Source organism: Neorhizobium sp. LjRoot104 (genome assembly GCF_964253725.1).
GTDB lineage: Bacteria > Pseudomonadota > Alphaproteobacteria > Rhizobiales > Rhizobiaceae > Neorhizobium.
Genome location: NZ_CAXURS020000002.1, coordinates 1755043 through 1866765, shown reverse-complemented (window position 1 = coordinate 1866765; position 111723 = coordinate 1755043). Strand labels below are relative to the sequence as shown.

Sequence of the window (111723 nt, the reverse complement as noted above, 5' to 3'; positions counted from 1 at the left end):
GCTGCATCGAAATCACAGACAGCGTTCTGACGGCGTGCTCGTAACGAAGAATGGAAACTGACACATGGCCCGCTGGAAGAAGCCCACCAACGAGGAAGTTCTAGAAAACCGGCGGGCATTGGCGGAGCGCGCGCGCAAGGGTGATCTACGTTTGCCGGGGGCCGTGGCAGAAATTCGTAAAGGGTTCGGCATGACACAGGAGGAGTTCGCCAAGACACTGGCGCTTACGAGGCGCCAAGTTGCTGAAATCGAGGCGGGTACCGCGAACCCGACATTGGAGACGTTAGATAGGATCGGCCGGCTATTTGGATTTGGTATAGGTTTTATACCAAGAACGTCGCAATAAATCCAAAAGGACTATCTTTCAAAATTGAAATGATATTATCAAGCCAGAAAACAATCTATCTGCAGCTAAATTTAGATCCGCACTGAAACTTGCCAATTCATCGACTTTGAGCGGTGGATTATTTCTAGCGCCGACGTCATTAACATTTTGCCTGCAATCTTATTAAACAAGGAAGCCCTGTGTCGCCGCCCAATTTAGCTGACGCAGGGATTTCGCTTTCAGTAAGAGCGAAAAAGAATCTTTGAAGCCGGTCGTTTTCATTCTCAACAATACTTTCCGCTCGCCAAAAGCACCTCCTTCATTTGCTATCCGGCTCGGGACGCGCCGCCCTCGCCGGCAATGGCCTGAACTAGACGCGAACGACATTGTCGGTCCGACACATTCCCTCTAGTAAAGTGTCCTTCGGTAGTCTTGTTCGAGTTCTTCATCCATCTTTCGCATTTCGTCCCCATCTTTCGGCGCGCCTGTCGTCTCATCCAGAATGATTTTTACGAGCGAGGGCATCTCGGTGCGGTCCTGGAAATGATCGGGGCTCCACAGGCGGGATCGTCTGAACGCCTTGGCGCAATGCATGAACACTTCGGTCACTCTCACGATGACAGCGAGCTTCGGGACTCGATCAGCGATGCTCATGCCCTTCAAAAGTTGAGGGTCGTTGGTGAGGGTTGCCCGCCCGTTCACGCGCAATGTATCGTCGAAACCGGGGATGACAAACAGCAGCCCGACGCTTGGATTGGCTATGATGTTGCTTAGTGTATCAAGGCGATTGATGCCAGGTCGATCCGGGATCGCAAGAGTGTGCTCATCAAGAACCTTGACGAATCCCGGAGGATCGCCGCGAGGACTGACGTCGGCCTTTCCAGCCACATTCTAGGTGCCTATGCACAAGAAGGGTGAGCGCCCAATAAACTCTTGCGCGTGCTGGCCAAGGGAATCCTGGCTCTTCAGTATTGCCAGGCAGTGAGTTGGGTCGAACAGCCTCCGAAGCGACTGCTCGTCCGCGATGGCAAAATCGGGATTGAGTTGCATGCCCGTCATGATCCACCTCCTGAAATGGCCTCGGAGCCTGTCGCCCAACCGTAAGTCTGGAATGTAACTGACCCGCTTATCAGCCATCGCCCGCGACAAGCTTGATTGAGGTACGTACCTCACGAGGAAGATTACATCAGTTTCGCTGGGATCGCAATTCCCGAAGCTAAACACGCGTGAAACGCGGACTTGCCCTTAGGGGAGGCGGTGGAGCCCCGGAATTTCCATTGGAGAGGATCAGTAGTCGCGGTTATTTGGCAAAGACCGTCAGACTGCAACCAGCAAAAAGTGCGGCGGAAACAGCATTTACTTTTATAATTATATAATGCAAATTGCCTTGGTCCGGCTCAGGAGGTGAGCCTTTTTCGATGCGAGGAGGGATATCCATTGCGCACTGTCATGAAATACGGCCTTTTGGCCGCCGTAGTTGGCAGCTTTGTCGGTTTGGCTGACGTTCAGGCCTTAGCCCAGAACCTGGAACTGACCATTACTGCGCCCGCCGGAGCGGGGGGCGGTTGGGATTCGGCGGCGCGCTCGCTTCAGGAAGCGATGCGAGCTAGCGGCAATGCCAAGAGTGTGCAGGTGGTCAACGTTCCTGGTGCGGGCGGGACGGTCGGCCTTGCCCAATTTATCGGATCGGCCAAAGGCAGCCCCAATCAATTGCTGGTCGCTGGCATCACCCTCGTCGGTGCAAGCATCTCGAACAAATCGCCTGTCGATCTGACCAAGGTCACCCCACTGGCGCGTTTGACCGGCGACCCGCTGGTGATAGTCGTGCCGAAGGCCTCGCCAATCAAGACGATTGCTGATCTCCAGGCAACCATCAAAAAGGACGTCGCCAAGACAATCTGGGTCGGCGGTTCGGCTGGTGGCGCGGACCACATCCTCGCGGCGCTTGTCACCAAGGCCTCCGGTGCTGACCCCAGCAAGGTAAACTACGTGGCCTATTCGGGCGGCGGCGAGTCACTCGCAGCGATGCTCGGCGGACAGGCAACTGCTGGTGTTTCGGGCTATGGGGAGTGGGAGGGTCAAATCAAGTCGGGCGACCTTCGTGCGCTGGCGATCTCTTATCCTGAACCCATTCCTGGCATCGAAGCCAAACCGCTCAAGGCCCAGGGGCTTGACATCGAACTGGTTAACTGGCGCGGCATTTTCGCAGGCCCCGATGTTCAGAGCAAAGACCTCGACGCTCTCAAGGCTGCAATCGACAAAACTGTCAAGTCTGAGCAATGGAAGACGATCCTGGAGACGCGCGGCTGGAGCGATTATTATGCACCGGGAGACGAGTTCAAGACTTTCATCGCGTCCGAGACTGACCGTGTCCACACGGTTCTGAAGTCTATCGGCCTCGCCGATTGATCTTGCGGCAGGAGGGAGGAGCCCGGCTCCTCCCGTTCGCAATGAGGAAAACATGACAACCAAAACCCCGAGTTCCGTAAACCGCACCCCGGCTGTGATTGCAGTCGTCCTGTTTGCCGTTGCAGCGATCACCTATTGGGATGCCAGTCATATGGCGACCCGCGCGACGTATGGAATGAGCGCGAGCGCCGCATCCTACTTCGTTGCTTTGCTATTTCTGGTCCTTGGCATCGGGCACCTCGTTTCCGCGTTCAAGCCATCTGATATCGACATAGAGATGGCCGACTGGAAAGCTGTGGCCTGGATTGGGCTGGCGCTAGCAGGGCTAATTGCCTCGATATGGCTGGGCGGTGGTTTCATTCTTGGGTCAACGCTGCTTTTCGCGTTCACCGCTCGTGCCTTCGGGCGCAAGGCGCTGCTCGTCGACGTCTGTCTCGGGGCGGTGATTGGCATGTTCGTGTTTCTGCTTTTCAACAAACTTCTGACCCTCGCGCTGCCACAAGGCCCGCTTGAGCGGCTGTTCTGAGGAACAACAATCCATGCAATCGATCTCGTTCCTGCTCGACGGCTTCTCGCTGGCGATCCAGCCCGCCAATCTATTCTACGCCGCCATTGGCGTCATCATTGGCACTGCGGTGGGCGTGCTTCCCGGCATCGGTCCGGCATTGACGGTGGCGTTGCTGCTGCCCGTGACATTCAAGCTGGACCCCGGCGGTTCAATCATCATGTTCGCTGGCATATATTATGGTGGCATGTACGGTGGATCGACGACGGCGATCCTCCTGAATACACCTGGAGAGAGCGCGTCGGTGGTGACGGCGCTGGAAGGAAACAAGATGGCGCGGGCCGGTCGAGGCGGACCGGCGCTCGCCACAGCTGCCATCGGATCGTTTGTTGCCGCCCTGATCGCCACGCTTGGCCTGGCGTTTGTCGCGCCCATGCTGGTCAAGGTCGCCGTGCAGTTCGGCCCATGGGATTATTTCGGTTTGATGCTGATCGCCTTCGTCACCGTATCGGCGACATTCGGCTCATCTCCGCTGCGAGGCCTGACTAGCTTGGCATTTGGACTATGGCTCGGGTTGATGGGTATCGACCAGCTCACCGGGCAGGCGCGCCTGACATTCGGCGTCGCAGAACTTCTGGACGGCGTCGAGGTAACGACCCTTGCCGTCGGTCTCTTCGCCATAGGCGAAGCCCTCCTGGTGGCGTCCCGACACCTTCATAAACCGGAACAGCCCATTCCCGTGAAAGGCTCGATCTGGATGACCAAGGAGGACTGGAAACGGTCCTGGAAACCCTGGCTGCGCGGCACTGTCATCGGCTTCCCGATTGGCGCTCTTCCGGCAGGAGGGGCGGAAATTCCTACCTTCCTGAGCTATAACATCGAGCGTAAACTCAGCCGCAAACCAGAGGAATTCGGCTACGGAGCCATCGAGGGCGTTGCGGGGCCAGAAGCCGCCAACAATGCATCGGCCGCAGGCACACTTGTCCCGCTACTCACGCTGGGACTGCCGACATCCGCGACCGCCGCCGTGATGCTGGCAGGGTTCCAGCAATACAACATCCAGCCGGGTCCACTTCTCTTCACGCAGCATGCCGAATTGGTCTGGGGGCTGGTGGCGAGCCTGTTCATTGCCAACGTCATGCTGCTTGTGCTTAACCTTCCGCTGGTGGGGATGTGGGTGAAGCTGCTCAAGATTCCATTGCCCTGGCTTTATGCGGGTATTCTGGTGTTCGCATCTATGGGAACGATTGCAGCTAACCCATCTATTGTCGAACTGCTCCTTCTGGCTGGCTTTGGTGCGGTAGGCTTTCTGATGCGGCGGTATGACTACCCCATCGCACCTGCGGTTGTCGGCCTTATTCTCGGGCCGCTCGCGGACAGCGCCTTGCGGCGGTCGTTGCAGATGAGCCTTGGCGATCCGATGATCCTGTTTCAGCATCCAGGTTCGGCAATCATGATCGGCATCGCGGCGATCGCCCTTATCGCACCATTCATCTTCCGTGGTTTGTCACGCTTTCAACAGGATGAGGATTGACGTTACGAGCATTGTCGCGAACTTACTTTGCAAGCTGCTCTGCAGCCGACAATCTTAGGACACAGGGCGAAAGGAATTTGATAGGCATGGCCAGAAACAGCCTCTCTCCCCAGATCAGCATCGAGATCATCGAGTTCGTGAGAGCAAACCAGATGCGGAAAGGCGGGCATCTGCCTCTGCAGAAACTCGCCGACACGTTCCGGGTTTCTCGCGCGCCGATCATGAGTGCATTGCGCAAGCTCGAGGAGCGCGGGATCGTTAGGGCGGAAGCCAATCGCGGTTATTTCCTGAATATCGACAGCGACAAAATCGATGTCGCGAGCAGGGCCGAGCACGCCCAAGGGGGCGACCGTGAGGAGCCGATCTATTTCAGAATAGCCGAAGATCGGCTGTCCGGCGTCCTTCCCGAGAAGGTCAGCGAGAGCGAGCTGATGCGCATCTATGACTTGCCGCGCACGAAACTTCTAAAAATCCTTCACAGGATTTCGGACGAAGGTTGGATCGAAAGACTACCAGGCAACGGCTGGACCTTTCGCCAGACCCTGACATCGAGAAAGAGCTACGAAGAGGGCTATGTGTTTCGCGCGGTCATTGAGCAACAGGCAATGTTGCTGCCGAGCTTCGAACCCAATTACGAAGGTTTTCTGAAGGCGCGGGAGGTTCAGACTGCACTCGGCGATGGGGGGTACCTGCATTGGTCGCGCGCAGAGATATTCAAGGCTAACAACGACTTTCATGAAATGCTCGTGGCCTGCTCCGGCAATGAATTCTTTCTCGACTCCATCAAGCGCATCAATCGGCTGCGACGGCTTGTCGAATACCACGTCACCGTTGATCGCAGCCGCCTTCCCAAACAGACAATCGAGCATCTCCATATTCTCGATCTGCTGGAGACGGACCGACGCACCGAGGCCGCCGCCTTTCTCTACACGCACATAATGGGTGCGGGACGGATCAAAACGCCTCAGCTTTAACTTCAGGTGAGCTTTCCAGCCGCTTGACACAACTAAACGCGCGCTCAATGGAATTGTACTTTATAAGTATATTATGTAAATATGTGATCTGAATCCCAAGCCTCAAAGCAGATGCCCGAATGACAGTGACCAGCAAGTTCACGATTGAAAGTACCGAATACGAAGTTATCGACCTCCCGGAGGTGGCGGGTGATGATCTCGTGCGCCTGCCTTACATTCATCGCGTCTTGCTGGAGAACGTCCTGCGTACGGCCGGATCGGACGCACCGAGAGCTGCATCCGCCATCCTGGGGTGGCCCGCAACGGGCACCAGCGAGCTGGAGATCCCGTTCCTGCCGAACCGCGTTCTGATGCATGACACGACCTGCGGTCCGGCCCTTGTCGATATTGCCGGAATGCGATCTTCCTTGGCGGAGGCGGGAGGTAACCCCGCATTGCTCAATCCGGTTGTCCGGGTCGATGTATCGACGGATCATTCGGTTGCCGTGGATTTCTTCGGCGGTTCGGGCTCCCTGCGGAAGAACATGACGCGTGAGTTCGAGCGTAATGGCGAACGCTACCGGTTCATGAAATGGGCGACCAACACACTCGCCGACTTCCACGTCCACCCACCCGGCACCGGCATCATGCACACGCTGAACCTGGAGCGGTTGGCTACTGTCGTCAGCACCATTCAGAAAGACGGCAGGAGCTGGCTGGCTCCGGACACGCTGATCGGCACCGACAGTCATACCCCGATGATCAACGGGATCGGTATTCTCGCCTGGGGCGTCGGCGGACTTGAGGCGGAAAGTGTATTCTTCGGCATGCCGGTGGCACTGCGCGTGCCGGACGTTGTCGGCGTCCGGTTGACGCGAAGTTTGCGCGACGGCGTCCTTGCGACCGATCTCGCGCTTGCGGTTACCCACATCCTCCGCAAAATAGACTTGCAGGACAAATACGTAGAATTCTTCGGGGCAGGTGTATCCACTCTGACGGCCGGTGACCGGTGCGTGGTCGCCAATATGACCCCCGAGTTCGGCGGCAATAGCGGTTATTTTCCAATAGACCAGAGCACGCTCACCTATCTCCGCGCGACTGGGCGAACGGAAGAACAGATTGATCTGGTCGAGAAGTATTCGAGGCGAATCGGTATCTGGTTCGATCCTGAAGCAAGCCCCACCTACACAAATGTCGTTGACATCGACCTATCGACGGTCGAGCCTAGTCTTGCCGGGCCAACCCGGCCGCAAGACAGGATAGCCGTCAGCGCCTCGGCGGCAGCGATTGCGCCCCTGAAGAAACCGGGCGCGAGAAATGGCGGTTCCGGGGAACCCAATGACGGTGCCGTTGCAATCGCCGCGATTACGAGCTGCACCAATACCTCCGATCCGAGACTGGTGATCGCGGCAGGACTACTTGCCAGAAATTCCAGAGCCTTCGGTCTTCGTCCGCCCCAATGGGTCAAAACATCGCTGGCACCGGGATCGCCAACTGCAGAGCGCTACCTGCGGCGGTCCGGTCTGCTGGAGGACCTTGAGGCGCTTGGCTTCGGGATCGTCGGCTTTGGCTGCACAACCTGCATCGGGAATTCAGGGCCCCTCACGCCGCAGGTCTCGTCTGCTATAGTTGAGCGGAATATTCTGCCTGTCGCCGTGCTCTCGGGCAATCGCAATTTTCCTGGCCGCGTTCATCCGGAGCTCGAAGCGGGTTTCCTGGCATCGCCACCAATGGTGATCGCGTTTGCCTTGGCGGGAACTGTCGACATCGACATCCTTTCCGATGTGATCGGCATTTCCGACACTGGCACGGAGGTGCGATTGTCGATGATCTGGCCAAGCAGTGCAGAGATTGACGAGGTGCTCGCTTTGGCTTCAAGCCCTGGGGACTTTATGCCCGCCTACGACGATGCCGAAGCGAGCAGGGCCTGGCACGACCTCGATGCACCAACAACGACGGTCTTCCCTTGGGAGGAAAGTTCGACCTATATCCGGCGGCCGCCATTCGCGGGCTTCGGCAAAGGTAGTCTGCTCGGGACATATTCTGCGACGCCGCTGATAGTTCTTGGTGACGATATCACCACCGACCACATCTCTCCTGCCGGAGCAATTTCTGCTCAAAGTGAAACCGGGCGATACCTAGTTGAGCGAGGCGAAAGTCCGACGGACCTCAATGTACACGCATCGCGGCGCGGTAACTGGGAATCTATGGTCCGGGGACTGTTCACCAACCGCGCCGTCCGCAACCTGCTGGGGGATGATCTACCCCCTGGCGCGACTATTCACTGGCCGTCGCAGCGGATCGTTCCCCTCTGGACCGCCGCCGATCAATATGCGGCAGACAGCCGGTCGGTGGTCATCGTCGCTGGCGAACGATATGGCATGGGATCGTCACGCGACTGGGCCGCCAAGGGCGCATCACTCCTTGGGGCAAGAGCGGTACTCGCTGTAAGCTTCGAGCGCATTCACCGCTCGAACCTGATCGGCATGGGGATTCTGCCGATGAGACTTCCGGCCGGGTGCGGGCCCGAAGTGCTTAAACTTACGGCTGGCGATCTGATCGAGATCATCGCTGAGTCCGGTCTCATCGAACCACGCTGTCCTATCAACGTTACCGTTAAGCGTAGCGGGGGAGGCGTAATATCGTTCGCCGCGATTGCTGCTATCGAGACAAGTGCCGAGGTCGAAATCCTCAAAGCTGGCGGAATTCTCCCGCTCATTCTGAGGGAAGTTCTCGCACGTTCTGCTCCGGCGGATTCCTCATGTCTGCTATCATGGCGCTCCTGAAAACACCTTGCCAAACGGGCGCCATCCAGACATGCCCCTTGATCGATATCGAGCCCAGCGATCAGGGGAGGCGCGTCGCCTCCTCCTGGTTTGATTTTCCGGCCGCACGCCGCGCTCTGAGGGCGGCTGCGATGAAAACGCGAGCAAGGCCGTGATACAGCGGCTCGCGAGAAAGTATACGCGAGGTGACATAACCGATCATCGAAACAGCCATAATCGGGATGACCGCCTGATGATCTCCCGTCATTTCGAGGATAATAACGAAGGCTGTCATCGGGGCCTGAACGACGCCAGCGAAATAGCCGGCCATGCCAAGAATGGCCCCGAGAGCGACACCGGCACCGAGAAGTGAACCGACAGAACTTCCAACGCCGGCGCCGATCGCCAGCGACGGAGCAAAGATACCGCCCGGGATACCTGAAATCATCGAGAAAAAGCTCGAAAGCAGCTTTTCCAGAAAGAAAAAGAATGGCATGGGGGTACCCTGTACGGCTCCCTTGGCCTGCTCGTAACCTGTGCCGAATGTCGTGCCGCCGGAGATAACACCAATTGCGCCGACGATCAGTCCGCAGCTGAAGGCGAGGATGAGCATGCGCTTGAGCGGCTTAGGCTGGGCCCAGCGGCGGACACGTTGACCGACATGAAGCGCCAATCCGCTGAATGTAGCTCCAAGCGCCCCACCGCTCACTCCGCAGATCAGAACAAGCCCCCAGTCTCGCGGGCCTAAAGGTGCCGCCGAACTGGCGCCGAAATAACTATAGCTTCCGGCGAGCCCAAGCGCTGCGAGGCCGGCGAGAATCACCGCGGTCAGCACCAGGCCATTTGCACGGGATTCATACGTGCGACTCATCTCTTCGATAGCGAAGACAATACCGGCCAGAGGCGTGTTGAAGGCGGCGGCAATCCCCGCCGCAGAGCCCGCGAGGATCAAGCCACGCGCCTGCGCGATCCCGCCGAAGCGGGCGACAGCTAGCATGATCGACGCCCCGACCTGTACGGTCGGGCCTTCGCGGCCAATCGAGGCACCGCAAGAGAGGCCAAGCACAGTGAGCAGGATTTTCCCGACGGCGATCTTGAGCGACAGAAGCCGGGTACGATCTTCCTCGTTGCGGAGATGCCGAGCAGCAATCGCTTGTGGAATTCCGCTGCCCTGCGAATTGGGGAACACGACGATGGCAAGGTAGGAGGAGAGGGTGAAGCCAAGTGGCGTCAGGACAAGCGGCAGCAAGAACGACCATTCGGTCGATGTTATCAGCCGATCGAAGGTGGCTTGTGCGAAGTCGGCCAATTTCGCGAAGCCGACGCCAGTCACACCTATTGCGCCGGCGCCGATCCAGAAGACGACCCTTGGGCGCCAAAGCTGATACGACCCCAACAAAACGCGGGAACGGCGCAAAATTTTCGATTTTCGATAGCGAGGAGGCATGTGATCCGTCAAAGTGGTAACGAGAGAAGGGAGCGTGTCTCTCGCAACTCCTCCCTGAGAGCAATAGGCTCGCCTGCGTCATTCGGCAACCGGCGAGCCTATCGATCGTCGGTCCAGCCGGCTATCCTTACCATGCTTGCAGATGTGCCTCGATGGCGGCCTTGAGGTCGCCCTGCGACTTCCGCGGACAGTTTTTCCTCCGAGGCAGTCGTGTACGCCTTCATGGCCTCGTCGCAACGCGGGCCGCGCTAATATCCCACCCTCGAAGCGTTCTTGCATGACGAGCAATTCCAGATCCAACACATCGTCTGATTCACCACCGCGCGATTTATATCATACGATGATGCAATGTCGATCTCCTGCCGTTTCGATTTGACCTGTAGTGCGAGCGTTAACGGATCAAAGCGCGCTGTAACCACCGAACCGGCGCCAGGAACTGGTATTCGGTCTCCTGCGCCCCGACCTTTACGTGGATGCCGGACCAGGTTCTGCCATTTCAGCCAAGCACGGGTGAGCAACTAGGATGTGCTTACCAGCCGGTACCGGCTTCCCGGGTAAAGAAGCCGGACTGACGTGACGATCATGTCCGACGACCATGTCCGGCGCCGGATCAGCAGGCATGGTTCCGAGCGCACTATGGCGAGGTGCTTACACTCCCAGGGCTGGGGAAGCACAGCCTCCACGAATTGCTCCGTATGCGAGATCGGCGCTATGGCTGTCAGATAGGCATTTGGCGTGATCGTCTGAAAATCCTGCTCCAGATAATCCGGCGCAACGGCTGGATTGACAAACCGATCTTCCAACTGGATCGGCAGATCGTCCTCGTGGTGCAGGATGACGGAATGGAAGGCCGGCTGGCCAACCTCGGTCTGCAAAGCCTCGGCCAGTTCATGGCCGCAGATTTCGGTCTGGGCCAAAATAACCTTTGGCGTATGGACCGAGCCGCGCTCCTTGATTTCGTCGGCTATGTTGCGCACACCCATGAACGGCGCGCTGCGTTTTTTGCTTGCAACGAACGAGCCGCTCCCCTGTACCCGAACGATGACGCCCTCGCTGGCCAGTTCGCGCAGTGCTCGATTGGCCGTCATGCGGCTGACATTCAGCGTGTCCGCGATTTCGTTCTCGGAAGGCACGCGATGATGCGCAGGCCACTCACCGGCTTCGATGCGCCGCTTTATGTCCCACTTCAGACGCTCATAGAGCGGCATGTCGCGCGTTCCTGAGGCCTGGATGGTCTGATCCCCCTGGGACATGCTGTCGTCTCCTCGGTAGCGTTCTCATGTGCTTACAAATTATGCATCGAAAATAAAGGCCAAAGTTTTCGCAAGCCTCTTGCCGGCCTTTAAAAACTCTGCCATGTTCCCTATACAACTTTCGAAGGTCACGCAAATGTCTGCGTCTCGGTCACTGTTTTGCCAACATGTTTTGTTGCCGGAGGGCTGGACCTCCGACGTCACGCTGACCATCGCAGCGAACGGCAGTATCGCTTCGATCGAGACAGGGCCTGCCCAGAGCCGGGCGTCGCAGCATGCTGCCGGACCCGTCGTGCCGGCGCTGCATAACCTTCATTCCCACGCCTTTCAGCGCGCCATGGCCGGTCTTGCCGAACTTGCAGGCTCCACCGATGACAGCTTCTGGACCTGGCGCGAGGCGATGTATCGCCTGGTCGGCCGTATGTCGCCGGACGATATAGAAGCCGTCGCAGCTAAGTTGTACAGTGAACTTACCAAAGGTGGCTTCGGCCATGTCGTCGAGTTTCACTATTTCCATCATGCCGCCGGCGGCCGCCGTCATGCAAATCCTGCGGAGACGTCGCTGCGTATCCTGCGCGCTGCCCGGGCGACGGGAATCGGTCTGACGCTTCTGCCGGTCTTCTATGCCCATGCCGGTTTCGGCGGCGCCGAGCCCGGCCAGGGCCAGCGCCCCTTCATCCACGATGCGGACCAGTTCCTGGCCCTCCTGGACGCCCTCAAGCCGGAATGTGCGGCAACCGGCGCCACTCTCGGGCTTGCTGTTCACTCTCTGCGGGCGGCGACACCGGAAGAAATGCGGACGATCCTTTCCGCCGAAGCGACGGGCGGCCCGATCCATATTCATGTGGCCGAACAGGAGCGGGAGGTCGAGGACTGCCTCGCCTGGAGCGGCCGCCGTCCGGTGGAATTCCTGCTGGACGAGATGCCTGTGGACGGCCGCTGGTGCGCTATCCATGCGACCCACATGACGCCGGGAGAAACGATCCGGCTCGCCCGCTCCGGCGCGGTTGCCGGTCTCTGCCCGGCCACGGAAGCCAACCTCGGTGACGGCATTTTTCCGGCAACCGACTTCGCCCGTGACGGAGGCGCCTACGGTATCGGCACGGATAGCCATGTGGCAACCTCCGTCGCAGAAGAACTTCGCCTGCTCGAATACGGCCAGCGGCTGCGCGATCGCCGCCGCAATCGCCTCGCCGGCGGTCCCGGCGCCTCCGTCGGCCGCACCCTTTTCGACGCCGCGCTCAAAGGCGGCGGCCAGGCTGCCGGCCAGCCCACCAGCGGCATTCGCGTTGGCGCCCGAGCCGATCTGGTGGTCCTCGATGGCGATAACCCTTTCATCGCTGCGGCGACCGGCGATCAGCTCCTTGGCCGCTGGCTGTTCGCGCTTGGATCGGAAGCCATCCGCGACGTCATGGCGGCCGGTCAATGGGTCGTCCGCCAGGGACGTCATCGCAATGAGGAAGAGATCGATCGCGCCTTTCGGGAGGTCCTTCTTAAGCTGGTCTGAACCAGGCCAGCACATCCAATCCAATCAGCAAACACAAAAGGGGAAATCTCATGCTGAATGTCAAATTGAAGTACAGGCTGCTGCTCGCCACCGCCCTCATGCTCGGCGGTGCCGCCCTCAACGCCAATGCCGCATCCTATTGCGCCGACGGCAAGACCGTCACCTTTGCCGGGATCGACTGGGAGAGCGGCGCCCTGATCACCGAGGTCATGAAAACGATCCTCACCAAGGGTTACGATTGCAAGGTCGACTCCATCCCGGGCAATTCGGTGACGCTGGAACAGGCCACCGCCAACGATGACGTGCAGATCTTCGCCGAGGAATGGATCGGCCGCTCCGACATCTGGAACAACGCGGCAGCCGCCGGCCAGGTCGTTTCGGTCGGCAAGACCTTTGTCGGCGCCTCCGAGGGCTGGTTTGTGCCGGAATATCTGGTGAAGGGCGACGCCAAAAAGGGCATCGAGGCGAAGGCACCGGACCTCAAGAGCGTTTCTCAGCTGTCCGATCCGAAATTCGCCAAGCTGTTCAAGGATCCGGAAGAGCCTTCCAAGGGCCGCTTCCTCAATTGCCCGTCTGGCTGGACCTGCGAAGGTGTCAACACCGCCAAGCTCGAAGCCTACAAGCTGACCGGCACCTATGTGAATTTCCGTCCCGGCACGGGCACCGCACTCGATGCGGCTATCAGCTCTGCCTATCTGCAGGGCGAGCCGGTGCTGTTCTACTACTGGAGCCCCACGGCCGTCATGGGCAAGTTCAAGCTGGTTCAGCTTGAAGAACCGGCCTATGACGAGGCCTGCTGGAAGGAACTGACGAGCGCCACGGGCAAGCGCGAAGCAGGCTGCGCCTTCCCGGCGGTGGAAGTCGCCTACGGCGTGAACAGCACTTTCGCCAAGGAAGCGCCGGAAATCATTGAAATCCTTAAAAAGGCGACCTTCCCGCTCAAGGAGGTCAATGCAAGCCTCGCCTATATGGTCGACCAGAAGGCCGATGCCGCCGCCGCCGCCGGGGAATTCCTGAAGACCAAGGGCGACGTGTGGAGCGCATGGGTTTCGGCCGACGCCAAGGCCAAGATAGAAGCATCGCTGCGGTAATCTCGACAGGCCGCGCATCCTGCATGCGCGGCCGACCTCTCGTCGTCCGCCCTGAAGCGCGATAGCGTATGGGGCATTTCAGCACTTAAGGACCCGAGCCATGTTTCCCGACAGCTGGCATATCTCCATTCGGGGATCGATCAATGAGGCGGTTCGGTCGTTGGTGGTCAACTACGGCTTCGTTTTCAAGGCGATTTCGCAGACCATCCTGCAAGCGATCCTGTTCATCGAATGGATCGTGCGCGGCCTACCATGGTGGGTGATCGTCATCGCCTTCATGGCGCTTGCATGGCAGGCGACGAAAAAGGTCACCTTCGTCGCCATGGTCGCGGTCCTGCTTGTTCTCATTGGCATGCTGGGCCTGTGGGACCTCGCCATGCAAACGCTCGCGCTGATGCTGATGGCGACGATCATCTCGGTGGCCATCGGGGTTCCCATGGGCATATGGCTCGCCAAGAGCCGCGTGATGCGGGGCGTGACGCTTCCCGTTCTCGATGTCATGCAGACCATGCCGAGCTTCGTCTATCTGATCCCGGCGATCATGCTGTTCGGGCTTGGCAAGGTTCCAGCCGTACTCGCGACGATTATTTACGCCGTGCCGCCGCTGATCCGCCTGACCGACCTCGGTATCCGTCAGGTCGATGGCGAAGTCGTCGAGGCCGCAACGGCCTTCGGCGGCAGCCCGCGCCAGATCCTGTTCGGCGTCGAACTGCCGCTCGCCACTCCGACCATCATGGCCGGGCTCAACCAGACCATCATGATGGCCCTGTCGATGGTCGTCGTCGCGTCCATGATCGGTGCTCGCGGCCTCGGCGAACAGGTATTGAACGGCATCCAGACGCTGGATGTCGGCAAGGGCCTGGAAGCGGGGCTCGGCATCGTGATCCTCGCCATCGTGCTCGACCGTATCACCCAGGGCTTCGGCCGCTCCAAGCTGGAGGATCGCCAGAATGGCTGAGATCGCAATCCGCAATGTCTTCAAGATTTTCGGCCGCAACCCCAAGGAGGCCGTCGCCATGGCGCGCGGCGGCGCGGAAAAGAGCGAGATCCTCGAACGGACCGGCTGCAGCGTCGGTCTCAACGATATCAGCCTGACCATCGGCTCGTCCCGCATTTTCGTGATCATGGGACTGTCGGGCTCCGGCAAGTCCACGCTGGTGCGCCACATCAACCGGCTGATCGAGCCGACAAGCGGAGAAATCCTGGTCGATGGACAGAACGTGCTCGATCTCAATGCGCGCGACCTGCGGGAATTCCGCACCCGCCGGGTCAGTATGGTGTTCCAGAGCTTCGGCCTGATGCCGCATCGCACCGTCCTGCAGAATGTCGTCTACGGCCAGCGCGTGCGCGGCTTGAGCAAGACCGAGGCCAATCCTATCGGCATGAAATGGATCGAGACCGTCGGCCTGTCAGGTTATGAGAACAAGCATCCGCACCAGCTGTCGGGCGGCATGAAGCAACGTGTGGGCCTTGCGCGCGCGCTTGCCGCCGACACCGACGTGATCCTGATGGACGAAGCTTTTTCCGCACTCGATCCACTGATCCGGACCGACATGCAGGATCAGCTTCTCCAGCTGGAGAAAAACCTCTCCAAGACAATCGTTTTCATCACTCACGACCTCGACGAGGCGCTCAGGATCGGTCACGAAATCGCCATCCTGAAGGATGGCAGGCTGGTGCAGGTCGGCACGCCGAGGCAGATCCTCAACACCCGGGCGGACGACTATGTCGCACGTTTCGTGCAGCGCCGCGCCGGCGCGGAGGCGCCCCGCCATGGCTGATGCGGTCGTTATCGACTCTCCGCTTTCCTGGAACGAGATCGCCGCGGTTGCGGACGGTGCGACGCTGCGGCTTGCGCCTGCCGCACGGCACCGGATCGAAAACGCGCGTGCCATTGTGGATGCGCTGGTCGAACGCGAGATCCGCGGCTATGGCATCAATACCGGCGTCGGCGCGCTGTGCGACATCATCATCAGCCGCGAAGATCAGCAGGCGCTGTCGCACAACATCATCCTGAGCCATGCCTGCGGTGTCGGCCAACCGCTCGGCAGGCAGGAGACGCGTGCCATCATGGCCGCGCAGATCGCCAATTTTGCGCACGGTTACTCGGGTGTGGGTATCGAAGTCGTCGAGACGCTGCTTGCACTGCTAAACGATGACATGCTGCCCGTCATTCCTTCCAAGGGGTCGGTCGGCTACCTGACCCACGCGGCAGCGATCGGCCTCGTGCTGATCGGCGAAGGCGAGTGCCGCCATGGCGATAGACTGCTCGGCGGCCGGCATGCTCTCGAAAAGCTTGGCCGCGCGCCGCTTGCGCTGCGGGCCAAGGAAGGCCTAAGCCTCGTCAATGGCACGCCCTGCGCGACCGGTCTCGGCGCGCTCGCCATCGCGCGCCTGTCGCATCTTCTCGACTGGGCCGATGCCGCCGCCGCCATGACCTACGAAAACCTCGGCGCCCAGTCCGATCCCTTCGCCGAAGGGCCGCTTGCCTTGCGACAATCGCTCGGCCTGCAGCAGGTCGGCCGCAATCTGCGTCATTGGCTTGCCGGCAGCGCGCTCATCGCGCAATCGGCCGGAAGCCGCACCCAGGATCCCTTGAGCCTGCGCGCTGTGCCGCAGATCCATGGTGCAGTTCGCGACGCATTCGCCCAGATCGCCGATGTTGTCGGCCGGGAACTCTCGAGCGTAACCGACAATCCGGTCGTTACCGGTTCGCCCGAAGCGCCCGAGGTCTATTCGCAGGCTCATGCCGTCGGGGCGGCTCTCGGTCTTGCCATGGACAGCCTGGGAACCGCTGCCGCGGAACTGGCGGCAATTTCGGAGCGCCGGATCGACCGTCTGGTCAATCCGCTGGTCAGCGGCCTCCCACCGTTTCTCGCGGCCGGAAGCGGGGTCGCATCCGGTTTCATGATCATCCAATATACGGCAGCCGCCCTTGTCGCCGAAAACCGGCGCCTTGCCACGCCCGCAAGCCTCGATGGCGGAATCACCTCGGCATTGCAGGAGGATATCCTCACCCATGCGACGCCGGCGGCCGACAAGGCCCTGGCGATCCTCGGTAATCTGCAGACCATCCTCGCCATCGAAGTCATGGCGGCGGTGCAGGCCTACGATTTGCAGGCCGGCTCTGCGGAAAAGGCTTCTCGGACCGAGGTGATTTATCGACGGGTCCGCGAGACGGTGCCCTTCTATCGAGACGATCGGCCTCTCAATGGCGAGGTCGCCAAGGTTCGCGCGATGATCAGCGGCCTATCACCCTCGCTGGAAGCGGACGCGCGGTAAAAAACGCTTCCTCGCCATGCCGGACCGGCGACGATGGCGCCGATGCTCTCCGGACAGGGCTTCATCGGGAACGGTGCTATCCGAACGGATGGGTTGTTCTTGCGCCGGTGATCGCCGACAGTGCTTCCGCCATCAAGACGGCGCCGCCGTAGATTGTGCCCAGATTGCGCGGGCAACCTGGCGGATCGGATCAACGCACTGATTTGCAAGCTGCAACTCGTCGAACCCTGCTTTTAACGCTGTTTTGACGCTGCTTTGACAGCGGCGCGCTAGGGCAGCCTTGCGGTTTCCAAGGATGCTCTTCATGCTTCAATTCGTCGATGCCCACAACGCTGGCATGCGCTGCCGAATCGCAACTACGCCCGTCGCGCTCTTGTCAAGGGCCGCTTTTGTGTCAGACTGCCTGCTGGACGGGCAGCCCAGGTTCGATGAGATGATCGAGAGGGGCACAACACGAGTTGGGCCGATGGATCGCATGGATGCAAAACATGCAGTGTTCCGGATGTACCTGCTTGGCCCGTTCAGTCTTGTCGACAGCAAAGGAAAATCTGCCACACCCAGGTCCCAGAAGGCCCAGGCAATTCTTGCAATGCTGGCTCTTTCTGCGCGGGGATCCCGCTCGCGGGTTTGGCTGAGAGACAAATTGTGGAGCGACCGGTCCGAGGACCAGGCGGCTGCGAGCCTGAGACAGGCGCTTTTGGATATTCACAAGGCCCTGGGTTCGTCTCGCGATCTCATCGTCGCCGACAAGAACACGGTGTGGCTCGACATGGACCGCATCGCGCTCGACACCGACGAGATGCTTCGCAGCGAGCGCCTGGCGGATCAGATCACCGACGAACTGCTCGAAGGCATGGATATCCGCGATCCTGAATTCGAGGACTGGCTGACGGTCGAGAGACAGAACTGGTACCGACGCATCGAAGAAGGGCGCGTCGATGACGTCTTCGAGCCGCGGCAGCAACCGCGCCGGGACGTCAGCACGCTATCGGCGCTATTGCCTTTGACAGGCTCGCCTGACCAGCGCACCACCAATATCCCCTCGGCGGCTGCAGGCAATGATCCGGATAAGCCGCCTTCACCGGACAATATTCAGTGGACCGTCGCTCTCCAGCCGCCGATCGTCACAGGCGCGGGAGATGGGGGGCAGATTGCGGCATTGCAGTTTCAGAACCTGCTCGCCAAGGCAATCTTCGACGGATTGGGGCTCGGCATTACCGATCTCTCCTTCGACCCGCACCTTGGCCAACCAGACCGAAAGATGGGCCTGCCACTGTGTCTTCAACTGCGGCTGACGTTCGATGGCACTCAGGTGTTGGTGGAGCTGGCGATCAAGCATCTGCTGGACAACAGGATCATATGGCTTGGCAGCCGTATGATCGGACGTACCCAGATGGAGCGGTCGGAATACGGGATCGCGGCGGCCCTGATCAGCCAGGCGGTTGACCAGTTGTCGCTGTTTCAGGAGATGACCGCCGGCGACGGTCGCATGGCCCGCGATGGTCTCTTCATCGACGCGGTGAACGCCATCTTCCGGCTTTCGAGAGGCGATCTCGAAAACGCGGAAAAACGGCTGCAGGAAGAGGTTCAATATCAGCCGCGAGCGTCTGCCTTCGCCTGGCTGTCCTTCATCCGCACATTCCAGGTCGGCCAGCGCTTTAGTGCTCTGGATGCGCATCTGATCGAAGAGGCCCAGGCCTATGCGCGGAAGGCTCTTGAACTCGATCCGAACAATTCCGTCTCGCTGGCGCTGGTCGGACACGTCCATTCTTTCCTGTTCCGGGAGTACGACTACGCAGCCGGTTTGTTCGAGAAGTCGATCCGTTTGAACCCGGCCTTGCCGCTGGGCTGGGATCTCTATGCCATGCTGCACTGCTATGCGGGGCAGCCGGAGAAGGCCAGTGCAATGGCGCGGTGGGTTCAGGAACTCGGTGTCTACAGCCCTCATAAATATTACTTCGATACGACAAAATGCATCAGTGCCGGGTTGGCTGGAGACCACGCGGCGGCAATAACGGCAGGCGAGGATGCCCTGCATTCCCGGCCGAACTTCAATAGCCTGTTGCGCTATCTCGCCTCCAGCCACGCTCACTCGGGCAATCTGGAGGCCGCACGCCAATATGTGGAACGGCTTGATAAGGTTGAGAACGGGTTTTCCATAACGTCGTTTCGCGGCACGGGCTATCCATTGCTCAACACGGGCGGCGGGAAGCTGCTCCTCGACGGCCTGATCAAGGCTGGCGCCAGAACTCGCTAAGGCAACATTCACGATGATCTCATTTGGGGAGGCCGGGGCATGGTAGGGCAAGTAAATTTGGATGCGCAATCAAAGATTGTGCAATTTATGAATTCATATAAATTTAGAGTTGAGCCAGATACGGTTCTTCCTTGCGAGCCGAGGCCTATCGAGGCCATTCCGGAAACGGTGGAGCCGTCTCCCTCTGTTCCCCCGGCACCGGCTCCTTCGCCTGAAGAAGGCCTGTCCATAGACGAGCCTCCGTTGATGATGGCGACAATGGCAGCGGCCTCGGTCCTCAATAAGAGCGTTGCAAACAAGTCGGTGCTCAACAAGGCTACCCTGAACAAGAACAAAAATAAGAACAAAAATAAGAACAAGAACAAAAACAAGTCGACGATGGACGGCGCGAGTCTCGGTGTATCGCAACTCATTCCGGCATTTGAATTGCGGCGGTTGCATCAGCAGCCGTCGCGCAACGCGTTCACGGCCGCGCGGCGCTTTACCTGGGAAATGCTCGACATCGCGCCACCACCCGGTCCGGATTATACCCGACTGGAAACAGCGGTGCTGCTTTCCATGCAAAGGCGCGACCGTGAGCGGGCGAGGCGATTGCCCGACATCGAGGCCGAGGCGACTATTTCCGTGTCGGAATTCACCCGCGCCTTGTATATCGAGGACATTGGCGGGTTCGAGCAGACAGAGGGATTGTTTCAGGCGATCTTGACTGCCTGCGAATATGTCGGGCTTCTCTACAAAAGCCAGTTCAACAGGCTCCGGCCCAACCAGTTCGAATCCCTGTTGCGGCCGCTTCTGCCCGTGCCGGTGCATGAATCCTACCCCAGCAACCATGCCTTCCAGTGCTTTTCGATCGTATTCGCTTTCTCGACGATCCTGCCTGAACATCCGGCGACGGACGAACTCGCCCGGATCGCGCAGAATGTTGCTGAGAATCGTGAATGGGCCGGACTGCATTATCCGAGCGATACGCAAGCTGGCCGGGATCTGGCGCGGCGTTTCGCCCCCTACCTCCATGATGCGTTCGGGCCGCTTTTCCAGGCGGTCCACGACGAATGGGTTTGAGGCCGATTTTATTCTTTGGGAGAACGAACGTCATGACCTCCGCCGACATGGACGTGCCGCAAGCTGCACCGATGAACTACTACTATCTCTGGCATCTGACGGCCTTGGGTGTCATCGATGCCGATTACGGCTCGCCGCCGATCGTGCCGCCGTCCGAGAACGAGACGGCGGCCTCCCCGGTCCCCGACCCGCAGATCGGGGGAAGTGTCTGGGATACGATTGCGGCTACCGGTTCCACTCATCCCGCCCGCGTGGCGCTGATCGATGTCGGGATAGCGCCCGATCATCCCAATTTGGCGACCCGGCTTGATCGTGAGGCGTCGATCGACCTTACGAGCCATCGCTACGGTTCGCGCGTGGCCGAAATCCTCGATGCGACCACATCCTTCGATCGTGAGGAAAAGCAGGCGTTTTTCGCGGGACTTGATATCACGCCCCTGGGAAATCTCGGCCTGTCCAACGATGATCGGGAATATCTCGACGACATCGTCGCGGAATATGCCGCCTCGCAGGGGGTCGTCCGCCGGCTGTTCCATCCGGAGTCGCTTTTCGCTTCCCATGGCACCTGCTGTGCCGGCCTGATTGCCGGCGAGCCGGCCGTGGCGACGCAGGAGGGGGACCCCACGTCTCTCCCCGAGAGCGTATTCTACGGTGATGGCGGCACGCCACGCCCGAGCGCCAATCGCAACGTTCTTCCCTATTTCGGGGTCGATCCCTTCTCCCGGCTGATCTCGATCAGGACGTCTTTCGAGGACGATGTCCTGCAGTTCATCGCAGCATTTCTCTACGCCTACCATCAGGGCGTCGATGTCATCGTCCTGCCACGCGGCCTGCCGGATCCGAAGCGCAGCCGGGTTATCCCGAAGAACGAATTGAAGGCCGATCTCGAGCGGTGGAAAAATCAAATCGCTGCCGATCTGTTCGTCCGTATTTCACTGGCCGAGCAGGGCGGCGCCGAGCTGGAGCCAAAAAACCCGCAAAAGGGATCCAATCCCGATAGGGCGTGGCATATCCTGAAGCGGCTCATCGTCGCGATCAGCCACCATATTCCGATCGTTTGCGCGGCGGGAAACAGCGGCGAAAGTCAGTTGATCTATCCGGCCAATCTGGCGGCCGATGATAACGGGATAATCGCTGTCGGCGCAGTCACGGTCGAGGGTTATCGCTCAGGATACAGCAACTACGGGGAGGGGCTTACGGTCGTCTCGCCATCCGATGACGGCGAAGTCTTCAATCGTCATCAGTTGCGCGTTGACCGCCTGTCCCCTTTCGCCGCGCAACACGACCATGAGGCATTCGGGCTGCGGGAATATAGGTATTCTCACTTCTCGCTGTTGACGACCGACCTCCCCGGCGCATTCGGTTACGACCGGGGTGCCGATCCATGGTCGTCGATGGTGCCGTCGGGAGCCAATCCCGGCATTGGTGGAGGTTACTACACCACGTTCGGGGGCACGTCGGGAGCCTCGGCGCAGGTGGGGGGTATCTGTGCCTTGATCCAGCGCGCATATAAGAGCCAGAACGGTGGCAATGCGCGGCTCTCTGGCCCCTCGGTCAAGTCAATCCTCCAGTCAACGTCGCGGCTGGATGCGATGGTGGCGCCGGGGATACGGGCGTTGACCGCCGACTGTATGAACGCCGATGGCGAAGATGCTCTCGATATGAGCTATTTCTTTGGGTTCGGCCTGCCCGACGTACCTGCAGCGATCGCTGCTGTTCTGACTCCCTGACGCCGGCTTTCCGAGAGATTTGCCAGAGCTGAAGCCCCCCAAAAAAGGGGGCTTTTTTTTGGGTGAAGCTCTCCTTTTAACGGAAGTTTAACGCACTGATGTCGTGCCGATGACGGCCCCACAAGAAGCTCTTCTCAACGGAAGACTAGACGAGATCGTGGTTTCAAGCCGGATGGCCGTCGGTGCGGCCGGTTCGGGCGCCAACTAATCTTCCCTGAAGCGGCGCGCCCTCATGACGAGGTTCGAAAGCGCCCGGAGGCGAGGAGAGCTAGGATGTCTGCTTATCAGATCGAGCCGTTGGCGGATGAGGCCCGAGCTTTGCTCCGGCGCAATCCGCTCTTTTCGAGGTCCGGTTTCGTGAATGCGGCTGCAACGGGCAATATGCTGAAACAGCGTCCCCGTTACGCCCGAATTCTTGCCGCAGCTTCCGAACTGCCGGATCGCGAAGAAAGGGTCGAGGCATTGGCCCGTTATTTTCCGGGCCTTGCGGATGGCGGATATCATGACGCCGAGGCATTCCTGCCCACCGCAGCCTTCCTGCCGGTGCGAAGCGATCCTTACCGATCTCCCGCGCTGGCGGCTTGGATGGATGAGCTTCAGCGGGGGCTGGAAAGTTATGTCGACGGTGCCAGTTCCGACGTTGTGGACTACAGCCTGCAGCCTGATCTTGTGGCCCAGGACCTTGCGCTCGAGCGCCGTCCTGCCCGCCGGCTTGCCTGTGGTATCGGTCTGGTTCCGATTGACAGGCTGGAAGCGAGCCGCGTCATGGGCAAGCGCATCGCTCATTGCCTGCCGGCTGATCCAGGCCTCGAACATGCCCGGATGAGCGACCATGACATGGACCGGATCGCCGATCATCTCACCAGGGCAATCGACTTGATTTCGACTGTCGATCCCGGTGGCCATCAACGGCTGACCGCAGGCCTTCATACACTTTATATCGGCACTCGGCGCGGCGCGATAAGCTCGTTCTTCAGCTCCGGCGACCTGCCGGGGAGTGCCGTCGTTGTCCTGTCGCAGGAAAAACTGGACGCCGAAGACTATCCGGCGACCGCTGCTGAACTTTTGCGCGAGGCGGGGCGGGTCCTGTTGCGGCTGTATACGGCGGCTGCGCCGTTATTGCTGCCCACCGAACTGCGATACGTATCGCCATACACACATAGTTTACAGACGCTCGAAAGCATCCTGCATACGGCCTACGCCATTCCCTGGGAGTGCGCCGTCCGCATTGCATGCTTGCCTTTCAGAGCAACGCCTGAGCACCGCGCGCGGGAAGCAGCTTTTGTTATTGCGTATGCTGCCCGCCTGATTCCGCTCATCGATATCGCCCGTGAGGGGATCGAGCGTCTGGGCGGCGATGTTCTTCTCGACCTCCGGGACATCGCCGTCATTCCATCCTGGGGCGCCGCAATCCTGGCGCTCATCGACCGGCTTCTGGAATGCGAGCCGGCGCCCCGGCGCCAGGCTTGTTATGCCCAGCGCCTGTGTGTCGTCGATCGGCAGGCCTGGGATCTCGGGCAGGCGCTTCTGCGGGGGGAGCAGCCCATCGACCCGAGAATGGGCCGTCCGATGCTGCAGGGCAGCGGCGACGGTCTGAGCCTCTGGTACGATGGCCGGCTCCATATGATCCGCAAAGCCGCCAGGCAATCTCCCGACGAATTCTGCATCCAGGATGTCGGGCTGGCGGGAAAGTCCATTTTGACAGTGATGGAGAATGCCTGATGGGTGAGCGCGGTTCCTTTGAATTCTCAGCAGTTCCCGGCCGGTTCAAGCAAGGTAAACGATCATGATAGCCTTCGAATATCATGCCGATCTCTTTGATGTCATTCACGACACGGATTTCGTAATTGTCGGATGCGGAAGCCTCGGCTCCCAGATCGCCTCGCAGCTTGCAGCGCTTGGGGCCCGCAAGTTCTTCCTGGTGGATGGCGACCGCATTGAGGAGAACAGCCAGAAACGACCCACCCGGGCGACGGCGGAGGATATCGGTCGGTTGAAGAGCGACCGGTTGGCAACTTATCTCGCCTCCCGCTTTTCTGCCGCGGTCGCGATCATGACCCAGTTCGCCGATGGTGCGGAGGCTGCCCGGCTCACCTTGGCCCGTACGCGTAAGCCATTCCTGATACTTGCAGAGGACGATGTTTCCGTGGCCCGCCAATTTCTGGCGGAATATCACGCGACGGCGCCCGTGCCTCCACCTTACCTGCATGTCGGCCAGCTTGGCCCGTTTTGCGTCGCCGGGCCACTGGTGGCGCAGCCGGATGATGCCTGCCCCTATTGTTGTTCGACATTGCCGTCGGTAGACACCGGCGTCGCAGCCCCGCCGTTGCCGGCCGACAATGCCCTGATCGCCTGTTTTGCGGTTTCGCAGATCGCCATCGAACGCCTTACCCAAAGCAGTTCATTGCGTGGCCACCGCTGGCTGTTCCATCCCGCGATCGGCCACGCCTCGCTCCACCCCGTGTCCAAGAGTCTCGATTGCAAGGTGTGCCAACCATGAAGCCCCTCTCTTCCCAGGACTACTATTTCTCGGTCGTCGCAGCTCTGAAGCAGAAGAACGTACCGCCTGGCGGGGAGGCAATGATGGAGGCGATTCTTGCCGCCCTTCCCAGTAACCCGCGCAAGATCGTCGACCTCGGCTGCAATACCGGCTGGATCAGCCGCAGGGCTGCACGGGCTTTTCCGCGAGCCGAAGTGATCGGCGTGGACGAAAATCCGGTGATCATCGAGGTCGCGCGCGAGATGGCGCGCCTGGAGGTCTCGACGGCGATATTTTCCTGCACCGGCATTGCCGCACTCCCGGACATCGTATCGGAAGCGGATGTCATCATATGCGGAGGAAGTGCCGCCTTTTTTGACCGGCCGCTGGATCTCTACCGAATGGTGGCGAGATGCCTGAAGCCCGGCGGCCTGCTGATGGATTGCCACTATGTCTACGACGCCGATACACCTCCTTCTCTTCGCCAGGAGGAGAAAGAGATGTTTGGTCTGGGGTGGGTGCCTGACGGATTGAACGATATCGTGTCGGTTCACGAAGACGCAGGACTGAGTGTCGGGAAGATCAAGCGGCTGCCGCGGTTCCATTTCGAAGACAGCGCCGCAGCGCGTCTGGCGCGGGATATCCTGCACGCGGTTCCGAAGATGCAGGAATTGGCGGAGGCGATGGCGAAACGCCGCCGGCTGATCAGCAAGCTGGCACATCACCGACACCCTTATCTGCTGGTCGCGCGCGCCGGCGAACAGATCATTGCCGAAGGCGTTACGCAACACGAACGCGCAAAAGTCCCGATGGCCTTCGAGGCCGTCACGTCCAACCGCCGTGTTTCCGCTCGCCGCCCGACCGTGGTCCGGCGCAGCTTTTGGACGGAACCAGCAGGGATAGTTAGCCTCCAGGGCGCGTATTCATAGAGCCGGGATCGGCATCAAATCGGATCGTCCTCCGGTTTCTCAAAACGGCAGGCCAGGTTCAGGCAATCGTCCAATTGTGGAAGCGAAGCTTCTGGCGCCGGGCACGCGAAATCGCTCCCAATGGGCAGACGTCGAAATTTCCCCATCCAGGCTTCGCTGGCCTGGATGTTGCAGCGACGGTTGCAACGTTAATCACGCCGGGAGAGCCTTCAGGCAACGCCCGGCCCGCATTCCATTTCAGCTGGATTTGCGGCGATCATCTCCCATGGCTCAAAGTGTCCGGGGCCGCCGGACACAATCATCATATCAAGCCGCCACATTCCGCTCGAGATCGGATCGGAAGCCTTCAGGCATGAGGGCGATTTCCGCGGTGATTTCGAGTATGTTCGGTTTAATTTAAATATTCGTGGTTTCCCGGAACGGAAGTTATTCTTTCAATGAACTTCACCGTTGTGATATTCTATCAGAATAACTTTATGCGGTTCGCTGATGTGGTAAATTATATTTCTTTCGCCTCTCCATTATTTTTCTCGCCGCCACAATTTTTTACGGAAATTTAACGCCGCGCTGGCGGGGCGATGACGGGTTCGAGAGAAAGTCTCATCACGAAAGACGGTGAAGAACATATTCCGGCTGGCTGGCATAGGCCGTCTCCGGCAACACATCACCGATCGGCCGGGATATCTGCGCTCACAACGCTTCAGGCCGGTAGGCTGGTCTCGTGCCTTCTTTCGTCTCCGAAGGATGAGGAGTTCCCGGAGATCTTCGGCAATACCGTTCAGCGGGCCGAGAGGGATCCTCAAGTCATTCGGGAAATCGCAGACAGCTACTGCTGTCTCGCCGGACTTAACATCAAACGCGACGTCCGCAGACGCGGATTTCGTCAGTCAATGGAGTGAAAAATGACTGTGCCTATAGAGAAGATTGCCTTCCTCGTCGCCGCGGCCTGCATGGCTTCATTTGCCGGACATGTCCTGGCTTATGACGGTCACCGGTTGGTTTCCGGAAACGAGGTGTCGTCCACCGTTCCGGGGGATGCCGCCGAAGCCAAGGCAAAAGCCGATGTCACGCGTGAGGTGGCGCAGGTCCGCGCCGCAACCCGTCGCGACAACCGGCTTCCGGGTGACGAACGACAGTAGACCCCAGAAGCAAGCATCCAAACAGTTCATTCAAGACATCGATCGGCTGGGTCGCACCGGAAGCCGATCAGGCTAAACAAGGAACAACGACTATGAAAAACTCTGTCATCTCCGCCATCCTTGCCACTCTGGTGGCATTCACCATCGCAGGCAATGCCTTTGCGCAGGAAGGCGAGTACTATGAGGGCGCCTCTCGTGACAGCGGCCATCTGGCGGTCACGGCGGATTCCCTGGGCATCCCTTCGGTCACCCGTTATGGCTATCCGTCGTCGAAGCGTGACTGGCGCCGCGATGATCCCGCGGTTCCGATGATCGACAGCGGTGACTATTACGACGGCGCGGTCCGCGCCCGATAATCACCGACGGTTCCAATATAGAGCGCCGGGATTTCCCGGCGCTCATCGTGCTTGTCCCGCACCGCTTCGCCAACCACTCTGCCGCGCCGTGGATCCGGATGGCCTCATCCTGAACGTTCTCGCCCAAAGTCGGACGAAAGGTCGTCGCTTGGCAGTGGGCGGCTACAAGAAGCTGGCGTCAAACAGCTCGCGGGAATAGCTCGCGTGGGTCACGCCCGCCTGCAGATCCTGCTTGCTGAGTTCGTCGACGAATACGCCATTCTGCATGACGAGGACCCGATCACACATATGGGAGATGACGGAGAGATCGTGGCTGACAAGGATGAACGTCAGACTGCGCTCCTCCCGCTGGTCTGCCAGCAGATTGAGCACTTCCGCCTGGATCGAGACATCGAGCGCCGACGTCGGCTCGTCGAGAAGCAGGATCGGCGGCGACAGGATCAGCGCGCGTGCAATCGCCACCCGCTGACGCTGGCCGCCGGAAAGTTCGTGGGGAAAACGACTGGCGAAATGCGCCGGCAATCCGACCTGTTGCAGTGCCTCCGCGACCTTTGCCCAACCGTCGCCCGCGCCCATCGACCTGATGGGTTCGGCGAGCGCGGTCCCGATGCGGTGCCGCGGATGCAGGGAGCCGTAGGGGTCCTGAAACACCATCTGGGCAAGCTTCAACTCATCGCGCGTCCGGACCTTGCCGACCGGCTTGCCGTCAAACGAGATCGATCCTGTCCATGCGCCCTCCAGGCCGGCAAGCGAGCGCAGCACCGTCGACTTGCCGCAACCGGATTCACCGACAATGCCGAGCGTCTCGCCACGGCTTGCGGCGAAACTGACACCGCGTACGACATGATTGCTCTTATCCTTGGAGCCATAGACGACATCGAGATTCTCGACCTTGATCATGGATTGGTCTCCACTTCGATGGATTTGCGATCGAGGACCTTCAGGCGTCGGACGGGATGTCTGGGATCCGGCATCGCGGCTATCAGGCCGCGAGTATAGGGATGCGCCGCATCTTCGAGCCTGCTCAGCGTTTCGACGACGCGGCCCGAATACATCACCAGAATGCGCTCGCAAAAAGCGGCGACCATGCGGATGTCGTGGCTGATGAGGATCAGGCCGGAGTTGTTCTCCCGCACCAACTCGTCAAGCAGCATCAGAACGTCCTTGCGGACGCTGACGTCGAGCGCGGAAGTCGGTTCATCGGCGATCACGAGTTTCGGGCGCGCCAGAAGCATCATCGCAATCATCACGCGCTGGCCCATGCCGCCGGATATCTGGTGCGGGTAAAGAGACAGCACGCGATCGGGATCGTTGATGCGGACTCTCGCCAGCATGTCGCGGGCGCGCGCGACGGCATCCTTGCCGCCGACGCCGAGATGCAGTTTTGCGGCTTCGGCAACCTGCTTTCCGATGGTCAGGACAGGGTTCAGCGAATAGCGCGGATCCTGCATGATCAGGGCGATGTCCTTGCCGCGCAGGCTTCCCATCTGCCGCTCTGTCTTATCGAGCAACGGGCTGCCGAGGAAATCCATTCGCTCGGCCGTCACGGCGGCGCGTTGTGGCAAGAGCCGCATGATGGCGCGGCCGGTGGTCGATTTGCCCGAACCGGATTCGCCGACGATGCCGATCCGCTCCCGCCCCACCTCAAAGCTGACATTGGAGACCGCCGGAATGGAGTTTCGGCCGAAGCGGACGTTCAGGTCGCGAACGGACAGGACAGGCATTTCATCAAGATCTGGCATGGCGCGGGTCCAATAGATCGCGAAGCGTGTCGCCGGCGATGTTGAAGGCGAGGCTGGTCAACAGGATGGCGACGCCGGGCATTACCGCTACCCACCAATAGTCGAGCATGAATTTTCGCCCGCTGGAAATCATCGCGCCCCATTCCGGCAATGGCGGCTGGGCGCCGAGGCCGAGGAAGCCGAGGGACGCAGCCGTCAGGATGATGCCGGCCATGTTGAGCGTCAGCCGCACGATGACCGAGGGAATACACATCGGAGCGATATAGAGAAACAGGATGCGTAACGGCGAGGCGCCGTAAAGCCGGGCGGCCGCCACGTAATCCGCGTTGCGCACGACAAGCGCTTCCGCGCGTGCGAGCCGGGCGATCGGCGGCCAGGCCGTCAGCGAAATGGCGACGATCGCGGTTCCCAAACCGGCTCCGAGAGCGGCGGCGAAAGCAAGCGCCAGGATCAACGATGGAAACGACAGGACGATATCCGTGGCCCGCATCAGGATGGCGTCGGTGCGTCCGCCGAAAAAGCCCGCAACAACGCCGATCACGAGGCCGATCGGGCCGACAATCACCGAGACGGACAGGACGGTCTGGATCGTGATGCGCGTGCCGTGGACGAGGCGGCTGAAGATATCGCGGCCGAATTCGTCCGTGCCGGCGAGATGCGCGAGGCTCGGAGGCTGAAGCGCGTCGCTCAATGTCTGGGCTGCGGGATCGTAGGGTGCGATCAGCGGCGCAAAGATTGCCACCAGGACCAGGATGGCGAGGATGATGAAACCAACCATGCCAAGCGGCTCGTCGGCGAGCTTGTGCAGAATACGGGTGGTCGAGTTCCATATCCTGGGGCCGATTGCCGGCGGTCGAATGATGGCGTCGTCGTGGGCGATATTGCTCATCGTGCGGCCTCCCGGGTACGCGGATCAAGAAGCGCGTAGGCAATGTCCGCGACGAAATTCAGGAACATGAAGATGAAACCAACGATGATGGTCGCCGCGAGGATTGCGTTCATGTCGCCGATCATGAGCGCATTGGTCATGTACTGACCGATGCCCGGCCAGGAAAACACGATCTCCGTTACCACGGCGCCTTCAAGCAGGTTGCCGTAGGAGATCGCGAGGACGGTGATCAGTTGAACGGCGATATTCGGCAGGACGTGGCTGACGACCGTGCGGACCGGACCGACGCCCTTGGCGCGTGCGGCGATGACATAATCCTGGTTCAACTGCTCCAGCGTGAACGCGCGGGTCATGCGCGTGATATAGGCCATGGCCATATAAGCGAGGATGCAGGCCGGCAGGATGATATGCGAGAGGGCGTTCCAGAATATGTCCGTCTCGCCTTCGAGCAGGCTGTCGACCAGCATCAGCCCCGTGGTCGGCTCGATCAGGCCTTCGTAGAAGACATCGACCCGGCCAGGCCCGCCGACCAGGTTGAGGCCGGCATAGAAGATGACCAGCCCCACGATACCGAACCAGAAGACCGGGATCGAATGCCCCACGAGCGCGAAGACGCGGGCGAACTTGTCGATCGCGCTATCCCTGAAAAGACCGGCCGCCAAGCCGAGAGGGACGCCGATCAGGGTGGAAATCAAAACCGCGAGCGTCGCAAGTTCCAGCGTTGCCGGAAATGCCTGGGACAGGTCCTTGGTGACCGCATTGCCGGTCAGGATCGCTGTGCCCATATCGCCGTGCAGCAGACCCCAGACATAGATGAAGAATTGCTGGTAGAGCGGCAGGTCGAGGCCAAGCCGGACGCGCATGGCCTCGTAGGCTTTCGGATCGGCGAGTTCGCCGACAATGGCCCCGACCGGATCGGTCGGCATGACGCGGCCGATCACGAAGGTGACGCATAACAGGATGAACAGGCTGACGATGAGATGGAGAAGTCGTCGTCCCAGTTCGCCTAACGAAAGTTCCTTCATGATCGGCTGCCTGACCTGAGGTTACGTTACTTGTCGGTCTTGGTAACGCCTTCCAGACGTGTCGTCTGGCTGGGATGCCCGACATAGCCCTGCACGCGGCTGGTCAGGACGATCGGTTCGTAGCGTTCGAAAAGCGGCAGAACCGCAGGCTTCTGTGCAACGAACATTTCCTGCATCTGAACGTACAGCGCTCCCCGCTTCTTCGCATCCGGCTCCAGCGCAGCCTTGGCCGTGATGGCCGTCAGCTCGGGAATGTCCCAGCCGGAGCGCCATACGAAGTTGCCGGCATTGTTGGCCTTCAGCGAATTGTCCGGATTGCTCGAGAATTGTTCCATCGCGCCCAGGACATTCGGCATATAGGCGCCCGTCTGCGGGATCAGGAGATCGAAATCGCGCGCCCGGTGGGCGGCGATGATGTCCGCCCCGTTGCCCTGCATGATGTTGATCTTCACGCCGATCTGGCCGAGCGACGCCTGGATCGCGGTTGCAAGATCGATCCGCGGCGTCTGGGCGATCGTCTTCAGGTTCAGCGTGAAGCCGTCCTTGTACCCGGCCTCCGCCAGCAACGCCTTTGCCTTTGCCACGTCCAGCTTCCAATCCGGGCTCGGAATGGCGAATTCGAAGTTTTCCGGAACGGGAACCGTGCGCGCCCGGCCATATGGCCCCATGATGGCCTTTTCCATGCCTTTGTAGTCAATGCCGTAGGCAAGCGCTTCGCGGACCTTCGGGTTGGAAAGCGGTTCCTTGCCGGCATTCATTGCGAGGACATAGAAGCCCCCTGTGGGTACGCGCTGGATCTGAAAACCCTGCTTGCCGGTGAACGTCGCAAGATCGGTCGCCGTCAGCGCGCTTGCGATGTCGATATCGCCACGTTCGAGCATCAGCCGCTCGACCTGGCTTTCAGGCACATGGCGAACCACGACGCGACGCATCTTCGGCTGCCCGGCAACGTAATTCTTGTTCGCTTCGAGGATAACGATCTCGTTCGGCGTCCACTTGTTCAGCGTGAAAGGGCCCGAGCCTGCCGAATTGGTTCTAAGCCACGCATTGCCCCAGTCGTCGTTGACGACATGGCTCTTCAGCTCCTTGCTGTCGACAACGCTCGCGATGACCATCGCCAGGCGATAGAGCAGGAGTTCCGACGTGACCTCGCCGGAAAGGTCTATGCGCACCGTCTTTTCGTCCGGCGCCGTCACCAGCTTTTCAACGTTGCCGCCATTGTAGCCGACACGCTTGAGATTGGCGGCGGCGGCCTGGTCGAGCTTCAGGAGGCGGGTGATGGAGTAGACCACGTCCGCTGAGGTAACCGGATTACCCGAGGCGAATTCCGCCTTGCGCAGATGAAACGTGATCCCCTTGTCATCGATCTCCCACTTCTCAGCAAGTTGCGGAGATACCTTCCCGGAGCCGTCGGTGGAAACCAGGCGATCGTAGAGGTTCGCCATGATCTCGTTGGCCTTGGCTTCCGTCGCCTGATGCGGATCCAGCGAGAGAACTTGGGCAAGCGAGGTCGCAATGACGAGCTGATTGGCCGGCGTCTCGGCAAAAGCCGCCGGTGTGCCGAACGACATGACGGCAAAAGCCGCACCGACGAGCAATCGGGTGCAAAGGTGTTTCATTGTAACTCCTCCCAGAGTGAACCGAAGACGGAACCGCTCGTTCAAATGTTGTATGATGACCTAGCCAACTTTTCCAGGGATGGCAAGCTTGCCGGGCCAGCCCGACGGCCGATTTCCGGGCCTTCCGCATACGTTCACTTCTTTGAGCGGGGTAGATGAGGGACTTATTCCCCTGATAATACGCATAAGCATTGGTCTTTGCGGAAAATTTGAAAACTCAAAACCGACGTCAGCGAGCTGTTCGTACATGGCGTCACGCGCCCAATCTCCTCGCCGGCCGCACGAAGGTGCTCGACAGCCGGCAAAAACCATATTAGGTCGTATGATATGTGATCGGCTCGGGAGGGTTATGAAAATGTACGTTGGCACACAAGTTGGCGCGAGAGATGATGACGACTATCGCGTTTTTGCTCAATTGGGATTGAAGCACATCTGCGCGGACCCGCCCGGCGCGCCTTCGAGCTGGAAACTGGAAGACCTCGAACGTCATCGCGACAAAATCGAAAGCTTCGGGCTCATTCTCGACATGATTCAGCTCCCGCTTCCGTCGCAGCCCATCGAGAAGGCATCCTATCCGGATATCCTTCTCAAGGGTCCCGATCGCGACCGGCAGATCGACGCGGTGTGCAGGTTGATCGAGGAAACGGCCAAGGCCGGAATCCCGTCGGTGAAATACAATCTTAATCTGATCGGCATCCCGCGTACACAGATGGAACCCGGGCGGGGCGGGTCACTCAACGAAGCGTTTCGCTGGGACAAGGCCGATCAGCAGGCGGCGCCGGGCCTGGCGGGCGTGCTTTCGGAGGACGAAAACTGGGAACGAATCGACTATTTCCTGGAACGCGTAGTGCCCGTCGCAGAGAGCAACAAGGTGCGGCTTGCCTGCCATCCGCATGACCCTTACACGCCACCCGGCTACAAGGGTGTTACCCGCGTGCTCGGCACCGTCGAGGGTTTGAAGAAGTTCGTTCTCATGCGTGAGAACCCGTATCACGGTCTCAATTTCTGCCAAGGCTCGATCGGCGAGATGTTGGAGAACCCCGGGCAAGAAATCGACGAAATCATCCGCTGGTTCGGGACACGTGGCAAGATTTTCAATGTCCATTTCCGTAATATCGCGGGCGGAAAGCTCTCCTTCATGGAAACTTTTCCGGACGAGGGCGACATGGACATGGTGCGCTCTCTCAAAGTTTATAAAGAGGTCGGTTATCGCTACATGATCATGCCGGATCACGTTCCTACGATAGGCGGCCGCGATCCCACCGGCGTAGCCTTTGCGTTTTGCTACGGCTATATCACGGCCCTGCTCGAAGCGATGAAACAGTGACTTTGAGGGTCACCCATATGCCACGTCGTTGATCGAAGCTGCCGGGGCCTGGCGGCTGCGATTCCGAAGCGTTGCAGCAGGTCTCGTCCTTGATCTTGCCGCCTAAGTCATCACGGGCCCGTCGCGGGAGCGATCTGCATCTGGGCAGGCACGAGCTTGTCCGGCTGGCCGGAAAGCGGCGCCTGAGCGGTCAGGCGCTCATCGGAAGAAGGGGGACGCCGCGTGGATTGCGTGGTCGCCGCGGTGATTTCCGCTCCGATCCGGGATACTCCGTCGGGGAGCCTGCCGGTCTTGGCGGGCGATGATAGTTGCTGATTGGCAGACGCCTGGTCCGTGCCAACCGGCTGAGCCGTGACCCGACCGTCAGATGAAGCAACGCGCCAGACGGTATTGCCGGCGTCATCGGCGACAAGCAGTGCTCCCGTCCCATCGATCCCGACGCCGACCGGCCGTCCTTTCGCCCGGTCGCCCTGGATAAATCCTGTGACGACATCCTGCGCCTTGCCAGAGGGCTTGCCATTCTGGAACGGTACGAAGATGACTTTGTAGCCATTGAAGCTGTCTCGGTTCCAGCTGCCGTGCTCGCCGATGAAGGCGCCGTTGGCGTATGCAGCTGGCAGAGCGGAATTCATCGAGAAGGTTAGTCCCAGCGCGGCGACATGGCTGGAAAGGGCGTAATCGGGCTGGATCGCCTTCTCGACCATGTCGGGGCGTGGCGGATGAACGCGGGCGTCGACGTGGTTGCCGTAGTAGCTCCACGGCCAGCCGTAGAAGGCTCCGTCCTCCACCGACGTCATGTAGTCGGGGACGAGGTTCGGGCCGAGCTCGTCGCGCTCGTTGACCACGGTCCAGAGCGTTCCCGTTTCGGGGTTGAAGGTGAGGCCGTTCGGGTTGCGCAGACCCGAGGCGAAAACGCGCGCGGCGCCGGTCTGCCGGTCGACCTGCCAGATCGCCGCACGGCCCTTTTCTGCTTCGAGCCCGTTCTCGACTATGTTGGAATTCGATCCGACCGAGACATAAAGCGCCCGCCCGTCGGGGCTGAGCGCGAGGTCTTTTGTCCAATGATGATTGATCGGACCGCCGGGTAGGGGCGTCAGCGTTTTCGGCCGCGTCGTGATTTCGTTCTGCCCGAGTTCGTAGGGGTAGGCAAGGATGGCGCTCGTCGTGGCGACGTAGAGCGTATTGTCGACCCAGGCGAGGCCGAAGGGAGAATCGAGCTTCTTCAGGAGGTCATGGCGTTCATCAACTGTGCCGTCGCGATTGGTGTCACGCAACAGGGTGATGATATTGCTCTCTTTTTGTTCAGCGCCCCCACCGCCGTGGGCGATCGACATGATCCAATCGCGGATGAAATCCTTCGGCCGCGAGGTCGGCTCGCCGGCGGGACCGCGGGACTGCACGACGAGCACGTCGCCATTTGGCAGGGTATGGACGGTGCGGGGGTTGGCAAGGTCTTTGGCATAGGCAGTGACCTTCAGGCCATCGGGAACCGCAGGCGTCTCGCCTTCCTTCCAGCCGACCACTTCCGCGACCTTCAGATCAGGTATCAGGGATGGAGAGGGGGCGGGCAGGACCGGGTTCGGGCCGATCTGCTGGGACAGATCGAATTTGGCTTCCTGCGCCGACGCGCCGAGCCCGAAGGAAAGCAAAAGAACCGAAGTGCCGAGAATAAGGGACCTCATTATCATATCCTCCAAGCCAATCGGGCATATTTGCGAGCGGAAACAGCGATGGCCAACAGGCAAAGCACGAATGTAACGGCAGAGAGCGCCAGCCCATAAGGAACCACGGCGGTCCATCCATCGCCGGCATGGACGAGGCTGTTGAGGACGGCAAGGGCGAGGATGATCAGGTAGAGAAAGGCCGACAGGAAAGCCGGCCGCAGCGGACGGGTTCGGGGCCGCGCGAGATCGATGAGCCCGGCCAGGATCGCAATCACGCCGAACACCAGGCCGGCGCACAACAGCCATGAGGAGAAGTTCTGCCACATGAGGTTGTTGCTCTGCCAGAAGGCGATATCGGTCGCGAGCGCAAGCGTGAAGCAGACGAAAGGGAACGGGACGAAAAGCGACTGTATCGGATAGGCGGCCGCGTCACGATCATTGGAGGAAAGTACAGCCATGGCATGCTCCCAGAGGCAAGAGCGCAAAATATGCCATTTAACCCGCTGAAGCGGGGGATGGTTCCCTTCCGGTGTGGTACCCCTTGAAGCGGAAGTCTCTTCGTCGGCAAAGTCCCTTAACCGTTGTTGGCGGGGCAGGAAGAATGGCCCTCGTTGGCAAACCTTGAAGATAGCAGCAGCCTTCGCCGGCGGAGCCCCCTCCATTGCTTGGAACTTTCGGCATCGGGCTTGGTTGGGACCTTAGCGCGACGTTCCAGCCAAAACCGACACCTGGCGTGCTGCGTCATCAGGCCAACGAAACAAGCCAGTTTATCAGCGAGAAACTGGAACGGAGGTTCAAATGAAAAAGTTTATCGTCATAGGTTGTGTAGGGTTGTGCCTCGCGGCCTGCACGTCGACTGAACGCGGGGCGGGAATCGGTGCTGCCACCGGTGCCGTCGTGGGCGGCGTGGCAACGGGTAACGTTCGCGGTGCCGCGGTTGGTGCGGCCGTGGGCGGCGTGTCCGGTGCCTTGATCGGGAATGTCGCGGGGCAGCCCGGCCGCTGCTACTACCGCGACCGCGACGGGAACCGCTACGTTGATCGATGCTGAGTTCTTTCCGACATTCATCGGCCGTGCGATAACACGCGAGCTCCGGTTCACGGCCCATGACCACGGGACGCGAGCCGATCGGAGATCTGGTAGCCAGGATGGAGACCACGACCGATGAGGAGGTTTCATCGTCATGCGTCAGCTGGAACTGGCGAACGAGGTCGTGCGGGAGAAGGCCGCGTCGACATTCTTGCCAGAATTGCCATGGTCGAAAGCAAGATCGAGCGGCGCTATCCTGGGCAGGTTCTGGCACCGTATCGTGAATGAAAGCAGCGAGAAGCAGCAGCGGCGTGTACCATCTGAGCCGGGGACGGATGACGCAAGGTCGGCGGATACTGAGGAGAGCCGAAAGGAGCGGGAGGCGGCAATGGAAGTGGCTGTCCGAGCGGCGGAAGATATTCTGCAGGACAGGAGAGGAGCTTTAAGCCGCGCCCAAGGCACGCATTGCAACCACATGATTTCCTGTGGCCTTCTCTTTGGTGCCGCACAAACGTGAGACGTTCGGCCCTTAGGGGGAGCGTTCCTTCAACCCAAGCAGCCAGAGAAGATAAGGGCCGCCGATCAGCGCCGCGAAGAGGCCGACCGGTACCTGATAGGGATAGATGACGACACGCGACAGCCAGTCGGCCATCATCAGTACGCCTGCGCCGATCAGGATTGCCGCGGCAAGCTGGCATCGCAGGTCCCGGAAGCCGACGAGCCGGGCGAGATGCGGCGCGATCAGTCCGGTCAGGCTCAAGGGGCCTACGAGGAAAGACGAGATCGCCGTCATCAATGCTGCGAGGATCGCAAGCACGAGGCGAGAGGGCAGGACGTGAAGGCCAACGCTGCGGGAAAGGCTAGTCCCGAGCGGCAGGATGGTGAGCCAGCGGATCATGAAGAAAAGCGGCGCCGTCAACACCACGAGCGCGATCATCGCCGTCCAGGCTTCGAAGGCGCCGGCGCGATTGGTCGATCCAGACATCCAGGTGAGCAGGATATAGCTGCGCATGTCGCCCTGGGCGAGCACCATGCTGACGACCGCCATGCAGAAGGCGCTGATGGCGATGCCGGCGAGCAGCAGCCGTTCGGCGGAAAACCCGGAGCGCCCGGCAATCGCGATCATCACCAGGAAGGCGGCAAGCGAGCCGAGTGCCATGCCGAGAAGCATGATTGCAGGCGACGGGAAGCCGAACAGGAAGAGAGCAACCGTCAGCCCTGCCCCTCCGCCGCTCGAAACGCCAAGCACTTCAGGACTGGCGATCGGATTGCCGGTCACGCGCTGCATGATGAGGCCGGCGGCTCCGAGCATGGCGCCGGCACCGCCGGTTGCCAGGATACGCGGCAGGCGGAAGGGCAGAAGCTCGGAAAAGAACGGGCCGAGCGCAACGCTCCAGCCGTTGTCCGTCGGGCTTAGCGTCAGGACGAGGGCAACGATGATGGCAAGCGCCGCTGCCAGAAGCGACAGCGCGGCAGCAGGCTTTCGAAGCGGCCGCGAGGCCGCATCGGCCGTTGCCGTCACGGCGGAAAAACCGTGGACGCGCGGCAGCAGCAGGAGAAGCAACGGTCCACCGAGCAGCGCGGTCGCGGCGCCCGTCGGCACGAGATCGGAAAAACCCGGCCCCAGCAACTGGGTCAGGCAATCGGACAGGAAAAGCACCGCGGCTCCTGTGAGAGGGGCCGCCATCATCACCTGACCGGTCGTGCGCGCACCGCAGAGCCTGGCCATCGCAGGCGCAGCAAGCCCCAGGAAGCCGATGATGCCGACCGTTGCCGTGACCGAGGCGGACAGCCAGACGGCGAGGGCAAGGATCGAAAACCGCACCCCATGCAGCGCGACGCCGAGGCTTTTGGCACTGGTGTCGTCAAGCGCCAGAACATTCAGCGGTCGCAGCAGCAGTGCCGCGGCGAAGATGCCCGCGGCCAGCCGCGGCGCGAGCGCCACGACGCTACTCCAGTCCTGCTGGTTGAGCGCGCCCGCACCCCAGATATGGATCGACATGGCATATTCGCCCCGCGCCAGAATCAGCATCACGCTGAGCGAGGCCGTGATCAGGGTGACGATCATGCCGGAGATTGCCACCGTGACGGGGTCGAGCCCGCGCCGCCAGCTCAGCGCAAGCACGATCGCCACCGCGGCAAGGCCGCCGGCAAAGGCGAGCAGTTCGCGGGAGATGCCGGTCAGGAGCGGCGAAAAACCAAGGCTGAGCGTTAGCGCCAGTTCCGCCCCCGAGGCGATGCCGAGAGTCGAGGCATCGGCGATCGGATTGCGCAATACCCGTTGCAGCAGCGCACCGGAAAGACCGAGCGCTGCACCGGCGATCAGCGCAGTCGCGGCGCGGGGCAGAAGACTGTTCCACAGCAAGATCGCGTCGAGCGCCGCAGCGGTCGCCTGCGCCCCGAGGACGTGCGGGCGAAACGTCAGAAGCAGGATGAAGGACACAAGGCAGGCGATGCCGAGTATGGCTACCGGAAGAACGTAGGGCAGGCCCGCACGCACGGGCATTGGGAGACTAACGGTTCCGGACATGGGGAAACCCTTCCACCAGGAATTCGGCAAACCGGCTTGCGGCCGGCAGAGCCCCATAGGGATTGATCGATCCGATCGTCAGCACCCGACTTTCCCGCACCGCGGGCAGCGCCTTCCAGAACGCGCTTTCGGTCAGCCTCGCAAGGGCATCGCCTGGATGCGGAGGAATGAGGACGATCCACGCCTCGGGCATGGAGGCCATCGTCTCGATGCCCATCGGTGCCATGGCCGAATAGCTCGTCGCGCCTGTCCAGGCGTTGGTCAGGCCAAGGCGGGTGAGCACCTCGCCGAACATGCTGTCGGAACCGAAGACCCTGTAGTGGCGCGCACCGCCAAGATTGATCGGCAGGACAGGACGGCCATCACCCTTGGTAAAGAGGTCCTTGTAGCGGTCCAGTCTGTCCGCCAGCGCCTCGACCATTCTGCGGGCTGCGGGTCGCCGAAGTCGCTCGCCGATCGCCAGCGTCGCCTGTTCGGCAAGGATGTACGGGCTTTCGCCGGGTTTGTAGATCGGATGGCTTTCGACCGGAGCGATGCGGCCCATCAGCGGATCGGCCCAGGCATAGAAATTCGTGTTGAGGATCAGGTCCGGGCGGGCGAAGCGTAGCGCCTCGAAATTCGGCGTGCCTCGCAGGCCGAGATCGGCGACGTCCTGCGGCACTTCGGGCTTGACCGCAACCTGGCGGAATTGGCGAAGCTCGGCCCCCGCCACGACATTGGCGCCGATCGCAACCAGCGTTTCGAGAAGTGCCCAGTCGAGCGTTGCAACCCGCAGCCCCGCTGCTTCCGCCCGCAGGGCGCGCGTCGCCGTCGATGCGGCGGCGGCTGCAAGCAGGCTTCTGCGGGTGAATTGCGGCACTCTCGGCTGTCTCCCAAGGCGCAGGAATGCGGACACGGCCTTCCTGCAAAACTTGTCTCACATTGTCAAATTACCAGACCTTGCTGATCTTGAAGTTGACGGTACGTGCCTCGCCGTATCCGCAGAAATACTCCGTATTGCAGCCTGCGACATATTGCTTGTCGAACAGGTTGGTGACGTTCAGGGACGCCTTCCAGTCGTTCTTCTCGTAGCGGATCGCAGCATCGAGGACGGTCGCATCCGGAACGCGCAGGGTATTAGCGTTATTGGCCCAGGATTTGCCGCGATAGCGGACGCCGGCGCCGAAGCCGAGCCCTTCCAACGGTCCTTGCGTGACAGTGTAGTCCAGCCAGAGAGAACCAAGAACGTCAGGCACGACGTTGGGCGTCTTTCCGATCAGCGTGGCATCATCCTTGGTGATCTCGATGTCAGTGTAAGACGCTGCCGCAATGACCTTCCAGTTCTCATCGAGATTGAACTTGCCTTCCACCTCGATACCGCGGGAGCGGACTTCGCCGATCTGGCTGGTTATTCCGCCCGTCGTGATCGTGTAGTTCTGCTTGGTGATGTCGAAGACGGAGGCCGTCAGGCTGCCGTCAAGCCAGGTCGGCTCGTATTTGACGCCTGCCTCGAACTGGTAGCCTTCCTCGGGCTTCGGCGCGGCGCCCCCCGTCAGGCCGACGATCGGGCTGAAGAAGCTTGCGGCGCTGACATAGGGCGTCAGGCCGTTGGCGAACTCGTAGGCCAGACCCGCGCGGCCGCTCCAGGCACGATCATTGCTGGAATAGTTCTGCGTTCCGGCGAGCAGGTCCTCGATCTCGTTATGGACGTAATCGTAGCGGCCGTTGAACGTGGCGATCCAGCCGTCGCCGAACTTCAGCTGGTCCTGCGCGTAAACGCCGACCTGGTTGATCGTGTAGACCTGGTGCAGGTTGCGGGCGATCGGCGGAAGAGCCACGCCGTAGGCGGGGTTGGCGGGGTCGAACGCAGGCACGGACCCAAAGGCGCTCGCGAACTGGTCGGTATCGAGTCGGTAATACCGATAGTCCAGGCCGACCATGACCTTGTGCGAGACGCCACCCAGGTCGAATTCGTTCTCGATCCGGTTGTCCACGTTGAAGGCGTTGGCCTTCGAGGTAATGTCTTCGCTATAGCGGCCGACCACCGCGTCCGTCTGGTCGAGATCGAAGGGATAGACGTACTGCTCGCGCTTGAAGAGGTTGGAATAGCGCAGGTTCTGGGTGAACTTCCAGCCGCCCTCGAATTCGTGTTCGAACTCGTAGCCGACCATCTTCTGGACGACCGTGCCGTCGTCGAAATTGGGGTCTCCGAGGAACATGTCGCGCGGGATCTTGCCATAGCCGGCGTTGGCGACCGTGCCGCCGTAGGGCAACAGACCGTTGGTCGTGTGGACCTGATCCAGACCACTGATATAACCCCAGACCGTCAGGCTGGTGCCCGCGTCCGGCGAGAAGGTGAGCTGCGGCATGATGAAGCCGCGCAGGTCCTCGCTGTAGTCGGTATAATTGTCCCCGCCCGCCAGCTTCCCGGTGAGGCGATAGCTGAAGCTGCCGTCAGGCGTGATCTTGTCGGAGATATCGAAGCCGAAGAAGGCGTTGCCGTTCGTGTTGATGCCGGTTTCGGTGTAGTAATAAGGCTCGTCGGTCGGGCGCTTGCGGATCAGGTTGACGACGCCGCCGGCGTTGGCGCCGCCGAGCAAGACGGAGGCTGGGCCTTTCAGAACCTCGACGCGCTCCAGCATGAACGGATCGAGCTGGAAGCCGCCATAAGCATGGCTGGTGAGCGCCAGGCTGTCGAAGAACACGCCCGTCTGCGATGCATTGAATCCGCGAACGTAGATCCAGTCGGTATCGGGGTCCGAGCCGTAGGGCTGGCCAAACACGCCGGGCGTATAGAGGAGCACCTGGTCGATCTTGCTGACGGCGCCGCGGTCGTCCATTTCTTCCTTGCCGATGACCGATACGGACTGCGGGATTTCCTTGAGCGGCGTATCGGTCTTGGAGCCGGTCGTTGACTGCCTCGCGACATAACCCTTGACCGGGCCGGTTCCGTCGCCTTCGCCTTCACCGCGAATGACGATCGGTGCCAACGTCGTATCGGCGTTCTGGGCATGAACCGTCGATGCGCCGCAAAGGGCGATAAACGCCACACTTGCACCCAGTCCAAGCCTTGCCCCCAAGGCTGCTTTTCTCTTGTTCATTTTATGCCCCACTCACACGAACTTCTTTGCCGCTCGCAGGAAGCGGCATTGCGATAAGGTGAGCAATTAACTCATATTTAAAACTCCGGCTTGGTTCGATCGACGACAATTGGACGTTTTTGGGCAATTTGAGCGGGAGTGAGCAAATATTTCCAAAAATGCATCACTGCCTGGCCTTCCGCCAACGAGCGGGGGTGGTTCCCACATGCTTGCGGAAGACCTTGGTGAAATGCGCCTGATCAGAGAAGCCGGTTTCGGCGGCAACTTCGGTCAACGGATAGAGGTCCGACACCAGCAATGCTTTTGCGCGTTCCAGCCGGGCATTCATCTGCCAGTCGTGCGGTGCCATCCCGGTCGATGCCTTGAACGAATGGCTGAAATGCGATGGCGACAGTCCCGTCAGGTCGGCGAGTTCCTGCAGACGGATATTGCGCATGCAGTTCTCTGTGATGAAATCCGTAGCGCGCCGTAGCTGCGCCACGGCCAGCGTTCCTCGCCGCCGGGGCGGGACCTTCACCATCTTCAGGACATCGATGACGAGCGCCAGGGCGAGCCCGTCCCCGTAGAGATCATGCAGCGGCTCCGGGTTGGAAATCTCGGCGGCGATCAGTCCGGCCAGCGACATGACGCGCTGGTCGGAGAACAGCAACCGGGGGGCCTTGAGCTTTTTTGGGTCGATGTCTTCCATCAGCCGGCGGCCGAGGATGTCCGCGTCGAAGTGGATGTCGAGGTGGCGCACAGACTGTACGTCGGCAATATCCATCCAAAGGTCCATGTCGGCGGGAATGTAGGAGATCGGGCTCTGACTGCTATCCTGCGGAGCGCCACGTGATTTCGGCGAAAGCTTTATCACGGGGCGCCCGCGGCCGTGCTGGTCGAGCAGGATGAACAGTCGCGGGTCCCGCGCCACGTAATGGCCGCCCGCATAGGCGGCGCATTCCACATCCCAGAGGTCGGCGGTGATGCCGTTCCAGTAACGGCGCCTAAGCCCGCCGATGACCGAAAAACCCTCGATCCTGTTCTGCATCCGTGGTTGAAAGATCATGCGGCTACCCGAATAAATAAACTTGCGTATTTTTATCAACTTTAGTTCAAGGTATCAATCCGGGCGTTGCAGATGCCGCATCATCCGGGTCTCAGTGGCACGCAGGTGCAAGCTGTCACAGTGGCAGGCGCCTCGGGAGGATGACCTGCGGCGACTAGGCGACCAACGGCGCGACAAAGGACGTCAGTTGACCGGAGCGTCCGTTTCGAAGAACATGAGTTCAATTTTCCGGTTTGAGGACGACGTACGGATGGTAACCATGCCGATGAACCCAAGCGAGCGTGAGATCGCCCAGGCAAATCGCCCTCTCCTGTCATTAAAGGAGGCGAGCTTTGCAATCGAAGGCCGCGTCCTTTTGCATCCGCTGACGCTCGATCTTCGGGCAGGCAGGTCGATTGCTCTGATCGGTCACAATGGCTCCGGCAAATCGACAATGTTGAAACTGATCGGCCGGCAGCAGGCGTTGAGCGCGGGCACTATCCAATTCGAGGGCAAGCCCCTTCAAGACTGGAGTCCGCGGGAATTCGCCCGCCGGCTCGCCTATCTGCCGCAGCGGACGCCAGCAGCGCCCGGAATGATGGTCAAGGAACTGGTGGCACTCGGGCGTTACCCATGGCACGGCGCGCTCGGGCGGTTTACCTCAGTTGACCGGCAGAAGGTGGAGGAGGCGATCGAGCTTACCGGTATAGGCTCTCTTTCAGAACGCATGGTGGACAGCCTGTCGGGCGGCGAACGCCAGCGTGCCTGGCTTGCCATGCTTGTGGCACAGGATGCCGCCTGCCTTCTGCTCGACGAACCCATCTCCGCGCTCGACATCGGCCATCAGTTGGAAGTCCTCTCCTTGACGCACGATCTTTGCCGCGAGAAGGGCATCACCATCATCACCGTGCTGCACGACGTCAACATGGCCGCCCGCTTCTGCGACGAGATCGTCGCATTGCACTCGGGCCGGCTGATTACCCATGGCACCCCGCAGGAGGTCATGACGACCGAGGAATTGGTTCGCATCTACGATGTCCGGATGGATATCATATGCCAACCCTCAAGCGGCCGGCTGGTGGCGCTGGCTCAATAATTTCACGTATGCAATCAGCCGGGTGGAGGCTGCCGTCAGGCAGTAATCCTAAGAAGACGGCGCACATGATCCGTCATGGTGACATGGATTCGAAATAGCGGCAGCCATAACAGCTGCCGCACGATCTCACTCGTTTTCTAGAATCTGTATCCTACTCCCAGCATTGCAAAGGGTTGAACGTCGTCCTTGACGATCGGGCTGTCCTTGGCATCCCCGAGCAGGAAGCCGGCGCCGCCGGCGCCTGTGACGCTCCAGTTCTCCGTCATGATGTAGGTGATGGAGCCCTTGAGATCGACGCGCTTGACCCCCGCCTTCGCTTCGTGTTCCGCCAGGCCGGACTGAGTCGACTGGATCGAAGTCACTCCGAAATACGACTCCATGTGCTTGTCGTCGGCCCACGTACCGGACACATCGGCGGAGAAGATGAACTGTTCGTATCGATGGGAAACCTTCGCGCCGAAAGTGCCGGTCAATCCCTCGCTGCCGCCTATGGTCTTGTCCAACTTGGCATAGACGCCGAATGGACCGACCTCATAGGCGACGATCCCTCCTATGACGCCACCCATGTCGATGTCGCCCAGACCGCGAAGATAGTCCGAATCGTCCTCCTTGCGGCCCATCTCCACACCACCGGTCACGCCTATCCTGAAGCCGTTTGTTTCGAAAAGATCGACGGTGAGGCCACTGGTATCGAGATGCACGCGCTCCCGAAACTGGGCGGAGACGAGCGGGAACGGCTGCACCTCGAATTCGTCGGATCCTTCATATTCGGGCAGATAGATCGCCCCGACGCCGATCGTTACCTTCCAGTCATGCAGTTTGCCGCGAATGCCGCCGTAGCGTTCGGTATCGAACTGCTGGGGAGGGGCAATCGCCGTGTCGTTTGCTTCGAGGTCGGCCGCGAGTGCTGTGACCGGAAAGAGGGCCGAGGCTGCGGCCAATGCTGCAATCGAGATTTTTATCGTCCACCGTCGCTGAATGATGTCGGAAGCCCCAACTCCGCTTAAGACCGTATTGCGGTGCCGGTCTTCCGGATGATGTTGATCGTGCTGGCTCACCAAATTAACTCCTGATTATAAAAGCTAAAGAAACCAGGGTATGGTTTCTGGAAGAAGTTGCGGTTGAAGAATTGCCGCAGCATTACAAGTCGAGACGAAAACCAGCCGGCATTGTCGGTGCGGTAGGGCGAAGCGATGGGGCCAATCCCGCTGCCAAAGCCGGCGAGCAGCGGACGAACGGAGCAAGGCTTTGGGGGTGCCGGCCAGTGTTCCGTCCGTCCATGCCGCCTTACGGAGCCGGCGGGTCGCTGGAGGGTCCGACCGCCGTTCCTCCGTAAAAAGTGCAACGGCTTCGCTGACGCGCTTGCCGGTCCACTCGGATGATATGTCAGTGTGTAGTGGCCGGTTTTGGCTTCTTGTCGGTCCATTCCGGCGGCGCGCCGTACTTGGCTGCCACGGCTCCCACCAATCCAGGCGACCGCCCGAAGGCGTCGCAGGCCGGGTATTTCGGCTTTCCGCCGAGCCAGGACCGCATCCACTGCCCTGAAGGAAGGGAGATGTTCAGCCCTTTCGGCTCCTTGCCGGAAATGAGCATTCGCGAAAAGTCGGACGCGAACTTCGAGGCGAGGCCGTATGCGTCCCCGACTTCGGAAACGCGGGGCTTGTCCTGGATCGAATTTGCACCGCGGGCCCACACCATCGCCGCGCTCTGAATGCCGCCGCCATCGACAGCCTCCGCTTCGACGGCCAATCCTCCAAGGCCGATGGGCAAGCGGGGCACGCTGACCGGCAGGACAAAGCCGGTGCCGACAGTTACGGCGGTTGCGACGCCGGCCACGGCTCTGTTCGTGGGTACGATATCAGTGACGACGGATCGGATCGTCAGATCCGCTGGTTGGTCGGCGGAGACCATCTGGTATTTGTCGCTGAGCGCGACGCAGAGCGACCGGTCCAATGCGTTCGATACCAGCGAGCGGTCGGCTTCCGTTTTGATGCGGGATGCGGCGCTGAGAGAGAAGGTTGTCGGCACGATGCTGACCGTCCGTACCGCGGCAAGATGGCGCCCATCGACGTAGAGGCGTTTTTTGGCCAGCGTCCCCTTTGGTGCGCCAAGTTTACTGTAGGAAGTCAGGGTGCCTGCTTCCTTCAGCGGCACCGAGGTGCATCCCGTTACAGCCAGGGTCAAAGGCACAGCGAAACACAGAGATCGGAAAGCTGATTTGGATGGAGATCCCGCGAAACGGGAAAATGGTTCAATTGATAGATTGCCGCGCACGCCTTCGGGCCTCCGTCACGGATGTCGTGAGGGTGACAGTGCGGGGCAAGGATTGCCGCAGCATTACAGAGGGCGGCGAAGGGGCGAGCACGGTGCCATCTGTCAGAGTTCGATTGCAACCTGCGTTCCGGTTGCCTCGCTTTTGAGGCTGACTTGCCCCCGGTGGTTTGCGACGATCTGTTTCACCAGGCTCAAACCAAGGCCCGCGCCTCTGCTTTTGGGGGTGACGCGATAGAAGGGTTCGAAAACCAGTTCCTGATGTTCGGCGGGTATGCCTGACCCTTCGTCGGCAACGGTGATCCGCCCGCTGGCCGAGACCGAGATGGTGATCATTCCCCTGTTGCCGCCGTGGTCAATCGCATTGCGGACCAGATTGCCGACCGCTCTTGGAAGAGCAGAAGGGCTGCCGCGGCGTTCGAGGCTTTCCACCTCGCACTGGAAGGAAATCTGGTAGCCCGCAACGATCGCCTGTGGCGCGAGGTCGGCAACCACCGTTCGTGCGATCTCGACGAGATCGACCGCTTCATGGAGATCGCTCGCCTGGTCGTTGCGCTCAAAGTCGAGGAGCTGTTCGGCGGTCAAGGCCAAACGCGCAACGTCATTCAACAAGCGCCTGCGTTCCGGCCCCTCGGGCATGCCGTCGATCCGCGTCTGCATGATGGCGATCGGTGTTCTGAGCTCATGCGCCGCGTCGATCAAGAAGCGCTGGCGTTTCTTCAATTCGGTCTCAAGCCGCTCAAGCGTACCGTTGAACGCAATCACCAGCGGAGCAACCTCTTTGGGAATACCTTCCACCGGCAGGCGTGTTCCATGCTGGCGCGGTTCGATCTGCGATGCTCTGTCCGCAACATCGCTCACCCTTGCCAACGCGCGGCCGACGATTCGCGGGACGGCGAGGAAGATCGCAGGCAGAGCGACCGCCAGCAAGGAGACGTAGATCGGGTAGGCCCTCGTCAGAAGGGCGAAGACCCTCGAGCCTTTGTCGGCCACGCCGCCAAACAGAATCCGAATCTCGCCGACGGCCGCTTCGGCACTGTCAATCGTCGCGACCTCCTTTGTCGCAGTGGATCCCCGTATGTCCGCGTCGTCGAACAGATGGACCAGATCGGCGAGCTGAGCATAAGCTGGAGGGATGGTGCCATAGGACACCGACGCACCATCTATCGTGGCCACCACATACCAAAGGGAACTGTTCTGCTCCTTGAGCGCCCTTAGCTTCGGCGTTTCTCGTAGCTCCAAACGCCCTTGGCTGTCGCGTGTCGCTGCCGCGGCTATCGCAGATCCGATCTTCTCCTCCATGGCAATGTTCGGCGACATGATCGTAGCAGCCCATATGCAAAGCCCAAGGATAACTGCAGCAACAACAGCGATGATGACCAGGCTGAGTTGCCAACTCAGCTTCCACCGAAGGGAGGGGCTAAACCTGTCGCGCATCATTCCTCCTTCAGGAGATATCCGACGCCGCGGATATTGTGGATCGCGATGCCGGCGCCAGCATCCAGCAGTCGTTTGCGCAATCTTGAAATATGCGCATCGAGCGCGTTCGACTGGATTTCTTCCTCATAATTGTAGACCGCGGCCTCGAGGGTCGATCGAAGAACGGTTTTGTCTTTCCGCTTTGCCAGCGCCGCCAGAACGAGAAGTTCGCGCCTCGGCAGATCGAGCGGGATCGATTCGACGGTCACGCTCAAGTGTAGCGGATTGATCACCATCCGGCCCACCGAGATTTGAAGTTCCGTCAGACTTGGCGGTCGTCGCAGAACGGCCCGCAATCGAGCCATCAGCTCGTCGACAAGAAACGGCTTGCCCAGATAATCGTCGGCGCCGACATCCAACCCCTCGACCCGCTCCAACGGCTCGTTTCGCGCCGTCAGCACAATGATCGGTGTGTCGGTGCCCGTCCGCCTCAGCATCGGAATGAAGGTCAGCCCTTCGCCATCAGGAAGACGCCGATCCAGAAGAATCGCGTCGTAGCTGTTCTGGCGCGTCAATTCGAAAGCGTCGGCAAGATGCGTGGTTTGATCGGTGACGATGCCGTGTTTGCTCAGCGCCGCCGACAGCGCATCCGCCAGTTCCCTCTCGTCCTCTATCAGTAAAAGTCTCATCGTCGCTTGGCTCTCCTGTCCGGCCCTTCTCCGCCGCGAAGATTGCGGCAGCATTACGGGGGACAAAGAACCATCAGGTAATGCTGCTGCAATTGTCAAAGCCTAGCAACCGGAACCATCCAGTCGCGAAAACGCGGGGCGCCGCCCGCAGGTGGCCGTGCTCAAAAATCGAAGGAATATCGCTATGGCTTTGAAATGGAAAATGAGATTGACCAAGGCAGGAATGCTTCTGGGAGGCGTCTACCTCGCTGTCGTATTTATCGATCCCGCACGGGGAACGATCGACGCGAATGAACGGGTGAGAGAGGTCGTGGAGGCGGTCGCGGCGAACCAGGTCGACAAGCCGCTGGAACTGACCCTTTCGGAGATTGCTGACATCCGGCCCACTTCAATGGTGGAATGGCTGCGCGTCAGCGGGGACCTCGAGCCGATCAAACGTGCCGTCCTGCACGCCAAAGATGGAGGTAAATCATCGAGGTTCGCGCCGTCGCCGGGCAGGCGGTGAAGGCGGGGGACGTGCTGGTATGTTTCGAGACGGGCGATCTCCACTCAATCCTCCAGCAGCGTGAAGGGGATCGCGATGTAGCAGCGGCGGAGATGCTGCTTGCCATGCAGTCGCTCAACAGGATCGAACAACTCGCGGATAGGAACATCGCGAGCCAGGAGCAGCTCGACAAGGCGCGAAGCGAGGTTGCCGCCGCGGCGGCCAGGCTGAAGAGCCTTTCAGCCCAGGCGGACATCGCGCGCACCGCTTTGCGGGATGCCGAAGTCCTGGCGCCGTTCGACGGAGTGATCTCAAATCGGGCAATCAATCAGGGCTCCGCACTGGATTGCAGGGGGAGTGCGGACGCATTCCGTTCGCGAAAACAAACTTCAGTCGCAGAATTCGGCAAAGCAATGACCCGCAAAACCGTTCTCCGCCTATTCGGCAGGTTTCTTCTATCCGCCATCATGATGGCGGCCCTTTTGGGAGGGCCGCTTGTCCTCCTGATTTTTCTCTCGAGGCGGTTCACCATGTAGCTCGGGAAAATCGGCGGAAGATCAACAGAGTAAGATTTTCCACGTGATTTACCGCCAAGTGAAGTGAATCACAATAACGCGCCAAAGAACCCAGTCCGATTCGCTATTCAGGCCCGATGCTTAATTCCCGCGCGCGCTGCGCAATTCACGCTCGCCTCTTTCGAGCGCGCTGGCATTCAGTACCTTGCGGAGCAGCGCGACGGCCACCGCGCGCATGCGAAGATTGTACCAGCCCTCGGGCCCGTTGCCCGGCTCCTCGTAGACGTCCAGCTTTTCATAGAGCTGCTGAAGGCGGTTCTGGACGCTTCGTAACGAGAGCTTTTTCCGCTGGGCTATCGCCTTGTCGGTCAGGCCGAGCGCCACGTCCACCAGGATTTCGTATTCCGCATCGCTCAGGCCATGCGCAGTACCAAGGCTCTTTTGCTGGATGCCGCGCACCTCGCGGTCGATAACGCACTGAGATTCAATGAAGACGCCGCGCAATGCGAGCTTCAACCGTTCGTCGGAGGTGGATTTCAGCACATATCCGTATGTCGCACCTTCCGGAACGATACGCGCAACCCCGCGCACATAGGCCTCATCGGAATAGTTCGACCAGAACAGGATCTTGGTGTCGGGCCGTTCGCGCCAGATGGTGCGGGCCGCCTCGATGCCGTTCCGCTCGCTCATCTGCAGGTCCATGACCACATGTTCGGCCCGCGATTGGCGCGCCTGCACCTCGCCGGTATGGCCGTTTTCCGCCTCGATGACCGTATCGCATTCCGGCAATGCGGCCCGCACCGCCTCGTGCAGATAGGATCGATGCAGGGGATCGTCCTCAACGATCAAGACTTTCATGCCAGTCTCTCCGCAACATGCCGGCGTTCAGTCGACAGTAGCACTTTGGCGGTCGTCCCGCGCCCACCCGGATTGCCGCCGATCTCGAATTTTGCCGAGATCAGCCGCGCTCGCGTCTTCATATTGCCTATCCCGTGCCCCGCCTTGTCGCGGGCGCTGCGCAGGCCGTTCCCGTCGTCGCTGATCTCGATCGACAGCGTGTCGCCTTGGGTCCGCAGATGCACCAGGATCGTCTTCGGCTGCCCATGACGGATCGCATTGTTGACCGCTTCCTGGACAATGCGGAACAGCGCGGTCGCCACGGTCCTGTCGAGATCGAGCAATACTCCACCAGTCTCGTCGATCATCCGCCAGGCGACGGGCAGGCCGCTTTCGCGTACCGAGCGTTCCAAGTGGTTCTCGATCGCCTCTGCGACGCCGAAAAGCTGCAGTACGGTCGGCTTGGCCTCCTCGATGATCTGGCGGAGGTCGTGCATGCATTGCTGCAGCGTACGACAGAGCGGCTCGAGCGCATCCCCGTGCAGGTCCGGAAGTCCCGAGAGCCGCTCCATGCGCCGCGCGAGCCGTGTCAGGTCTGCAAGCGTCTGGTCGTGCAAATCCATGCCGATCCGTTGACGCTCGGCCTCCAGCGCCTCGGTCAGCTTTAGCGCGCCGAGCCGCAGTCCCTCTTCGCGGGCACGGGCCTCCGTCTCGACGATCGCCGAACGTTTGGCCTGTTCGGCAGCCCTCAGCGCAAAGAAATAGGGTGCCAGCAGATCGGCGATCGAGCGGGCGTTCTCGACATCCTCCATCGAGTACTTGTCGCGCTCGTGGCTGGAGCAGCTCAGGGCCCCGATGATATCCCCCTGCACCTTGAGCGGCACATGCAGCCGGCTTCTTAGGGACAGTTCGATTATCGGGCTCGAAAAGGCGCCGTCGAAATGAAAGCGCGGATCGGTACAAGCATCCGCCGAAAGCAGGAAGTCCACCTCACGGGACAGGAGCGTTCGGATGGGACTGCCGGTCAGCAGCGCAGGCGGCTGCTGGCTCCAGGCGGTCGCAAGCCCGCTCTCGTAGGCGATGTGGTATTTCCCATCCAGCATCTTGATACATACGTCGAGATGATCGTGCGGAATGATATGGCTGATCTCGGCCGCCACCGCCTGGATGATCGAGTTGAAATCGAGTTGACCTGCCAACAGCCGGGAGATTCCGAGATAGCGGTCGAATAACGCGTTTGGCGCCGGATTGAGCATGACGGACATCCTCCAGTCCTCCGATTATTAGACGCCTAGCTGTTGCTCCTGTCTTGCGGGAACCCGCAAATTTTGCGCGGACACCCGCAAGGAGGTTGCCTGGATGCGCCTATACAACATCTGATTTCTCCTCCATTCTCGCTTTACTGAGCAAACGGGGCTCAGCGCAATCACTATCTTCGGACAACCGTTGAGGAGCGGCCCGAGGAACCCGTCGAGAACTCTAGGGAGGAAATCATGATCATCAGGAAGATGCTTTTCGCATCTGTCGCCATCGCATGCGTTGCCGGGCCGGTCTCCGCCCTGGCCGATACTTCAGGCAAAAAGATCGCCCTTTCCAACAATTATGCCGGCAATTCCTGGCGTCAGGCCATGCTGACGAGCTGGGACAAGATCACCAAGGAGGCCGTCTCCAAGAAGATCGTCGCCGCCGCCGATCCGTTCACGACGGCCGAGAACCAGGCGACCGAGCAGGCCGCCCAGATCCAGAACATGATCCTGCAGGGCTATGATGCGATCGTCATCAATGCAGCGTCGCCGACTGCGCTCAATGGCGCCGTCAAGGAAGCCTGCAACGCCGGCATCACGGTCGTATCCTTCGATGGGATCGTGACCGAGCCGTGTGCCTGGCGCATCGCCGTGGATTTCAAGGCAATGGGCGAAAGCCAGGTCGAATATCTCGCCAAGAAGCTGCCGAAGGGCGGGAACCTGCTGGAGATTCGCGGTCTCGCAGGGGTTTCGGTCGATGACGAAATACATGCGGGCATCCAGGCCGGTGTCCAGAAAAACCCGCAGTTCAAGATCGTCGGTGCCGTCAACGGCGACTGGGCGCAGGACGTCGCGCAGCGCGCCGTCGCCGGCATCCTTCCGAGCCTTCCGGAAATCGCCGCCGTCGTAACCCAGGGCGGCGATGGGTACGGTGCTGCCCAGGCGTTTGCGGCCGCCAATCGTCCCACTCCGACGATCATCATGGGCAACCGCGAGGACGAACTGGTCTGGTGGAAGCAGCAGAAGGACAAGAACGGCTACGAGACGATGTCCGTTTCCATCGCTCCCGGCGTCTCGACGCTCGCCTTCTGGGTGGCCCAGCAGATCCTCGACGGCAAGCAGGTGAAGAAGGATCTTGTGGTGCCGTTCCTGCGCATCGACCAAGGCAATCTCGAAACCAATCTCGCCGGCACCCAGAAGGGTGGCGTCGCCAATGTCGAGTATTCGCTGGAAGACGCCCAGAAAGTCATCGGCGCAGCCAAGTAGGCTTATCCTCCCCAAGGCGGGATACGGCGCCGAACTGCGCCGTATCCTGATCCGCGCCCGGCCCGCCTCCCGAACGACCGACAACGTGTTCCGCATGAATGAAGTGACAACGAAACGAGAGGTAGTTGCCGCCCGCGGCATCAAGGTGACCTTTGGTGCCGTCAAGGCACTGGACGGTGCCGACCTTGTCATCCATGCCGGCGAATGTGTCGGTTTGGTCGGACATAACGGCGCCGGCAAATCCACGATCGTCAACGTCATCAACGGCGGCCTGAGCCCGCACGCCGGCGAAGTCAGCTATGGCGGTGCCGGCGCCCAGCACGGCATCTCGTCCGCGCGAGCCAATGGCGTTCGGTGCGTCTTCCAGGAACTGTCGCTCTGCCCCAACCTGACGGTCAACGAGAACGCCCGGATCATGCACGCGGAACTCGCCGGCCGGAATTGGCGTGCCAGAGCGATTGTCCTCATCGAGTTGCAATTGCAGGAAATTTTCCCCGGCCACGGCATCGATTGCGACAGCACGATCGACGACCTTTCGATCGCCGAACGGCAGATGGTCGAGATCGCCATCAGCTTCGCCGGCATGAACCAAAGGCCGAAACTCGTCATTCTCGACGAGCCAACCTCTTCCCTCGACGCCGGGCTGGCGGCGCAGCTCATGGCCTATATCCGGAAGTTCGTCGGCGAGGGGGGCTCCGTACTGCTGATCTCGCACATTCTAGGTGAAATCCTCTCGACCTCGGACCGCATCGTGGTGATGAAGGACGGGCGGGTCGTCGCCGACCGCTCCGCTTCGGAGTTCAGCAACCGCAGCCTCGTCGAAGCAATGGGCAACGTCGCGCGCGAAAAGGAATGGCAGCGCACGGGGGACAAGCGTAACGGCGCACCGGTGCTTGCCATGCCACCGCGACGGGGGCACGGCCTTGCCCTCGAAGCCCATCGCGGCGAGATCATCGGCCTTGCCGGCCTCGGAGGTCATGGCCAGACGGAGACGCTTCTCGAGCTCTATCTTTCACACAACAGCAACTGGTGGCCCGCCCGCCGGGGGGAGATCGCCTTCGTTGCCGGCGACCGCGGCCTGAACGGCATATTCCCGCTCTGGAGCATCCTGAAAAACCTCAGCATCGCCTCACTCGGCGATCTTTCCTCCCGGACCATCGTCGACCATGGTCGCGAAGGCGCGCTCGGCACCGGCTGGAAGAAGCGCATCGAGATCCGCACGCCGGATATGGAAAACCGCATCCTGTCGCTTTCTGGCGGCAACCAGCAGAAAGTGCTGTTCGCGCGCGCATTGGCGACGAGCGCCAGGATCGTGCTGATGGACGACCCGATGCGCGGCGTCGATGTCGGCACCAAGCAGGAAGTATACGACATCCTTCGCTCCGAAGCGGCAGGCGGCCGCACCTTTATCTGGTATTCGACGGAGATGGACGAGATACGCCTCTGCGACCGGGTTTATGTCTTCCGGGAAGGAGCGATCGTTGCCGAACTCGTGGGCGACGAGATCACCGAGAAGAATGTGCTCGAAACCTCCTTCAGCGGAGGCGAAGCGGCATGAGGATATCCTCCGGTACCATACGCCTTGTGATCCCTGCCGCGTCGCTGGCATTGCTGCTCGCCGCCGTCTTCTACATGCAGCCGCGCGCCATGAGCTATACCGGCCTGAACCTGCTCTTCAATCTCGCCGTGCCGATCGCACTCGCGACAGTGGCGCAGATGCTCATCATGGCGGTGAACGACCTCGACCTGTCGATGGGCGCCTTCGTCAGCTTCTGCGCCTGCGTGACGGCGACGTTCCTGCAGGCCTCCCCCGCGATCGGTGTACTGATTTTCCTTGGTGCCATCGCCGCCTACGCCGTGATCGGTGTCGTCATTCACGTTCGAGAACTGCCCTCGATCGTCGTGACCCTCGGTATGAGCTTCGTCTGGGGCGGGCTTGCGGTCCTCATGCTGCCATCTCCGGGTGGCGAAGCCCCGGGCTGGGCGCGCTGGCTGATGACCTCCCGGCCCCCCTTCGTGCCGATGGCGATCGTCGCCAGCATCGTCATCGCGCTGGTCACCCATTTCGTCATCATGCGCTCCTCCGTCGGCGTGCTGATCCGCGGCGTCGGCGGAAATGTCCGCTCGGTCGAACGCGCCGGTTGGTCGGTCATCCGCATCCGTGCGGGAACCTATGCGCTGGCCGGTTTCTTCGCGGTGCTGTCCGGCATCGCTCTCGTCGGCCTCACGACTTCGGCGGATGCCAATATCGCTCTGCGCTATACATTGCTGTCGATCGCCGGCGTCATCCTCGGCGGCGGCGAGTTCGTCGGCGGCAAGGTCTCGCCGATCGGCGCGGTCATCGGCGCCCTGACCCTGACGCTTGCCGGCTCCTTCCTGTCCTTCATGCGCATTTCGCCCGACTGGCAGATCGGCGCTCAGGGGGTGATCCTCATCGTCGTGCTGGCGCTGCGCCTTCTTCTCAACAGGCTGGAAAAACGGGAGAAGAGCCGATGAGCGGTATACGCCTTCTCTTCTCCAAGCCGTGGATCTGGTCTTTCGCGGCGACGATTGCCGTCTGGATCGTCACCGTCCTGTTCACCGGCGGAGCAAGCTCGCTCGGGCTGTCGCAGGCGGCTCTCACTTTCGCAGCCTTCTCCGTCATCGTCGGCCTCGGCCAGATGTTCGTCATCACGCTCGGCCCGGGCAATATCGATCTCTCGGTACCTGCGACGATGACGCTTTCCGGGACGGTGGCGCTGAAGTTGATGGACGTAGAGGACAGCATGATCGTCGTCGGCCTGCTCGTCTCGATCCTGCTGGGCTTGGCAATCGGCATCGGCAACTACGTGCTTATCAAGCTGCTCCGCATTCCGCCGATCATCGCGACGCTGTCGATGAGCTTCGTCATCCAGTCGACGGCAATCTGGACGAACCGCGGCCTGCGCATCAAGCCTCCGGAGATACTGGCGAGCTTCACCACATCCAATCTGCTCGGCGTCCCCAATATCGCCATCGTCGCGCTCATCCTCTCCGTCATCGCCTGGATTGTGCTCGAAAAGACAATCTACGGGCGGTGGATCTCGGCGATCGGCCAGAGCACGTTTGCCGCCCGAGTGACCGGGGTTCCGGTCGATGGCACGCGGCTCGTCACCTACATCCTTTGCGCCGTCCTCGCCTCGATCTGCGGCTACCTGCTCGCAAGCTTCTCCGGCGGCGCAGCACTCAACATGGGTTCGGAATACCTGCTCATGTCGATCGCCGTCGTCGTGATCGGCGGTACTGCGGTCGCGGGCGGCAACTCCAATATTCCGGGCATATGGGGTGCCTCTCTCTTCATGTTCCTTGTCGTGTCGATGCTCAACACCTATGGCTTCGGCGCCGGGTTCCGCCTCATCCTCACCGGCCTCATCATCATCGCCGTCATTCTGCTCGCCGGCGGCCGTCAGGCAAGCCGATGAACAACTCCGATCGGACACAACCCCATGCCGCAGAAAACCTCCATCTACGAGATTCACGACGAAACCTTCCGGCAGATGATCGTCGCCAGCGCAGCGCTCGAGGAGCTTTATTCCGACTGCCGCTGGGCCGAGGGACCAGTCTGGTTCGCAGACCTGAATTGCCTGATCTGGAGCGATATCCCAAACCAGCGCATGCTGCGCTGGGCACCGGAGGGCGGTGTTTCGGTGTTCCGCTCGCCCTCGAATTTCGTCAACGGCAACACACGCGACCGGCAGGGCCGGCTGGTTTCCTGCGAGCACGGCGGCAGACGCGTGACGCGGACCGAGATCGACGGGTCGTTGACCATTCTGGCGGATCGCTACCAGGGCAAGCGCCTCAATTCGCCTAACGACGTCGTGGTGGGCTCGGACGGCAGCGTCTGGTTCACCGATCCGACCTACGGTATCAAGTCCGACTACGAAGGTTATCGGGCCGAGCCGGAGCAGGATACACGTAACGTCTACCGCCTCGATCCGGTGAGCGGCGACCTTGAGGCGGCCGTCACTGATTTCGGACAACCGAATGGCCTTGCCTTTTCACCGGATGAAACAAAACTCTATGTCGCCGACTCCGCCTCCAGCCACGACATCAAGGCGCCGCGGCACATCCGGGTGTTCGATGTCCTCGACGGCAGGCGTCTCGCCAATGACCGGATTTTCTGCAGCCTGGACAATGGCTTGCCGGATGGTTTCCGTGTCGATGTCAACGGAAATGTCTGGACCAGCGCCGGTGACGGCGTGCATTGCTTCTCTCCAGACGGACGGCTGCTCGGCAAGATACTTGTGCCGCAGACGGTTGCCAACCTCACCTTCGGCGGACCGCGCAGGAATAGGCTGTTCATCACCGCTACCAGATCGCTCTATTCCATATTCGTGGCGACCAACGGCGCGGCATTGGGCTAGGTTCGTTGCTCAGGAACGCAAGTATGCGACTGTCGCCAGCGTGGGTGGTTCCGACATCGTTCATGATCTGGTTTCCCTGTTCCGGCACGTGTTCCATTCACCGGAGGAATGACTGTCGGAACGGCGGCCTCATTTGTACAGGCCCCTGTTATTCACTCACCGCCGGAACACTCGGGCGCCGCGATAGTTCCGTGGCGCGAGCTTCGTTATTGCACGAGGGCTGAGAGAAAGGGACTGCGATGTATCAGGTCGAGGACGCATTTCCTTGGAAGTCGGTTCGATGAGAACAGCCGAATCGAAAGCCCTGAATGAACAGGACGAGTTTGCGAACCAGTACGGGGTGGAAACGAAACGGCCGTCGCCAAGCGGTGAGGAGGTGCCCGTCTCGGAAAGCGGCCGGCAGAAAATACTGTCGGCATTGAAGGCTCTTCCGCCTGCCGGGGCCCGGCCACCGGCTTCCGATCTTCCAAAATGCTTCTTCCCGGATTTCGCGAGCACCGACCGCGCGTGGGGACTTTCGTTCCAGCTCTACGAGCTAAGATCAGGCCGGAACTGGGGTATCGGTGACTTTGCCGATCTCCGGTCGGTCATCGATCTGGCAAAGGCCCGGGGAGCCGACTTTATCGGGCTCAATCCTCTCCACGCCCCGTTCCTTGCTGCGCCCGACCGATGCAGTCCTTACGAGCCGTCGAACCGCCGGTTTCTCAACCCACTCTATATCGCCGTCGATGGTGTCGAGGGCTTTATGCCGTCGCCGGACGTGCAGGACGAGATCGAGCAATTACGCCTTGCGCCGTTGGTGGACTACGGACGGGTGGCCCGCATAAAGCTCGACGTCCTTCGCAATATCTGGCGGCGCTCGCCGGATCTGCGGGAGGGAAAGGGCGGCGCCGATCGCGAATTTTCGGAGTTCCGTTACGGCGGCGGCGACGACCTTCGCCTTCATGCGCTGTTCGAGGCGATTTCCAAAACCCAGGTCGCTTCGGGCGGAGAGGCTGGCTGGCACCGCTGGCCGGAACAATACCGTGATCCGAAGAGCGAGGCCGTGTCGCGCTTCGAAGAAGAATACGCCGACGAGGTCGAGTTTCATATCTGGCTTCAATGGCTGGCGCATCGGCAGCTCTCGGAGGCTGCCGATCACGCGCGGGAAGTGGGCCTGCGTATAGGGCTATATCTCGATGTCGCGGTTGGCGAAGCTCTCGACGGCTCCGGGACCTGGGGCAACCGCGAGATCTATGTCCAGGGAGCGAGCATAGGCAGCCCACCGGACCCGATGGCTGCCGGCGGGCAGGACTGGCGGCTTGCGGCGTTTCACCCGTCGGCGATTGCTGAAGGCAAGCCCTCACCGTTCGAAAAGCTGATGTCCGCGGTCATGCGGTATGCCGGTGCGATCCGCATCGATCACGCTGCCGCCCTGCGCCGGCTATTCCTGGTGCCCGCGGAGAATGGGCCGGACCAGGGCGCTTACGTCAACTATCCCCAGCAGTCGTTGATCGCCATACTGGCGGTATTGTCAAAGAGATACGGCTGCGTGGTGATCGGAGAGGACCTCGGGAACCTGCCGGAGGGGCTGCAAGCCGAACTGGCCGCGGCGAATATCCTGTCCTATCGGATCATATCGTACGAGCAGACAAAGAGTGGGTTCAAGCTTCCCGAGACGTATCCGTCCCTCGCGCTTGCCTGCGTGTCGACCCATGATCACCAGACCTTTTCGGGATGGTGGAAGGCGGCAGACGTCGAGATGCGCATCAGCCATGGGCTCGTTTCCAGCGACGCCGGCCGCCAGCAGATGAAGGACCGCAAGAGGGAACGAAGACAGGTTCTGCGGGCGTTCGAAGCGGCCGGACTCCCGATCGCCGCAACGAGAGAAGCCACGGTACGCGAGAATGACATTTCGGCACTGGCCGTGATGGCGCACCGTTTCATCGCGAAGACGCCTTCGTTGCTCGTGGCGGTGCGATTGGCTGACGTGACGGACGAGAAACAGCCTACGAATGTACCGGGGACCAGTGACACCTACCCGAACTGGAAACCCAAATTATCGGTGACCGTCGAGGAACTGGCGGATCTGGCTCATACCCATCCCATCATCGTTGCGGTCGGCGAGGAACGTCGTTTCACACGCGCCGGTCAATCCACTCAGGTCGAAGGGCGTAAGCAATCGAACCGGAAATGAGAGGAAGGCAATCACGCCCGGAAGGATCGGGGACACCATCGCTCTGCGGTCGAGGCGATCTGCATGACTGGGGAGCACTAAAAGCGATTGTAAGTGAGGATCGAAAATCCAACAGCCGCGGCTTTTCAGGTGCAGCATCTGTCTTCAATGAGGCTGGAGAGGCCGGCGGTTGTCAAATGATGCGCCGGCATCTCACTGGCTTCGCCTTTTCGGCTCGACCTTTTGTAGTCTAAACGTGCAGTGCCGATTAAAGGGCGCTGACGTTTTCGGCCTTTGATTTTCCGGTTTTGCGGTCCTGGCCTAGCTCATAGCTTACCTTTTGTCCCTCTCTCAAAGATCCGCCTCGTTCCAGTGCGGAGACATGCACAAACACGTCCGCTCCACCATTCTCGGGCGTGATGAAGCCAAACCCTTTGTCTTCGTTGAAAAATTTGACAGTACCGGTAGGCATGAAGGCTCCTGATGTTTGCACGGCCGTTGCCGCAAGCGGAAGCCTATAGCTCATTCCTCCCGCTTTCAAGGCATGCGCGACTTCCTTGTTAACGAGACGCACCTTGTTGGGTGCTTGGCGGCAAGGTTGAGGTTGTCGGATTGGTGGTCAGGCACGGGGAGATTCGATCGTACGCTCGCAGCCGGGTTCGTTCCTGGAAGATCTCAATCGGTCGGCTCGCATAGCCGGTGCACCTACCGCTCAAGGCGTCCTCCTCGCAGGAACCTGAGGAATTTCACAAGTGATCCGTCATCAGGATGTTAACAAAGGCAGACCAAAATTCCCGGGACACCTTTTTGGATGGTGCATGGAGCGGCGCAGCTCGCCGCCGAATAACGATTCCCGGCCATCGGGCCATTCGGTCGGGCGCTGATAACGGCCATGAGGGAAATAACCGATGGAATGTTTCTTTCGACAGATGCATGGACTGGGTGCGGCTGGCGCCGCTTTTGCGGACTCATCGGTCTCGCTTTCATGTTTTGGCCGACAGTGGTCATGGCCGGTCCGACCCGCGGGGCTGGATCAACCTTTGCTGCGCCAATTGTCACCAGATCGGTTGAGAAGTACCAAACGGCCCCCATGGACGACGGCGATTTCAGTTCGCGGGACTGGACCATCGACTATGAATTGGTGGGCTCCCTGGCTGGCCTGATGTGCCTCGATCAGCCAGAACTCGACTTTGCCGCATCAGATGCGCCTGTTTCGCACAAGGAACTTGCAAGGCATGGCCGGCAGCAGTTTCCGATCGTGCTCGGCAGCATGGCTGTCGCCGTCAACCTCGATGGGATCGAGAAAGACGGGATCAAGCTTACCGGACCTGTTCTTGCCGACATCTACCTAGGAAAGATCAAGTCTTGGGTCGATCCGGCGATCAGGGCCGTAAATCCGGATATCGCGTTTTCCCGACCTGGCGATCGGCGTCGTCACGCGCAGGGACGGTTCGGGGACCACCTTTATTCTTCACGAGGTATCTGTCGTCCGTCAGCCCGGAATGGAAGGCGACCCATGGTGCGGATACTCTGATCAAGTGGCCCATCGGAACCTCCGTGGAGGGCACCCAGAATCTCATACGCGCCGTGCAAGCGACCAAGGGCGCCATTTCCTTCATGAACGGTGTTTTGTGGGGTTTGCCTGTTCCGGCACCGTGCCGGGTCCATGGGGCGAAGCAACTGGCGTGAATGATTGTCGCGGCCCTTACCGGCCGCGGCTCAACCGAGCCCTCAGCAGTGCCAAGAAGGCCGCTAGAACAAGGCCGGTCCTCAATCGCCGGCCGCGGCAAGCCTGTCCATGTCTTGATGTCGCGCCGAGCTTGCGGAATCCACCAATTTGCCATATATGATGCGATAATCGACCCTGCACACCGTATCTGGATTATTGCCATGGGATCGCCGAAATCAAAGTCAGCGCTCCAAAGGCTCGGGCACGACGTGCGCGGCGCTCGTTTGCGGCGCGGCATCGCCGTTGCCGATCTGGCGGTGCGTGCGGGCACGTCGCCGAGTACCGTCGCGCGCTTGGAAAAGGGAGACTCCGGTGTTGGAATCGGCACGCTCGCGGACATCCTGGTTGTGCTTGGTCTTGTGGACCGACTGGCCGACCTGATCGACATCCGCAAGGACGATCTGGGTTTGGCGTTGACCGCCCAACGCCAGCCGCGCCGCGGGCGGTCCTATGCGACGACACTACGCAGACAAAAAGCCAAGGGTGAAATGGCACAGGATGATCCAGATGTCGTCGATCCGGACGGCGCAGCATTCTGATGCCCGACTTCAACGCCCATGTCGTTCTCGGCGAGAGCCTGATACCGGTTGGTCAGTTGCGTTTCACGCAGACAGGCCCCCGACAGTTCTCGACTTTCGGCTATGATCCATCCTGGCTCGAGAGCCCCCGCGCCTTTGCCGTGCAGCCAACCTTTCCCCTTGAAGCTGGGCCATTTCACACATCTGGCCAGCCTGGAAACATCCGCGACGCATTGCCGGGCGTCTTCGCCGACGCCGCTCCGGATAGCTGGGGTCGCAGGCTTCTCGAACGCACATATGGTAACGGCCTTTCCGAGTTTGAGTATTTGACGCTGTCCGATGATGCGTGCCGGCAAGGCGCGCTGCGGTTTGTGGACGATAGGGGAGAAATCATCCGGGGGCGAGCGGCCGACACAGTACCGCGTCTGATCGATCTGGAGGCCATTACCGCTATCGCCCGGGCCTACGAGCAGGGCAAGGAGATATCTGCCAAGGACATGCAGGTCCTCGCCGGTGCAGGCGGTTCGGGCGGTGCGCGTCCCAAGGCCAATGTCCGCGATGGCGAGACGCTCTGGCTCGCCAAGTTCACTTCGGTTCATGACCAGCAGCCGATCGAGTGCGTCGAGGTTGCCACGCTCCGGCTCGCCCGGGCCTGCGGTATCCGCACTCCCGAAGTCAGGCTGGAATTCGCCAATACGCCGTTCCCGGTCGCTCTGATCCGGCGGTTCGACCGGCGCGGGACTGCACGTATCCCCTACATCTCGGCCCGTACTGCCCTTGGCAAGTCCGGCACAGAGCTCGGTTCCTATACGGAGATCGTCGATTTCATGAGGGCAAATGCCGCTGATCCGCAGGCCGATTTCCGCGAACTCTTTCTGCGCCTGATCTTCACCATCCTCGTAGCGAATAAGGATGACCATCTGAAGAATCACGGCTTCCTCTATGTGGGGGCAGGCCGCTGGCGATTGTCTCCGGTTTTCGATGTGAACCCTGCGCCTGACCGAAATCCGCATCTCGAAACGGCGATATTGGAAGGTGGCGTGCACGATCGGTCGATCCGTCTGGCGCTGGAGGCATGCGAGTTTTTCGAGATCGCGGAAGCAGAAGCTCGCCGGATGATCCGTGATGCGGCGCAGTGTATTTCTGATGGATGGCGTGACACGCTTCGACTGGCCGGCGTCACCGGGTCTTTTGCCCGCCAATATGACGCCGCCTTCATGAACGACCAGACTGAGTTAGCGCTGGATATGTAATGTGTAAATATGAACGATATAGGCAAACAAATAGCCATATATGACGAATATATCGCGCGGCACGTCTACGGTGTCATATCCAGCGGGCGCCTTTGAAGCGAACGAAAAGTGCGATGCACATGACAGCGATGACTGCCAAAACTACAAAATAGCCATACGGAATCCTCGATCGTGCGCACAATGGGAAGATAACCGTCGATACTGAAATCGAGGATGGCGTGCAGGATGTAGTCAGTACCATGGCACAGCGTGTGCGGCGATGTTCCAGCCTGCCGGGCAGCTCTTGATGTCCCCGCTCCGAGCCGTTGCGGACCGTTATGATATTGCGCTTGCCGGCGATAATTGCTGTTTCCCCATACGTAATATGGTCGGCTTCCAGCTGCGCCGTCTTCGCGATGACGAACAACCGATCGTCATAGACGCTGAGCTTCGGCATCTGCAGCGGACTGAGCGCGTCGGCGATGGAGAGTTCCTGAAGGTCAAAACGACCTTGCAGCATCAAAAGGTCTTCGCGGGTGGGCTTTTGCAGCCCGATCCAGACGAATTCGTTGTCCATTGCCGGGATCGCCGCCTCGTCGAATGGCACGGCTTCAACTTGCCGGCCGTCACGATGGAGAAAGATGCGGCGACGCTCATGCGGGTCTCCCGAATGACCATGACCCGCCCTTCGAGGCATGCCTTGCCAAGTGATACCCGCGAACTCACGACCCTATTGTGACTATGCGACACCGATTGCCTGCGTTTGCCGGATCATGGTCAAGCATCACTCCGTGTGGCGTGCCTTTGTGGAGTTTCGGTAGGCGTCGTGATAAGAGACGGCTATGACCTTATCGAACGATTTTGATTGCCAGGCATGCGGTGCGTGTTGTTCGTTTTCCGCCGATTGGCCACGGTTCTCCATGGAAAGCGAAGCTGACCTCGATCGGTTGCCGGCACGTTTCGTCGCTGCGGACGAAGGAGGAATGCGTTGTGAAGGATCCCGTTGTTCTGCCTTGTCAGGGCAGGTCGGTGTCGGCACATCCTGCTTGGTCTACGATATCAGACCTGACGTGTGTCGCGAATGCCTTCCGGGAGACGCTGCTTGCTTGATCGCGCGTGACGCTTTCGCGTTGGATTCCGCTTAGGGTTGGCCGACATTTCTGTCGCGTCCCTAGCGAATCGAATGCAGATTATCACCGCCGCCGGCGATCTCCGAGGCGTAAGTATACGGATCGCTCATGGATCGCCAAAGGCTACATCTGCGACATGTCGTCCAGCAGGTTCTGAGCCAGTTCGCTGATGGCGGTTTCCGCTTCTTCCAGCGTCCAGCCGACGCTTTCGGCGCGTTTTGCAAGGCCGGTGAACACTGGCGGCAGATCACCGCCAGCCGTCGCCACGATATCGTCCGGCGTCAGTCCCCTTGCGAGCTGAAGAAAGACCTGCTCCAAGGCTTCCTGACAACCGATATCCCTGTCCGGATAGGGCACGGAACTGCGCGGCCTGTTCAATACAACCATTGACCCTCATCTTGCTCTGCAGTCTGGGCGGCTGGCAAATAACTGCGGCCCACACCGGGTCCGCCGCCACCAGGGCTGCCGATCGATATTTTTCCGAATGAAAGGCCCCGATCGATTGGAGCCCTTCACAGGAGAAGACGTGATCGAGTTTCAGATGGGAACCCGTTTACATCATGCCGCCCATGCCGCCCATGTCAGGCATGCCGCCGGCGGCGGCATCCTTCTTCGGCAAATCGGCAATCATGGCTTCCGTCGTCACCAGCAGGCCGGCGACCGAAGCCGCGTTCTGCAGAGCCGTGCGAACCACCTTGACCGGATCGACGATGCCCATGGTGATCATGTCGCCGAATTCGCCGGTTTGAGCGTTGTAGCCGTAGTTGTCGGTATCGCTTTCCAGGATCTTGCCGACCACGATCGAGGCTTCGCCACCGGCATTTTCAGCAATCTGGCGAACCAGGGACTGCAAGGCCTTGCGGATGATGCTGATCCCGGCATTCTGATCGTCATTCTCGCCCTTGATGTCGAGAAGGATCGAGGCTCGGAGCAGGGCCGTACCGCCGCCAGGCACGATGCCTTCTTCGACGGCAGCGCGCGTCGCATTGAGGGCGTCGTCGATGCGGTCCTTCTTTTCCTTGACTTCGATTTCCGTCGAGCCGCCGACGCGGATCACGGCAACGCCGCCAGCGAGCTTGGCCAGACGTTCCTGCAGCTTTTCGCGGTCGTAGTCGGAAGTGGTTTCCTCGATCTGAGCCTTGATCTGGCCAACGCGGCCTTCGATGTCGGCCTTGGTGCCCGCACCATCGACAACGGTGGTGTTCTCCTTGGTGATCGAGACCTTCTTGGCGCGGCCGAGCATATCGAGCGTGACGTTCTCGAGCTTGATGCCGAGGTCTTCGGAGATGACAGTGCCGCCCGTCAGGATCGCCAGATCCTCGAGCATGGCCTTGCGGCGGTCGCCGAAACCCGGAGCCTTGACGGCAGCGATCTTGAGGCCGCCACGCAGCTTGTTGACGACGAGCGTAGCAAGCGCTTCGCCCTCGACATCCTCAGAAATGATCAGCAGCGGCTTGCCACTCTGGACGACAGCTTCCAGGATGGGAAGCATGGCCTGCAGATTGGAGAGCTTCTTTTCGTGCAGGAGCACGTAGGCATCTTCCAGCTCAGCCACCATTTTTTCGGCATTGGTGACGAAGTAGGGCGACAGGTAGCCGCGGTCGAACTGCATGCCTTCGACGACTTCGAGTTCGGTTTCGGCGGTCTTGGCTTCTTCAACCGTGATGACGCCTTCGTTGCCGACCTTTTGCATCGCGTCGGCGATATACTGGCCTATCTCCTTCTCGCCATTGGCCGAGATGGTGCCGACCTGGGCGATCTCTTCCGAGGTGTTGATCTTCTTGGCCTTGGCAAGCAGGTCTTTCACGACGGCGGTAACGGCAAGGTCGATGCCGCGCTTCAGGTCCATCGGGTTCATGCCGGCTGCAACGGCCTTGCCGCCCTCGCGAACGATCGCCTGGGCGAGAACGGTAGCAGTGGTGGTGCCGTCGCCGGCGACGTCGTTGGTCTTCGAAGCGACTTCGCGGACCATCTGGGCGCCCATGTTCTCGAACTTGTCGTCCAGTTCGATCTCCTTGGCGACGGTGACACCGTCCTTGGTGATCCGCGGGGCGCCGTAGGACTTGTCGATCACGACGTTGCGGCCCTTCGGACCGAGCGTCACCTTCACTGCGTCGGCAAGGATATCGACGCCGCGCAGCAGCTTCTCGCGTGCATCACGGCCGAATTTGATCTGTTTGGCAGACATGGAAAAACTCCCGGGCCGTTGGCCCCATGGTCTTCGTCAAAAGGAAATAAGGAAGCAGCCGAAGATCAGGCGATGACGCCCATGACGTCTGCTTCCTTCATGATCAACAGGTCTTCGCCGTTGAACTTGATCTCGGTGCCGGACCACTTGCCGAACAGGATGCGGTCGCCAGCCTTGACATCGAGGGGAACGATCTTGCCGCTCTCGTCGCGGCTGCCGGTGCCGACAGCGACGATCTCGCCCTCCTGCGGCTTTTCCTTGGCGGTGTCGGGAATGATGATTCCGCCCTTGGTCTTGGCTTCGGCCTCGATACGGCGCACGACGACACGGTCGTGCAACGGCCGAAAATTGGTATTGGTCATTTGGGTTCCTTGGCGGGAGCGCAGCCCAATGGCGGGTTCCCGATCGGGCATCCCTAGCACTCTTGGGGTGAAAGTGCTAGCACGATTCGTGTTTTGGTGGTGATGCTGCCGTCCGCAGCGACGCCGTCTCGTTGCCGCGGGAGGGTCCGCCGGCATCGGGAACGTCGGCGGATCTCTCGCTGCATCCTAGCAGAAGCCGTTGAGCTTGAGGATCTTATGGGCTTCGATCGAGGCCCGGAGCTGATCCTCCGAGTTGCGCTCGCCATGGTTCGCATCCGGATGATGCATCTTGAGCCTCTGCTTGTAGCGGCTTCTGATCTCCTCCGGCGTTGCATCCGGCGAAAGGCCGAGCGTCTCGAAGGCCTTGGCTTCCAACACCTTGAGCTTACGTTGCTGGAGATCCGCTTTTGCCGCCTGGCGTTGTGCAGCGCTTTTACGTGCGTTCGTCGCCTTTGCAGAGCCGGAGCGGGCCATGGAGGGGAGCGGCATCTCCGAGGCCTTGCTGATACCGGTGCCCCAGGTCGGGCGGCTTCCGCTCGCCGCTTCCCTCTGATAGCGCGCGATTAAAGGGTCGGAGAGGTTTGGCGCAAAGTTATAACCTTTGGTGTACTCCCTTACATGCTCCGGACAGAACAGCAGATAAAGCCCCTCGGCATCCCGCCCTACAGGAGCGCGATGAGTGCCGCCCTTTTCGCATCCGTCCCACTGGCATTTCGGATGGTTCGGTTCGGCGCTCGGAGCCGGTTTTTTGCGGGTCGACCGGAGGCCGACAAATATCTTTGAATCAGACGTCATCGCGCCTTATATGGCGGTCCTGCATCGGCAGGCAAGGAGTATGGACAGGCTAACCACAACGCCAGTCCGCTGCCCCGACAGTTCCGCGACCGGCCGAGCGGGTTAAGCTCACCCTTTGGAAACGTTTTCGGCAGGATGCGCCAGCCGCCACCCCATGTTGAGGTAGGCGCGCGGGACCGCAAAGCCCCGTTGAGGGCTGTTTGAACAGGGCGCCAAAACTAAAAGTTGACTTATCCGCGAGTAGCCTCTATTAGGGGTTTATCGATCTTTTGCTTGCTGAACTTTGGTTGCCGCGCGATTAGCACCGCGCCTGACGAACTTCCCTTTCAAAATCAATCGCTATCATCATCCTCAGGCCCTTGGCTCTGGGGTCACTCAATCTTGCTTTGAAAGGGTTCATCATCATGACCACAGGCACAGTTAAATGGTTCAATTCCACCAAGGGCTTCGGCTTCATCCAGCCTGACAACGGCGGCGCTGATGCGTTCGTGCACATTTCTGCCGTCGAGCGCGCCGGAATGCGGGAAATCGTCGAGGGCCAGAAGATCGGCTACGAACTCGAACGCGACGTAAAGTCCGGCAAGATGTCGGCTTGCAACCTGCAGGCTGCCTGACCAAAAAGCGGCTTCCGCTTTGACCACGGATGTACTGGCACCGCTGGAAGCTGATTTTTTTAAGGCCGGGCATCATGTCCGGCCTTTTTGATTTTTCATCCTGCATATTCGCAAACAGGAACACCCATGACGTACAGCAAGATTCGGCAGCAGGCCGAGGCCGCCTTCGACCAGGTTCAATCGCAGTTCTTCGCCCGCGACCATGCGGTCGAGGAGCTTGATTATGTTGCGCAGGAACGGGAGGCGAAGACCCTGCGTCTTCGCGAAGCCCGCCTCGCCAGGGAAGAGTGCGATCGGAATGCAGCTCTCGCCGTAGCGCTCGCCAAGCGCCCGAAACAGAAACAAGTGTGAACAACGCCGTGATCGCGAATAGCCCCGCCGGTCATCCCGACTGGGATCTGGCATACTTGCGCAGCGCAAATTACGCTATGATCCTCGCCCGTTTCTTTCGGCCGACTGGATACTATGCATCATAGATGCTGGCCATCGTTGCCGAGGCGATATAGAAGCCGAATCCACCAACAGGCAGATCGCGATGGATGACTCGATCAAGATAGACAATCGCGGAGACTTCGGGCTCTGGGCCATCGAGGTGGCCAAGCAGATCGTCAGCGAACAGGGCTTCGACCTGGCCAAAGCTTCGCGCAGCGGCACGGAGGACGAGGTACGCATCGCCGGCAATGCGCTGGGGCAGGCGATCACCGATGCACTCATCGAGGTGTATGATGGTCTGCTCGACGGAGTGCCCGAAGAATAGGACAGCGCTAATTCGGGACGGGAAGATCGCGTTCATGGCGGCGGGTCATATCCATGGCTCCCGTCGACCAAGGACGTCCGACAATCTTGGGTTTGACGGGAAACGCCGGGAAATTGAAGAAAGGCCGCCGCGGGCGGCGCCCTTTCCGGTTGCGGTACAGGCAGGCGGCTATTCGGCAGGCTGGCCCGACGGTATAAACACGGTGTTTTCGGCGTCGATTCCACCTGCCATGGCGGCTGCGAGCTGTGTCTGGTCCAGTTCGTTTTCCCAGCGGGCGACAACGATGGTCGCGACCGCATTGCCGACCAGGTTGGTAAGCGCCCGGCATTCAGACATAAAGCGATCGATGCCGAGGATCAGCGCCATGCCGGCGACCGGCACGGATGGAACCACCGAAAGCGTTGCTGCCAGGGTAATGAAGCCGGCTCCGGTAATGCCTGCAGCGCCCTTCGAACTCAGCATCGCGACGAGCAGCAGCAGGATCTGGTCGCCGAGCGTGATCGGCGTGTCGGTCGCCTGGGCGATGAAGAGGGCGGCAAGCGTCATGTAGATGTTCGTGCCGTCCAGATTGAAGGAATAGCCGGTCGGAATAACAAGGCCGACCACCGAGCGCTTGCAGCCGGCGCGTTCCATTTTTGCCATCAGGCCAGGCAGTGCCGCTTCCGACGAAGAGGTGCCAAGCACAAGAAGCAGCTCTTCCTTGATGTAGCGAATGAGCGAGATGATCGAAAACCCATTGTAACGGGCGACGGCACCGAGAATGACCAGCACGAACAGGAGCGAGGTGAGATAGAAAGTGCCGATCAGCATGGCAAGGTTGGCAATCGAACCGATGCCGTATTTGCCGATGGTAAAGGCCATGGCGCCGAAAGCGCCGATCGGGGCGGCCTTCATCAGGATGGTCACGAGACGGAAGATCGGCGCGGTCAATGCCTGCAGGAAATCGAGAACCGGACGTCCGCGGTCACCGACCATGCCAAGTGCGATGCCGAACAGAACCGAGAAGAACAGCACCTGCAGGATATCACCCTGTGCAAAGGCGCCGACGATCGTGTCCGGGATGATGTTCATCAAAAAGCCGGTGATCGTGGCGTCATGCGCCTTGGCCGTATAGGTCGCCACCGCCTTGGCGTCGAGCGTGGCCGGATCTATGTGCATGCCGGCGCCAGGCTGGACGATATTCGAGACGAGGAGACCAACGGCGAGCGCGAGCGTCGAAAAGACCAGGAAGTAGATCATCGCCTTGCCGGCGACGCGCCCGACCTTCTGCAGGTCGGCCATGCCGGCGATACCGGTTGCCACCGTCAGGAAGATCACCGGGGCGATGATCATCTTCACCAGCTTGATGAAGGCATCGCCGAGCGGCTTCAGCGAAGCGCCGACATCAGGGTAGAAATGACCGAGCAGGATACCGGCGGCAATTGCCACGAGAACCTGAAAATAGAGATGGCGGTAGAAAGGAAGCTTGCCGTGCGTCTGCACGTCGGAAATCGTTGCGTTCATCGTATCCTCCATGGTGCCCCAACCTTTCGGCCTCCCGGGGCAGCGGCGTTACTCTTGCTGCAGGTGTGCTGCTGGCTTTTCCGGAGCAACCTGCGTGCCAAACCGGTGGCCAACGCCTAACGGGTTGATTTTTCATATTTAAATTGACATGGGGGAGGCGGGTTCTAAAGCTCGCTGTGCGGTTTCCCGCCGTTGGCCTTTGCTTTTTATGCGGATTTATGCACACATCCGCGGATGCTTGAGCAGCCCAGTCGAGAGAAATTCGTCAAAATGCCCGCCTTCGCGTGGGCTCCATGGCCCGTCTTTGCCTTCGCAGCCGCCACGATCCTGATATCCGCTCTCTACGCCGCCGGTCTTTATGGGCGCAGTTCCGCGCTCGAAACGCTCCTCGACCAGGGGCGCGCCGACGCCAACCTCAAAGTTGCGCTGTTGAGCGCGGTGCTGGAAAGACCGCGCGCGCTGCCTCTGCTTCTTGCCGAGGATCAACTGGTGGTCGGCGCGCTGGCGTCGAGAAGCACGCAAACCATCGATGCCCTCGACCGAAAGTTGGAAGGGCTCGTGACCGGCACACATGCATCCGTCCTCTACGTCACGGGCAGGGATGGAATCGCGGTCGCCTCCAGCAACTGGCGCGAACCCTTGAGCTTCGTCGGCAACGACTATTCGTTCCGGGAATATTTCCGACGCGCGATGGAGAACGGAACGGCAGAGCACTTCGCCTTGGGCAGTGTCAGCAAGCGCCCCGGGCTGTACATCTCGCGGCGTGCCGAAAACGAGGCAGGTGCGCTCGGGGTCGTTGTGGTGAAGATGGAATTCGACCAGCTCGAAAGCGATTGGCACGAGGCCAACCGTCCCGTCTACGTCACCGACGCGGATGGTGTCGTCTTGATCACCAGCATTCCGTCGTGGCGGTTCATGGCAACTGCGCCGCTGCCAGCCGAGCGACTTGGCGCCATCCGCGATAGCCTTCAATTCGGCGATGCGCCCTTGACGCCGCTTCCGATCGTGCGGCAGGAACCGCTTTCCGGTGGCGCATCGATCGTTTCAGCGATTCTGCCGGGAACGAGCGAAGGTGAGTATGTTCGCCTTCTGACGCCGGTCCCCTCGACATCCTGGCGCCTTGAATATCTTGTGCCGACCGAGCCGTCCGTCGCTGCTGCGGTCCGCGAAGCGCGGCTGCTTGCACTTGCGGTGCTCGTTCCGATCCTGGCGCTGATCGCATTGCTTTTGAGGCGGCGGCAGTTGATCGGCATTCGCATCGCCGCGGAGAAAGCCCTGCGCGTAGAGCTCGAACGCCGTGTCGTGGAGCGAACAACGGATCTGAGCCGCGCAAGGGACCTCCTGCAGGAGGAGATTGCCGACCACCGCAGTACCGAGTCGAAACTGCAGGTGGTGCAACAGGAGCTCGTTCAGGCAAATCGCCTGGCGATCCTCGGTCAGGTTGCTGTCGGGGTTGCCCATGAAATCAACCAGCCGGTCGCGACAATCCGTGCCTATGCCGACAACGCGCGTGTCTTCCTGCAACGGAACCGGACAGAATCGGCGGAAGAGAATCTCGGCGAGATCGCCGCCCTGACCGAGCGGATCGGCATGATCACCGAGGAACTCAAGGCCTTCGGACGCAAGGGACGGACGCCGCCCGAAGCCGTCGATCTGCGGGGCGCTATCGAAGGCGCGGTCGTTCTTTTGAGGAGCCGGTTCGCTGGCCGGCTGGACATACTCGCGATCGATCTGCCGCCGCCCGACCTTGCCGTTATCGGCAATCGCGTCCGCCTCGAGCAGGTGCTGATCAATCTTTTCCAGAATGCCTTGGAAGCGCTGGAGGGCAGGGCCGAGGCAAGTGTGAACGTCTCCGTGGAGACGCTGCCGGATGAGATCGTGATCAAGGTCTCCGACAATGGTCCCGGCATTGATCCAACGGTTAGAAGTTCGCTCTTCTCGCCCTTCAACACGTCCAAGGAAAAGGGGCTCGGCCTCGGTCTGGTTATCTCGAAGGATATCGTCGCGGATTATGGCGGCCGCATCGAGGTCGAAAGCGGCGAAACCGGTACGACTTTTATTGTCTATCTGCGCAAGGCGGTACCATGAGCAATCCAACACCTGTCGTCCTGGTTGACGACGATGCCGACCTTCTCAAGGCCACCGCCCAGACGATCGAGCTTGCGGGCTTTGCGGTCTCTCGATTTTCGAGGGCTTCCGACGCGCTGGCCCGGATCGACGATGGCTTCGCCGGCGTCATCGTTTCCGACATCCGCATGCCCGAGATCGACGGGCTGCAGCTCTTCGACCGCGTCCGCAAGCTCGATCCGGACCTTCCCGTTATCCTGATGACCGGCCATGGTGACATACCGATGGCCGTCAAGGCTATGCAGGATGGGGCTTACGACTTCATCACCAAACCTTTCGCCGCAGACCGTCTGGTGCAGGCCATCCGCCGCGCTGCAGAAAAACGGCGGCTGATACTGGAGAACAGAACGCTCCGCGATGTGGCCGAACAGGCACGCGACGACCTGCCGCTCATCGGCCAGACCGCGGCCATGGAGCGGCTGCGCAGAACGCTTCGCCAGATTGCCGATACCGACGTCGATGTTCTGGTGACCGGAGAGACCGGCAGCGGCAAGGAGGTGGTTGCCAATCTGATCCATCGATGGAGCCGGCGGTCGAAGGGTAGTTTCGTGGCGCTCAATTGCGGCGCGCTTCCCGAAACCATCATCGAAAGCGAATTGTTCGGCCACGAGCCCGGCGCCTTTACCGGGGCGCAGAAAAAGCGCGTCGGCAGGATCGAATACTCGAGCGGCGGCACCCTCTTCCTCGATGAGATCGAAAGCATGCCGCCCGCCACGCAAATCCATATGCTGCGCGTCCTGGAGGCGCGTGAAGTGGCACCTCTCGGCACCAACGAGACACGACCGATCGACCTCAGGGTCGTGGCGGCCGCCAAGGTCGATCTTGGCGATCCCTCGCAGCGCGGCGGATTTCGCGAAGACCTCTATTACCGGCTCAACGTCGTCACCATCTCGATTCCGCCGCTGCGTGAACGGCGCGACGATATCCTGCTCCTTTTCGGGTTCTTCTGCGAACGGGCCGCCAGGCGGTTCAACCGCCCGACGCCTGTTCTGTCATCTTTTATCCGCCATCACCTCGAAACCCATCCTTGGCCGGGCAATGTCCGCGAACTGTCCCACTTTGCGGAACGTTTCGTCCTCGGGCTTGCAGGCGAGGGCGACAGGACGATCGTATCACCGGAGGCTGCTACCCTGACGCTACCCCAGCGCCTCAACCGGCATGAAGCGGAGATCCTCCGGGAGACGCTGGCCAGCAATGGCGGCGATGTCCGCCGGACGATCGAGGCGCTCGGAATTCCGCGAAAGACCTTTTACGACAAGCTCCAACGGCACGGGATAGAGCGTGCCTCCTTCGACCAGGGCGCAAAGCCGGCCAGATAAGATCTCAAGGCTGCAAACAGGCTTTTTGGCGATCGCGACGTGGGTCAACCGATTTCTGCGGCACTGTTCTTCAGGACGGCGCCGCTATCCTCAAGCTCAGGCGGCGCACCTATCGATTGTCGCTTGATGAGTGTGGTCGCCAGCACCCGGCAGCGTGGCGCATCGCCGATGCCGGTAATCCGCCGGACAAGGATTTGCGCGCTTTCGAAGCCGAGGTCGTAGACCGGCTGGGCAATCACCGTAATCGGCGGGCTGGTCACACTTGTCCAGTCGGCGTCGTGGAAAGCGACAAGCGACAGGTCTTGAGGGATGGACATGCCCAGTCTGCGAAGGGTCTTGAACACTTCAAGCGCCACCACGTTGTCCGACGCAAGTATGGCAGTCGGCCTGTCGGCGCCCTGAAGCAACTCGGAAATGATCTTGTCACCCTCGCCGCGGCGGTTGGCGCCGAGCCGGATGTAGCGCTCCGGATGCTCGATACCGGCAGACAGGCTTGCCGCGACGACGCCTTTTATTCTCTCCATCACCGTGCTCAGATTGATCTGGTGCGGTCCCCGGTAGATCGGGTCGTCCGACTCTGTGGCCGAGATGTAGGCAATACGGCGATGCCCGGCTTCGATCAGGGCTCGCGTGGCGGCCCCGGCCGCCTGCCGGTCGTCCGTCACGACGGCATCGACCGCGAGATCCGGAATGGTCCGGTCCAGAAGGACGAGAGGTCGACCGGATCGCTGGACCTCATGCAGGTGCTGCGTCTCATATACCGAGGCGGGCGTAACGATCAGTCCATCCACGCGCTTGCCCATCAGGACGCGGACGGCGGCCTTTTCCTTGGCGGCATCCTCGCCGGAATTGGACAGAATGACATCAAACCCGGCAGCATGCGCCGCATCGCTGATACCGCGCACGGCCTGGCCGAAATACGGGTTTTCGATATCGCCGACGACAACCCCAATCGTCTTCGATTTTCCGGTCGTCATGCTGCGCGCAAGCTCGTTGGCCTGGTAGCCAAGCCTCTTCGCGGCCTCGTGGACCTTCTCCTTCACGACGGGGCTTGCCGTACCGTAGCTACCCAGAACGCGTGCGGCGGTCGCCTTGGATACACCTGCGCTCTGCGCAACGTCCGAGATGGTGACAAGCCGCTTTGACGTCGTTCTCTTCATCATAGGTCCGTGACATAGGCTGAGAAAAAAACGGCGTCAAGAAAATCACACCATTGACATGTGAGACCGGTCTCAAATACGGTTGATACCGGTCTCATAAGGGGATGCGAGATTCTTTTTCGCCTCGAACGGACGAGCCCTACGGCAATCAAGGACGAAGGAACATGCAGTTGACGATCTCAACTTCCAGCCAGCGGATTGCCGTCATCGGCGGCGGTATTTTCGGTGTTTCCTCGGCGGTTCATCTGGCCCGGCTGGGCGCGCACGTCACCCTGGTCACGGAAGGGGCGTTCGCCAGCGGCGCCTCCGGCCGATCCCTGGCCTGGCTCAATTCGGCACGTTTCCGTTCCACCGAATATCACCGTCTACGGGTCGTCGGCATCGATCGTTATCGGACACTGGCAAGCCGCAATGAAGGTGCTGCCTGGCTGCGCTTCGAGGGCGGTTTGACGTGGGACGCGGATGACGCGTCGAACCGGATTGCGGAAGCCCACGCTCACGAGCAATCGATCGGTTATGACTGCCAGCTCCTTGGCGCCGCAGAAGTGGCGAAGGTCACGCCCGGCATCAATGCTGCGGCGATTTCGCGCCAGGGCGCGATTTTCAATCCGGGTGAGGGCTGGGTGGATCTGCCTTCCCTGATCGACATCCTCGTGCGGGAATTCAAGGCACTCGGCGGTCAGGTGGTAACCCATGCCGGCAAGGCCGTCGTCAATATGAAAGCCGGGCGTGCAGCCGGGGTCTCGACTGCAAATGGCAATCATATAGAAACGGACGCGGTCCTCGTTGCCACCGGTGCAGCCGTGCCGGAGATGGCGCAACAGGTTGGCCATGCCATTGCCGATGGAACGCCGATCGCCCTTCTTGTCAAGTCGAAGCCTTTCAGGTCCGCGGTGCGCGCGGTCCTCAATACGCCGAACGTGGCGCTGCGTCCGACGCCGGATGGTGCGGTCGTCTGCGATTCCGCGTGGTCGGAGGAAGAACTCAACCGCCGCTCCGATGGGGCCTACGAGGTGAAGGAAGAGACGCTTCGGCGTCTTCTTTCGGAAGCCTCGAACGTGCTCGAAGGCAACCCGGCCCTCGAACTGGAAAGCTATCACTGCGGCCCGAAGCCCGTGCCGGGTGACGGGGAACCGGTGATCGGTCCGCTCGAGGGCATCCCGGGCTATTTCGTCGCCTTCAGCCACAGCGGCGCGACACTGGGCCTGATTGCCGGTGAGCTCATCGCCCGCGAGATCGTGACCGGGGAGGCAAGCCCTCTGCTTGCGAATTTCCGGCCGGCCCGTTTCGCGCAGAAAAGCCGAGCGTTGGCGTCGTAAGCTGAGCTGCAGGGAGGAGATTGCAGATGACGGCGAAGGAGAAGAATTCAGGGATGACCGATCCGGAAATTGCCGTCGAATTGTCCGGTGTCGACAAATGGTTTTCCATTCTCCAGGTGCTGCACGACGTCAACCTCACCGTTCGGCGTGGAGAAAAGGTTGTTGTTTGCGGTCCCTCGGGTTCAGGCAAGTCCACCATGATCCGCTGCATCAACTATCTGGAAAAGCACCAGAAGGGTCGCATCGTCGTCAACGGTACGGAGCTGACGGACAACAGGAAGGTCATCGACCGTGTCCGGCAGGATGTCGGCATGGTGTTTCAGAACTTCAATCTCTATCCGCATCTCACCGTGCTCGAAAACTGCATGCTGGCCCCCCGTTGGGTTAAGGGCGTTGCGAGAAAGGATGCCGAGGCCGTGGCGCGAGCCTATCTGGAGCGGGTGCGGATTCCCGATAAGGCGGATTTCTATCCAAGCCAGTTGTCCGGCGGGCAGCAGCAGCGAGCGGCGATAGCCCGATCGCTCTGCATGAGCCCGAAGATTATGCTGTTCGACGAACCGACCTCGGCACTCGATCCGGAACTCGTTCGTGAAGTCCTTGATACCATGGCGCAACTGGCGAGCGACGGCATGACCATGGTGTGCGTCACGCACGAAATGGGTTTCGCGCGGCAGGTCGCGGATAGGGTGGTCTTCATGGACGCGGGCAGGATCGTCGAAACCGCGCCGCCCGGAGAGTTTTTCGGCAATCCCAGGGAAAGCCGGACAAAGGCGTTTCTCAGCCAGATACTGCACTAGCAGGTCTGCTTTCTGCATCCTTACCGGTTGCGGCAAAAAGCATACGAACGGGAAACGTTCGCTGGGCAAAACAACGAAACAAAGGGAACGACTGCCATGTATAAATCCATCAGCATGTTTCGCCGCACGGCCGTGGCTCTCGGCGCTCTTGCCGTCTTTTCGCTTACGGCGCTGCCCGCTTCGGCTCAGGCCCTGCCCAAGGCGATCAAGGATGCCGGCGTGATCCGCATCGGCGTCAAATGCGATTCTCCTCCATTCGGTGCATCCGGCACCGACGGCAAGCCGGCCGGCATCGAGATCGAGATGGCGAAGCAAATCGGCATTGCCGCCTTCGGAGCCGCCGAAAAGGCGGAACTGAGCTGCGTGGCGACGGATGCCCGCATTCCCTCCCTGACCGGCGGAAAGATCGACCTGATCATTGCGACGCTCGGCAAGACGCCGTCGCGCGAACAGGTGATCGACTATTCCGATATCTACTACTGGGGCAGCAGCCGGGTGATAGTACCGAAGGACAGCAAGGTTCAGAAGCTGGCCGACCTCGACGGCAAGTCGATGCTCATCATCAAGGGCGGTTCGCAGCTGAAGTGGCTGAAGGAACGCATCCCGAGCCTGGAATTCGTCCAGCTCAACACCAATGCGGACAATCTGCAGGCCCTGCAGCAGGGCCGCGCCGACGGCTATGTTGGAGATGCGATCACGATCGCGACGCTTGCGGCCAACTATCCGGAATTCCGCACGCTGGAAGAGCCCGTCGATCTCGGCTTCAATGGCGTCGGCGTCCGCAAGGGCGAGGACGAACTCAAGGCTTTCGTCAATGGTGTGGTGAAGAAGCTGAAGAACGAGAAATTTTACTCGAAAACGGTGCCGACCTTCGTCAAGGATCCGGTCGTCGCGGTGGAAATGGTAAAATCCTTCGAAACGGATCCGCCGGCCGCAAAGTGAGCGAACCCGGTCCTGGCGGTTTCGACCGCCAGGACCCCATGTTCACCGGTATTTTCGAGCGGGATGACGGCCATGGACTTTGCTTATATTCTCGAGGCCCTGCCGGATCTGATGACCGGCCTCAAAACGACGCTGATCGTCAGCTTTCTCGCAATATTCCTGTCCTGCCTTATCGGCCTGGTGGGTGCGGTTCTGCGGACGAGCGGGATCAAGCCGCTGCAATATGCTGTCACGGCCTATGTCGAATTCATTCGCGGCACGCCCTACCTCGTGCAGATCTTCTTCATCTTTTATGGACTTCCGAGCCTGGGCCTGCGCTTCAGCATCTTCTGGTCCGGGGTCATTGCGCTGACGGCCTGGGCAAGCGCCTTTCAGATCGAAAATTTCCGCGCCGGTCTCGCGGCCGTCGGCAGCGGAATGCATGACGCCTCGGCGTCCCTCGGCCTCAGGCGCTGGCAACATTCGATGTTCATCATCCTGCCTCTGGCGACCCGCGCCGCTCTGCCATCGGCGATGAATACGATCGTGGCGACGGTGAAGAATTCCGCATACCTGCAGGCGATCGGCCTCGTGGAGCTGACCTTCGTCGCCGTCGACCGGATCGCCTACGATTTCCGGGCGATCGAAATGTTCGCCTCGATCTGTGTGATTTATCTGATCTGCGTCTTCACCATCTCTGGCCTTGGCTACATGGTCGAACGGCGTCTCAGCCGTCCTTTCGGCGGGAGGTAGACGATGCTGCTTCTGGAATTCCAGTCCTTCCTGTTGGACGGCCTCCTGAATACCCTGTTTCTTTCCTCGGTCATGATCGCTGGCGGAACGTTCTTCGCGGTGATCTTCGCCGCCGGTCTTTCTGCTCCATCAGGGTGGCTGAGGCGGCCTGTCTATGCTCTCGTCGAATGCCTGCGCGACATTCCGCTGATGGTCACGGTGCTGATGGTCTATTTCGTGCTGCCGCATGCGGGCCTGTCGTTCAATCCGTTCTGGTCGAGCGCGCTCAGCGTGTCGGTCTGGGGCGGCGCGAACGGCGCGCATATTATTCGCGCCGGCCTGCTGTCCGTGCCGAGCGGTCAGCGGGAAGCCGCCCTGTCATCCGGTCTGCGCGGCTGGAAAGGGTTGTTCCTGGTCATCATCCCGCAGGCGATGCCTGTCATTCTGCCGCCTTACGTGAGCCTCGTCACCAGCCTCACCCAGGCGAGTTCTCTCGGCGCGGTCCTCGGTGTCAACGAACTGCTGCGCTCGGCGCAGATCCTGATCGAGCAGACGACCATCGCGCGCGGAGGAAGCCCTGCCTATCTGGTCTATGGAGCCATTCTTGTGGTGTATTTCGCTCTCTGCTGGACGATATCCGCCTTCGGCGCGAAGCTTGAGCGGCATTTCGCGAAGCCATACCAGCGGGCCAATGGCAAAACCCAGCTAGAAGGGCGGCCGACGGTCGCCCTGCAAATCACCACGACCTGAACCGGTATCCTGTTCCATATCGGGCAGACCAAGATCTTGGTTCGCGTTTGGAAAGCGACCTTGGCCTTTAACCGCCGCAAGCGTGTCCGAGGCCGCTTTTCAGAGGGATCTGAGACGCAGGATCAACGTCTTCGAGCGGCGGAGTGTGGTGAAGGCTGCGCCGAGCGCGATGATACCGAGACCAATCATCAGGATCTGATTGTATCCGCCCCACAATGGTTCCAGGATGGATGCCAATCCTGCCGCGGTGATCGTTGCCATTCGATGCTGCTTGGCCATCGGGCCGGAGAAATCGCTCGGATTGCCCGTGGCACGGCCGAGTTCCCGGACGTAGGCCGTCAACACGGCGAAAGCGCCGGCGGCCCAGCCGAGCCCCGGCATGCCGATCCCATATCCAACGCCTGCGAAGATCAGGAGATCGGCGACGCGGTCCGGGAACTCGTTCCAGAACGGCCCGTCCGGTTCCCCCTTCCCGCCTTCGACGGCGACCATGCCGTCGAACAGATTGCAAAGCAGCCGGACCTGGCAAAAGAGAACGGCCAGGAGCAGGCAGGCAACGCGCTCCCAACCGACCGTCTGTCCCGCCAGATAGAAGGCACCGCCGGCAAGGGCCGCCGCGACCATGCTGGCCTGGGATATCTGGTTCGGCGTGATGGTTTTTGACGCCATCCATCGCGCGATCGAACCTGCCCAGCGCGTGTTTCGGCTTGCCAGGGGCCGCCTGTCGCCTGTCTCGGTCATGTCCCGGTACCTCGTCTTGCGGAGATCGAATAGTTGTAGATCGTGGCGTAGCTCGTCGATACCAGAAGCGGAACTGCGACGGTCCTGAGGATTTCCGGGGTGCCGCTTGCCGCGTGGATTGCGACGAGAACAGCGGTCGAGCCCAGGCAGGCAATAAGCGGCGGCGCCCATAACCGTGTCGGGCCATCAAAGCGCTTCGAAAGTCCGTCGATCGCCGACTTCAGGAAAAGCGTCAGGCAGGCGGACACCACGCCCTGCACCAGGCCGGAATAAAGCGGCGTTGGCATGTCATAGGCCCGGTTGGCAAAGACGGCCCAGCCGCCCATCGCAAGAAACGCGAACAGCACATGTACGGTCCCGCTGCGTGCAAGTCGCCTCAGCGCCTTCGGGATCACAACGACCACCAGTAGCGCACGATATGGAAGAAGATCGGCGCCGAGAAGACGACGGAATCCAGCCTGTCGATCAGTCCGCCATGACCCTCGATGAGGTTGCCCCAGTCCTTGACGCCGCGGTCCCTTTTGATCGCCGACATCACCAGGCCGCCGAAGAAGCCCATCAGCGTGATGATGAAGGCGAGAAGCCCCGCCTGAACAGGCGTGAACGGGGTTATCCACCAGAGGGCGGCACCGATCAGAGTGGCGCTGATGACGCCCCCGGCAAAGCCCTCGACCGTTTTGGACGGCGACAGTTTCGGTGCGATCTTGGTGCGTCCGAACAGCTTGCCCCACACATATTGCAGCACGTCGCTCAGCTGGACGACGATGACCAGGAAGGCGATCAACAACACGTTGCGGCCCTCGTAGCCCGGTATGTTCAGGGTCAGCAGCGCCGGGACATGCGAGGCGCAGAAAACGCAGATCATCAGTGCCCATTGCACCTCTGCAATACGGATCAGAAAGCGCTCCGTATCGCCCCTGAGCACGGATATGATCGGCATCAGCAGGAACGCATAGACCGGAATGAAGATCGAGAAGATGCCGTATTGTTCCGCCCAGAGCAGATAGTACTGAAGCGGCACCACGATGAAGAAGGCTGCGGCCAGCGCCCAGTGATCGGCCCGGCGGGTGTTGATGAGGGTGATAAATTCCCTGAGTGCGGCAAAGGAGCAAAAACCGAAGAGAATGAGAACCCCGATGCGGCCCGCGACGAAAGCCATGCCGATCAGGACGACCATGATCCACCAGGCCTTGATCCGGGCGTTGAGGTTTTCGATCGCCGCATTCGAGCCGTTCGGCGAGAGGCGCTGCTGCAGCACGTAACCGACGGCCGATGCAAGAATGAGCACGCCGAAGATACCGGCCACCAGCGTCAATAGATCGGAACTCGCGGCACTCATTCACCACTCCCGGCAGGCTTGGGGGACAGGGCTAGAAGAGCAGTCTGCATTCGTTCAAGGAAAACGTCCTTGGTTTCATCCGGCGCCAAGCGAAGGGCGCTACCGAAGGTGACGGTGCAGATCAACGGTATAGGGACGATCTCGCCCTTCGGCATGACCCGGTTGAGATTGTTGATCCAGACCGGAACCAGATCGATGTCGGGGCGCGCCGCGACCAGATGAAAAATGCCGCTTTTGAACGGAAGTAGCCGGGCATCGGACTGGTTTCGCGTGCCTTCCGGAAAAAGGATAAGCGATGAGCCGGCATCGATCGCCGAGGCCATCTGCTCGACCGGATCCTCTGTCCTCTTGTCCCGCTCCCTGGCGATCAGAACGGCATTGAAAACGTCACGGCCAATAAAGCGGTTAAGCCTTGATTTCAGCCAGTATTCGGCACCGGCAACCGGACGGGCCTGGTGACGCAGCCTTGGCGGCAGCACCGTCCAGACCAGAACGAAGTCACCGTGGCTCGAGTGGTTGGCGAAATAGATGCAAGGGTTGGACGGCAGGCCTTCCTCGGGCCATATGGCGCGAACCGCCGTGACCGCGCGGGCAAATACGACAATTGCAGCCGCCACGGCTCTTGTTATGAAAGCCTTCATTCGTCCCCCGGTCGACGTGAGCGATAGCGCTCATGAAAACTTTAGCATTGTCACTGTCGGAAGAAAGGAACTTTGCAGAATTCCGACGAAAAATAGCACGGATGTCATCGCACTCTTTCCCGTTGAACAGACTCGGTCATCCGGAGGCCGCAAACCATCTGTGTCGATTTGCTTGGTCGAGCGGAATCCATTTCGTTGTACTCATACTGCTTTTTGCCGTCCAAGTTCGATGGAATCTTCTCGATCGTCTGGAATCCGCCAATTGTTGACGTCTGCACTCTCAAGTGGACGAACCAACTTGGGGCTGGAACTGGACTGCCCGGTCCGGGCGAGCTCCGCGGATAGAGGCCATTTGAATGCTGAATCTTGCCCCGGAGCCAGTAGGGCCGAACGCTGATAATGGGTGGTGGATGTGACCTAAGGAGTCCGCCAACGTCACAATCGGTGGGTCGCAATTATATGGTCTCAAATTGTTGTTGACTAGGAAACTATGTTGTTTTAGTTTCCTAGTCAACAAGGAGTTTCTTATGACCCAGACCTCGAAACTGACCGATCACACCGGGTACTGGATGCGAATGGTGTCGAATGCCGTGTCGCAGGAGTTTGCGCGCAAGGTATCTGGCGAAGATGTCACCGTCGCGGAGTGGTCGTTCATGCGGGCGCTATACGAACGCGAGCCGACGCCGCCGTCAGTTCTTGCAGAGAGAATGGGCATGACCAAGGGCGCGATCAGCAAGCTCGCCGAGAGGCTGACAGCCAAAGGGCTGGTTGCGCGGGAGGAGAGCCCGGACGACAAGCGCGCCCACAGCTTGTCCCTGACGACAGGGGGCCGCACCAAAATTCCGGTGCTGGCATCGCTTGCCGACCAGAATGACGCTGAATTCTTCGGCGTGTTGACAAAGGAAGAGCATGAAGCGCTCGACCGTATCCTAAAGGTTCTCGCCGAGCGGCGCGAACTGAAAGCAACTCCGGTGGAGTAAGGCGCCGGCCAAACTCAATATCGAAACGAAAGGAAACCGCCATGGACGCGGAGCGGATTTCTATTGCCAAAGCCTGCCAGGACGGTGCGCACGACAACAGCCTCTGCTTCCCGGAATTCGTCGGCAAGCTGATCGCCGCTGGCTTCGAAGGCTACATGGTGGACTATCGCCGCAACACCCAGACCTTCTATCTTCCAGACGGCGACAGCGTCGTGCTGAACATGCAGCCCTCTGGCTGTAGCGTCGCCGCCGCCTTCGATGCCGCCGAGGTTGAACGCCTCGTGCGGTGGGCGCAAGCCAATCCCGCCGACTACAGCTACGTCGCTTTCTGCGAGCAAGCGAAGGCGGCCGGCTGCGCGGGATATCTCGTCTCGTTCCTCGGCCGACGCGTCGTCTATTTCGGGCGTACCGCCGAGACCCATGTCGAGCACTTCCCCAAGTGACGGGGTATCAGTCATGACGCTTTCCGGATTTTTCATTGGCGGGGCCATCCCCGCCGTGTACCTCGGGCTGGGTACCGTTTTCATGCGAGCGAGCCTGGCCGCGGGCGCATCCATTTCCCTTTACCTGGCGGTCGTAGGCAGCGTCGTGCCGCTGCTCGGCTGGTCGGCCTTCATCTGAACAGGCGGTCCAATTCTCTCAGTCCGAGCAGTGCTCGAATGTGCCGGCGTAGAGCGCCTCGATCTGTTCAACCTCCGTATCGTTGAGTGCAGCGAACTCCTTTGTGCGCGCCCGCTGCGACAGGCGACCCCCATTTTGGTCGAGAAATTTGTGCAGCAACTCGGCTTGGGCCATAGGCATGTCGACGACCTCCTGAACACCAGCCGCGAAAAGATCAAAGGCTTGGAGGAACCGGACTTCCTGCGGCAGATCATGATCCACGGTCTGTTCGACGCAATCGTAGAGGAAGGCGGCATGCTCAGTTGCGTCGAAGTACCGGTAGAACGAAGCAGTGTCGTTCAGCACTTCAACGTTGCCAGCAGCGGTGGGGCGCCATTCAATGAAAGGAAACAAAGGGCCAGACCAGGATTCCAGCACAGCCCTGTACTGGTCTATGTTTCGCAGGATTGCTGCGCTGACGGGAAACACGAGACCAGGCGGGCTATAGGATGCTGTCGCGAGGGCATGATGGATCAGCCAGCGGTGAAGGCGGCCGTTCCCATCGACATACGGGTGGATGTAGACGAAGCCGAACGCCAGGCAAGCTGCGGCCACGACCGGATCCATCGCTCCTCGTGTCGCGCGATCGGAATAGGCGATGAGACCGCCGATCAAGCTTTCGAGGTCCTCATGTCTGGCGCTGATGTGATGGGGAATGGGCATATTGGTGTCGCGGTCATGAACACCGACGAAACCGCCCTCATCTCGGAGCCCGAGGCGCACGAAACGAGCATCGCCGATGACGATCCGCTGAAGACGATCGAGCGCCTCGAGACTGAGCGCTCTCACGCCCGCCTGCGAAATAGCCTGTCCCCAACGCGCCGCTCTTTGCCCAGACGGCCGCTCTCCTTCAATAGCGAACGATGACTTTGAATCGTTGAGCAAGATGAACGCTGCGGCGCGTGCTATCAGATCGGGTCGGACCCGGCCCATCGCTTCGCGCGCCCGCACGCCAAGCGCCTTCTGCGAGAATGCGGCAAGAGCCTCTGTCTTTCGAACGAGCGGACAGAAATCTGCGGTGCCGGGAAGGTTGTTCAGGACCTTGTGCCGAGGCGACGGATCGCCCTCCGCCAGACCATATTGCTGATCCGGGTTGAGAACCGGGACCATTCGCACTTTGCCGGGATCTGGAATATCGAGCTGGACGCCCGTCAGCCATTCGTACAGAAACCAGATCCGTCGCGCAAAGGCGCCGGTTGGAGTCATCCGGATAATCGCCTCGATCGCCTCAGGGTGAGCTGCTCGAAAAAGTGCGGCCAGCACCTGAAGGTCGATGCCTTCATATTTGAAGGCAAAGACCAGCTGAGAGACCAGGGTTGACTCCGGACGATGGCGAGGCGTGAGCATGAGCCACGCTTCGGTCGATCTGGGGTGATGCCGCTCCGAGATCGCGGCCATCCGCGAGGGGGGGGGGAACGATTAGGTCAAACCGCAATGATCGCAGCATAGCCGGCCGGCTCGCCTCGTTCGGGCAACGGTCTTCCGTGAAAGTCAATCACGCCCTGCGTTGGCCATTCACCCATAGGTCATCTCGCGAAATTGGATCACCGGATCTAGACCCCGTTGCGGGAAACCGTCACCGTCAGTGAAAACCTATCACCATTGGCCAAATTTGTGAAATATATTCACGCGAGGATGTAATCCCTGATGTCATCTGTCTGTCAGCACGTTCGTCCACAGATCGATACCGGGCCTCCACCTTTCGGGAGCCATAGCCATAGAGCGTTCTCCTAGAGGCCGCTCGCCCTCAGCATCGCGCCATCGCCAAATACAGGGCTGTTCCTGCGCAGGATTTCCGTGGCCCGCCAGTCAGTGAGATTGGCCGCGAGAGCGGACCATGCGATGCACGGCACGACGTGGCCTTTCCACCGTCCAGTTATGGCCTCGACGATTGAGGTTGCGCACGACATTGTCCCAGCTATGCTTCGGCCGAAGTTGCCGAACAATGGGGAGCCAAGTCTGGGCAGAGGAGATCAGCTCGTCGATATAGAGTTTTTGCCGCGCCTTCGACACAGCCTTGATCGCGTCCGGTCGCCTCTCCCGAACACCTCGATTGCCTAGCAGCCTGCCGCGGGCTTTTGCCCCCTTGATGCCGGCCTTGGTTCGCTCGGCGATCAGCGCTCGTTCGAGCCGCGCGACGACGGCACCAAGGACCTGGAGAGAAAACATGCCCTGTGGCCTGGACGTATCGATTGGATCGCAGATCGAACGAAAATGAACACCACGCTCTTCGAGATCTTCTGCAGGTAAAGGCGGCTGAGGCTGCAGACTTCATGCGCCTGTTCAGCACACCGAGTCGCCTGATACTGCTGTGCCACATCGCCCAGAAGGAGAGGTCTGTTGGCGAGATCCAGGAAGATCTGGATTTCAAGCAGCCGGCGCTGTCCCAGCAGCTTGGCGAATTGCGCCAGGCCGGTGTCGTGCAGACGCGGCGTGAATCGCGGCAAATTTACTATTCGATCGCCGATGATCGCGTTGCAGCCGTCATGGAGATGCTGATGCGCGTGTTTTGCAATGCCGAGGCCGGCCAGCCATCTTCCCGGATCGATGCTGTGGCTTCGCTTGCTGGACAAAGGCCGGCCGCCCCTGAGGGCTTTGTCGGCGAGATGGCGCGTTGGGCGCGGCTGGTGAAGGCCGACTGAGACATTAATCGTCGCCAGCCTCGCTAGGCGCGATCGCGGATAGATCAGAAATTGAACGTCGCGTTTTTCAAGGTCCCTAATCATCTGCAATAGGTCGCTGACTGGTACGCTCATCGCTGGGGCGAATTCGCCCATTAGTCCGTGAGAACCGGTTGGGCCGGTGATATACTGGCACGCATGAAAAAGCTTTTGCACGTGACGTGCCTCGATTTCTGCTTGACCTCGTGAAATCATCGCAAACGCTAGCAGCCAGGCAGGCATGAACCTGCCTGGCGAGCGGTGGATTTCTGTTGCTGAGGATATCAGCCGCCGAAGCCGAAGCCTGGGGGCATATCTGTCAATGAGATGCCGAACGGTTCGAGGCTTTTCAGGATCCAGGTCTGGTTGTTGCCAATGCGTCGATTGTATTCGGCCCAGGCGGATACAAAGCTCTTGAAGGTTTCGTCGGCCTTGTAGTTCAGCGCTATAACCGAAGGTGTGGAGAGAACCGGCGTCGGAACCTTCACGCTACCGATCGTCGTTGCCCGCTTGGCTATGACGAGACCGTTTAGCATGGTATTAACCAGCGCGTCGGCTTTGCCGGTGCTGACGGCGACGATCGCCTCGTCACGGGTCTTGAAACGCAGGACATTGGCCTTGGGAAGAAATTGCTGGGTAATCAGATCCTGAGCAGACCCCATATCGACGGCAAAAGTGTATTTGGGATCGTTGAGTTCGTTCCAGCTTTTGCCATCCAGCTCTTTTTTGGACGAAACCAGCACAAAACTGTTATAGTAAGTCGGAGCGGAGAAGGAAACTGACATGGCGCGAACCGGTGTCGCGGTCACTGCAAAGGCCATATCGACCTTGCCGCTCTGAACGTCGAGGATGGCGTTCGCCCAACTGGATTCGACAATTTCGAGCTTTACGTTAAGGCTCTTGGCCACATCGTTGGCCATGTCTATGACAAAGCCTTGCCATTCGCCGGATCGTGGATCCTTGTTGTAATAAGGCACTTCGTTAAGAATGGCTGGAATGCGCAAGACGCCGCGCGCGCGAATATCTTCGATCGTGCCTGCGGATGCTGCTGTTCCGAACAGCGAGAGTGCGACCGCTGCGGCACCACAGATCTTCGAAATCAAATTCATTGCTGGTTTCTCCATTGTTCCCCGGAATTGCCTTCGCAATCTCTGGCTGCCTTGATCTCCGGTAGCCTTGCCCAGCCTATCCCGCAGATCGGTCCGCACAATGCTAGAGACGCGGACGGACTTATAGTCTTTTTTATATGTCGCCATCACAGGGGAGCGATGGTGTATCCTTCGCCGCGCGGCGGATCGAGGATCGGCCCGACCAGCTCGCGGCGACAGTCTTCGAACAATTGCTGGACGGTGGGGTGCTTCTGAAGGAAACTGGCGCTGCCGAAATAGACACGGACTTCCGGCAGGCTGGTGAGCTTCATCGTCGTGATGGTCTCTTCCTCTGCTCCGACGCACCAGGATGGGATGATCGAAAAGCCGAGGCCTTCCTCCACGCAGCGTTTGACGCTTGAGCTGCCGGAGGTGGAAATGGCTGGCTGTATTGAGCGCCCGTCACGACTGAGAAAATCGACGGAGAGATTGCGCAGGGTTTGGCCTGGTTCATAGGTGATGAAGGGCTTGCCGTCAGCCCAAAACGGGATGTCGGACTGCGCCGGCGGTTCGCCCCAGCTGCGCGGGTAGACGAGACTAAGCCTGTAACTTCCCAACAATCGCTGGGGGACCACGGGATCGCCGAAATAGCGTTCGGAAATGCAGATGTCGAGGCTGCCGTTCTTGACCAGCTCGGCCAGCACCGTGTCCCTTTCCGATACGGCGAACTCCATCTCCGGAAAGACCTCGCGGAAACGCGAAAGCACTCTGGGAAACAGGTAGAAGAAAATCGCCTGAGGCATGCCCACTCTCAGCGATGATCGCTGGCTTTCGATCAGCTTGGTCAAGCGCTCAAGCATGATATCCAGTTCGGGATGGAGCAGATTATAAAGCGCCCGGCCGCGCGGGGTGAGCGAAATGCGTTTCGCTCCCTGCTCGCTGTCGATCAGCTTCCCCTTCAGGATCTGCTCCAGGCGGCGCACATGATTTGCCGCGGATTGATAGCTTAGATTGAGCTCCCGTGCCGCCCCGGAAAACGAGCCGTGACGTGCTACCTGATAGAAGGTCTGGATAAGAGTAAGGCTAATTTCGGCCATGGCTTTTCCCCCTTTTAAACCGCTCTACGAGTTCGCTTTCGCGCCGCCGATACAAATTTCATGAACTATGAAGACCGTTCTCTTGTATCGACGCCCGCTGCCCACTGCCGCCAATATTGGGTCACAGACTTAATTTTTGTCGGTTAAAGCAGCATGCCATCCTCAAAACCCGCCACAGCCATTATTGTCGGTTCAGGTATCGTCGGAGCAGCGACCGCCTATTTCCTGACGCGGCGCGGGATAAAAGTCACGCTCCTCGATGCCACGGCTCCCGCGGCCGGAGCAACAGGTGCGGCCGATGGCGCCGTCTCTGTTGCGAGCAAGCGGCCGGGCCCGATGATGGAAGCGGCGCTGGCCGGTGTGGCGCTTTATCGCAAGCTTGCCGAAGGCGGCCTGTTCTCCGACGTCTTCAAGAGCCGCTCGACATTCATCGTGGCGGCATCGGATGCCGAATGCGAGGTTCTGCATGCCCATGCCGCAGCTCTTGCGAGTGCCGGCGTGCAGGTTGAACTCCTGTCGGAAGCCGGGATACGGCAGCGTTTTCCTGCCCTGTCTTACGATGCGAAGCTGGCGGTCGAGGTGTTTGGCGAAGGTCATGCCATCGGCTATCAGATCGTGCATCGTTTTTTGACGGCGGCTGGCGTCGTCGTAAAGCGCGCCAGCCCCATTAAAGCCATCCTTCCCGGCCGTGCAGTCAGGCATGCGGCGGGCGTGGTGACGGCAACGGGTGAAGTCCCTGCGGATGCCGTGATCATCGCTGCCGGGAATGGTTCGGCCGCACTGCTTGGCTTGCAGAATGTGCTTGTCCCGCGAAAGGGCCAGCTGCTGGTCACCGAACGCGCGCAGAAACTCAATGCGGCCATGCCCGGTTCGATCATGTCGGGACGGTATCTGCTTTCGAAAGGCAGCCAGAAAGGCCAGACAATCGCTCCGCGCGGTCTTGGTCTCGTCATAGATCCGCTGCGCACCGGGCAATTCCTGATCGGTGGCACACGGGAAGATCATGGTGATCGCTGTGCCAACGATATCGATGCCGTGACCCGTATCCTGCGCGATGCGGTGGCACTGGTGCCAGGGCTGGCGGATGTGAGGTTGCTGCGTAACTTCGCTGGTGTCAGGACGGCAGTCGTGGACGGACTGCCGTTGATCGGACGCATACCGGGCTACGACAACGCCTTCGTCGCCACGGGCTTTGAGGGTGACGGCATATGCCTTGGTCCGGTTACCGGCCAGACCATAGCGAATATCGTCTGCGGTGACGAAGCGGGGATCGATCTCAAACCTTTTGAGCCCTCCCGTTTCATTCCGCGCGAGGTAGCTGCATGACGGCCCCATGCTTTTATTGGAATGGCCGCGTGATCCCCTTTTACAAAGGCGAAACCGTTGCAGCCGCCTTGACCCGTGCCGGTATCCTCAATCTTGGCCACGATGCCCTCGGGAATGAACTGCGTTACTTCTGTGGCATCGGTGCCTGTCAGAATTGTCTCGTCCATGTAGGTGATACCGTTCGCGAGGCATGCCTGACGCCTGCACGGCAGGATCTGTCGATAACGTCGGTGGAGCGCAGCCATGCGGGAGATTGATATCCTGATTATCGGCGCAGGACCGGCGGGGCTTGCTGCCGCGATTGAAATTGTACGTAGCGGGCTTTCTGTTGCAATCATCGAGCAACGCGAAACGATTGGAGGCGCGATTTACCGACAGTCGGTACCCGGCGCCGTCCAGGTTGCGCAGCCTCCAGCCGTCAAGGCCCGCTGGCATCGGCTTGCCCGCGACTTTGCCGCATGCGGCATATCTGTCCAGTACAGCGGCATGTTCCTCGGCATCGATAGTGACGGCGTGGCAATGCTGGAGAACCGGAAAACCGGTCTGGTCGAGCGCATAACGGCAAAGGCGGTGGTCATCGCCATCGGCGCCGTCGAGAAGGTTTTGCCGCGACCGGGGTGGGAGATGGCCGGCGTTTCTACCGCGGGCGGCCTGCAGGTCATGATGAAGGAGACGGGCCGGGCGCCGGAAGGGCGCATTCTGCTTGCCGGCAGCGGCCCACTGCTGCTTGCGGTTGCTGCTCAGATGGCGCGGCTTGGCAATCCGCCGGTTGCCGTCATCGAGGCAGGCGATCCGCTACGGCATCCGTTGCAGCCTGCAAGGCTCTTGGCCTATCCCGGTCTTCTTTTCGAGGCGGTATTCTATCTCAGGGATATCTGGCGTCTTGGCGTCCCTTGGATGCGCGGAACGGTTGTCTCCGCCATTGAGCGGGAGCCGCATGGTCTTGTCGTTACGTTGCGTGACAACAACGGAGCAGAGCACCGCATCGCAGTAGACCGTATCGGTCTTCATGATGGGATCCGCCCCAATGATTTCGGTCTGCCCGATCAGGCAGAGGACCGGACGCCGATCGTCGTCATCGCCGGAGATTGCCGTGAGGCGCTGGGCGCTGCCGCAGCCGAAGCCGATGGCCGCCGGGCGGCGCGGCAGATCATGCATTTGCTGAAGGCAGGAGATATCGCGACGAGAGCTAGCGCAATCGAAAAGCAGCGCAAGGCGCAGGCGATATTAGCGAAAACCTTCGCGCCGGTCGTCCCGCTCCGCTCTGCACTGACCGACGATACCGTCATTTGCCGCTGTGAGAACCGAACCCTGGCGGACCTGAAGACGCTTTGCGACGCGCCTGATCCACTGTCCGGCCGGGAGGTCAAACATAATGGCCGCTTCGCAATGGGGGCCTGCCAGGGCCGCTTCTGCGCGGAGAACACCGCACGGCTGATGGCTGAGTTGCGGCCCGACGTGCGGCCACCTTCGGCGAGTGATCTGACCGGCCGACGTTGGCCGCTCCGGCCCATCTCCATCGGCGCGCTGGTTCGCGCTTCCGACAATAAAATCGAACGAGAGTGAGACCCTGACATGCCCCAGACTCAGCATGCCGTCGTTTCGGCTGTCCACGCAATCACCGTCCGTAATCCGTTCAACGACGCAGTGGTCGGCGAGGTCGGCATCAGCAGCCCAGCCGAAATTCATGGTGCCGTGATGCGTGCCAAGGTGGCGCAGCAGCAGTTTCGCCGCTCGACACCGGCGACACGCCGGGCGATGCTGAATGCGCTGGCCAACGAAATCGCAGCCGATGCGGAGACCATGGCACGCATCATTTCATGCGAAATGGGCAAGACGATCCGTGAGGCGCGCAATGAAGTGCGTCGTGCGCAGAATACCTTGAGGCTTTCCGGCGACGCGGCCACCTTTCTTGACGGAGAGGCATTGCATTGCGCCATCGTGGAAGGAGGAGCCGACCGGCTCGCGACCATTACCTATGAACCGGTCGGTGTCATCGGCGCGATCACACCGTTCAATTATCCGCTCAATTTGCTCTGCCACAAGTTGGGTCCGGCGATTGCTGCCGGCAATGCCGTCGTTGCCAAACCTTCGCCAAAAGCTCCCCTTGCCGCCGCCCGGTTGCGGGAACTGGCGCTGAAGGCCAACTGGCCGGCGGATTTGTTTCAGATCGTCCACGGGGAAGCTGAGGCGGCGATCACGCTTGCGAAGTCGCCCATCGATCTTCTGTCGTTCACGGGCGGGCCTGGAGCGGGCCTCGCGCTGAAGAACGCCAGCGGTCTCGTGCGCTGCCTTATGGAGCTGGGCGGCAACGATCCTCTGTTCGTGCTGCCGGATGCCGATCTCGATCTTGCCGTCGCGACCGCAGTTGGACATCGTTTCGAAATCGCCGGGCAAAGCTGCGCGGCGGTCAAGAAGCTATACCTGCACAAGGATATCGAGAGATCGTTCAGCGAGAAACTGCTGGCGGCGGTCGACGCAGTCGAGTTCGGTGATCCTTCGCGCGCCGATACCGATATGGGCACCGTGATCGATGAGGCAGCAGCGCGCGTGGTGGAGGAGAGGGTGAAGGCGACGATCGACGCGGGCGCCCGTCTGCTGCATGGTGGCACGCACGATGGTACGCTGTTTGCCCCGACCGTGATTGGAGATGTCAGTGCCGATGCTCCGGTCATCGCGGACGAGACGTTCGGTCCGGTCATCGCAATCCGAAGCTTTACCGATGCCGCGCAGGCGATCGCCGAGGTCAATGCCGGCAGCTATGGCCTACAGGCCGGTGTTTTCACCAATGATCATGCGCTGATCAAGATGTTCTCACGCGATCTCGTCGTTGGCGGCGTGATGATCAACGAGGGGCCGGATTTCCGGGCTGAGCATGTGCCGTTCGGAGGCGTCAAGCGCTCCGGCCTCGGCCGTGAAGGGGTTCGTATCGCCTTGCGCGAAATGTCCGAACCCAAAGTCGTGATCGACTGAGGACCTGGCCATGCGTATCGGTATCGTCGGGGCCTCGGGCCGTGTCGGCACGCGACTGGTGGAATTGGTGCTCGCCAATCCGGGACTGGAACTGGCCGCAGCGCTAGTTTCACCCGGCTCTCGACTGGTGGGTACGCCCGTCAATGGCGGCGGCGTCGAATACCGCCCGCCGCAGGCGGCCATGAAAAGCCATTGCGACGTCATGATCGACTTCTCAACGCCGGTGGCGAGCCTTTCGCTACAGGCGGAAATCGGCGAGAAGTCGATACCGATGATCATCGGAACCACGGGCTTTTCCATCGAGGACGAGGCGCGACTTTCCGATTTCTCCCGTTATCGGCCGATACTGGTCAGCGCCAATTTCGCCCATGGTTTCGAGGCTTTCCGCCGGGCAGCCGTCGATCTTGTCAGGCACATGCCGGCAGCGGAGCCGTCGGTCTCCGAAACCTATCATGTTCGCAAGAAAGCGGATCCTTCGGGAACGTCCATTCTGCTCGCCCGCCAGCTTTATGAGGCACGCAGTCGTTCCATGGGTTTTGCCGCGCCGAAGCCTCGCATTTCCGTAAATCGCGAAGGCGATACTGTCGGCATCAACGAGCTACGCCTCGACATGGGGTCGGCCGAGATCACTCTCACTTACCGCGTTCACACCCTGGCGGCCTATGCCGAAGGCGCGCTTGCCGCTGCCCAATGGCTTGTTTCGCAGGCTCCGGGACCCGGTCGCTATAGTCTCTCCAATTGCCTCACGGATTGAGGATAGAAAGGAAAATTCGATGATGGAACTCGCAGAACGTTTCCGTGGCGTCTTCACTGCCCTCGTCACTCCCTTCCAAGATGGCGCCATCGATTATGAGGCCTTCGATGCGTTGGTCGAACGGCAGATCGAAGCCGGTGTCACAGGCCTCGTGCCGGTCGGCACCACCGGCGAAGCGGCGACGCTTTCCGACGATGAAGCCGACGCCGTGATCGCCCGCACCGTCAAGCTGGCCGCTGGCCGCGTAATGGTGATGGCGGGAGCCGGAGCCAACGATACGCGCAAGACCGTCGAGAAGATTCGTCGCGCCGAAAAGGCGGGAGCCGATGCCCTCTTGCTGGTTACCCCCTATTACAACAAGCCGACACAGGCCGGTCTGATCGCTCACTATGAGGTGGCGGCGGAAGAGACCCACCTTCCGGTCATGCTCTATTCGGTCCCTGGTCGTTGCGGCGTTGAAATCGCGCCGGAAACCTGCGCGAGCCTAATAAGGCGTCACGATAACATCGTTGCCATCAAGGAAGCTGGAGGCGACGTCGGCCGCGTCACCCAACTGCGGCAGGCCTGCGGTGATGATCTGATCATCCATTCCGGCGATGACGGTTTGACATTGCCATTCCTGTCGGTCGGCGCGATCGGCGTGACGAGTGTTGTCGGCAATGTTGCGCCGCGGGAAATGGTGCAACTCGTCGAGGCGTTCCGTGCAGGTAATATGGTCCGGGCTCTGCAATTGCACGAGATGATCGCCGAATTGACGGCCGGGATATTCATCGAGTCCAATCCCGGTCCGGTCAAGGCCGCGTTGGCGCTTTGCAACCTTGCCGGCCCGGAAATGCGACTGCCCATGGTGCCTGTTTCCGATGCCAACCGCGAGAAGCTTGCCGGTATTCTCAGCCGTTTTGGCTCGGCGGCGGCCGCCTTCCAAGAAATGCGCTAAGGCTGGTGCCGAGCTTTGCATTGCCCGCTGCACGCAGCCATAAGACATTAAAATGAAGCTTGCGCTGCCTTCCTCTTCGGCAGGGCCAAAAGAGCAGGGGAATGAAGATGATCCAAAAGCCTGAAAGAGAAGCCGCAAGGCGTCGACAGACGTTTGTGGCTCTGCGCGTCACGGGGGAGCCGAATGACCTATAATTGGGATTTCAACTCCATTTGGCCGTTCTGGGATCTGTTCCTCTGGGGCCTCTGGATCAGTGTGCTCTACACGATCGGCTCGATCTTCTTCGGTGTCATCATCGGCTTTCTCACCTGTGCCGCCCGGCTTTCAAGCTGGAAGGTGCTGAACCTGATTGCGCGATGCTATCAGGAAATATTCCGCTGTACGCCGCTTCTGGTGCAGCTTCTCTGGTTCTACTACGCGTTTCCCCTGTTGCTGGGCGGGACCATCGACAACCGCGTGGCTGCCATGTTGACGCTGTCTCTTTATGTCGGTGCCTTCTATGCCGAGATCTTTCGGGGCGGCATCGTTTCGATCGATCGCGGTCAGCGAGAGGCGGCCGCTGCCATCGGCATGAGCCCATGGCAGTCCATGACCCGGATCATCCTGCCGCAGGCGCTGAAGCGCGTGCTGCCGTCCTTCATCAACCAGTCGGTCATCCAGTTCAAGAACACTTCGCTGGTCTCGGTCATTTCGGTTGCAGACCTTGCCTACATGGCCGCGGTCGTCAACGGCCAGACCTACCGGCCGCTTGAATCCTACACGGTCATGGCATTGCTCTACATCGCCATGCTGCTGCCGCTCACCCAGGCTGCGGACTGGATCGAGCGACGGCTCAGGGTCAGCGATTAAGGCGTGCAGAAAGGAATATGACCATGAACATTCAGACGAATACACCCGTCATCGAAGCGGTCGGCCTGCACAAGAGCTATGGCACCCATGCCGTGCTCAAGGGCCTCGATCTTCACCTTGGCCGCGGCGAGGTCGTGGCGTTGATCGGCCCTTCGGGTTCCGGGAAGTCGACTTTTATCCGCTGCCTGAACATGCTGGAGCAGCCGACAGGGGGCACAATCCGCTTTCGTCAGAAGGAGGTTGGAACGGGTTTTCTCGACAAGGGGCAAAAGGTTGGCATCGGCACGCTGCGCCGCCATGTCGGCATGGTATTCCAGCATTTCAACCTGTTCCCTCACAAGACGGTGCTGGAGAATGTGACGGAAGGGCCGATCGTCGTGTGCAAGACGCCGAAGAAGGAGGCCAGAGACCATGCGATGGATCTGCTCGCACAGGTCGGTCTCGCCGAAAAAGCCGCGGCTTATCCCAACCATCTGTCGGGCGGGCAGAAGCAGCGTGTCGCCATTGCGCGCGCGCTTGCCATGCAGCCTGAGGCACTCCTTCTGGATGAGGTCACGAGCGCGCTCGATCCGGAGCTTGTTGGAGAAGTTTTGGCTGTTATCCGCAGGTTGGCACAGGAAGGCATGACGATGGCAATCGTGACACATGAGATGGCGTTTGCTGCCGATGTCGCCAGCCGTGTTCTGTTTCTCGACCAGGGCGTCATCGCCGAGCAGGGGTCGGCCGACGAGGTCATTCTCAATCCACAGAACCCACGTCTTCAGGGGTTCGTCTCCCGTTTCCGGGCTTGAGGTGCGACAATGACCACATTACGTGTGACGATTTTCGGAGCCGGACGGCTCGGAATTGCGCTGGCGGCGATGCTGGCGCCTCAGCCTGAATTCGATGTCGAAGTCATCGACCACTCCGAAGAGGCACTTGATCGGTTGATGGCGCGAGAGCTTGCGGTCACGACCCGGCTTGTACGTCACTATGAGAAGTTGCCGGCAATGCTGGCCAACCGCGAGGTTACGGTTTCTGCGGTCCCTGCGGCTGCGCGCAAACAGGTGGCGGATGCGGCTGCCATGGCCGGCACGCATTATCTCGACTTTTCGCCCATCTGCGGCCAGGTTCGCGACAGGCTGGAGGAGCTTGCCAAAACACGCGCCGTGCTGGGAGGATGCGGCGTTTCGCCGGGCTTTATCGACAACATGGTTCATAGCCTGATCAGGAATTTTGCCCCTGTCATTGACTTGACCATTCGCGTCGGCTCGATACCGCGCTTTCCTACCAATAGGCTCGGCTACGGACAGATCTGGAACGTCGATGGGCTGATCGAGGAATACACTCAGCCGAGTGCTGCAATTCGCGACAGGCAGCCTGTTACGCTGGAGCCGCTCGGCGAGTACGAGCGTATCATTATCGATGGTGTGGCTTATGAAGGTTTCACGACTGCGGGCGGGCTGGAAGATCTCGACTGGCTCGTGGCGTCGGGCCTTCGGAATGTCACCTTCAAGACCTTGCGCTATCCAGGCCATCTGGAATATATGCGATTTCTGCTGGACGATCTGGGCCTACAGGCGCGCCGCGACATGCTGCGCAACCTGCTGCTCAACGGCCTACCCACAGTCGAGGACGATGTGTTGCTGCTGGTCGTCACCGCGCGCGGCATGCGGGGCAGCCAGATGGCAGAAAAGACGATCTGCCAGCGTTTTGCGCCGAACCAGAATGCCGGGCCTTTCAACGCTCTGACCGGCGTCGCTGCCGGCTATGCTGCAACCTTGTTGCTAATGCTTGCCAATGGTGAAATCGCTCCACACGGTTTCATACCCCATCGTCAAGTTAATATGGAGCGGCTGCTTTCTGACAGATTCTTGCGCAAGCTTCAGCGCTCTTCAGACCTATTTTGAGGGAAAATGTCGGCGGCGTCGCAACGAACCCGGCTTCCGATATGCTGGATCTAACCCATAAATGGGGCCGTCCCGCCTTTGAGGTGTCCACCGAACGCTGAGTTGGAATAAGGATTTTCGTTCCGGCCGCACCGGTATGCCTGAAAGATATCGGCCGACAGTGGACCTAAAGCAGCCTCGCTGCCCTGCCACTGCGCCGTGTCGCGCTGTTATAATAGCTCGACGCCTGCTGCACTGACCGATGGCGCGACTGCTCCATAGCTTCGGGGAGGGGAACGCCGCGGTTTGCCGCCTCGGTGAGATATCCCGATCTCAGCCCATGCGCCGAGAACTCCCCCGGATCCAGTCCGGCGAGCTCAGCGCGATTCTTGACGATGTCATTGACGGATTTCGGATCAAGCGTCCGCTTCGAGACATTGCCCCACCGGTCGACCTTCCGAAACACGCTGCCAACCTCGATCCTTGCTGCTTCCATCCAGGCATTCAGTGCCTCCACGGGTCGGCCGGTGAGATAGACGATTTCATCGTGATCGGCACCGGAGGTTTTGGTGCGGCCGAGATGGATGGAAAGTGAGGGGAGGGGAGAGGCACCTTCAACGACAATCGGCGCCTCGTTCGTCAGCTGTTCGACACGCAGGCCAGCGACCTCGCTGCGACGGCGGCCGCCGGAGGCAAAGGCCACCATCAGGATCGCCCTGTCACGGATATCGCGAAGACTGCTCGTGTTGCAGGTTGCCAGCAGTCTCGCCATCACATCGCCGGTCACCGCCTTGGCGCTTTTCCGCTTGCGAGGCCGCGGTGTCGCGCGCACCGCCAGCCGAATGGCAGACTTGAGGGCAGGGGAAGCGAAGGCACCGGAAAGCCCGCGCCATTTGGTCAGCGTCGACCAGCTGGCAAGCCGCCGGCGGACCGTATCGGGTGCATGCGGTCCAACCGCCTTCAAGAAGCCCTGGCCCCGGAGATTTTGCTCGACGTCTGCCGGCATGCCGTGATCCGGGTTTTCGGCACGCTTTTGCGGATCCCACAAATGATGGGCGACAAACTTCAGGAGCAGAGCTTCCGGCGCAGGCCAAAGCAGTGACTTGCCTGTTGCGGCGAGCGACCAGGCCTGCAGATAGGCCAGGTCGGAGGTGAGCGCCCGCAGGGTGTTTTCGCCCATGCCCTCGTTGACCAGATGCCGGAGCCTTTCAACATCCTGGTCGGTTAACAGTTCCGCAAGCTCATCGCGCCGCTCCATCGGCAGCACGGCAGCGATCGTGTCGAGCTCATGGGCGCGTGTATCAATAGGATCGCGGCCAGGGCTCGTCATGCCATTGATGACGCGGGATGGAGTTTGAGATCCGTCTGCCCGAAATCATGTCCCTTGAACAATAAGGGCGCTTTGGCAACAGCGGCAACGGCGTAGGAGAAGCAGTCGCCCATGTTAAGCGCAGCTGGATGACGACCACGGCCGAAACGCTCGAAAGCGTCTTCGGCCGCCCGGTAATGCTTCCCATCGAAAGCCACCGTCGTGACATTCGGCGTTTCAGCAAGGCGCTTGATCATCTTCGCTGCACTGACAAACCCTTTGCCTGTCAGGACCATCCGCGCTTCCAACAGCGTCGGCCAGCCGATAATGACGGGCTCGCGACCTGTAAGCGGCCTGAATATTTCGGCTTCTGGCTCATCTGCAGATATGGCGATGATGACCGAGGTGTCGATTGCGATCATATCGGCAAGCCGTTCTCGTCGTAGAATTCGTCGTGCGCAGACGTCGTGCCGGGCGGAATGTTGCGCCGATCTTCAGCCGCCAGATCCCACACTGCATCCATCGGATAACGGGTCTTTTCCTGACGTAATTCCCGATCATAATGTTCGAGCGCGAGCTCGACCAGGCGGTTGATCGGCTGGCCTGTGCGACGAGAAAGCGCATGGGCCAGATCACGGGCCTTGCTGCTGCGGATGGAAAGCTGCGGTTCGGACATGGTAGGCCTCATCAAAAATGAGGCTCCAACATAGCGAACGGCAATCAAGATGGCAAGGGTTCCGATCGAGATGGCTTACTTCCGATAAGCAATACTTATCGATGGTTACAATATCATCTGCCAATCATGCCATGTGAGGAACGGTAATATTCATATAGAGTTCTTTTAGCAAATCATTTACCATGATTTCAATGGCTTACGATCTCGCGAAATTGCCCATCTCAAACTTGCTTCGGCCGGCTTTCGACGCCGGTCTCGCCCTGACGCGTCTGGATGAGCGGATTGCGCGCTCGCCGGTTGGCGTCGGCTTCCTTGAGCGGCAACATTTCGCCGATGCCTGCGCCTCGCTCTGGATCGACGGCGAGCTCGTGCATCTCGAAGATCTCGTCCTCCACGACGCAACCCGCGATATTCGCACACCCACCCACGAACTGACCATCGCCCGCGATGTTTTGAGGACCCGCCGGCGGATTGCCGGCCAGTCCGCTGAATGGGCTTTGTCGGCGGATGGTATCCGAACTTTGCGCCAGACATCGGACATCAACGCGGTCGGCCCCGAGGCGTCGACGGCAGGCGCCATCCGGCGCGCGGTCCCGGCAGATCCGGAAGGGCAGGGGGATCATGGCGACGCGGGAAATCTTCCCGGCGTCGACTATGCTGCCATCGATGCCGTGCTGGCCCGATCGGAGGCGGCGATCGCGAACGCAACTCGGCCCGGCCGCGCCGGCGCAGCGGAAAGAGATCCGCTGGTTTATGATCTCGACTGGGACGAGGATGCCCGGCTCGACGAATGGCGCAGAGTGGTGCGCCAGACCGAAAACCTGCCGGTGGTGCTGCAGGCGATCATCGCCTTCGATGCCTGGAACGAGCTCTCCGTCCTGCAGCATGCGCCCTGGCTCGGTCGTCTGTTTTGCGCCTCCATCCTGCGCCAGGCCGGCATTACCTCTGGAGCCCATCTGGCCGCGATCAATCTTGGCCTGAAAACCATTCCTGTCGATCGGCGCCGGCATCGCGACCGGGAGACGCGGCTGCTCGCCATCGCCCACGGGCTGTTGGCGGCCGCCGAGATCGGCATGAAGGAACATGACCGGCTGGCGCTCGCCCAAAAAATGTTCGAGCGAAAGCTAACCGGACGCCGGACATCCTCACGGTTCGCCCTCAATTCTGCGAAGTGTTTGTCTAGGCGCTCATTCCACCCTTCCGACAATAACTCTATCCCCCGATTTTTCGACATCCAGCGAAATCAAGATGAAGTGAAATGGTGCAGAACACTCGCTCCCCCAAGCGAATCAAAGATGACCTAGAGTTGATCCCGTAATTCTGCAGATTGCAACTGAGGGGCTCTTTTGCTGTGGAATTAATGAGAACGCCGTTGATGGGACTCGAGTCTTGAACGGAACAGGAAGCCTATTGGAGCAACTGATCATCGCCCAGCAAACCGTCCTGGATCATAATACGGATCAAGGTGTTTTGCTGAACTGGACCGCAGCCTTTAGAGCCTTTTCAGGAAACTGCGATGTGTTACCTACCAGCGCACGGATTTAGACGATCGTGCTTTGTTTCCGGAGAGGGTGCCGTGCCTGACTATTCATACCCTGTCGAGTGCGACTGATAGCCCTGAAGCTGTTTACGCACCGCTAGAACCGCATTTAGGCACGAGAAGCGAGGTCCGTCCATAGTACGCGAACCAGTCAGCGGCCCTTAAACGACTACGGATGACGAGAAGATACGAACAGCACCAGCGAGCCGACGCTCCCCTTGAATGTCAGAAAAAAATAGTCTATTTTCTGACACATGAAAACTATCGTTGCTTCTGTTCCCGATCGGATCATGAAGCGCGTGCGGGGAACCGGGCGCGGTAGCGTCTACACGCCCAGCGACTTTCTCGATGTTGCTACCCGCTCAGCGGTCGATCAGGCTCTCTCGCGGCTCGTGAAGATTGGTAAGTTGCGCCGCCTCGCTCGCGGTCTTTACGACTATCCTAAAATCCACCCCCAGTTCGGCCATTTGTCACCCGCACCGGACGATGTCGCTCACGCTCTCGCGCGTGAGACAGGGTCGCACGTGCAGATCGCAGGTGCCCGAGCCGCAAACGCTCTTGGTCTTACCACCCAGGTTCCGGCAAAGAGCACCTATCTGACCGATGGGCCATCTCGTCGGGTCGTACTAGGCAAACGCGTCGTTGACCTTCGGCATGCCTCGCCGAAACATCTCATTGCGCCAGGAAGTCCGGCTGGCACGGTGGTCCAAGCGCTGCGTCATGTCGGCCAGGTTCGCGCGGCCGACGTCGCTCAGGTGGCTGCTCACAGGTTGTCACCGAGTGACAAGCGGGCGCTCGCGACTTCCGCGTACCGGGCTCCTGCGTGGATGCGACCAACTCTCGTGTCGATCGCAAACGCGGGGGCGCCGGGCGTCGGTGGATAAAGTAGCGAAGCTTGATGCGAAGGATCGCGCCGCCCTCTTCGGCGAGACCGGAGCGATGCGCGGCGTCGCGGAAACAATCATCGAGAAGGACTTCTGGGTCTGCTGGACGTTGCGGCGCCTCTTCTCGTTGACCGGCAAAGACGCCGCCACTCTTGTCTTCAAAGGCGGAACGTCCCTCTCCAAGGCCTATGGCGCCATTCGCCGTTTTTCGGAGGACATTGATCTGTCCTTTGACCGTGCCGATCTCGGCTACACCGGGGATCGCGATCCGGAGAGCGAGGGCATCAGCAGAAAAAGGGCCCGACAACTGATCGAAGATCTCGTCGCCGATGTCGAGCGACACATCGCCGACAAGCTGCTGCCAGCGCTTCGAGGCGCCATCACCGACCAGCTTGGCGAGCCCGAGGCGGCCGGGTGGACCTTGGAGATCGATTCCAGCGACGCGCAGACGATCAATTTCCATTACCCGACCGTACTGCCATCGTCAGAATATGAAGGCATGGCTTACATCACGCCTCGCGTGAAGCTTGAGCTTGGCGCCCGTGGCGATCCCTGGCCAACGGAGAGGAAGACGATCCGGCCCTATGCTGCGGACGAATTTCCCAATTTCTTTGTCGAGCCCGACAGCGAGGTCACGGTTTTGTCCGCGCGCCGCACGTTCTGGGAAAAGGCGACCGCGCTTCACGCGGAAGCGCATCGGCCGGAAGAGTCTCCGACACCGCAATATTTTTCGCGTCACTATTACGACCTCGCCATGCTCATCGAGACCGCCGAATGTCAGGAGGCCGCGAGAGACTTTGGCCTCCTTGCGCAGGTCGCAAATCACAAGAACATATTTTTCCGCTCGGCTTGGGCGAACTACGACACCGCCAAGCCTGGAACACTGAGACTGATGCCGGACGAAGCACGTATCACAGACCTTCGGGCTGACTACAAAGCGATGGCGCCGATGATGTTTGATGAAACGCCCCCTGGTTTCGACGCCATCCTTGCGAAGATTGATGCTCTGCAGACGGCGATTAACAAGTAAAAATCGGTCCTGGACGGCGACCCTATATCAGCGTCCCTCTCAACTGAATTTCAGTGCGCGAAATCCGATGCTATGCGCGAGGGGGATCGCGTTGACGCGGATCTGGCAACTGTTGAGTTTGTAGCGAGGCACCGGGCAAGAACCTCACCGGGCACCTTCTTCGCCGCGCGTACCCCTAATCCCGGCGTCACCTCGCGGCTTCGCGGCCGGTTGAAGAAATTGACCGGATTGCCATCCGGGTCCAGACATGCCCTGTAGAGAGGCGGCTAAAGTGTGCGCTCGTTTCGGACTGGTGGAAGCAATGCCTCGCGTTCCTGCCGCGACCGTTCCATCCGACGGCGTGCTGCTGCCAGGATCTCAGGCCGGACACGTTCCGGCAGGCCTGCGTCGAAGGGCGGAGCAGGTGCATATTCTAACGAAAGCTGGATCGTTTCGGCTTCATCCTGTCCCATCAGTTCCGCGATGACCGAAAGGCCGAAGTCGATCCCCGACGTGACTCCGCCCGCGGTTATCAGGTTTCCGTCACGAACGACCCTCTCTGCGACCGGAATTGCTTCGAACCGCTCCAGCAGATCCATCGCATTCCAGTGCGTCGCGGCTCGTTTTCCGGTAAGTAGGCCTGCCTTTCCGAGAACAAGCGAACCGGTGCAGACCGAGGTGACGAAACGAGCCGTTTTTGCTTGAGCCCTGACGAAGTCGAGGGTCTCCTCGTCGGTCAGCAGAGGGTTAACCCCCCCGCCGCCCGGCACACATATCAGGTCGAAATTCGGTGCCTCGGCGAAAGCCACATCGGGGATCAGCCAAAGCCCCATCGAAGCGCGCACCGGATCGGTGGTCTTCCAGACAAGATTGACCTGTGCGTCTCGCGCTGAAGCAAAGACTTCATATGGGCCCGTGAGGTCGAACTGCTGGACGCCGGGAAAGCAAAGAATACCGAAGCGGAAGGACATTGTTCTTCTCCTGTCTTGACCAGGGGATCATGACAGGAAATGCTTTGGCGTGAATGCCAATCATCCCTCGTTTTATGCCAAAAGCCATGACGCGCCAGATCGAAATTCTCGTTTTTCCCGACGCACAGGTGCTTGATGCGACCGGGCCTGCACAGGTCTTCGCTTCGGCCAATGAGTTTTCGCGAGGATCTGCCAAAGAGCCGCTTTACGAAATATCGCTGGTGGCGGAAGAGGTGGAGGTGACCTCCAATTCAGGGATTACGCTGCGATGCCGGCGTTTGGCCGAAGGCGCCCAACCGTCATGTATCGTTCCGGACACGGCTATTGTCGCCGGCGGCCGCGGGGTGAATATCGCCTGTACCAGGCCTGCACTGATTGAATGGGTTCGCAATCGTGCGTCCCGGGTCCGGAGGATGGCATCGGTCTGTAGCGGCGCATTTCTGCTGGCCGAGGCCGGATTGCTGGATGGCCGCCGTGCTGTCACGCACTGGCACCGCTGCGATGAATTTTCCGGGCGATATCCGCAGGTCCGCCTCGAACGCGATCCAATCTTTCTGCGTGACGGACCGATATGGACTTCCGCAGGTGTTACGGCAGGCATCGATCTTGCCCTGGCGATGGTTGAGGAAGACCATGGCCGCGCGCTCGCTCTTGCTGTGGCACGGGAACTGGTCGTGTTTCTCAAGCGGCCGGGAGGTCAATCACAATACAGTGCCCCGCTCAAACTTCAGGCGGCAGATGACAGGTTCTCGGACCTTCACGCCTGGGTCTCTGCCAATCTGGCGGGTTCGCTGACGCTCGAAACATTAGCGGACAGGGCCAGAATGAGCCGGCGCTCTTTTGCTCGTCACTATCGGCAAAGGACAGGACGCACACCGGGCGAGGCAGTGGAGATCATTCGGCTCGAACGGGCTCAAGGCCTGCTTGAAACCGGGGCCTCCGTCGCTTCGACGGCTCGCAAATGTGGTTTCGGCTCACCCGAGACAATGCGGCGCGTGTTTCTGCGAAGATTGGGCATTGGGCCCAAGGACTGGCAAGAGCGCTTTCGCGGGTGACAAGCGATCTGGTGGCCGAGACCTTTGAACTTGTTGTCCTATTCCCTAGAATGAAGTTTGGCGCAGACTTTGTTTGGCTGGGGGAAGTGTCGCTCGGTCAGTGACGCGTTGCTGATCCTCATCATGGCGATGACGACACGGCAATCCTGATCCGGGCAGCGGTTAGGGCGAATTTTGGCTCGCCATTGCTTCCGACTTGATGCTCTGGACTGAACCGGCAGCGGAAGACGTTGTGCGCGCGCTTCATTTACAAACCAGGCAGTGGCTCAACACATCCACCCAACATCTGCATTTGCCGTTGACTCGCGGTGCATATGGCAGAAGCTGACGACCTACCTCATATGGACGGAGATGGAGATGGTCCAGTCGATCGTGGAATTGCGAAACGTTCCGGGTACTGAAGCTGCGCTCGGTTGGGCCGGTGGTCACTCTGTTGTGGTGGACAGGCCGGACGGCAAGGCCGGTGGCATGGGTCTCGGCTTCAATGGCGGTCAGTTGCTGGCCTTGGCCATCGGCGGTTGCTACTGCAATGATCTCCGCTATGTCGCGCACGATCTCGGGGTGGAGATCGGAGAGATCGAGGTGACGGTGAAGCTGGAGTTGGACGGTGCACCATTGGTCGCCACCAACGCGGTCCTGTCAGTGAGATGCACGACATTGGACGGATCCGACGCCCAGAAACTGATCGAGCGCGCCTGGGCGGTCTGCACCGTCGCAAATTCTCTGAGACAAGGCGTGCCAACAACAGTAGAGATGGTTGGCTAGAGACATCTCCGCCACTCTATTGTTCCGGCGGCGCCCGCTCAGGGGAAAGCTGGGAAGAGTTCTGACTAGTAACCGGGGATCTTCGAAGGGCTCCTTTCCATCTGATGAGTGTTTGCAGGGGTCGAGCTGCCACGCCGACCCCTGATTCCATTAGGAGACCAGGTATCCCGCGATTAACTCGTTTGGGATCGGTGTCTTATCGTCTACCCTCGACGGTGGGTGTCAGACCTGGGCCATGCCGCCATCGACGGCCAGTTCGGCCCCTGTCGTAAAGCTGCTTTCCTCGCTGGCAAGGAAGAGGGCTGCTGCCGCCACCTCTTCAGGCCGACCCATGCGTCCAAGAGGGATCATGCTGGACAATGCATCTCGAACCTCCTGCGAGGCGCTTGCCATCATCGCCGTATCGGTTGGTCCGGGGCTGACAACGTTGACGCGAATGCCTTTGGGAGCCAGTTCGTTGGCCCATGTGCGGGTAAATGAACGGACGGCCGCCTTCGTCGCACCATAGACGCCGTATCCCTTCGTGCCGATGTCGCCGGCGATGGAGCCAATCAGCACGATCGTACTGCCGGATTGCATGAGGTCGATTGCGCCCTGTGCTGCGAAGACGAGGGACCGGACGTTCAAGCCAAATGTTCGATCGAAATGATCCTCGGAAATGTCTTGGAGGGGTGAATATTCTGAAATGCCTGCGTTGATGACGAGGACATCAATCCGCCCCTGTTCTGACCTGATCTGGTCGAGGACACGCTGAAGATCGGCCTTTTCGCTGGCGTTCGCTTGAATGACCCGGACGCTGCCCGAGCCTCCTGTTTCAAATGAGCTCTCTCCGCCCTTACGGCTGGTTGCATAGACCTGCGCGCCTTCGCCGGCGAATCTTTGAGAAATCGCTCCGCCGATGCCACCGACACCGCCGATCACGAGGGCGACCTTGTTTTCCAACCTGCTCATGTTCACTCCATCAAAGCTGATGGACATGTGATATACGCTCTATACCTACGGTCAATTACGCACTATAGGTAAAGCAGATATCGAGGAGTATACCCATGTCATTAGCTGACGACGGCCTGCCGATGAATGCCAGCATGTCTCGCCGGCCCAAGGCCGTCTCGACCGAGGCATTGCTGGACGTCGAGAAGGCGCGGCCGGTGCTGGAGCAGATTGCCAACAAGTGGTCGGTACTGATCCTGACGGTCCTGTGCTCCAGGCCATCCAGGTTCAACGAGATCATGCGGCGCCTTGACGGGATCACGCACAAGGCCCTTTCCGAAGCCTTGAAGCGGCTGGAGCGCAATGGCCTCATTCACCGCGAAGTGCTGACGACAACGACACCGGTCGGCGTCGAGTATACCATCACCGCGCTCGGCCGCTCCCTTCAGCAACCGTTCGAGGCGCTTTATGCGTGGTCGATGACCTACGGTCCCGAGCTTGAGGCCGCGCAACAGGAATATGATCGCGTGCGCGACTAACCCGCTGGCAACGGGCCGTCTTCTACCGTTCGCCCGACACCCTGACGATCAGCTTGCCAAAATTCCTGCCTTCCAGAAGGCCGATGAACGCGGCAGGAGCATTCTCAAGACCGTCAACGATGTCTTCTCGGTACTTCAACCTGCCATCGGCGATCCAAGCTGTGGCTTCCTTTAGGAATGTCGGTTGCTGATCAATGAACTCGACATTCATGAAGCCGCGGACGGTGATACTCTTCTGCTGGATAACCTTCATGGAAGCCGGAAGGCGATCGGTGGAGGACTTGGCAGTCGCGCCGTCGTTGTAGTGCGAGATCATCCCGCAGAGGGGTACGCGCGCGAAATCATTGAGGAGCGGCAGGACCGCGTCCCACACGGCGCCGCCGACGTTTTCGAAATACACATCGATCCCGTCAGGGCAGGCTTCCGCAAGTTGGCGGGCAAAGTCCGGATCGCGATGATCGATCGCGGCGTCAAACCCCAACTCGTTCTTCACGAATGAGCACTTGTCGGCACCACCGGCAATTCCCACGGCGCGCGCGCCTCGGATCCTGGCGATCTGGCCAACGACCGAGCCGACCGCCCCGCTGGCCGCGGCGACGACCACAGTCTCTCCAGGTTTCGGGCGACCGATGTTGCGCAAGCCGGCATAGGCCGTGAAGCCCGTCATGCCCAGCACTCCCAGGCCGGTCGAGATCGGAGCCACAGCCGGATCGATGCGCCGCAAATCGCTTCCATCGGAGATGGCATGGGTCTGCCAACTCGAATAGGCGACAACGATATCGCCTTGCCTCCAATCCCGGTGGCGGGACTGCTTGATCCGGGAGACGGTCGCGCCAACCATCACATCGCCGATTGTGATCGGATCGGCATAGGACTTTGTGTCGCTCATGCGCCCTCGCATATAAGGGTCGAGCGAGAGATAGATGGATTCGAGCAAAACCTGACCGTCGGGCAAGTCCGGCATGGCTTCCTCTTCGAGGCGAAAATTACTCGGCGTCGGAGATCCGGCTGGCCTGGATGCCAGCACGATCCGTTTGATGGTTTCTGTCATGGATAGAGTCCTCATGATTTTCCCGGCGACCGCCGCGCGCTTCTTTGCGTCGCGGCGGTCGCGGTTGCTCTTCAGTCCGCGAAAAGCTCTTTCAGGAAGCTCATAGTGTCAGGCTGCGCTGCACGGATAACAGTGAAGTGGTCGGTGCCCGGGTACTCGTTGTACTTCACAGGTGTTCCGTCCGCTTTCAATCGAGCTACCAGTGCGGCTGTTGTATTTTGGAAGACGAAAGCATCGTCAGTGCCGAGCGAGATGAAGGTTGGCTTCTTGAGGCGGAAGTTCGGGTTGGCCGCCGGATCATTTTTAGCGAGAAACGCAGCCATCTTCGGTTCGCTGGCCCAGTTTTCCTTGAAGCCATCGAATGCCGCGCCTTTTGCGGCAATCGCCTTGGACAGGCCGCCAATGGCAGGGACCGAGCAACGTGTCACAAACTCCTTCAGCTGCGCTTCAAGATCAGGGCCCATCACGGATGAAGGCTTGAACGAAGGATCGATCACCTTCAGCCCGGTCGTCATGAGTGCGACATTAAAATTCTGCAGGAGGCGGAAGTCGCCCGCTTTTTCCGGCTTTGCCGCGGCTCTCTGGCCAAGCTCTTTGACAAAAGCTTCGATCGAGGTGTAGGGCGCAATCGCCACGGTGCCCTTGAATTCGAACTGCGGGGCTTCCCCGGCAAAGGCTTCGACGCCGAGTACCGCGTGACCGCCATCGGAATGTCCGACCGCCACATATTCGTTCGAGAGGTTGGCGTTCACCTTGTGAGCGGCAACAACGCCGCTGACCAGTGAGCGCGCCAAACTGCTGGCATTGAAATAGGGGTAGGGGACTTCCGCCACTTCGCCCAGGCCTTCCAGGTCAGGAGCAACGACCGCATAGCCCGCATTCACAAGGGTCGAGATTTCGAACAGGTAGTCGCTGTTGAAGCCATCCTTTGTCAGGCCGCCATCGAGGTCATCAGTCAGGCTGGGTGCGCAGAGCTTGTTGCCAGGCGTTGTCGTCCCGTGTGCCCAGGCAATCACCGGCCATCCATCCTGCGGCGCTGGTCCCTCCGGGACAAAGAGGAGGGTCGAGGCCTTCGTCTGCCCCCCGGACACCGACTGCATGGTGTGGACGATGAGCTCCGCGCGTCCCTTTATCTGCGAGGAAATCCTGTGCGGTGCATGGGAAATCACCGTTCCGGACGTTGCCGCCTCTTCCACGGCCAGGGCCGGAGCGATGGAACCCACGGCCAACGCCGCAGTGCCGAGGATGGTTATGACGAGCGCGCGCGTAGCCGCCCGTCTCAATGTTGAGGGATGCATTAGACACTCCAGTTTGTTCAGTTCACAAGGCACCCGCGCACCAATGCTGCGCACAGCCGATGCTCACGGGGCGGTTGGGAGATGCGACTGGCTGTATCGACAGACACAAGCGCCAACGCTCGCTTAAGATATACGGATGATATCTACGGTCAATTACGCACTTGTGATAAAGCAGGTATCGGCGCGTATATCGCTCCGCTAAGGATCAGAAGCCAACACGCTGTCGTCGACGAAAGCCGACGGAATGACCAACTTTGCAGAGTGAGCGTTTCTGGATTGCCGCCGCAAAGAAGGACGAATGGGACCTGCTGGACCGTGAAGCTTCACCATGGCGCTGCCAGAAGATGTTCCCGGTTGCTTTGCTGCGTTCATCCAAGTTGCCCGCGAGTTCGCCAACGGATGACGGGGAGACCGAGGGCGCGCCGCAAAGTTCGCATTTTATTAAATATGTTGGCGAATACTCTGCAGTGAGGGGCGATCTAAATCTGGACAAGCGAGTTCATCTCGTAACCACGAAGCGGAGACTGCCATGTATCAGCGTACGGTTCTCATCGTCGAAGACGAACCCCTCATCAGGATGGTGCTTGCCGACACGCTTTCCGGCGAGGGCTACGAGGTTGTCGAGGCTTGCAACGTTCTCGAAGCCGTCGCGATCCTCGGCCAGCGGAAGGTCGACGCCGTGGTCACCGATGTCGACATGCCTGGCGGCTTGAGCGGGCTCGATCTTGCGACGATGATCTCCAGCACGCACCGAAATGTGCCGGTCATCATCGCCTCGGGCCGACATCGTCTGACAGCTGAAGAGATCCCTGGGGACGCTACGTTTGTCTCGAAGCCATACCGAATGGGTACCATTACTGCGCTGGTTGGCGAGATGACCGCCGACGTCGAACTTCGTCTCACACCGTAGGAGCGGAATTGAAGTATGCGAGCCCGTCTGGGCATAGGGATCGCAGGTCCAAGAGAAGGAAGATCTTTCTCGCTCACCGGCTTCAAGCTCGTCGCGGCTCAGCCTTCGGCATCAAGTCTCTAAAACATATCCATATGCGGATCGGCATGATTGCATGACAGCTTATTGCCGGTCACCAGTGCAAAGTTTCCCATAGACGACGACCCGGATTTCGGGCCGTTCCTCGTAGGCCAGAACACTGAGCTGGAAGGTCTGCCAACCCTTTTTCTGGGAATACAGTTCCTTGCGGCTGTCGCCAATCCGCACCGCTTCCGGATCGGTCCACCACGCTTCCGCATGTGGGAACCTACTGACGATCTCATCCAGATGACGGCGCAGTATGGGATCGGCGCCGCCCGTGAGGTAGTCGTGGCGGGCCTTCAGAAACATGATCCGAGCCGCCGTCTCCCAGTCGCGAACGCTCTTGCGATAACTGTCCGAGAAAAAGACGATACGAAGAAGGTTTGGATCCTGCTCGCCGAACATCGGGAGCAGCTCGAGGGCTGCCCTGTTGAACGCCAGGACATCCCATCGTTTGTTGAGGATGTAGGCAGGGTCTGGCAAGGCATTGATCATGGTCAAGAGACCGGTAGGTAAAGCGGCGGCCTGAGTTTCTGCCCGGAAGGGCGCCCGGCCAGCCAGGGCATGAAGATGTTCCTGCTCAGCCCGGTCAAGCCGAAGGCCGCGGCCAAGCCGATTGAGGAAATCATCCGAAACCTGGATATCTCGTCCCTGCTCGAACCATGTGTACCAGGTGAGACCGACGCCAGCGAGCGTCGCAACCTCTTCGCGGCGCAGACCTTTTGTCCGCCTGCGAGATCCCACGGCCAGACCCAGATCTTGAGGGGATGCGTGCTCGCGACAATGCCGGACAAATTCCGAAAGCTCCCTTCGGGCCTCTGGTCGTGCCAATCGCGCTGCCGTCATGAACACTCCATGGGTGTTGCTATAGTAACAGGATAAAAGTCATATGGTAACAGCTTAAATCTCCCGCTACTGCTTTGGCAACAGGGAGAATTTCATGTCGATTTCCGTTATCGGTCTCGGGCAGATTGGATCCGCCATCGTACCGCACCTTTTGGCACTTGGACGAGAGGTGCGGGTATGGAATCGTTCAACGGCCGCCGTCGAGGCAATGGTTGCGTTGGGCGCGGAGCCGCTCAACGACGTCCGAGACGCTTTTGCCTCCGACATCGTTCTCTCGGTCCTGTTTGACGATGCGGCCGTGCGGGAGGTTTTCACGCAAGAGGTCCTTTCGTCGGCCAGCGGACATGCCGTGCATGCCTGCATGTCGACAGTCAGCCCGGATCTTGCCGACCAGCTTCATCAGGCTCATCAGGCAGCAGGCATCGGCTATCTGTCTGCGCCGCTGTTCGGGCGGCCGGAGGCCGTCAGGCAAAAAGCCGCCAACATATGCGTCGCGGGCGATGCATCCCTCGTTGAAATTGTGCGCCCGTGTCTCGAAAGCTTCGCGCGCGTGTGGGTGATCGGCAACGACCCTCGACAGGCGAACGTAGCCAAGCTTTGCGGCAACTTCCTCATCGGCGCCGCCGTTGGTGCCATGGCGGAAG

General features: G+C 60.1%; 110 protein-coding genes and 2 pseudogenes (2 of these 112 cut by a window edge). 67 read left to right on the top strand and 45 right to left on the bottom strand.

Features of this window, described 5'->3' with window-relative positions; genetic code table 11:
* Together ACSQ8R_RS31035 and ACSQ8R_RS31030 are read left to right on the top strand one after the other, a co-directional pair.
* A protein-coding gene (locus ACSQ8R_RS31035; RefSeq protein WP_436257147.1) for a type II toxin-antitoxin system HipA family toxin crosses the window boundary here: on the top strand, positions 1–44 show its 3' end. It extends 1279 nt beyond the left edge of the window; only the last 44 of its 1323 coding nucleotides appear in the window; its start codon lies beyond the left edge, outside the window; it ends in the stop codon at positions 42–44.
* Positions 45–64: 20 nt separating this feature from the next.
* Entirely contained in the window at positions 65–346 is a 282-nt protein-coding gene (locus tag ACSQ8R_RS31030; protein WP_436257146.1) for a helix-turn-helix transcriptional regulator, read from the top strand.
* Between the two features lie 387 nt (positions 347–733).
* Here ACSQ8R_RS31030 and ACSQ8R_RS31025 read toward each other — a convergent pair.
* A pseudogene (locus ACSQ8R_RS31025) lies at positions 734–1384 on the bottom strand (MSMEG_1061 family FMN-dependent PPOX-type flavoprotein).
* Between the two features lie 390 nt (positions 1385–1774).
* Here ACSQ8R_RS31025 and ACSQ8R_RS31020 point away from each other — a divergent pair.
* The 5 genes from ACSQ8R_RS31020 to acnA all read left to right on the top strand — a co-directional run bounded on the left by ACSQ8R_RS31020 (position 1775) and on the right by acnA (position 8512).
* Complete coding sequence (locus tag ACSQ8R_RS31020) at positions 1775–2734, top strand: Bug family tripartite tricarboxylate transporter substrate binding protein (RefSeq protein WP_436257333.1); 960 nt, start codon at positions 1775–1777, stop codon at positions 2732–2734.
* Positions 2735–2786: 52 nt separating this feature from the next.
* Entirely contained in the window at positions 2787–3260 is a 474-nt protein-coding gene (locus tag ACSQ8R_RS31015) for a tripartite tricarboxylate transporter TctB family protein (protein WP_436257145.1), read from the top strand.
* Positions 3261–3273: 13 nt separating this feature from the next.
* Complete coding sequence (locus ACSQ8R_RS31010) at positions 3274–4773, top strand: tripartite tricarboxylate transporter permease (protein ID WP_436257144.1); 1500 nt, start codon at positions 3274–3276, stop codon at positions 4771–4773.
* A gap of 86 nt (positions 4774–4859) precedes the next feature.
* Positions 4860–5747, top strand: a complete 888-nt coding sequence (locus ACSQ8R_RS31005; protein ID WP_436257143.1) for a GntR family transcriptional regulator — start codon at positions 4860–4862, stop codon at positions 5745–5747.
* 119 nt (positions 5748–5866) lie between these two features.
* Positions 5867–8512, top strand: a complete 2646-nt coding sequence (gene acnA / locus ACSQ8R_RS31000; protein WP_436257142.1) for an aconitate hydratase AcnA — start codon at positions 5867–5869, stop codon at positions 8510–8512.
* A 61-nt stretch (positions 8513–8573) separates the two neighbouring features.
* Here the strand turns inward: acnA and ACSQ8R_RS30995 are convergent, their stop codons facing one another.
* The gene (locus ACSQ8R_RS30995) at positions 8574–9938 is read right to left on the bottom strand and encodes a chloride channel protein (protein ID WP_436257141.1); all 1365 of its coding nucleotides are present in this window, start codon (positions 9936–9938) and stop codon (positions 8574–8576) included.
* Between the two features lie 518 nt (positions 9939–10456).
* A complete protein-coding gene (gene hutC / locus ACSQ8R_RS30990; RefSeq protein ID WP_436257140.1) occupies positions 10457–11191 on the bottom strand; it encodes a histidine utilization repressor in 735 nt (244 codons plus the stop codon).
* A 136-nt stretch (positions 11192–11327) separates the two neighbouring features.
* Between hutC and hutF the strand changes: the two genes are divergently transcribed.
* The 5 genes from hutF to ACSQ8R_RS30965 all read left to right on the top strand — a co-directional run bounded on the left by hutF (position 11328) and on the right by ACSQ8R_RS30965 (position 17071).
* A complete protein-coding gene (hutF, locus tag ACSQ8R_RS30985) occupies positions 11328–12698 on the top strand; it encodes a formimidoylglutamate deiminase (RefSeq protein WP_436257139.1) in 1371 nt (456 codons plus the stop codon).
* A 50-nt stretch (positions 12699–12748) separates the two neighbouring features.
* Positions 12749–13789, top strand: a complete 1041-nt coding sequence (locus ACSQ8R_RS30980; RefSeq protein ID WP_436257138.1) for an ABC transporter substrate-binding protein — start codon at positions 12749–12751, stop codon at positions 13787–13789.
* Positions 13790–13889: 100 nt separating this feature from the next.
* Positions 13890–14747 carry an ABC transporter permease gene (locus tag ACSQ8R_RS30975; RefSeq protein ID WP_436257137.1) on the top strand — a complete coding sequence of 286 codons (858 nt, stop codon included), beginning with the start codon at positions 13890–13892 and terminating at the stop codon, positions 14745–14747.
* Positions 14740–15570 carry a quaternary amine ABC transporter ATP-binding protein gene (locus ACSQ8R_RS30970; protein WP_436257136.1) on the top strand — a complete coding sequence of 277 codons (831 nt, stop codon included), beginning with the start codon at positions 14740–14742 and terminating at the stop codon, positions 15568–15570. The genes ACSQ8R_RS30975 and ACSQ8R_RS30970 overlap by 8 nt, the downstream gene beginning before the upstream one ends.
* Entirely contained in the window at positions 15563–17071 is a 1509-nt protein-coding gene (locus ACSQ8R_RS30965; protein ID WP_436257135.1) for an HAL/PAL/TAL family ammonia-lyase, read from the top strand. The genes ACSQ8R_RS30970 and ACSQ8R_RS30965 overlap by 8 nt, the downstream gene beginning before the upstream one ends.
* A 132-nt stretch (positions 17072–17203) precedes the next feature.
* On the opposite strand, the gene ACSQ8R_RS30960 is transcribed toward ACSQ8R_RS30965, so the two are convergent.
* Complete coding sequence (locus ACSQ8R_RS30960) at positions 17204–17377, bottom strand: hypothetical protein (RefSeq protein WP_436257134.1); 174 nt, start codon at positions 17375–17377, stop codon at positions 17204–17206.
* Here ACSQ8R_RS30960 and ACSQ8R_RS30955 point away from each other — a divergent pair.
* From ACSQ8R_RS30955 to ACSQ8R_RS30920, 8 genes are all read left to right on the top strand, one after another.
* Positions 17376–19328 (top strand): SARP family transcriptional regulator, encoded by a 1953-nt coding sequence (locus ACSQ8R_RS30955; RefSeq protein ID WP_436257133.1) that lies wholly within the window; start codon positions 17376–17378, stop codon positions 19326–19328. The genes ACSQ8R_RS30960 and ACSQ8R_RS30955 overlap by 2 nt on opposite strands.
* 39 nt (positions 19329–19367) lie before the next feature.
* Complete coding sequence (locus tag ACSQ8R_RS30950) at positions 19368–20390, top strand: phosphatase PAP2 family protein (protein ID WP_436257132.1); 1023 nt, start codon at positions 19368–19370, stop codon at positions 20388–20390.
* Positions 20391–20422: 32 nt separating this feature from the next.
* Positions 20423–22120 carry a S8 family serine peptidase gene (locus ACSQ8R_RS30945; protein WP_436257131.1) on the top strand — a complete coding sequence of 566 codons (1698 nt, stop codon included), beginning with the start codon at positions 20423–20425 and terminating at the stop codon, positions 22118–22120.
* Positions 22121–22705: 585 nt separating this feature from the next.
* Complete coding sequence (locus ACSQ8R_RS30940; RefSeq protein ID WP_436257130.1) at positions 22706–23842, top strand: aKG-HExxH-type peptide beta-hydroxylase; 1137 nt, start codon at positions 22706–22708, stop codon at positions 23840–23842.
* A 64-nt stretch (positions 23843–23906) separates the two neighbouring features.
* Complete coding sequence (locus tag ACSQ8R_RS30935; RefSeq protein ID WP_436257129.1) at positions 23907–24620, top strand: ThiF family adenylyltransferase; 714 nt, start codon at positions 23907–23909, stop codon at positions 24618–24620.
* Positions 24617–25528, top strand: a complete 912-nt coding sequence (locus tag ACSQ8R_RS30930; protein WP_436257128.1) for a class I SAM-dependent methyltransferase — start codon at positions 24617–24619, stop codon at positions 25526–25528. Before ACSQ8R_RS30935 ends, ACSQ8R_RS30930 begins: the two co-directional genes overlap by 4 nt.
* 902 nt (positions 25529–26430) lie before the next feature.
* The gene (locus tag ACSQ8R_RS30925) at positions 26431–26667 is read left to right on the top strand and encodes a hypothetical protein (RefSeq protein WP_436257127.1); all 237 of its coding nucleotides are present in this window, start codon (positions 26431–26433) and stop codon (positions 26665–26667) included.
* A gap of 92 nt (positions 26668–26759) precedes the next feature.
* Positions 26760–27023: a hypothetical protein gene (locus tag ACSQ8R_RS30920; RefSeq protein ID WP_436257126.1), complete on the top strand. Its 264-nt coding sequence runs from the start codon at positions 26760–26762 to the stop codon at positions 27021–27023.
* 162 nt (positions 27024–27185) lie between these two features.
* Here the strand turns inward: ACSQ8R_RS30920 and ACSQ8R_RS30915 are convergent, their stop codons facing one another.
* Genes ACSQ8R_RS30915 through ACSQ8R_RS30895 form a run of 5 tightly spaced genes read right to left on the bottom strand, consistent with a single transcriptional unit; the run spans position 27186 to position 32250 of the window.
* Entirely contained in the window at positions 27186–27923 is a 738-nt protein-coding gene (locus ACSQ8R_RS30915; RefSeq protein WP_436257125.1) for an ABC transporter ATP-binding protein, read from the bottom strand.
* A complete protein-coding gene (locus ACSQ8R_RS30910; protein WP_436257124.1) occupies positions 27920–28765 on the bottom strand; it encodes an ABC transporter ATP-binding protein in 846 nt (281 codons plus the stop codon). The genes ACSQ8R_RS30915 and ACSQ8R_RS30910 overlap by 4 nt, the downstream gene beginning before the upstream one ends.
* Positions 28752–29654: an ABC transporter permease gene (locus ACSQ8R_RS30905; RefSeq protein ID WP_436257123.1), complete on the bottom strand. Its 903-nt coding sequence runs from the start codon at positions 29652–29654 to the stop codon at positions 28752–28754. Before ACSQ8R_RS30905 ends, ACSQ8R_RS30910 begins: the two co-directional genes overlap by 14 nt.
* Positions 29651–30679: an ABC transporter permease gene (locus ACSQ8R_RS30900; RefSeq protein ID WP_436257122.1), complete on the bottom strand. Its 1029-nt coding sequence runs from the start codon at positions 30677–30679 to the stop codon at positions 29651–29653. Before ACSQ8R_RS30900 ends, ACSQ8R_RS30905 begins: the two co-directional genes overlap by 4 nt.
* 26 nt (positions 30680–30705) lie before the next feature.
* Positions 30706–32250 carry an ABC transporter substrate-binding protein gene (locus ACSQ8R_RS30895; RefSeq protein WP_436257332.1) on the bottom strand — a complete coding sequence of 515 codons (1545 nt, stop codon included), beginning with the start codon at positions 32248–32250 and terminating at the stop codon, positions 30706–30708.
* A gap of 403 nt (positions 32251–32653) precedes the next feature.
* Between ACSQ8R_RS30895 and ACSQ8R_RS30890 the strand changes: the two genes are divergently transcribed.
* Positions 32654–33625 (top strand): mannonate dehydratase, encoded by a 972-nt coding sequence (locus ACSQ8R_RS30890; protein ID WP_436257331.1) that lies wholly within the window; start codon positions 32654–32656, stop codon positions 33623–33625.
* 110 nt (positions 33626–33735) lie between these two features.
* Here ACSQ8R_RS30890 and ACSQ8R_RS30885 read toward each other — a convergent pair whose 3' ends face one another.
* Both ACSQ8R_RS30885 and ACSQ8R_RS30880 read right to left on the bottom strand, forming a co-directional pair.
* Positions 33736–35307, bottom strand: coding sequence for a PQQ-dependent sugar dehydrogenase (locus tag ACSQ8R_RS30885; RefSeq protein ID WP_436257121.1), 1572 nt, complete (start codon positions 35305–35307; stop codon positions 33736–33738).
* A 2-nt stretch (positions 35308–35309) separates the two neighbouring features.
* The gene (locus tag ACSQ8R_RS30880) at positions 35310–35747 is read right to left on the bottom strand and encodes a DUF2231 domain-containing protein (RefSeq protein WP_436257120.1); all 438 of its coding nucleotides are present in this window, start codon (positions 35745–35747) and stop codon (positions 35310–35312) included.
* Between the two features lie 340 nt (positions 35748–36087).
* Here ACSQ8R_RS30880 and ACSQ8R_RS30875 point away from each other — a divergent pair, with 340 nt between their 5' ends.
* Both ACSQ8R_RS30875 and ACSQ8R_RS30870 read left to right on the top strand, forming a co-directional pair.
* The gene (locus ACSQ8R_RS30875) at positions 36088–36339 is read left to right on the top strand and encodes a glycine zipper family protein (protein WP_436257119.1); all 252 of its coding nucleotides are present in this window, start codon (positions 36088–36090) and stop codon (positions 36337–36339) included.
* Between the two features lie 133 nt (positions 36340–36472).
* Positions 36473–36835 (top strand): hypothetical protein, encoded by a 363-nt coding sequence (locus tag ACSQ8R_RS30870; RefSeq protein ID WP_436257118.1) that lies wholly within the window; start codon positions 36473–36475, stop codon positions 36833–36835.
* Positions 36836–36847: 12 nt separating this feature from the next.
* Here the strand turns inward: ACSQ8R_RS30870 and fhuB are convergent, their stop codons facing one another.
* The 4 genes from fhuB to ACSQ8R_RS30850 all read right to left on the bottom strand — a co-directional run bounded on the left by fhuB (position 36848) and on the right by ACSQ8R_RS30850 (position 42973).
* Positions 36848–38848 (bottom strand): Fe(3+)-hydroxamate ABC transporter permease FhuB, encoded by a 2001-nt coding sequence (fhuB, locus tag ACSQ8R_RS30865; protein ID WP_436257117.1) that lies wholly within the window; start codon positions 38846–38848, stop codon positions 36848–36850.
* On the bottom strand, positions 38832–39707 hold the full coding sequence (locus tag ACSQ8R_RS30860; RefSeq protein WP_436257116.1) for an ABC transporter substrate-binding protein: 876 nt from the start codon (positions 39705–39707) through the stop codon (positions 38832–38834). The genes fhuB and ACSQ8R_RS30860 overlap by 17 nt, the downstream gene beginning before the upstream one ends.
* Positions 39708–39777: 70 nt before the next feature.
* A complete protein-coding gene (locus tag ACSQ8R_RS30855; RefSeq protein WP_436257115.1) occupies positions 39778–41928 on the bottom strand; it encodes a TonB-dependent siderophore receptor in 2151 nt (716 codons plus the stop codon).
* Between the two features lie 163 nt (positions 41929–42091).
* Positions 42092–42973 (bottom strand): helix-turn-helix domain-containing protein, encoded by an 882-nt coding sequence (locus ACSQ8R_RS30850; protein WP_436257114.1) that lies wholly within the window; start codon positions 42971–42973, stop codon positions 42092–42094.
* A gap of 265 nt (positions 42974–43238) precedes the next feature.
* Here ACSQ8R_RS30850 and ACSQ8R_RS30845 point away from each other — a divergent pair, with 265 nt between their 5' ends.
* Positions 43239–44048: an ATP-binding cassette domain-containing protein gene (locus ACSQ8R_RS30845; RefSeq protein ID WP_436257330.1), complete on the top strand. Its 810-nt coding sequence runs from the start codon at positions 43239–43241 to the stop codon at positions 44046–44048.
* A gap of 137 nt (positions 44049–44185) precedes the next feature.
* Here the strand turns inward: ACSQ8R_RS30845 and ACSQ8R_RS30840 are convergent, their stop codons facing one another.
* The 4 genes from ACSQ8R_RS30840 to ACSQ8R_RS30825 form a co-directional block, all read right to left on the bottom strand.
* On the bottom strand, positions 44186–45031 hold the full coding sequence (locus tag ACSQ8R_RS30840) for a MipA/OmpV family protein (protein ID WP_436257329.1): 846 nt from the start codon (positions 45029–45031) through the stop codon (positions 44186–44188).
* 403 nt (positions 45032–45434) lie between these two features.
* The gene (locus tag ACSQ8R_RS30835; protein WP_436257328.1) at positions 45435–46250 is read right to left on the bottom strand and encodes a DUF3313 domain-containing protein; all 816 of its coding nucleotides are present in this window, start codon (positions 46248–46250) and stop codon (positions 45435–45437) included.
* A gap of 174 nt (positions 46251–46424) precedes the next feature.
* A complete protein-coding gene (locus tag ACSQ8R_RS30830; RefSeq protein WP_436257327.1) occupies positions 46425–47756 on the bottom strand; it encodes a sensor histidine kinase in 1332 nt (443 codons plus the stop codon).
* Positions 47756–48427, bottom strand: a complete 672-nt coding sequence (locus ACSQ8R_RS30825) for a response regulator transcription factor (protein ID WP_436257326.1) — start codon at positions 48425–48427, stop codon at positions 47756–47758. The genes ACSQ8R_RS30830 and ACSQ8R_RS30825 overlap by 1 nt, the downstream gene beginning before the upstream one ends.
* Before the next feature lie 184 nt (positions 48428–48611).
* Between ACSQ8R_RS30825 and ACSQ8R_RS30820 the strand changes: the two genes are divergently transcribed.
* Positions 48612–48932, top strand: coding sequence for a hypothetical protein (locus tag ACSQ8R_RS30820; protein ID WP_436257112.1), 321 nt, complete (start codon positions 48612–48614; stop codon positions 48930–48932).
* Positions 48933–48943: 11 nt separating this feature from the next.
* Entirely contained in the window at positions 48944–49447 is a 504-nt protein-coding gene (locus ACSQ8R_RS30815) for a hypothetical protein (RefSeq protein ID WP_436257111.1), read from the top strand.
* Positions 49448–49567: 120 nt separating this feature from the next.
* Here the strand turns inward: ACSQ8R_RS30815 and ACSQ8R_RS30810 are convergent, their stop codons facing one another.
* Both ACSQ8R_RS30810 and ACSQ8R_RS30805 read right to left on the bottom strand, forming a co-directional pair.
* Positions 49568–50284 carry a response regulator gene (locus ACSQ8R_RS30810; RefSeq protein ID WP_436257110.1) on the bottom strand — a complete coding sequence of 239 codons (717 nt, stop codon included), beginning with the start codon at positions 50282–50284 and terminating at the stop codon, positions 49568–49570.
* The gene (locus tag ACSQ8R_RS30805; protein WP_436257325.1) at positions 50281–51519 is read right to left on the bottom strand and encodes a GAF domain-containing sensor histidine kinase; all 1239 of its coding nucleotides are present in this window, start codon (positions 51517–51519) and stop codon (positions 50281–50283) included. Before ACSQ8R_RS30805 ends, ACSQ8R_RS30810 begins: the two co-directional genes overlap by 4 nt.
* A gap of 237 nt (positions 51520–51756) precedes the next feature.
* Between ACSQ8R_RS30805 and ACSQ8R_RS30800 the strand changes: the two genes are divergently transcribed.
* The 6 genes from ACSQ8R_RS30800 to malQ all read left to right on the top strand — a co-directional run bounded on the left by ACSQ8R_RS30800 (position 51757) and on the right by malQ (position 59331).
* Entirely contained in the window at positions 51757–52773 is a 1017-nt protein-coding gene (locus tag ACSQ8R_RS30800; protein ID WP_436257109.1) for an ABC transporter substrate-binding protein, read from the top strand.
* Positions 52774–52867: 94 nt separating this feature from the next.
* A complete protein-coding gene (locus ACSQ8R_RS30795; RefSeq protein ID WP_436257324.1) occupies positions 52868–54331 on the top strand; it encodes a sugar ABC transporter ATP-binding protein in 1464 nt (487 codons plus the stop codon).
* On the top strand, positions 54328–55269 hold the full coding sequence (locus ACSQ8R_RS30790; protein WP_436257108.1) for an ABC transporter permease: 942 nt from the start codon (positions 54328–54330) through the stop codon (positions 55267–55269). The genes ACSQ8R_RS30795 and ACSQ8R_RS30790 overlap by 4 nt, the downstream gene beginning before the upstream one ends.
* Positions 55266–56213, top strand: coding sequence for an ABC transporter permease (locus ACSQ8R_RS30785; protein ID WP_436257107.1), 948 nt, complete (start codon positions 55266–55268; stop codon positions 56211–56213). Before ACSQ8R_RS30790 ends, ACSQ8R_RS30785 begins: the two co-directional genes overlap by 4 nt.
* Positions 56214–56237: 24 nt before the next feature.
* A complete protein-coding gene (locus tag ACSQ8R_RS30780; RefSeq protein WP_436257106.1) occupies positions 56238–57155 on the top strand; it encodes an SMP-30/gluconolactonase/LRE family protein in 918 nt (305 codons plus the stop codon).
* A gap of 280 nt (positions 57156–57435) precedes the next feature.
* A complete protein-coding gene (gene malQ / locus ACSQ8R_RS30775) occupies positions 57436–59331 on the top strand; it encodes a 4-alpha-glucanotransferase (protein WP_436257105.1) in 1896 nt (631 codons plus the stop codon).
* Between the two features lie 247 nt (positions 59332–59578).
* Here malQ and ACSQ8R_RS30770 read toward each other — a convergent pair whose 3' ends face one another.
* Entirely contained in the window at positions 59579–59782 is a 204-nt protein-coding gene (locus ACSQ8R_RS30770; RefSeq protein ID WP_037079265.1) for a cold-shock protein, read from the bottom strand.
* Between the two features lie 534 nt (positions 59783–60316).
* Here ACSQ8R_RS30770 and ACSQ8R_RS30765 point away from each other — a divergent pair.
* The 3 genes from ACSQ8R_RS30765 (at position 60317) to ACSQ8R_RS30755 (ending at position 62810) form a co-directional block, all read left to right on the top strand.
* Positions 60317–60844 (top strand): substrate-binding domain-containing protein, encoded by a 528-nt coding sequence (locus tag ACSQ8R_RS30765; protein ID WP_436257104.1) that lies wholly within the window; start codon positions 60317–60319, stop codon positions 60842–60844.
* Between the two features lie 356 nt (positions 60845–61200).
* Entirely contained in the window at positions 61201–61578 is a 378-nt protein-coding gene (locus ACSQ8R_RS30760) for a helix-turn-helix domain-containing protein (RefSeq protein ID WP_436257103.1), read from the top strand.
* Positions 61578–62810, top strand: a complete 1233-nt coding sequence (locus tag ACSQ8R_RS30755) for a type II toxin-antitoxin system HipA family toxin (protein WP_436257102.1) — start codon at positions 61578–61580, stop codon at positions 62808–62810. Before ACSQ8R_RS30760 ends, ACSQ8R_RS30755 begins: the two co-directional genes overlap by 1 nt.
* A gap of 73 nt (positions 62811–62883) precedes the next feature.
* Here the strand turns inward: ACSQ8R_RS30755 and ACSQ8R_RS30750 are convergent, their stop codons facing one another.
* The gene (locus ACSQ8R_RS30750) at positions 62884–63396 is read right to left on the bottom strand and encodes a CorA family divalent cation transporter (RefSeq protein WP_436257101.1); all 513 of its coding nucleotides are present in this window, start codon (positions 63394–63396) and stop codon (positions 62884–62886) included.
* 235 nt (positions 63397–63631) lie between these two features.
* Here ACSQ8R_RS30750 and ACSQ8R_RS30745 point away from each other — a divergent pair, with 235 nt between their 5' ends.
* Positions 63632–63934, top strand: a complete 303-nt coding sequence (locus ACSQ8R_RS30745; RefSeq protein ID WP_436257100.1) for a YkgJ family cysteine cluster protein — start codon at positions 63632–63634, stop codon at positions 63932–63934.
* 108 nt (positions 63935–64042) lie between these two features.
* Here ACSQ8R_RS30745 and ACSQ8R_RS30740 read toward each other — a convergent pair whose 3' ends face one another.
* From ACSQ8R_RS30740 to ACSQ8R_RS30725, 4 genes are all read right to left on the bottom strand, one after another.
* Positions 64043–64306, bottom strand: coding sequence for a hypothetical protein (locus ACSQ8R_RS30740; protein ID WP_436257099.1), 264 nt, complete (start codon positions 64304–64306; stop codon positions 64043–64045).
* A gap of 166 nt (positions 64307–64472) precedes the next feature.
* A complete protein-coding gene (groL, locus tag ACSQ8R_RS30735) occupies positions 64473–66107 on the bottom strand; it encodes a chaperonin GroEL (protein ID WP_436257098.1) in 1635 nt (544 codons plus the stop codon).
* A gap of 65 nt (positions 66108–66172) precedes the next feature.
* Positions 66173–66469, bottom strand: a complete 297-nt coding sequence (gene groES, locus ACSQ8R_RS30730; protein ID WP_436257097.1) for a co-chaperone GroES — start codon at positions 66467–66469, stop codon at positions 66173–66175.
* A gap of 186 nt (positions 66470–66655) precedes the next feature.
* Entirely contained in the window at positions 66656–67264 is a 609-nt protein-coding gene (locus ACSQ8R_RS30725; RefSeq protein WP_436257096.1) for a J domain-containing protein, read from the bottom strand.
* Between the two features lie 404 nt (positions 67265–67668).
* Between ACSQ8R_RS30725 and ACSQ8R_RS30720 the strand changes: the two genes are divergently transcribed.
* The 3 genes from ACSQ8R_RS30720 to ACSQ8R_RS30710 all read left to right on the top strand — a co-directional run bounded on the left by ACSQ8R_RS30720 (position 67669) and on the right by ACSQ8R_RS30710 (position 68635).
* Entirely contained in the window at positions 67669–67878 is a 210-nt protein-coding gene (locus tag ACSQ8R_RS30720; RefSeq protein ID WP_037079037.1) for a cold-shock protein, read from the top strand.
* 126 nt (positions 67879–68004) lie between these two features.
* Positions 68005–68229, top strand: coding sequence for a hypothetical protein (locus ACSQ8R_RS30715; RefSeq protein WP_436257095.1), 225 nt, complete (start codon positions 68005–68007; stop codon positions 68227–68229).
* Between the two features lie 184 nt (positions 68230–68413).
* Positions 68414–68635, top strand: a complete 222-nt coding sequence (locus ACSQ8R_RS30710) for a hypothetical protein (RefSeq protein WP_436257094.1) — start codon at positions 68414–68416, stop codon at positions 68633–68635.
* 168 nt (positions 68636–68803) lie between these two features.
* Here the strand turns inward: ACSQ8R_RS30710 and ACSQ8R_RS30705 are convergent, their stop codons facing one another.
* Positions 68804–70138, bottom strand: coding sequence for a dicarboxylate/amino acid:cation symporter (locus ACSQ8R_RS30705; RefSeq protein ID WP_436257093.1), 1335 nt, complete (start codon positions 70136–70138; stop codon positions 68804–68806).
* A gap of 270 nt (positions 70139–70408) precedes the next feature.
* Here ACSQ8R_RS30705 and ACSQ8R_RS30700 point away from each other — a divergent pair, with 270 nt between their 5' ends.
* A complete protein-coding gene (locus ACSQ8R_RS30700; protein WP_436257092.1) occupies positions 70409–72226 on the top strand; it encodes a sensor histidine kinase in 1818 nt (605 codons plus the stop codon).
* Positions 72223–73584: a sigma-54-dependent transcriptional regulator gene (locus ACSQ8R_RS30695; protein ID WP_436257091.1), complete on the top strand. Its 1362-nt coding sequence runs from the start codon at positions 72223–72225 to the stop codon at positions 73582–73584. The genes ACSQ8R_RS30700 and ACSQ8R_RS30695 overlap by 4 nt, the downstream gene beginning before the upstream one ends.
* 44 nt (positions 73585–73628) lie before the next feature.
* Here ACSQ8R_RS30695 and ACSQ8R_RS30690 read toward each other — a convergent pair whose 3' ends face one another.
* Positions 73629–74747: a LacI family DNA-binding transcriptional regulator gene (locus ACSQ8R_RS30690; RefSeq protein ID WP_436257090.1), complete on the bottom strand. Its 1119-nt coding sequence runs from the start codon at positions 74745–74747 to the stop codon at positions 73629–73631.
* 167 nt (positions 74748–74914) lie between these two features.
* Here ACSQ8R_RS30690 and ACSQ8R_RS30685 point away from each other — a divergent pair, with 167 nt between their 5' ends.
* The 5 genes from ACSQ8R_RS30685 (at position 74915) to ACSQ8R_RS30665 (ending at position 79263) form a co-directional block, all read left to right on the top strand.
* Positions 74915–76063: an NAD(P)/FAD-dependent oxidoreductase gene (locus ACSQ8R_RS30685; RefSeq protein WP_436257323.1), complete on the top strand. Its 1149-nt coding sequence runs from the start codon at positions 74915–74917 to the stop codon at positions 76061–76063.
* Positions 76064–76089: 26 nt separating this feature from the next.
* Entirely contained in the window at positions 76090–76860 is a 771-nt protein-coding gene (locus tag ACSQ8R_RS30680; RefSeq protein WP_436257089.1) for an amino acid ABC transporter ATP-binding protein, read from the top strand.
* A gap of 96 nt (positions 76861–76956) precedes the next feature.
* Positions 76957–77802 (top strand): transporter substrate-binding domain-containing protein, encoded by an 846-nt coding sequence (locus ACSQ8R_RS30675; RefSeq protein WP_436257088.1) that lies wholly within the window; start codon positions 76957–76959, stop codon positions 77800–77802.
* A gap of 72 nt (positions 77803–77874) precedes the next feature.
* Positions 77875–78534 carry an amino acid ABC transporter permease gene (locus tag ACSQ8R_RS30670; protein ID WP_436257087.1) on the top strand — a complete coding sequence of 220 codons (660 nt, stop codon included), beginning with the start codon at positions 77875–77877 and terminating at the stop codon, positions 78532–78534.
* Positions 78535–78537: 3 nt separating this feature from the next.
* Complete coding sequence (locus ACSQ8R_RS30665) at positions 78538–79263, top strand: amino acid ABC transporter permease (RefSeq protein ID WP_436257086.1); 726 nt, start codon at positions 78538–78540, stop codon at positions 79261–79263.
* 99 nt (positions 79264–79362) lie between these two features.
* On the opposite strand, the gene ACSQ8R_RS30660 is transcribed toward ACSQ8R_RS30665, so the two are convergent.
* Genes ACSQ8R_RS30660 through ACSQ8R_RS30645 form a run of 4 tightly spaced genes read right to left on the bottom strand, consistent with a single transcriptional unit; the run spans position 79363 to position 81984 of the window.
* Positions 79363–80004 carry a CDP-alcohol phosphatidyltransferase family protein gene (locus ACSQ8R_RS30660; RefSeq protein ID WP_436257085.1) on the bottom strand — a complete coding sequence of 214 codons (642 nt, stop codon included), beginning with the start codon at positions 80002–80004 and terminating at the stop codon, positions 79363–79365.
* Positions 80001–80408 (bottom strand): hypothetical protein, encoded by a 408-nt coding sequence (locus ACSQ8R_RS30655; protein ID WP_436257084.1) that lies wholly within the window; start codon positions 80406–80408, stop codon positions 80001–80003. The genes ACSQ8R_RS30660 and ACSQ8R_RS30655 overlap by 4 nt, the downstream gene beginning before the upstream one ends.
* Positions 80396–81343, bottom strand: a complete 948-nt coding sequence (locus tag ACSQ8R_RS30650; RefSeq protein ID WP_436257083.1) for a phosphatidate cytidylyltransferase — start codon at positions 81341–81343, stop codon at positions 80396–80398. Before ACSQ8R_RS30650 ends, ACSQ8R_RS30655 begins: the two co-directional genes overlap by 13 nt.
* Complete coding sequence (locus ACSQ8R_RS30645; protein WP_436257082.1) at positions 81340–81984, bottom strand: lysophospholipid acyltransferase family protein; 645 nt, start codon at positions 81982–81984, stop codon at positions 81340–81342. Before ACSQ8R_RS30645 ends, ACSQ8R_RS30650 begins: the two co-directional genes overlap by 4 nt.
* 527 nt (positions 81985–82511) lie before the next feature.
* Here ACSQ8R_RS30645 and ACSQ8R_RS30640 point away from each other — a divergent pair.
* Genes ACSQ8R_RS30640 through ACSQ8R_RS30630 form a run of 3 tightly spaced genes read left to right on the top strand, consistent with a single transcriptional unit; the run spans position 82512 to position 83585 of the window.
* The gene (locus tag ACSQ8R_RS30640) at positions 82512–82964 is read left to right on the top strand and encodes a MarR family winged helix-turn-helix transcriptional regulator (RefSeq protein WP_436257081.1); all 453 of its coding nucleotides are present in this window, start codon (positions 82512–82514) and stop codon (positions 82962–82964) included.
* Between the two features lie 41 nt (positions 82965–83005).
* A complete protein-coding gene (locus tag ACSQ8R_RS30635) occupies positions 83006–83407 on the top strand; it encodes a DUF1398 domain-containing protein (RefSeq protein WP_436257080.1) in 402 nt (133 codons plus the stop codon).
* A gap of 13 nt (positions 83408–83420) precedes the next feature.
* Entirely contained in the window at positions 83421–83585 is a 165-nt protein-coding gene (locus tag ACSQ8R_RS30630) for a hypothetical protein (RefSeq protein ID WP_436257079.1), read from the top strand.
* Positions 83586–83603: 18 nt separating this feature from the next.
* Here the strand turns inward: ACSQ8R_RS30630 and ACSQ8R_RS30625 are convergent, their stop codons facing one another.
* Both ACSQ8R_RS30625 and ACSQ8R_RS30620 read right to left on the bottom strand, forming a co-directional pair.
* Entirely contained in the window at positions 83604–84971 is a 1368-nt protein-coding gene (locus tag ACSQ8R_RS30625; protein ID WP_436257078.1) for a Fic family protein, read from the bottom strand.
* Between the two features lie 477 nt (positions 84972–85448).
* Positions 85449–85865: pseudogene (locus tag ACSQ8R_RS30620) on the bottom strand (recombinase family protein); the annotation flags it as partial.
* On the opposite strand from ACSQ8R_RS30620, the gene ACSQ8R_RS30615 reads away from it, so the two are divergent.
* Entirely contained in the window at positions 85817–86266 is a 450-nt protein-coding gene (locus tag ACSQ8R_RS30615) for an ArsR/SmtB family transcription factor (RefSeq protein ID WP_436257077.1), read from the top strand. The pseudogene ACSQ8R_RS30620 and the gene ACSQ8R_RS30615 overlap by 49 nt on opposite strands.
* A gap of 302 nt (positions 86267–86568) precedes the next feature.
* On the opposite strand, the gene ACSQ8R_RS30610 is transcribed toward ACSQ8R_RS30615, so the two are convergent.
* Positions 86569–87393, bottom strand: a complete 825-nt coding sequence (locus ACSQ8R_RS30610; protein WP_436257076.1) for a transporter substrate-binding domain-containing protein — start codon at positions 87391–87393, stop codon at positions 86569–86571.
* A gap of 146 nt (positions 87394–87539) precedes the next feature.
* Positions 87540–88469: a LysR family transcriptional regulator gene (locus ACSQ8R_RS30605; protein ID WP_436257075.1), complete on the bottom strand. Its 930-nt coding sequence runs from the start codon at positions 88467–88469 to the stop codon at positions 87540–87542.
* A 153-nt stretch (positions 88470–88622) separates the two neighbouring features.
* Between ACSQ8R_RS30605 and ACSQ8R_RS30600 the strand changes: the two genes are divergently transcribed.
* From ACSQ8R_RS30600 to ACSQ8R_RS30560, 9 genes are all read left to right on the top strand, one after another.
* Complete coding sequence (locus ACSQ8R_RS30600) at positions 88623–89795, top strand: NAD(P)/FAD-dependent oxidoreductase (protein ID WP_436257074.1); 1173 nt, start codon at positions 88623–88625, stop codon at positions 89793–89795.
* Positions 89792–90052 (top strand): 2Fe-2S iron-sulfur cluster-binding protein, encoded by a 261-nt coding sequence (locus tag ACSQ8R_RS30595; protein WP_436257073.1) that lies wholly within the window; start codon positions 89792–89794, stop codon positions 90050–90052. The genes ACSQ8R_RS30600 and ACSQ8R_RS30595 overlap by 4 nt, the downstream gene beginning before the upstream one ends.
* Positions 90039–91361 carry an FAD-dependent oxidoreductase gene (locus ACSQ8R_RS30590; RefSeq protein WP_436257072.1) on the top strand — a complete coding sequence of 441 codons (1323 nt, stop codon included), beginning with the start codon at positions 90039–90041 and terminating at the stop codon, positions 91359–91361. Before ACSQ8R_RS30595 ends, ACSQ8R_RS30590 begins: the two co-directional genes overlap by 14 nt.
* A gap of 9 nt (positions 91362–91370) precedes the next feature.
* Positions 91371–92768 carry an aldehyde dehydrogenase family protein gene (locus tag ACSQ8R_RS30585; RefSeq protein WP_436257071.1) on the top strand — a complete coding sequence of 466 codons (1398 nt, stop codon included), beginning with the start codon at positions 91371–91373 and terminating at the stop codon, positions 92766–92768.
* 10 nt (positions 92769–92778) lie between these two features.
* Positions 92779–93522 carry a 4-hydroxy-tetrahydrodipicolinate reductase gene (locus tag ACSQ8R_RS30580; protein WP_436257070.1) on the top strand — a complete coding sequence of 248 codons (744 nt, stop codon included), beginning with the start codon at positions 92779–92781 and terminating at the stop codon, positions 93520–93522.
* A 19-nt stretch (positions 93523–93541) separates the two neighbouring features.
* Positions 93542–94459 (top strand): 4-hydroxy-tetrahydrodipicolinate synthase, encoded by a 918-nt coding sequence (dapA, locus tag ACSQ8R_RS30575; protein ID WP_436257069.1) that lies wholly within the window; start codon positions 93542–93544, stop codon positions 94457–94459.
* A gap of 183 nt (positions 94460–94642) precedes the next feature.
* Complete coding sequence (locus ACSQ8R_RS30570; RefSeq protein WP_436257068.1) at positions 94643–95308, top strand: amino acid ABC transporter permease; 666 nt, start codon at positions 94643–94645, stop codon at positions 95306–95308.
* A gap of 23 nt (positions 95309–95331) precedes the next feature.
* Positions 95332–96099: an amino acid ABC transporter ATP-binding protein gene (locus tag ACSQ8R_RS30565; RefSeq protein WP_436257067.1), complete on the top strand. Its 768-nt coding sequence runs from the start codon at positions 95332–95334 to the stop codon at positions 96097–96099.
* A 9-nt stretch (positions 96100–96108) separates the two neighbouring features.
* Positions 96109–97197 carry a saccharopine dehydrogenase C-terminal domain-containing protein gene (locus ACSQ8R_RS30560; protein WP_436257066.1) on the top strand — a complete coding sequence of 363 codons (1089 nt, stop codon included), beginning with the start codon at positions 96109–96111 and terminating at the stop codon, positions 97195–97197.
* Between the two features lie 166 nt (positions 97198–97363).
* Here ACSQ8R_RS30560 and ACSQ8R_RS30555 read toward each other — a convergent pair whose 3' ends face one another.
* The 3 genes from ACSQ8R_RS30555 to ACSQ8R_RS30545 are packed head-to-tail and all read right to left on the bottom strand — an operon-like array spanning position 97364 to position 99161.
* Positions 97364–98506, bottom strand: coding sequence for a tyrosine-type recombinase/integrase (locus ACSQ8R_RS30555; protein WP_436257065.1), 1143 nt, complete (start codon positions 98504–98506; stop codon positions 97364–97366).
* Positions 98503–98907, bottom strand: coding sequence for a type II toxin-antitoxin system VapC family toxin (locus ACSQ8R_RS30550; protein ID WP_436257064.1), 405 nt, complete (start codon positions 98905–98907; stop codon positions 98503–98505). Before ACSQ8R_RS30550 ends, ACSQ8R_RS30555 begins: the two co-directional genes overlap by 4 nt.
* Positions 98904–99161 carry a type II toxin-antitoxin system VapB family antitoxin gene (locus ACSQ8R_RS30545; protein WP_436257063.1) on the bottom strand — a complete coding sequence of 86 codons (258 nt, stop codon included), beginning with the start codon at positions 99159–99161 and terminating at the stop codon, positions 98904–98906. Before ACSQ8R_RS30545 ends, ACSQ8R_RS30550 begins: the two co-directional genes overlap by 4 nt.
* A gap of 182 nt (positions 99162–99343) precedes the next feature.
* Between ACSQ8R_RS30545 and ACSQ8R_RS30540 the strand changes: the two genes are divergently transcribed.
* The 3 genes from ACSQ8R_RS30540 (at position 99344) to ACSQ8R_RS30530 (ending at position 102615) form a co-directional block, all read left to right on the top strand.
* The gene (locus tag ACSQ8R_RS30540) at positions 99344–100465 is read left to right on the top strand and encodes an RHE_PE00001 family protein (protein WP_436257062.1); all 1122 of its coding nucleotides are present in this window, start codon (positions 99344–99346) and stop codon (positions 100463–100465) included.
* Between the two features lie 490 nt (positions 100466–100955).
* A complete protein-coding gene (locus ACSQ8R_RS30535; protein WP_436257061.1) occupies positions 100956–101585 on the top strand; it encodes a DUF6088 family protein in 630 nt (209 codons plus the stop codon).
* Positions 101578–102615: a nucleotidyl transferase AbiEii/AbiGii toxin family protein gene (locus ACSQ8R_RS30530; protein WP_436257060.1), complete on the top strand. Its 1038-nt coding sequence runs from the start codon at positions 101578–101580 to the stop codon at positions 102613–102615. Before ACSQ8R_RS30535 ends, ACSQ8R_RS30530 begins: the two co-directional genes overlap by 8 nt.
* Before the next feature lie 266 nt (positions 102616–102881).
* On the opposite strand, the gene ACSQ8R_RS30525 is transcribed toward ACSQ8R_RS30530, so the two are convergent.
* On the bottom strand, positions 102882–103565 hold the full coding sequence (locus ACSQ8R_RS30525) for a DJ-1/PfpI family protein (RefSeq protein WP_436257059.1): 684 nt from the start codon (positions 103563–103565) through the stop codon (positions 102882–102884).
* Between the two features lie 53 nt (positions 103566–103618).
* Between ACSQ8R_RS30525 and ACSQ8R_RS30520 the strand changes: the two genes are divergently transcribed.
* A complete protein-coding gene (locus tag ACSQ8R_RS30520; RefSeq protein WP_436257058.1) occupies positions 103619–104620 on the top strand; it encodes a GlxA family transcriptional regulator in 1002 nt (333 codons plus the stop codon).
* A gap of 357 nt (positions 104621–104977) precedes the next feature.
* The gene (locus ACSQ8R_RS30515) at positions 104978–105385 is read left to right on the top strand and encodes an OsmC family protein (protein WP_436257057.1); all 408 of its coding nucleotides are present in this window, start codon (positions 104978–104980) and stop codon (positions 105383–105385) included.
* Positions 105386–105607: 222 nt separating this feature from the next.
* Here the strand turns inward: ACSQ8R_RS30515 and ACSQ8R_RS30510 are convergent, their stop codons facing one another.
* Positions 105608–106336, bottom strand: a complete 729-nt coding sequence (locus tag ACSQ8R_RS30510) for an SDR family NAD(P)-dependent oxidoreductase (RefSeq protein WP_436257322.1) — start codon at positions 106334–106336, stop codon at positions 105608–105610.
* 95 nt (positions 106337–106431) lie between these two features.
* Here ACSQ8R_RS30510 and ACSQ8R_RS30505 point away from each other — a divergent pair, with 95 nt between their 5' ends.
* Positions 106432–106854: a winged helix-turn-helix transcriptional regulator gene (locus ACSQ8R_RS30505; protein ID WP_436257056.1), complete on the top strand. Its 423-nt coding sequence runs from the start codon at positions 106432–106434 to the stop codon at positions 106852–106854.
* Positions 106855–106876: 22 nt separating this feature from the next.
* Here ACSQ8R_RS30505 and ACSQ8R_RS30500 read toward each other — a convergent pair whose 3' ends face one another.
* Positions 106877–107905, bottom strand: a complete 1029-nt coding sequence (locus ACSQ8R_RS30500; protein WP_436257055.1) for an NADP-dependent oxidoreductase — start codon at positions 107903–107905, stop codon at positions 106877–106879.
* A gap of 71 nt (positions 107906–107976) precedes the next feature.
* Positions 107977–109203 carry an alpha/beta hydrolase family protein gene (locus ACSQ8R_RS30495; protein WP_436257054.1) on the bottom strand — a complete coding sequence of 409 codons (1227 nt, stop codon included), beginning with the start codon at positions 109201–109203 and terminating at the stop codon, positions 107977–107979.
* Positions 109204–109732: 529 nt separating this feature from the next.
* Here ACSQ8R_RS30495 and ACSQ8R_RS30490 point away from each other — a divergent pair.
* Complete coding sequence (locus ACSQ8R_RS30490) at positions 109733–110113, top strand: response regulator (protein WP_436257053.1); 381 nt, start codon at positions 109733–109735, stop codon at positions 110111–110113.
* Between the two features lie 162 nt (positions 110114–110275).
* Here ACSQ8R_RS30490 and ACSQ8R_RS30485 read toward each other — a convergent pair whose 3' ends face one another.
* Positions 110276–111079, bottom strand: a complete 804-nt coding sequence (locus tag ACSQ8R_RS30485; protein WP_436257052.1) for a helix-turn-helix transcriptional regulator — start codon at positions 111077–111079, stop codon at positions 110276–110278.
* A 94-nt stretch (positions 111080–111173) separates the two neighbouring features.
* Between ACSQ8R_RS30485 and ACSQ8R_RS30480 the strand changes: the two genes are divergently transcribed.
* Positions 111174–111723: the 5' portion of an NAD(P)-dependent oxidoreductase gene (locus tag ACSQ8R_RS30480; protein WP_436257051.1), read on the top strand. Its footprint extends 326 nt past the window's final position; the window shows 550 of its 876 coding nt (coding positions 1–550); it begins with the start codon at positions 111174–111176; its stop codon lies beyond the right edge, outside the window.

Bases quoted from the DNA above. Each gene is read 5' to 3' on its own strand.
- ACSQ8R_RS30850 (WP_436257114.1), bottom strand. From the start codon at position 42,973: ATGATCTTTCAACCACGGATGCAGAACAGGATCGAGGGTTTTTCGGTC.
- ACSQ8R_RS30810 (WP_436257110.1), bottom strand. From the start codon at position 50,284: ATGAAAGTCTTGATCGTTGAGGACGATCCCCTGCATCGATCCTATCTG.
- groES (WP_436257097.1), bottom strand. From the start codon at position 66,469: ATGACCAATACCAATTTTCGGCCGTTGCACGACCGTGTCGTCGTGCGC.
- malQ (WP_436257105.1), top strand. From the start codon at position 57,436: ATGAGAACAGCCGAATCGAAAGCCCTGAATGAACAGGACGAGTTTGCG.
- ACSQ8R_RS30510 (WP_436257322.1), bottom strand. From the start codon at position 106,336: ATGAGCAGGTTGGAAAACAAGGTCGCCCTCGTGATCGGCGGTGTCGGT.
- ACSQ8R_RS30785 (WP_436257107.1), top strand. From the start codon at position 55,266: ATGAGCGGTATACGCCTTCTCTTCTCCAAGCCGTGGATCTGGTCTTTC.
- ACSQ8R_RS30975 (WP_436257137.1), top strand. From the start codon at position 13,890: ATGTTTCCCGACAGCTGGCATATCTCCATTCGGGGATCGATCAATGAG.
- ACSQ8R_RS30770 (WP_037079265.1), bottom strand. From the start codon at position 59,782: ATGCCTACCGGTACTGTCAAATTTTTCAACGAAGACAAAGGGTTTGGC.
- ACSQ8R_RS30825 (WP_436257326.1), bottom strand. From the start codon at position 48,427: ATGAGACTTTTACTGATAGAGGACGAGAGGGAACTGGCGGATGCGCTG.
- ACSQ8R_RS30745 (WP_436257100.1), top strand. From the start codon at position 63,632: ATGACCTTATCGAACGATTTTGATTGCCAGGCATGCGGTGCGTGTTGT.
- ACSQ8R_RS30720 (WP_037079037.1), top strand. From the start codon at position 67,669: ATGACCACAGGCACAGTTAAATGGTTCAATTCCACCAAGGGCTTCGGC.
- ACSQ8R_RS30795 (WP_436257324.1), top strand. From the start codon at position 52,868: ATGAATGAAGTGACAACGAAACGAGAGGTAGTTGCCGCCCGCGGCATC.
- ACSQ8R_RS31010 (WP_436257144.1), top strand. From the start codon at position 3,274: ATGCAATCGATCTCGTTCCTGCTCGACGGCTTCTCGCTGGCGATCCAG.
- ACSQ8R_RS30995 (WP_436257141.1), bottom strand. From the start codon at position 9,938: ATGCCTCCTCGCTATCGAAAATCGAAAATTTTGCGCCGTTCCCGCGTT.
- ACSQ8R_RS30970 (WP_436257136.1), top strand. From the start codon at position 14,740: ATGGCTGAGATCGCAATCCGCAATGTCTTCAAGATTTTCGGCCGCAAC.
- ACSQ8R_RS30535 (WP_436257061.1), top strand. From the start codon at position 100,956: ATGAAAACTATCGTTGCTTCTGTTCCCGATCGGATCATGAAGCGCGTG.
- ACSQ8R_RS30690 (WP_436257090.1), bottom strand. From the start codon at position 74,747: ATGATGAAGAGAACGACGTCAAAGCGGCTTGTCACCATCTCGGACGTT.
- ACSQ8R_RS30725 (WP_436257096.1), bottom strand. From the start codon at position 67,264: ATGACGTCTGATTCAAAGATATTTGTCGGCCTCCGGTCGACCCGCAAA.
- ACSQ8R_RS30680 (WP_436257089.1), top strand. From the start codon at position 76,090: ATGACGGCGAAGGAGAAGAATTCAGGGATGACCGATCCGGAAATTGCC.
- ACSQ8R_RS31015 (WP_436257145.1), top strand. From the start codon at position 2,787: ATGACAACCAAAACCCCGAGTTCCGTAAACCGCACCCCGGCTGTGATT.
- ACSQ8R_RS30805 (WP_436257325.1), bottom strand. From the start codon at position 51,519: ATGCTCAATCCGGCGCCAAACGCGTTATTCGACCGCTATCTCGGAATC.
- ACSQ8R_RS30650 (WP_436257083.1), bottom strand. From the start codon at position 81,343: ATGAGTGCCGCGAGTTCCGATCTATTGACGCTGGTGGCCGGTATCTTC.
- ACSQ8R_RS30640 (WP_436257081.1), top strand. From the start codon at position 82,512: ATGACCCAGACCTCGAAACTGACCGATCACACCGGGTACTGGATGCGA.
- ACSQ8R_RS30855 (WP_436257115.1), bottom strand. From the start codon at position 41,928: ATGAACAAGAGAAAAGCAGCCTTGGGGGCAAGGCTTGGACTGGGTGCA.
- ACSQ8R_RS30495 (WP_436257054.1), bottom strand. From the start codon at position 109,203: ATGCATCCCTCAACATTGAGACGGGCGGCTACGCGCGCGCTCGTCATA.
- ACSQ8R_RS30915 (WP_436257125.1), bottom strand. From the start codon at position 27,923: ATGATCAAGGTCGAGAATCTCGATGTCGTCTATGGCTCCAAGGATAAG.
- ACSQ8R_RS30570 (WP_436257068.1), top strand. From the start codon at position 94,643: ATGACCTATAATTGGGATTTCAACTCCATTTGGCCGTTCTGGGATCTG.
- ACSQ8R_RS30930 (WP_436257128.1), top strand. From the start codon at position 24,617: ATGAAGCCCCTCTCTTCCCAGGACTACTATTTCTCGGTCGTCGCAGCT.
- hutC (WP_436257140.1), bottom strand. From the start codon at position 11,191: ATGTCCCAGGGGGATCAGACCATCCAGGCCTCAGGAACGCGCGACATG.
- ACSQ8R_RS30955 (WP_436257133.1), top strand. From the start codon at position 17,376: ATGCTTCAATTCGTCGATGCCCACAACGCTGGCATGCGCTGCCGAATC.
- ACSQ8R_RS30960 (WP_436257134.1), bottom strand. From the start codon at position 17,377: ATGAAGAGCATCCTTGGAAACCGCAAGGCTGCCCTAGCGCGCCGCTGT.
- ACSQ8R_RS30920 (WP_436257126.1), top strand. From the start codon at position 26,760: ATGAAAAACTCTGTCATCTCCGCCATCCTTGCCACTCTGGTGGCATTC.
- ACSQ8R_RS30590 (WP_436257072.1), top strand. From the start codon at position 90,039: ATGCGGGAGATTGATATCCTGATTATCGGCGCAGGACCGGCGGGGCTT.
- ACSQ8R_RS30625 (WP_436257078.1), bottom strand. From the start codon at position 84,971: ATGCTCACGCCTCGCCATCGTCCGGAGTCAACCCTGGTCTCTCAGCTG.
- ACSQ8R_RS30950 (WP_436257132.1), top strand. From the start codon at position 19,368: ATGGTAGGGCAAGTAAATTTGGATGCGCAATCAAAGATTGTGCAATTT.
- ACSQ8R_RS30645 (WP_436257082.1), bottom strand. From the start codon at position 81,984: ATGAAGGCTTTCATAACAAGAGCCGTGGCGGCTGCAATTGTCGTATTT.
- hutF (WP_436257139.1), top strand. From the start codon at position 11,328: ATGTCTGCGTCTCGGTCACTGTTTTGCCAACATGTTTTGTTGCCGGAG.
- ACSQ8R_RS30715 (WP_436257095.1), top strand. From the start codon at position 68,005: ATGACGTACAGCAAGATTCGGCAGCAGGCCGAGGCCGCCTTCGACCAG.
- ACSQ8R_RS31005 (WP_436257143.1), top strand. From the start codon at position 4,860: ATGGCCAGAAACAGCCTCTCTCCCCAGATCAGCATCGAGATCATCGAG.
- ACSQ8R_RS30925 (WP_436257127.1), top strand. From the start codon at position 26,431: ATGACTGTGCCTATAGAGAAGATTGCCTTCCTCGTCGCCGCGGCCTGC.
- ACSQ8R_RS30705 (WP_436257093.1), bottom strand. From the start codon at position 70,138: ATGAACGCAACGATTTCCGACGTGCAGACGCACGGCAAGCTTCCTTTC.
- ACSQ8R_RS30905 (WP_436257123.1), bottom strand. From the start codon at position 29,654: ATGAGCAATATCGCCCACGACGACGCCATCATTCGACCGCCGGCAATC.
- ACSQ8R_RS30485 (WP_436257052.1), bottom strand. From the start codon at position 111,079: ATGACGGCAGCGCGATTGGCACGACCAGAGGCCCGAAGGGAGCTTTCG.
- ACSQ8R_RS30585 (WP_436257071.1), top strand. From the start codon at position 91,371: ATGCCCCAGACTCAGCATGCCGTCGTTTCGGCTGTCCACGCAATCACC.
- ACSQ8R_RS30890 (WP_436257331.1), top strand. From the start codon at position 32,654: ATGTACGTTGGCACACAAGTTGGCGCGAGAGATGATGACGACTATCGC.
- ACSQ8R_RS30845 (WP_436257330.1), top strand. From the start codon at position 43,239: ATGAACCCAAGCGAGCGTGAGATCGCCCAGGCAAATCGCCCTCTCCTG.
- ACSQ8R_RS30515 (WP_436257057.1), top strand. From the start codon at position 104,978: ATGGTCCAGTCGATCGTGGAATTGCGAAACGTTCCGGGTACTGAAGCT.
- ACSQ8R_RS30935 (WP_436257129.1), top strand. From the start codon at position 23,907: ATGATAGCCTTCGAATATCATGCCGATCTCTTTGATGTCATTCACGAC.
- ACSQ8R_RS30910 (WP_436257124.1), bottom strand. From the start codon at position 28,765: ATGCCAGATCTTGATGAAATGCCTGTCCTGTCCGTTCGCGACCTGAAC.
- ACSQ8R_RS30610 (WP_436257076.1), bottom strand. From the start codon at position 87,393: ATGAATTTGATTTCGAAGATCTGTGGTGCCGCAGCGGTCGCACTCTCG.
- ACSQ8R_RS30740 (WP_436257099.1), bottom strand. From the start codon at position 64,306: ATGGTTGTATTGAACAGGCCGCGCAGTTCCGTGCCCTATCCGGACAGG.
- ACSQ8R_RS30880 (WP_436257120.1), bottom strand. From the start codon at position 35,747: ATGGCTGTACTTTCCTCCAATGATCGTGACGCGGCCGCCTATCCGATA.
- ACSQ8R_RS30630 (WP_436257079.1), top strand. From the start codon at position 83,421: ATGACGCTTTCCGGATTTTTCATTGGCGGGGCCATCCCCGCCGTGTAC.
- ACSQ8R_RS30525 (WP_436257059.1), bottom strand. From the start codon at position 103,565: ATGTCCTTCCGCTTCGGTATTCTTTGCTTTCCCGGCGTCCAGCAGTTC.
- ACSQ8R_RS30505 (WP_436257056.1), top strand. From the start codon at position 106,432: ATGTCATTAGCTGACGACGGCCTGCCGATGAATGCCAGCATGTCTCGC.
- ACSQ8R_RS30945 (WP_436257131.1), top strand. From the start codon at position 20,423: ATGACCTCCGCCGACATGGACGTGCCGCAAGCTGCACCGATGAACTAC.
- fhuB (WP_436257117.1), bottom strand. From the start codon at position 38,848: ATGTCCGGAACCGTTAGTCTCCCAATGCCCGTGCGTGCGGGCCTGCCC.
- ACSQ8R_RS30675 (WP_436257088.1), top strand. From the start codon at position 76,957: ATGTATAAATCCATCAGCATGTTTCGCCGCACGGCCGTGGCTCTCGGC.
- ACSQ8R_RS30695 (WP_436257091.1), top strand. From the start codon at position 72,223: ATGAGCAATCCAACACCTGTCGTCCTGGTTGACGACGATGCCGACCTT.
- ACSQ8R_RS30560 (WP_436257066.1), top strand. From the start codon at position 96,109: ATGACCACATTACGTGTGACGATTTTCGGAGCCGGACGGCTCGGAATT.
- ACSQ8R_RS30600 (WP_436257074.1), top strand. From the start codon at position 88,623: ATGCCATCCTCAAAACCCGCCACAGCCATTATTGTCGGTTCAGGTATC.
- ACSQ8R_RS30875 (WP_436257119.1), top strand. From the start codon at position 36,088: ATGAAAAAGTTTATCGTCATAGGTTGTGTAGGGTTGTGCCTCGCGGCC.
- ACSQ8R_RS30885 (WP_436257121.1), bottom strand. From the start codon at position 35,307: ATGAGGTCCCTTATTCTCGGCACTTCGGTTCTTTTGCTTTCCTTCGGG.
- ACSQ8R_RS30565 (WP_436257067.1), top strand. From the start codon at position 95,332: ATGAACATTCAGACGAATACACCCGTCATCGAAGCGGTCGGCCTGCAC.
- ACSQ8R_RS30545 (WP_436257063.1), bottom strand. From the start codon at position 99,161: ATGTCCGAACCGCAGCTTTCCATCCGCAGCAGCAAGGCCCGTGATCTG.
- ACSQ8R_RS30580 (WP_436257070.1), top strand. From the start codon at position 92,779: ATGCGTATCGGTATCGTCGGGGCCTCGGGCCGTGTCGGCACGCGACTG.
- ACSQ8R_RS30665 (WP_436257086.1), top strand. From the start codon at position 78,538: ATGCTGCTTCTGGAATTCCAGTCCTTCCTGTTGGACGGCCTCCTGAAT.
- ACSQ8R_RS30490 (WP_436257053.1), top strand. From the start codon at position 109,733: ATGTATCAGCGTACGGTTCTCATCGTCGAAGACGAACCCCTCATCAGG.
- ACSQ8R_RS30870 (WP_436257118.1), top strand. From the start codon at position 36,473: ATGCGTCAGCTGGAACTGGCGAACGAGGTCGTGCGGGAGAAGGCCGCG.
- ACSQ8R_RS30555 (WP_436257065.1), bottom strand. From the start codon at position 98,506: ATGACGAGCCCTGGCCGCGATCCTATTGATACACGCGCCCATGAGCTC.
- acnA (WP_436257142.1), top strand. From the start codon at position 5,867: ATGACAGTGACCAGCAAGTTCACGATTGAAAGTACCGAATACGAAGTT.
- ACSQ8R_RS30760 (WP_436257103.1), top strand. From the start codon at position 61,201: ATGGGATCGCCGAAATCAAAGTCAGCGCTCCAAAGGCTCGGGCACGAC.
- ACSQ8R_RS30670 (WP_436257087.1), top strand. From the start codon at position 77,875: ATGGACTTTGCTTATATTCTCGAGGCCCTGCCGGATCTGATGACCGGC.
- ACSQ8R_RS30520 (WP_436257058.1), top strand. From the start codon at position 103,619: ATGCCAATCATCCCTCGTTTTATGCCAAAAGCCATGACGCGCCAGATC.
- ACSQ8R_RS30780 (WP_436257106.1), top strand. From the start codon at position 56,238: ATGCCGCAGAAAACCTCCATCTACGAGATTCACGACGAAACCTTCCGG.
- ACSQ8R_RS30965 (WP_436257135.1), top strand. From the start codon at position 15,563: ATGGCTGATGCGGTCGTTATCGACTCTCCGCTTTCCTGGAACGAGATC.
- ACSQ8R_RS30900 (WP_436257122.1), bottom strand. From the start codon at position 30,679: ATGAAGGAACTTTCGTTAGGCGAACTGGGACGACGACTTCTCCATCTC.
- ACSQ8R_RS30635 (WP_436257080.1), top strand. From the start codon at position 83,006: ATGGACGCGGAGCGGATTTCTATTGCCAAAGCCTGCCAGGACGGTGCG.
- dapA (WP_436257069.1), top strand. From the start codon at position 93,542: ATGATGGAACTCGCAGAACGTTTCCGTGGCGTCTTCACTGCCCTCGTC.
- ACSQ8R_RS30700 (WP_436257092.1), top strand. From the start codon at position 70,409: ATGCCCGCCTTCGCGTGGGCTCCATGGCCCGTCTTTGCCTTCGCAGCC.
- ACSQ8R_RS30500 (WP_436257055.1), bottom strand. From the start codon at position 107,905: ATGACAGAAACCATCAAACGGATCGTGCTGGCATCCAGGCCAGCCGGA.
- ACSQ8R_RS30765 (WP_436257104.1), top strand. From the start codon at position 60,317: ATGGCCGGTCCGACCCGCGGGGCTGGATCAACCTTTGCTGCGCCAATT.
- ACSQ8R_RS31030 (WP_436257146.1), top strand. From the start codon at position 65: ATGGCCCGCTGGAAGAAGCCCACCAACGAGGAAGTTCTAGAAAACCGG.
- ACSQ8R_RS31020 (WP_436257333.1), top strand. From the start codon at position 1,775: ATGAAATACGGCCTTTTGGCCGCCGTAGTTGGCAGCTTTGTCGGTTTG.
- ACSQ8R_RS30710 (WP_436257094.1), top strand. From the start codon at position 68,414: ATGGATGACTCGATCAAGATAGACAATCGCGGAGACTTCGGGCTCTGG.
- ACSQ8R_RS30980 (WP_436257138.1), top strand. From the start codon at position 12,749: ATGCTGAATGTCAAATTGAAGTACAGGCTGCTGCTCGCCACCGCCCTC.
- ACSQ8R_RS30830 (WP_436257327.1), bottom strand. From the start codon at position 47,756: ATGCGCGACAGGTTTAGCCCCTCCCTTCGGTGGAAGCTGAGTTGGCAA.
- ACSQ8R_RS30820 (WP_436257112.1), top strand. From the start codon at position 48,612: ATGGCTTTGAAATGGAAAATGAGATTGACCAAGGCAGGAATGCTTCTG.
- ACSQ8R_RS30895 (WP_436257332.1), bottom strand. From the start codon at position 32,250: ATGTCGTTCGGCACACCGGCGGCTTTTGCCGAGACGCCGGCCAATCAG.
- ACSQ8R_RS30550 (WP_436257064.1), bottom strand. From the start codon at position 98,907: ATGATCGCAATCGACACCTCGGTCATCATCGCCATATCTGCAGATGAG.
- ACSQ8R_RS30800 (WP_436257109.1), top strand. From the start codon at position 51,757: ATGATCATCAGGAAGATGCTTTTCGCATCTGTCGCCATCGCATGCGTT.
- ACSQ8R_RS30660 (WP_436257085.1), bottom strand. From the start codon at position 80,004: ATGACCGAGACAGGCGACAGGCGGCCCCTGGCAAGCCGAAACACGCGC.
- ACSQ8R_RS30790 (WP_436257108.1), top strand. From the start codon at position 54,328: ATGAGGATATCCTCCGGTACCATACGCCTTGTGATCCCTGCCGCGTCG.
- groL (WP_436257098.1), bottom strand. From the start codon at position 66,107: ATGTCTGCCAAACAGATCAAATTCGGCCGTGATGCACGCGAGAAGCTG.
- ACSQ8R_RS30605 (WP_436257075.1), bottom strand. From the start codon at position 88,469: ATGGCCGAAATTAGCCTTACTCTTATCCAGACCTTCTATCAGGTAGCA.
- ACSQ8R_RS30940 (WP_436257130.1), top strand. From the start codon at position 22,706: ATGGATGAGCTTCAGCGGGGGCTGGAAAGTTATGTCGACGGTGCCAGT.
- ACSQ8R_RS30595 (WP_436257073.1), top strand. From the start codon at position 89,792: ATGACGGCCCCATGCTTTTATTGGAATGGCCGCGTGATCCCCTTTTAC.
- ACSQ8R_RS30540 (WP_436257062.1), top strand. From the start codon at position 99,344: ATGATTTCAATGGCTTACGATCTCGCGAAATTGCCCATCTCAAACTTG.
- ACSQ8R_RS30755 (WP_436257102.1), top strand. From the start codon at position 61,578: ATGCCCGACTTCAACGCCCATGTCGTTCTCGGCGAGAGCCTGATACCG.